Annotated in this window: 103 protein-coding genes; 51 read left to right on the top strand and 52 right to left on the bottom strand. The window is 63.2% G+C overall.

The genetic code is table 11. From position 1 onward, the window contains the following. A partial coding sequence (locus tag RA26_RS19975; RefSeq protein WP_206540445.1) for a M10 family metallopeptidase C-terminal domain-containing protein occupies positions 1–477 on the top strand: 477 nt, incomplete at its 5' end. A 465-nt stretch (positions 478–942) separates the two neighbouring features. Next, on the top strand, positions 943–1,302 hold the full coding sequence (locus RA26_RS22800; protein ID WP_152612668.1) for a hypothetical protein: 360 nt from the start codon (positions 943–945) through the stop codon (positions 1,300–1,302). Positions 1,303–1,324: 22 nt separating this feature from the next. Here the strand turns inward: RA26_RS22800 and maiA are convergent, their stop codons facing one another. The 7 genes from maiA to hmgA form a co-directional block, all read right to left on the bottom strand. Next, the gene (gene maiA, locus RA26_RS19965) at positions 1,325–1,957 is read right to left on the bottom strand and encodes a maleylacetoacetate isomerase (RefSeq protein WP_039186848.1); all 633 of its coding nucleotides are present in this window, start codon (positions 1,955–1,957) and stop codon (positions 1,325–1,327) included. A 58-nt stretch (positions 1,958–2,015) separates the two neighbouring features. Beyond that, positions 2,016–2,558, bottom strand: coding sequence for a VOC family protein (locus tag RA26_RS19960; protein WP_039186847.1), 543 nt, complete (start codon positions 2,556–2,558; stop codon positions 2,016–2,018). Continuing rightward, positions 2,555–2,770, bottom strand: coding sequence for a DUF2783 domain-containing protein (locus RA26_RS19955; RefSeq protein ID WP_039186862.1), 216 nt, complete (start codon positions 2,768–2,770; stop codon positions 2,555–2,557). The genes RA26_RS19960 and RA26_RS19955 overlap by 4 nt, the downstream gene beginning before the upstream one ends. Before the next feature lie 5 nt (positions 2,771–2,775). After that, positions 2,776–4,386 carry an FAD-dependent oxidoreductase gene (locus RA26_RS19950; protein ID WP_039186845.1) on the bottom strand — a complete coding sequence of 537 codons (1,611 nt, stop codon included), beginning with the start codon at positions 4,384–4,386 and terminating at the stop codon, positions 2,776–2,778. A gap of 139 nt (positions 4,387–4,525) precedes the next feature. Continuing rightward, positions 4,526–5,476, bottom strand: a complete 951-nt coding sequence (locus RA26_RS19945; protein WP_039186842.1) for an MBL fold metallo-hydrolase — start codon at positions 5,474–5,476, stop codon at positions 4,526–4,528. A gap of 11 nt (positions 5,477–5,487) precedes the next feature. After that, a complete protein-coding gene (gene fahA, locus RA26_RS19940) occupies positions 5,488–6,744 on the bottom strand; it encodes a fumarylacetoacetase (RefSeq protein WP_039186840.1) in 1,257 nt (418 codons plus the stop codon). 105 nt (positions 6,745–6,849) lie between these two features. After that, complete coding sequence (gene hmgA, locus RA26_RS19935) at positions 6,850–8,205, bottom strand: homogentisate 1,2-dioxygenase (RefSeq protein ID WP_039186838.1); 1,356 nt, start codon at positions 8,203–8,205, stop codon at positions 6,850–6,852. A gap of 71 nt (positions 8,206–8,276) precedes the next feature. Between hmgA and RA26_RS19930 the strand changes: the two genes are divergently transcribed. Further along, entirely contained in the window at positions 8,277–8,717 is a 441-nt protein-coding gene (locus RA26_RS19930; RefSeq protein WP_019296666.1) for a MarR family winged helix-turn-helix transcriptional regulator, read from the top strand. A 51-nt stretch (positions 8,718–8,768) separates the two neighbouring features. Continuing rightward, on the top strand, positions 8,769–10,001 hold the full coding sequence (locus tag RA26_RS19925; protein WP_039186835.1) for an adenylate/guanylate cyclase domain-containing protein: 1,233 nt from the start codon (positions 8,769–8,771) through the stop codon (positions 9,999–10,001). 18 nt (positions 10,002–10,019) lie between these two features. Here the strand turns inward: RA26_RS19925 and RA26_RS19920 are convergent, their stop codons facing one another. The 6 genes from RA26_RS19920 to trmD form a co-directional block, all read right to left on the bottom strand. Further along, the gene (locus RA26_RS19920; RefSeq protein ID WP_039186833.1) at positions 10,020–10,829 is read right to left on the bottom strand and encodes a division plane positioning ATPase MipZ; all 810 of its coding nucleotides are present in this window, start codon (positions 10,827–10,829) and stop codon (positions 10,020–10,022) included. 111 nt (positions 10,830–10,940) lie between these two features. Then, on the bottom strand, positions 10,941–13,007 hold the full coding sequence (locus tag RA26_RS19915) for a DEAD/DEAH box helicase (RefSeq protein WP_039186831.1): 2,067 nt from the start codon (positions 13,005–13,007) through the stop codon (positions 10,941–10,943). Positions 13,008–13,121: 114 nt separating this feature from the next. After that, the gene (gene rpmE, locus RA26_RS19910) at positions 13,122–13,343 is read right to left on the bottom strand and encodes a 50S ribosomal protein L31 (protein WP_019296662.1); all 222 of its coding nucleotides are present in this window, start codon (positions 13,341–13,343) and stop codon (positions 13,122–13,124) included. A gap of 11 nt (positions 13,344–13,354) precedes the next feature. Beyond that, positions 13,355–13,729, bottom strand: coding sequence for a 50S ribosomal protein L19 (rplS, locus tag RA26_RS19905; RefSeq protein WP_039186829.1), 375 nt, complete (start codon positions 13,727–13,729; stop codon positions 13,355–13,357). Between the two features lie 568 nt (positions 13,730–14,297). Beyond that, the gene (locus RA26_RS19900; protein WP_039186828.1) at positions 14,298–14,633 is read right to left on the bottom strand and encodes a YegP family protein; all 336 of its coding nucleotides are present in this window, start codon (positions 14,631–14,633) and stop codon (positions 14,298–14,300) included. 106 nt (positions 14,634–14,739) lie between these two features. Then, the gene (trmD, locus tag RA26_RS19895) at positions 14,740–15,546 is read right to left on the bottom strand and encodes a tRNA (guanosine(37)-N1)-methyltransferase TrmD (protein WP_039186826.1); all 807 of its coding nucleotides are present in this window, start codon (positions 15,544–15,546) and stop codon (positions 14,740–14,742) included. Positions 15,547–15,602: 56 nt separating this feature from the next. Here trmD and RA26_RS19890 point away from each other — a divergent pair, with 56 nt between their 5' ends. After that, positions 15,603–16,643 carry an aminoglycoside phosphotransferase family protein gene (locus RA26_RS19890; protein WP_039186824.1) on the top strand — a complete coding sequence of 347 codons (1,041 nt, stop codon included), beginning with the start codon at positions 15,603–15,605 and terminating at the stop codon, positions 16,641–16,643. 9 nt (positions 16,644–16,652) lie between these two features. Here RA26_RS19890 and rimM read toward each other — a convergent pair whose 3' ends face one another. The 9 genes from rimM to RA26_RS19845 form a co-directional block, all read right to left on the bottom strand. Further along, complete coding sequence (gene rimM, locus RA26_RS19885; RefSeq protein ID WP_039186823.1) at positions 16,653–17,156, bottom strand: ribosome maturation factor RimM; 504 nt, start codon at positions 17,154–17,156, stop codon at positions 16,653–16,655. Positions 17,157–17,308: 152 nt separating this feature from the next. Further along, complete coding sequence (gene bluB / locus RA26_RS19880; RefSeq protein ID WP_039186821.1) at positions 17,309–17,947, bottom strand: 5,6-dimethylbenzimidazole synthase; 639 nt, start codon at positions 17,945–17,947, stop codon at positions 17,309–17,311. A 4-nt stretch (positions 17,948–17,951) separates the two neighbouring features. Further along, on the bottom strand, positions 17,952–18,320 hold the full coding sequence (rpsP, locus tag RA26_RS19875; protein ID WP_039186819.1) for a 30S ribosomal protein S16: 369 nt from the start codon (positions 18,318–18,320) through the stop codon (positions 17,952–17,954). 60 nt (positions 18,321–18,380) lie between these two features. After that, positions 18,381–18,689, bottom strand: coding sequence for a chorismate mutase (locus tag RA26_RS19870; RefSeq protein ID WP_027235628.1), 309 nt, complete (start codon positions 18,687–18,689; stop codon positions 18,381–18,383). Positions 18,690–18,803: 114 nt separating this feature from the next. Then, positions 18,804–19,406, bottom strand: coding sequence for a GNAT family N-acetyltransferase (locus tag RA26_RS19865; RefSeq protein WP_039186816.1), 603 nt, complete (start codon positions 19,404–19,406; stop codon positions 18,804–18,806). A 61-nt stretch (positions 19,407–19,467) separates the two neighbouring features. Continuing rightward, positions 19,468–20,181 carry a GNAT family N-acetyltransferase gene (locus RA26_RS19860; RefSeq protein ID WP_241482698.1) on the bottom strand — a complete coding sequence of 238 codons (714 nt, stop codon included), beginning with the start codon at positions 20,179–20,181 and terminating at the stop codon, positions 19,468–19,470. Continuing rightward, entirely contained in the window at positions 20,178–20,729 is a 552-nt protein-coding gene (locus RA26_RS19855; protein ID WP_039186813.1) for a GNAT family N-acetyltransferase, read from the bottom strand. Before RA26_RS19855 ends, RA26_RS19860 begins: the two co-directional genes overlap by 4 nt. 3 nt (positions 20,730–20,732) lie before the next feature. Further along, entirely contained in the window at positions 20,733–22,253 is a 1,521-nt protein-coding gene (ffh, locus tag RA26_RS19850) for a signal recognition particle protein (RefSeq protein WP_039186810.1), read from the bottom strand. A gap of 164 nt (positions 22,254–22,417) precedes the next feature. Beyond that, positions 22,418–22,945, bottom strand: coding sequence for a hypothetical protein (locus RA26_RS19845; protein WP_039186808.1), 528 nt, complete (start codon positions 22,943–22,945; stop codon positions 22,418–22,420). Between the two features lie 274 nt (positions 22,946–23,219). Between RA26_RS19845 and RA26_RS19840 the strand changes: the two genes are divergently transcribed. Together RA26_RS19840 and RA26_RS19835 are read left to right on the top strand one after the other, a co-directional pair. Beyond that, on the top strand, positions 23,220–25,127 hold the full coding sequence (locus RA26_RS19840) for an elongation factor G (protein ID WP_039186805.1): 1,908 nt from the start codon (positions 23,220–23,222) through the stop codon (positions 25,125–25,127). A gap of 140 nt (positions 25,128–25,267) precedes the next feature. Further along, positions 25,268–25,795 carry a prolyl-tRNA synthetase associated domain-containing protein gene (locus RA26_RS19835; protein WP_039186858.1) on the top strand — a complete coding sequence of 176 codons (528 nt, stop codon included), beginning with the start codon at positions 25,268–25,270 and terminating at the stop codon, positions 25,793–25,795. Here RA26_RS19835 and RA26_RS19830 read toward each other — a convergent pair. Further along, positions 25,792–26,544 carry an aspartate/glutamate racemase family protein gene (locus RA26_RS19830; RefSeq protein WP_039186802.1) on the bottom strand — a complete coding sequence of 251 codons (753 nt, stop codon included), beginning with the start codon at positions 26,542–26,544 and terminating at the stop codon, positions 25,792–25,794. The genes RA26_RS19835 and RA26_RS19830 overlap by 4 nt on opposite strands. A gap of 123 nt (positions 26,545–26,667) precedes the next feature. Continuing rightward, on the bottom strand, positions 26,668–27,249 hold the full coding sequence (locus RA26_RS19825; RefSeq protein WP_039186800.1) for an FMN-dependent NADH-azoreductase: 582 nt from the start codon (positions 27,247–27,249) through the stop codon (positions 26,668–26,670). 119 nt (positions 27,250–27,368) lie between these two features. On the opposite strand from RA26_RS19825, the gene RA26_RS19820 reads away from it, so the two are divergent. The 3 genes from RA26_RS19820 to RA26_RS19810 all read left to right on the top strand — a co-directional run bounded on the left by RA26_RS19820 (position 27,369) and on the right by RA26_RS19810 (position 29,646). After that, positions 27,369–28,247: a LysR family transcriptional regulator gene (locus RA26_RS19820; RefSeq protein ID WP_039186856.1), complete on the top strand. Its 879-nt coding sequence runs from the start codon at positions 27,369–27,371 to the stop codon at positions 28,245–28,247. Further along, complete coding sequence (locus tag RA26_RS19815) at positions 28,244–29,140, top strand: DMT family transporter (RefSeq protein WP_275041648.1); 897 nt, start codon at positions 28,244–28,246, stop codon at positions 29,138–29,140. Before RA26_RS19820 ends, RA26_RS19815 begins: the two co-directional genes overlap by 4 nt. A 95-nt stretch (positions 29,141–29,235) precedes the next feature. Beyond that, positions 29,236–29,646: a universal stress protein gene (locus RA26_RS19810; RefSeq protein ID WP_039186797.1), complete on the top strand. Its 411-nt coding sequence runs from the start codon at positions 29,236–29,238 to the stop codon at positions 29,644–29,646. 10 nt (positions 29,647–29,656) lie between these two features. Here RA26_RS19810 and RA26_RS19805 read toward each other — a convergent pair whose 3' ends face one another. Then, positions 29,657–30,001: an ArsR/SmtB family transcription factor gene (locus tag RA26_RS19805; RefSeq protein ID WP_039186793.1), complete on the bottom strand. Its 345-nt coding sequence runs from the start codon at positions 29,999–30,001 to the stop codon at positions 29,657–29,659. Positions 30,002–30,091: 90 nt separating this feature from the next. Here RA26_RS19805 and RA26_RS19800 point away from each other — a divergent pair, with 90 nt between their 5' ends. From RA26_RS19800 to RA26_RS19775, 6 genes are all read left to right on the top strand, one after another. Continuing rightward, entirely contained in the window at positions 30,092–30,988 is an 897-nt protein-coding gene (locus RA26_RS19800; RefSeq protein WP_039186789.1) for a DMT family transporter, read from the top strand. A gap of 195 nt (positions 30,989–31,183) precedes the next feature. Then, positions 31,184–31,528 (top strand): AtpZ/AtpI family protein, encoded by a 345-nt coding sequence (locus RA26_RS19795; RefSeq protein WP_446720184.1) that lies wholly within the window; start codon positions 31,184–31,186, stop codon positions 31,526–31,528. 40 nt (positions 31,529–31,568) lie between these two features. Further along, positions 31,569–32,369, top strand: coding sequence for a F0F1 ATP synthase subunit A (locus tag RA26_RS19790; protein ID WP_039186784.1), 801 nt, complete (start codon positions 31,569–31,571; stop codon positions 32,367–32,369). 88 nt (positions 32,370–32,457) lie between these two features. Then, a complete protein-coding gene (locus RA26_RS19785) occupies positions 32,458–32,694 on the top strand; it encodes a F0F1 ATP synthase subunit C (protein ID WP_008553903.1) in 237 nt (78 codons plus the stop codon). An 83-nt stretch (positions 32,695–32,777) separates the two neighbouring features. Next, positions 32,778–33,305 carry a F0F1 ATP synthase subunit B' gene (locus tag RA26_RS19780; RefSeq protein ID WP_039186781.1) on the top strand — a complete coding sequence of 176 codons (528 nt, stop codon included), beginning with the start codon at positions 32,778–32,780 and terminating at the stop codon, positions 33,303–33,305. Between the two features lie 4 nt (positions 33,306–33,309). Next, on the top strand, positions 33,310–33,867 hold the full coding sequence (locus RA26_RS19775) for a F0F1 ATP synthase subunit B (RefSeq protein ID WP_039186779.1): 558 nt from the start codon (positions 33,310–33,312) through the stop codon (positions 33,865–33,867). 388 nt (positions 33,868–34,255) lie between these two features. On the opposite strand, the gene RA26_RS19770 is transcribed toward RA26_RS19775, so the two are convergent. Beyond that, complete coding sequence (locus RA26_RS19770; protein ID WP_039186776.1) at positions 34,256–34,654, bottom strand: Imm8 family immunity protein; 399 nt, start codon at positions 34,652–34,654, stop codon at positions 34,256–34,258. Positions 34,655–34,668: 14 nt separating this feature from the next. Continuing rightward, complete coding sequence (locus RA26_RS19765; RefSeq protein WP_039186774.1) at positions 34,669–35,439, bottom strand: FadR/GntR family transcriptional regulator; 771 nt, start codon at positions 35,437–35,439, stop codon at positions 34,669–34,671. Between the two features lie 157 nt (positions 35,440–35,596). On the opposite strand from RA26_RS19765, the gene RA26_RS19760 reads away from it, so the two are divergent. From RA26_RS19760 to RA26_RS19745, 4 genes are all read left to right on the top strand, one after another. After that, positions 35,597–36,805, top strand: coding sequence for an aminotransferase-like domain-containing protein (locus RA26_RS19760; protein WP_039186772.1), 1,209 nt, complete (start codon positions 35,597–35,599; stop codon positions 36,803–36,805). Between the two features lie 165 nt (positions 36,806–36,970). Then, a complete protein-coding gene (locus RA26_RS19755; RefSeq protein WP_039186768.1) occupies positions 36,971–40,426 on the top strand; it encodes a chromosome segregation SMC family protein in 3,456 nt (1,151 codons plus the stop codon). 65 nt (positions 40,427–40,491) lie between these two features. Next, positions 40,492–40,962 carry a YbjN domain-containing protein gene (locus RA26_RS19750; protein ID WP_039186765.1) on the top strand — a complete coding sequence of 157 codons (471 nt, stop codon included), beginning with the start codon at positions 40,492–40,494 and terminating at the stop codon, positions 40,960–40,962. 71 nt (positions 40,963–41,033) lie between these two features. Further along, entirely contained in the window at positions 41,034–41,378 is a 345-nt protein-coding gene (locus RA26_RS19745; protein ID WP_241482697.1) for a hypothetical protein, read from the top strand. Here the strand turns inward: RA26_RS19745 and RA26_RS19740 are convergent. From RA26_RS19740 to RA26_RS19725, 4 genes are all read right to left on the bottom strand, one after another. Further along, on the bottom strand, positions 41,375–42,544 hold the full coding sequence (locus RA26_RS19740) for a lytic murein transglycosylase (protein ID WP_039186760.1): 1,170 nt from the start codon (positions 42,542–42,544) through the stop codon (positions 41,375–41,377). The genes RA26_RS19745 and RA26_RS19740 overlap by 4 nt on opposite strands. Positions 42,545–42,590: 46 nt before the next feature. Next, complete coding sequence (gene cbiB, locus RA26_RS19735) at positions 42,591–43,502, bottom strand: adenosylcobinamide-phosphate synthase CbiB (protein ID WP_039186759.1); 912 nt, start codon at positions 43,500–43,502, stop codon at positions 42,591–42,593. Beyond that, positions 43,499–44,461, bottom strand: coding sequence for a threonine-phosphate decarboxylase (locus RA26_RS19730; protein WP_082015889.1), 963 nt, complete (start codon positions 44,459–44,461; stop codon positions 43,499–43,501). The genes cbiB and RA26_RS19730 overlap by 4 nt, the downstream gene beginning before the upstream one ends. 128 nt (positions 44,462–44,589) lie before the next feature. Further along, positions 44,590–45,564 (bottom strand): glutathione S-transferase family protein, encoded by a 975-nt coding sequence (locus RA26_RS19725; protein WP_039186754.1) that lies wholly within the window; start codon positions 45,562–45,564, stop codon positions 44,590–44,592. Between the two features lie 214 nt (positions 45,565–45,778). Here RA26_RS19725 and RA26_RS19720 point away from each other — a divergent pair, with 214 nt between their 5' ends. Next, a complete protein-coding gene (locus tag RA26_RS19720) occupies positions 45,779–46,147 on the top strand; it encodes a hypothetical protein (protein WP_039186751.1) in 369 nt (122 codons plus the stop codon). A 9-nt stretch (positions 46,148–46,156) separates the two neighbouring features. Here the strand turns inward: RA26_RS19720 and RA26_RS19715 are convergent, their stop codons facing one another. Together RA26_RS19715 and RA26_RS19710 are read right to left on the bottom strand one after the other, a co-directional pair. After that, positions 46,157–46,687, bottom strand: coding sequence for a L,D-transpeptidase family protein (locus tag RA26_RS19715; RefSeq protein ID WP_039186748.1), 531 nt, complete (start codon positions 46,685–46,687; stop codon positions 46,157–46,159). Positions 46,688–46,689: 2 nt separating this feature from the next. Then, complete coding sequence (locus RA26_RS19710; RefSeq protein WP_039186746.1) at positions 46,690–47,862, bottom strand: MalY/PatB family protein; 1,173 nt, start codon at positions 47,860–47,862, stop codon at positions 46,690–46,692. Positions 47,863–47,960: 98 nt separating this feature from the next. Between RA26_RS19710 and def (RA26_RS19705) the strand changes: the two genes are divergently transcribed. The 4 genes from def (RA26_RS19705) (at position 47,961) to RA26_RS19690 (ending at position 50,258) form a co-directional block, all read left to right on the top strand. Continuing rightward, positions 47,961–48,479 (top strand): peptide deformylase, encoded by a 519-nt coding sequence (def, locus tag RA26_RS19705; RefSeq protein WP_039186853.1) that lies wholly within the window; start codon positions 47,961–47,963, stop codon positions 48,477–48,479. A gap of 13 nt (positions 48,480–48,492) precedes the next feature. Continuing rightward, positions 48,493–48,990 carry a peptide deformylase gene (gene def / locus RA26_RS19700; RefSeq protein WP_039186744.1) on the top strand — a complete coding sequence of 166 codons (498 nt, stop codon included), beginning with the start codon at positions 48,493–48,495 and terminating at the stop codon, positions 48,988–48,990. 113 nt (positions 48,991–49,103) lie between these two features. Further along, on the top strand, positions 49,104–50,009 hold the full coding sequence (fmt, locus tag RA26_RS19695; RefSeq protein ID WP_039186741.1) for a methionyl-tRNA formyltransferase: 906 nt from the start codon (positions 49,104–49,106) through the stop codon (positions 50,007–50,009). A 12-nt stretch (positions 50,010–50,021) separates the two neighbouring features. Further along, positions 50,022–50,258, top strand: a complete 237-nt coding sequence (locus tag RA26_RS19690) for a hypothetical protein (RefSeq protein WP_039186739.1) — start codon at positions 50,022–50,024, stop codon at positions 50,256–50,258. Positions 50,259–50,267: 9 nt separating this feature from the next. Here RA26_RS19690 and RA26_RS19685 read toward each other — a convergent pair whose 3' ends face one another. From RA26_RS19685 to ispH, 5 genes are all read right to left on the bottom strand, one after another. Beyond that, the gene (locus RA26_RS19685; protein WP_039186737.1) at positions 50,268–50,891 is read right to left on the bottom strand and encodes a trimeric intracellular cation channel family protein; all 624 of its coding nucleotides are present in this window, start codon (positions 50,889–50,891) and stop codon (positions 50,268–50,270) included. A 16-nt stretch (positions 50,892–50,907) separates the two neighbouring features. Beyond that, positions 50,908–51,372, bottom strand: a complete 465-nt coding sequence (gene rnhA, locus RA26_RS19680; RefSeq protein WP_039186736.1) for a ribonuclease HI — start codon at positions 51,370–51,372, stop codon at positions 50,908–50,910. Beyond that, complete coding sequence (locus RA26_RS19675; protein ID WP_039186733.1) at positions 51,365–51,964, bottom strand: class I SAM-dependent DNA methyltransferase; 600 nt, start codon at positions 51,962–51,964, stop codon at positions 51,365–51,367. The genes rnhA and RA26_RS19675 overlap by 8 nt, the downstream gene beginning before the upstream one ends. 22 nt (positions 51,965–51,986) lie before the next feature. After that, the gene (locus RA26_RS19670) at positions 51,987–52,601 is read right to left on the bottom strand and encodes a LysE family translocator (protein WP_039186730.1); all 615 of its coding nucleotides are present in this window, start codon (positions 52,599–52,601) and stop codon (positions 51,987–51,989) included. Positions 52,602–52,702: 101 nt separating this feature from the next. Beyond that, positions 52,703–53,653, bottom strand: a complete 951-nt coding sequence (gene ispH / locus RA26_RS19665; RefSeq protein WP_039186728.1) for a 4-hydroxy-3-methylbut-2-enyl diphosphate reductase — start codon at positions 53,651–53,653, stop codon at positions 52,703–52,705. A gap of 142 nt (positions 53,654–53,795) precedes the next feature. Between ispH and RA26_RS19660 the strand changes: the two genes are divergently transcribed. Then, on the top strand, positions 53,796–54,254 hold the full coding sequence (locus tag RA26_RS19660; RefSeq protein ID WP_039186725.1) for a c-type cytochrome: 459 nt from the start codon (positions 53,796–53,798) through the stop codon (positions 54,252–54,254). Positions 54,255–54,319: 65 nt separating this feature from the next. Here the strand turns inward: RA26_RS19660 and RA26_RS19655 are convergent, their stop codons facing one another. Next, positions 54,320–54,889: a LabA-like NYN domain-containing protein gene (locus tag RA26_RS19655; RefSeq protein ID WP_019296609.1), complete on the bottom strand. Its 570-nt coding sequence runs from the start codon at positions 54,887–54,889 to the stop codon at positions 54,320–54,322. 137 nt (positions 54,890–55,026) lie between these two features. On the opposite strand from RA26_RS19655, the gene folK reads away from it, so the two are divergent. The 9 genes from folK (at position 55,027) to rnc (ending at position 62,174) form a co-directional block, all read left to right on the top strand. Continuing rightward, positions 55,027–55,596: a 2-amino-4-hydroxy-6-hydroxymethyldihydropteridine diphosphokinase gene (gene folK, locus RA26_RS19650; protein WP_039186724.1), complete on the top strand. Its 570-nt coding sequence runs from the start codon at positions 55,027–55,029 to the stop codon at positions 55,594–55,596. 93 nt (positions 55,597–55,689) lie between these two features. Continuing rightward, positions 55,690–56,043 carry a DNA-directed RNA polymerase subunit omega gene (gene rpoZ / locus RA26_RS19645; RefSeq protein WP_039186722.1) on the top strand — a complete coding sequence of 118 codons (354 nt, stop codon included), beginning with the start codon at positions 55,690–55,692 and terminating at the stop codon, positions 56,041–56,043. Positions 56,044–56,079: 36 nt separating this feature from the next. Then, entirely contained in the window at positions 56,080–58,215 is a 2,136-nt protein-coding gene (locus RA26_RS19640; protein WP_039186720.1) for a RelA/SpoT family protein, read from the top strand. 43 nt (positions 58,216–58,258) lie between these two features. Continuing rightward, on the top strand, positions 58,259–58,900 hold the full coding sequence (locus tag RA26_RS19635; protein ID WP_039186718.1) for a DUF2062 domain-containing protein: 642 nt from the start codon (positions 58,259–58,261) through the stop codon (positions 58,898–58,900). 105 nt (positions 58,901–59,005) lie between these two features. Further along, positions 59,006–59,752 (top strand): pyridoxine 5'-phosphate synthase, encoded by a 747-nt coding sequence (locus tag RA26_RS19630; protein WP_039186715.1) that lies wholly within the window; start codon positions 59,006–59,008, stop codon positions 59,750–59,752. A gap of 5 nt (positions 59,753–59,757) precedes the next feature. Then, the gene (locus RA26_RS19625) at positions 59,758–60,177 is read left to right on the top strand and encodes an ABZJ_00895 family protein (RefSeq protein WP_039186714.1); all 420 of its coding nucleotides are present in this window, start codon (positions 59,758–59,760) and stop codon (positions 60,175–60,177) included. Next, entirely contained in the window at positions 60,174–60,605 is a 432-nt protein-coding gene (gene acpS, locus RA26_RS19620) for a holo-ACP synthase (protein WP_039186710.1), read from the top strand. Before RA26_RS19625 ends, acpS begins: the two co-directional genes overlap by 4 nt. A gap of 58 nt (positions 60,606–60,663) precedes the next feature. Continuing rightward, positions 60,664–61,500, top strand: coding sequence for a signal peptidase I (gene lepB / locus RA26_RS19615; protein WP_039186709.1), 837 nt, complete (start codon positions 60,664–60,666; stop codon positions 61,498–61,500). Further along, positions 61,497–62,174: a ribonuclease III gene (gene rnc, locus RA26_RS19610; protein WP_039186706.1), complete on the top strand. Its 678-nt coding sequence runs from the start codon at positions 61,497–61,499 to the stop codon at positions 62,172–62,174. Before lepB ends, rnc begins: the two co-directional genes overlap by 4 nt. Before the next feature lie 16 nt (positions 62,175–62,190). Here rnc and RA26_RS19605 read toward each other — a convergent pair whose 3' ends face one another. Next, positions 62,191–63,573 (bottom strand): multicopper oxidase family protein, encoded by a 1,383-nt coding sequence (locus RA26_RS19605; RefSeq protein WP_039186704.1) that lies wholly within the window; start codon positions 63,571–63,573, stop codon positions 62,191–62,193. A 200-nt stretch (positions 63,574–63,773) separates the two neighbouring features. Between RA26_RS19605 and era the strand changes: the two genes are divergently transcribed. From era to recO, 3 genes are all read left to right on the top strand, one after another. Beyond that, a complete protein-coding gene (gene era / locus RA26_RS19600) occupies positions 63,774–64,679 on the top strand; it encodes a GTPase Era (protein ID WP_019296596.1) in 906 nt (301 codons plus the stop codon). Positions 64,680–64,767: 88 nt separating this feature from the next. After that, positions 64,768–65,097 (top strand): DUF1491 family protein, encoded by a 330-nt coding sequence (locus RA26_RS19595; RefSeq protein ID WP_039186701.1) that lies wholly within the window; start codon positions 64,768–64,770, stop codon positions 65,095–65,097. Positions 65,098–65,166: 69 nt separating this feature from the next. Further along, positions 65,167–65,892, top strand: a complete 726-nt coding sequence (gene recO / locus RA26_RS19590) for a DNA repair protein RecO (protein ID WP_039186698.1) — start codon at positions 65,167–65,169, stop codon at positions 65,890–65,892. Here recO and RA26_RS19585 read toward each other — a convergent pair. The 3 genes from RA26_RS19585 to RA26_RS19575 all read right to left on the bottom strand — a co-directional run bounded on the left by RA26_RS19585 (position 65,876) and on the right by RA26_RS19575 (position 68,971). Then, positions 65,876–66,268 (bottom strand): META domain-containing protein, encoded by a 393-nt coding sequence (locus RA26_RS19585; protein ID WP_039186695.1) that lies wholly within the window; start codon positions 66,266–66,268, stop codon positions 65,876–65,878. The genes recO and RA26_RS19585 overlap by 17 nt on opposite strands. Before the next feature lie 159 nt (positions 66,269–66,427). Then, positions 66,428–67,111 (bottom strand): SGNH/GDSL hydrolase family protein, encoded by a 684-nt coding sequence (locus tag RA26_RS19580; protein ID WP_039186693.1) that lies wholly within the window; start codon positions 67,109–67,111, stop codon positions 66,428–66,430. Positions 67,112–67,285: 174 nt separating this feature from the next. After that, positions 67,286–68,971 carry an acyl-CoA dehydrogenase family protein gene (locus tag RA26_RS19575; RefSeq protein WP_039186690.1) on the bottom strand — a complete coding sequence of 562 codons (1,686 nt, stop codon included), beginning with the start codon at positions 68,969–68,971 and terminating at the stop codon, positions 67,286–67,288. A gap of 145 nt (positions 68,972–69,116) precedes the next feature. Between RA26_RS19575 and RA26_RS19570 the strand changes: the two genes are divergently transcribed. The 3 genes from RA26_RS19570 to dgt all read left to right on the top strand — a co-directional run bounded on the left by RA26_RS19570 (position 69,117) and on the right by dgt (position 72,223). Continuing rightward, positions 69,117–69,884, top strand: coding sequence for a sulfite exporter TauE/SafE family protein (locus RA26_RS19570; protein ID WP_039186689.1), 768 nt, complete (start codon positions 69,117–69,119; stop codon positions 69,882–69,884). Positions 69,885–69,901: 17 nt separating this feature from the next. Then, on the top strand, positions 69,902–70,798 hold the full coding sequence (locus tag RA26_RS19565; protein ID WP_039186687.1) for a cation diffusion facilitator family transporter: 897 nt from the start codon (positions 69,902–69,904) through the stop codon (positions 70,796–70,798). A 63-nt stretch (positions 70,799–70,861) separates the two neighbouring features. After that, complete coding sequence (gene dgt / locus RA26_RS19560; protein WP_193747645.1) at positions 70,862–72,223, top strand: dGTP triphosphohydrolase; 1,362 nt, start codon at positions 70,862–70,864, stop codon at positions 72,221–72,223. Here dgt and RA26_RS19555 read toward each other — a convergent pair. Then, positions 72,214–72,897 carry a methyl-accepting chemotaxis protein gene (locus tag RA26_RS19555; RefSeq protein ID WP_039186685.1) on the bottom strand — a complete coding sequence of 228 codons (684 nt, stop codon included), beginning with the start codon at positions 72,895–72,897 and terminating at the stop codon, positions 72,214–72,216. The two genes, dgt and RA26_RS19555, sit on opposite strands and share 10 nt — an antisense overlap. 175 nt (positions 72,898–73,072) lie before the next feature. Further along, positions 73,073–74,671 carry a phosphoenolpyruvate carboxykinase gene (locus RA26_RS19550; RefSeq protein ID WP_039186683.1) on the bottom strand — a complete coding sequence of 533 codons (1,599 nt, stop codon included), beginning with the start codon at positions 74,669–74,671 and terminating at the stop codon, positions 73,073–73,075. 341 nt (positions 74,672–75,012) lie between these two features. Between RA26_RS19550 and RA26_RS19545 the strand changes: the two genes are divergently transcribed. The 7 genes from RA26_RS19545 to RA26_RS19515 are packed head-to-tail and all read left to right on the top strand — an operon-like array spanning position 75,013 to position 80,415. Beyond that, positions 75,013–75,717, top strand: coding sequence for a response regulator transcription factor (locus RA26_RS19545; protein ID WP_039186681.1), 705 nt, complete (start codon positions 75,013–75,015; stop codon positions 75,715–75,717). A gap of 50 nt (positions 75,718–75,767) precedes the next feature. After that, positions 75,768–77,474: a sensor histidine kinase gene (locus RA26_RS19540; protein ID WP_039186679.1), complete on the top strand. Its 1,707-nt coding sequence runs from the start codon at positions 75,768–75,770 to the stop codon at positions 77,472–77,474. A gap of 14 nt (positions 77,475–77,488) precedes the next feature. Further along, positions 77,489–77,926 (top strand): HPr kinase/phosphorylase, encoded by a 438-nt coding sequence (locus RA26_RS19535; RefSeq protein WP_039186677.1) that lies wholly within the window; start codon positions 77,489–77,491, stop codon positions 77,924–77,926. After that, entirely contained in the window at positions 77,919–78,797 is an 879-nt protein-coding gene (gene rapZ / locus RA26_RS19530; protein WP_039186675.1) for an RNase adapter RapZ, read from the top strand. Before RA26_RS19535 ends, rapZ begins: the two co-directional genes overlap by 8 nt. A gap of 9 nt (positions 78,798–78,806) precedes the next feature. Next, on the top strand, positions 78,807–79,214 hold the full coding sequence (locus tag RA26_RS19525) for a PTS sugar transporter subunit IIA (protein WP_039186673.1): 408 nt from the start codon (positions 78,807–78,809) through the stop codon (positions 79,212–79,214). Continuing rightward, positions 79,215–79,484, top strand: coding sequence for an HPr family phosphocarrier protein (locus RA26_RS19520; protein WP_019296580.1), 270 nt, complete (start codon positions 79,215–79,217; stop codon positions 79,482–79,484). Between the two features lie 34 nt (positions 79,485–79,518). Beyond that, positions 79,519–80,415, top strand: a complete 897-nt coding sequence (locus RA26_RS19515; RefSeq protein WP_039186671.1) for a lysophospholipid acyltransferase family protein — start codon at positions 79,519–79,521, stop codon at positions 80,413–80,415. A 71-nt stretch (positions 80,416–80,486) separates the two neighbouring features. On the opposite strand, the gene RA26_RS19510 is transcribed toward RA26_RS19515, so the two are convergent. Beyond that, entirely contained in the window at positions 80,487–81,362 is an 876-nt protein-coding gene (locus tag RA26_RS19510; RefSeq protein WP_039186669.1) for a 3-hydroxybutyryl-CoA dehydrogenase, read from the bottom strand. Positions 81,363–81,516: 154 nt separating this feature from the next. Between RA26_RS19510 and RA26_RS19505 the strand changes: the two genes are divergently transcribed. Beyond that, positions 81,517–82,338 carry a DUF6473 family protein gene (locus RA26_RS19505; RefSeq protein WP_039186666.1) on the top strand — a complete coding sequence of 274 codons (822 nt, stop codon included), beginning with the start codon at positions 81,517–81,519 and terminating at the stop codon, positions 82,336–82,338. A gap of 99 nt (positions 82,339–82,437) precedes the next feature. On the opposite strand, the gene RA26_RS19500 is transcribed toward RA26_RS19505, so the two are convergent. From RA26_RS19500 to RA26_RS19475, 6 genes are all read right to left on the bottom strand, one after another. Then, complete coding sequence (locus tag RA26_RS19500; RefSeq protein ID WP_019296576.1) at positions 82,438–83,367, bottom strand: electron transfer flavoprotein subunit alpha/FixB family protein; 930 nt, start codon at positions 83,365–83,367, stop codon at positions 82,438–82,440. After that, entirely contained in the window at positions 83,367–84,125 is a 759-nt protein-coding gene (locus RA26_RS19495; RefSeq protein ID WP_039186665.1) for an electron transfer flavoprotein subunit beta/FixA family protein, read from the bottom strand. Before RA26_RS19495 ends, RA26_RS19500 begins: the two co-directional genes overlap by 1 nt. A gap of 296 nt (positions 84,126–84,421) precedes the next feature. Next, positions 84,422–84,994, bottom strand: coding sequence for a cob(I)yrinic acid a,c-diamide adenosyltransferase (locus RA26_RS19490; protein WP_039186663.1), 573 nt, complete (start codon positions 84,992–84,994; stop codon positions 84,422–84,424). 6 nt (positions 84,995–85,000) lie between these two features. After that, positions 85,001–85,204 (bottom strand): twin transmembrane helix small protein, encoded by a 204-nt coding sequence (locus tag RA26_RS19485; RefSeq protein ID WP_039186659.1) that lies wholly within the window; start codon positions 85,202–85,204, stop codon positions 85,001–85,003. 65 nt (positions 85,205–85,269) lie between these two features. Then, positions 85,270–86,100: an SDR family NAD(P)-dependent oxidoreductase gene (locus tag RA26_RS19480; protein ID WP_039186657.1), complete on the bottom strand. Its 831-nt coding sequence runs from the start codon at positions 86,098–86,100 to the stop codon at positions 85,270–85,272. Positions 86,101–86,136: 36 nt separating this feature from the next. Next, entirely contained in the window at positions 86,137–86,835 is a 699-nt protein-coding gene (locus tag RA26_RS19475; RefSeq protein ID WP_039186655.1) for an SH3 domain-containing protein, read from the bottom strand. A gap of 234 nt (positions 86,836–87,069) precedes the next feature. On the opposite strand from RA26_RS19475, the gene RA26_RS19470 reads away from it, so the two are divergent. After that, positions 87,070–89,418, top strand: a complete 2,349-nt coding sequence (locus RA26_RS19470; RefSeq protein ID WP_039186653.1) for a DNA topoisomerase IV subunit A — start codon at positions 87,070–87,072, stop codon at positions 89,416–89,418. A gap of 147 nt (positions 89,419–89,565) precedes the next feature. Then, a complete protein-coding gene (locus tag RA26_RS19465; RefSeq protein ID WP_039186651.1) occupies positions 89,566–90,165 on the top strand; it encodes a hypothetical protein in 600 nt (199 codons plus the stop codon). Positions 90,166–90,311: the final 146 nt, after the last annotated feature.

Here is a 90,311-nt window from a genome sequence, read left to right as displayed (position 1 = left end):
CTGCGGGGCGGGGCGGGTCACGACCTATTGATGGGTGGTGCCGGAATAGACGCACTTTACGGTGATGAGGGTGCGGACACCCTGGATGGCGGTCTTGGATCAGATACGTTGACTGGCGGAATGGATGCAGATGTTTTCGTCTTTGCCAGCTTCGATCACAGCCGGGCTGGCGACGGGCAGCGGGATGTGGTTACGGATTTCGACGGCACGCAGGACCTGATCGACCTGAGTTCCATCACTTCCGATGGTGCCTATATCACCGTGACGCTTGATGATGGCGAGTTTGAACTGACACCATCCAATGGAAGTTCACTCCCGGATATTTACATTTACATCGATGGTCATGATGACGGTTTGCTCATCTCTGCGTTTGACAGCAGTGAAGATCAGCTTGATTTTGAAATCCTGCTGCTTGGTGTCACAGAGCTGACGTCGGATCACATTATCGGGCTTTCCGGTGGTCCCTTGGGGATGTAGGGAGCGCTGTCTCTTATCGGGCCGGCTGGATCAGAGGCCCGCGGTTCAGAAAACCTTGCTCGTAGCGGGCGGAAAATTGAGGACACAATGAAAAGCAGGAAACCCAGGGCCGCCCGCCAAATGCCCCTGTTCGCCGCACTATTGCTGGCGCCGGGGCTGGCTGAAGCCGCTGCAGTCACAGGCAGGGCAGTGTTGCAGGAAAACGCCGCGTTGTACCTGCATAAGGCGCAGGTCCGGGGCACGCCTTCGCCTTCTCAGTTCGGGGGAGACTCCGGTAGCGAAGGCAGCAGTATCGGAGAAACGGGCGGTGATGCGGCGGAGGCGGATGGTGTGAGAAGCAGCAGCACTCCTTCCTCTGTTGGCCCGGCGTCTGTCACGAACTCCGTGACCAGCGCTGTGGTCGCTCAGATAAGTATCTCGTCGGCTGCCTGTGAAGCCGTCGGTTCGGTTTACAGAACAGACTGTTTGGCCAAGGAACTGCAAGCACTGGTAAAGAAATTGCCTGCGCAAGGCGAATATGCCGCTGCACGCGAGGCGCTGGCCACCGCCTCCGCTGAACTGGCCGGCCTGTCACGCCAGAACCGGGACAACAGCCAGCCTCGCTTGCGGATCACTGTTCAAGCAGACAGCGAGACCAAGCGCCGTCCGGTTTCGGCTGTTAAACCGGAGACCGTTGCTGAAACCAACGCCAAGGCGCTGGCCATTCTGGAAGACACCACAACCGTTCTGCTGCGTTCGGCAGAGGGCAACAACGATGTGGCGCTGCACTATCAGCGGATTGCCCAGGCGCTGAATTCCAGCAAGGTTCTGCTGCGCTCCTCGTGACGCGGCAGGCCGCCGCGCCCGGTCAGCCTGGCTGGGCCGGGCTGGCTGCGGCAAAGGCTGGATTGGTGGCGCAGGCCGCCTCCACCGCGCAGATCCGCGGAAGGTCGGAAAAATCAGCTTCCCAGCGGCGGGCGTTGTAAAGCTGCGGCATCAGGCAGATGTCGGCCAGCCCCGGAGCATCACCGGTGCAGTACGGCGTCTGGCTGAAGCCCTCCAGCAGGGTTTCGAACGCTTGCAGGCCGGGGCGGATGAAATGCTGCATCCAGGCCTTGGGCATATCCGCCTCGCCGCCGCTGAGGGCAGTGGCGTGTTTGGCGACCTGCAGGTTGCAGACCGGATGCACATCCACCGCGACGGAATGGGCCAGTGCCCGTGCCCTGGCGCGCTGGCCGGGGTCTGCGGGCAATAGGCCAAGGCTGCGGGTCTCATCCAGATAATCGAGGATCGCCAGCGACTGGGTCAGGCGCAGCCCGTCGATCTCCAGCACCGGCACGAACCCTTGCGGATTGCGGGCCAGATGTTCCGGGCTCTTGTGTTCGCCCTTGACCAGATCAACCGGGACCGAAGTGTAGTCGATCCCGGCTAGGTTCAGAGCGATGCGCAGCCGGTAGCTGGCCGATGAGCGCCAGTAATCATAAAGGATGGTGCTGCCCATCGGCGTCCTCCATTACGGTAAAGGCAGCCCGCCGGGCTGCCTTGGCGGCCTGGTCCAATCAGGCCTTGTTCAATTCCTTGGCGTGCAGCCATTCGGCATGTTTGGGTGCCTTCTTGGTCTTAGACCATTCCTCCAGCATTTCCCATTTTACCGAGTCGAGCTTTTGCAGCAGCGCCTCTTCTTCCGGGTCGGGGCATGCCAGCTCCACCCGGTGGCCGTTCGGGTCGAAGAAGTAGATCGAGTGGAAGATTGAGTGATCGGTAACACCCAGCACCTCGACGCCGTTGGCCTCCAGATGGTCCTTGAACTGGATCAGGGTTTCGCGGTCCTTCACCTTGAAGGCGATATGCTGCACCCAGACCGGCGTGTTGCGGTCTCGGTCCATCTCCGGCTTGGTCGGCAGCTCGAAGAAGGCCAGAACGTTGCCGTTGCCTGCATCCATGAAGATATGCATGTAGGGATCGGGTTCATGGGTCGAGGGAACATGGTCCTCGGCAATCGCCAGGACAAAGTCCATGTTCAGCATCTTGTTGTACCACTCCACCGTCTGCTTGGCGTCCTTGCAGCGGTATGCGACGTGGTGGATCTGTTCGATTTTCAAGCGGAGTCCTCCCCGGTTTTCAGCGCGGCAGCAGCCAGCGCCTGTTTCAGGATCGCGCGTTTCCCGATGTGATTTGCGAGCACCAGCACCAGACGCGCGTTCAGCGCATCGCTGTCGGCCTTGCTCAGGTCTTCATGCGCGGCCAGCAGATCGGCATAGAAATCGTCGGCGCGCTCGAGGTTGGCGGTCAGGATCAGTTGGTCTTCGATCATCTTGATCACTCCTTGCCGATGGCCCGGCGGATTGCGTGCCGGAACGGGTTTTCGTCAAAGCTGGGGCGGCGGGCGGCCACATGCTGGTCCGGGCGGATCAGGTAGACGCCGCTTTCGGCGCTGCCCAGGTAGCGGTCCTTCAGCGCCAGCGTCTTGTCATCCTTGATGGAGAGCGCCAGCCGGGTGACCTTGATGCCGGATTCCTCGATCTCATCGGGGGCATCGGCGTCAATGGTCAGCAGGGTGAACTTGTCGCCCAGCTCGTCCAGCAGGAACCCGTCGCCAAGCGGCACGTCGGGGCAGGAAGAGCCGGGGCGGGTGCGCTCCGGCCCGTTCAGCGCATCGGCTGAGTTCAGCGGCGAGCCGTCATAGGTGCATGGCACGGACAGGCGGCCGGAATTCACCAGCGGGCGTGCAAATTCGTACTGTTCGGACAGGTCCAGAACCGCATCGCGCAGCACCCGGCTCATCTCCGACTTGGGGGTGATGAAATCGGTGGAGCGGGAGGAGTTCAGGATGTTCTCATCCGCGCCGTGGATGCGTTCCACGTCATAACTGTCCAGCAGGCTTTCCGGCGCCTTGCCGTCCATCACCAGCTGCAGCTTCCAGCACAGGTTGTCGGTGTCCTGCAGGCCAGAGTTGGCACCGCGGGCGCCGAACGGGGAGACCTGGTGCGCGGCATCGCCCGCGAACAGAACCCGGCCATGGCGGAACTGCTCCATCCGGCGGCACTGGAAGGTGTAGATTGAGACCCACTCCAGCTCGAACTTCACATCTTCGCCCAGCATGGCCTGCAGACGCGGGATCACGTTCTCGGGGCGCTTCTCGCGCTCCTTGTCGATGTCCCAGCCCAGCTGCAGGTCGATCCGCCAGACGCCATCGGGCTGCTTGTGCAGGAGGGCCGACTGGCCCTTGTTGAAGGGCGGGTCAAACCAGAACCAGCGTTCGGTCGGGAAATCCGCCTCCATGATCACATCGGCGATCAGGAAGTTGTCCTCGAACACCCGGCCGACAAAATCCAGCCCCAGCATCTGCCGGGTGGGGGAGCCGGCGCCGTCGCAGGCGATCAGCCAGTCGGCTTCAAGGTTGTAGGGACCTTCGGGTGTGTCGACTTCCAGCGTCACATGGCTGGGATGGGTGCCGATGGCCGAGACTTTGTTGCGGCCGCGGATCTCAATCGGTGCGCCCTGTTCCTGCAGTTCGCGGACCCGGTTCACCAGGTATTCTTCAAAATAATACTGCTGCAGATTGATAAAGGCGGGGCGCTTGTGACCCTCTTCCGGCAGCAGGTTGAAGTCATAGACCTGGCGGTCGTCAAAGAACACCTTGCCGACGTTCCACTGCACGCCCTTGTCCACCATAGGCTGGCCGCAGCCGAGCCGGTCGAGGATTTCCAAGGGCCGCTTGGCAAAGCAGATCGCGCGGGAGCCGAAGCTCACCTTGTCGTTGTCATCCAGCACCACCACTTCGGTGCCGGCTTGCGCCAAGTCGATGGCGGCAGCCAGGCCGATGGGGCCTGCCCCGATCACCACTACCTTGCGGCGCACAGGTGCCGCGGCATCCTGATCCGCGTGGCGCGCGTAGGGGTACAACGGGACTTCAAAGATCTTGTTCATCAGGTCTCCTCCCAATTTCCGGGTGCCGTCAGGCACAGCTTCACCGTTTCCCGGCATGGGCACGCCGGGAGGATAGTTTAGCGTCTCACAGGTTCTTCCGGGGCGATACGATCTGGATCAAAGCGCCCCGGTTGCAAAATCAGCCCTGCAGGGCCTCCCACATTTCCAGATCGCGCTGGGCAGTCCAGATGCGGGGATGCGCAATGCCGCGCGCTTCGTCATAGGCGCGGGCGACGTTGAAGGGCAGGCAATGCTCGTAGATCGCGTAGTCGGCGAACTTCGGGTCGCATTCCGCGCGCACCGCATCCCAGGCTTCTTTCAGCGAACCGCCGCGTGCTGCGATGCGCTGAACCGGGCGGTAGGTGCTTTCGACAAAATCGCGGGTGTTTTCGATGGCGGCATTGACCATCTCTTTGCCGACCAGTGCATCGCCGCGGCCCGGCGCAATCGCGTCCACGTCATAGGCTTTGATGTTGTCGAGCGTCCGGCCCCAATCGGCAAAATGCCCGTCGCCGCAATAGCAGGCTGAGTGGTATTCGACGATGTCGCCAGTGAACATGACGTTCTGATCCGGCACATGGATCACCGCGTCGCCGGCAGTGTGGGCGCGGCCGATCTGTTTGATGTCGACCCGGCGGTTGCCGAGGAAGACAGTCATCTGATCGGTGAAGGTTGTGGTGGGGTAAGTGAGGCCCGGAATGCTTTCGTGGCCTTCAAACAGCCGCGGGAAACGCTGGAACTCGCTGTCCCAGTCCTCCTGCCCGCGCTCCAGCACCATGTTATAGGCGGCGTTGGACATGATCACCTGCTGCGCGCCGAATGCGCTGGCGCCCAGCACCCGCACAGCGTGGTAGTGGGTCAGAACCACATGGGTGATCGGCTTGTCAGTCACCGAACGCACGCATTCGATCACCTTGTTTGCCAGCCGCGGGGTGGCCTGCGCCTCGACGATCATCACGGAGTCATCGCCGATGATCACGCCGGAATTCGGGTCGCCTTCGGCGGTAAAGGCATAAAGCCCCTCGCCGATCTCATCAAAGGTGATTTTCTTTTCGGTCAGGTCCCCTTGGGACGCAAAAGCCTTTGCCATGGTGGTCTTCCTTATCTTGCGTAGGGGTCTTCAAGTGCGGGCAGGACGGTGCCGGTGCAGTCGCCGAACCCGATCGTATAGCCGTCGCCCTTGGCCGCGCCCTTCAGGGTCAGCGTGTCGCCGTCGGCGATAAAGGAACGCTCCTCGCCGGTGTCCAGCGTCAGCGGCTCCTTGCCGCCCCAGCTGAGTTCCAGCAGCGAGCCGCGGCTTTCCTTGGTGGGGCCGGAGATGGTGCCGGAGCCCAAGAGGTCGCCTGCATTCATCGGACTGCCCGACGTGGTGTGATGCGCCAGCTGCTGTGCGGCGGAGTAATACATTTCCTTGTAGTTGGTCCGCGCGATGGTTGTGGCCTCTTTGCCTTCCGGCGCCAGAGTCACTTCGAGGTCGATGTCATAGAGCATCGGGCCGCAGTCCTTCAGGTGGTCCAGCAGCTCCACTTCGCGTTCCGGTGTGTTGCAGCGGAACGGTTCCAGCGCCGGCTTGGTCACGATCCAGGGGGAGATCGTGTTGGCAGTGGCCTTGGCCTGGAACGGGCCAAGCGGCTGGTATTCCCAGGCCTGGATATCACGTGCCGACCAGTCGTTCAGCAGCACATATCCAAAGATGTTGTTATCCGCTTCCTGCACGGTGATCGGGCCGTCGGAGGGCGTGCCGACGATGGCGCCCATCTCCAGCTCAATGTCGAAGCGCGCACAGGGCGCCCAGCGGGGGGTATCGTCATTCGGGCCTTTCAGCTGGCCCCAGGGGCGACGCACATCGGTGCCGGATATCACGACCGAGGACGCGCGCCCGTTATAGCCGATCGGGATATGCAGCCAGTTCGGCGGCAGTGCGTTTTCAGGGCCGCGGAACATGGTGCCGACGTTGAAGGCGTGGTTTTTGCCCGCGTAGAAGTCGGTGTATTCGCTGACCGCAAAGGGCATGTGCAGCTCGGCATCCGCTGCGGCAATCAGCAGGGGCTCCACCTTCTCCTGCTCGGCAGCGCCCTCGGACAGGAGCGCTGTCAGACGATCGCGCAGCGCGGCCCAGACGGCCGGGCCTTCTTCCATCAGGTCGTTCCAGTAGGGAACGTCGAACAGTGGCGCATCGCCCAGCTGGACCAGCCCAGCCTCCTCGGCGGCCTGCATGTCTAGGATCATGTCGCCGATGGCCACGCCGCAGCGCGGGTCATCGCCCTCAACAGAAAACACACCATAAGGCAGGTTGTTCAGCGGGAACGGGTGGTTTGCATCATTGGCCGAGGCCACCCAAGATTTCAGCAGAGGCATAGTGTCTCCAGTTTCCGGATCCGCAGATCCTTTTCATCTTTCCGGAAGTACTCCGGGGGTGAATGGGCCGGACCGGCCCAGAGGGGGCAGCGTCCCCTCACCGTTTCATTTCAGGCCGGGCGTTCCGTCGAACTTCTTCTCGATGTCGCTCCAGCAGTCGATGTAGTCATCCTGCAGCGGCGCGTCCTTGGCTGCAAAGGCTGTCAGATGCTGCGGGAAGCGGGTCTCGAACATGAAGGACATGGTGTTGTCCAGCTTCTCGGGGCCGAGGTTGGAGTTCGACGCGCCCTCAAAGGCGTTCTTGTCCGGCCCGTGTGGCAGCATCATGTTGTGCAAGGACATGCCGCCCGGCACGAAGCCCTGCGGTTTGGCGTCATACTGGCCGTAGATGTTGCCCATCAGCTCCGACATGATGTTCTTGTGGTACCACGGCGGGCGGAAGGTGTTCTCGGCCACCATCCAGCGCTCGCGGAACAGCACAAAGTCGATATTTGCGGTGCCCGGCACGCCGGACGGCGCGGTCAGCACGGTAAAGATCGACGGGTCCGGGTGGTCGAACAGGATCGCGCCGACCGGGCAATAGGTGGTCAGGTCGTATTTGTAGGGCGCGTAGTTGCCGTGCCAGGCGACCACGTCCAGCGGCGAGTGGCCGATCTTGGTCTCGTGGAACTGGCCGCACCATTTGATGGTCACGGTCGAGGGCGCCTCGCGGTCCTCGAACGCTGCCACCGGCGCCTTGAAGTCGCGCGGGTTGGCCATGCAGTTTGCCCCGATCGGCCCGCGGCCCGGCAGCTCGAATTTCTGGCCGTAGTTTTCGCAGACAAAGCCGCGGCAAGGGCCTTCCAGCACCTCCACCCGGTAGACCAGCCCGCGGGGGATGATCGCGATCTCCTGCGGTGCCAGGTCGATGATGCCCAGCTCGGTCGCAAAGCGCAGCCGGCCCTCCTGCGGCACCACTAGCAGCTCGGAGTCGGCGGAGAAGAAGTAGCTGTCATCCATCGACTCGGTGACCAGATAGATATGGCTCGCCATGCCGACCTGGGTGTTCACGTCGCCCGCGGTGGTCATGGTGCGCATGCCGGTGAGCCAGGTGAGGCCTTCATCCGAATGCGGCACCGGGTCCCAGCGGTACTGGCCCAGAGAGATCACGTCCGGATCGACGCAGGGTGCAGACTTCCAATGCGGCAGGTCGATTTTTTCATAGCGGTGCGAATGCTTGACCGACGGGCGGATGCGGTAGCACCAGGTCCGCTCCGGCACATCCGCGGTAAAGGCGGTGCCGCTCAGCTGTTCGCCGTAAAGGCCATAGTTGCACTTTTGCGGGCTGTTCATGCCCTGCGGCAGCGCACCGGGCAGCGCCTCGGTTTCAAAGTCGTTCGCAAAGCCGGGCATATAGCCCTCGTGCGGCCCCTGAAGAGAGGGGGCCTGGATCATTTCATGTGGATCGGCTGGCCGATTCATCGCGCGTTTCTCCTCTTGCTGCTTGCGGGATATTAGTTGTTTTTGTAACTAACAAGGGAGAGGGGACGAAAATGAACGAAAAAGATGATTTCGCTTTGCAGGATTTCCTGCCCTACCTGCTGAACCGCGCCGCCGAGGAAAGCTCTCTGGGGTTCCAGAAACACTACAAGAACCGCTATGGAATGCTGCGAACTGAATGGCGGGTGCTGTTTCATCTGGGCAACTACGGCCAGATGACTGCCAAGGAGATCGGCAGCCGCGCCAAAATCCATAAGACCAAGATCAGCCGCGCGGTGGCCAAGCTGTCGGAGAAGCGGTTCGTGACCCGGACCCGCGATGAAAACGACCGGCGGGCCGAACATCTGGCGCTGACCCCGGCCGGTGAGGCGGCGTACAAGGACCTGCGCGAGCACGCGCTGGAGTTCGACACAAGGATCTGCGCCCGCTTCACCACCGGCGAGGTTGCAATTTTGCGGTATATGCTGCGCAATTTAGCAGGGATTGAACCATAGACATTGCAAGGCCTAGCCCCCAGATAAAGCAGCGGGATTGAAGGTGAAGCGATGATACAGATTGATGTCAATTCAGGGCCGCTGATTGCCTGGCTGATGGAGCAGGGCCTGCATGGGGCGCCGCAGCAGGATCTATTGCAGGGATATTGCCAGCGTCTGGTTGATGCAGGGGTGCCCTTGTGGCGGTTCCATTTGGCACAGCGGGCCTTTCATCCCAAGTTCGGCGGCATCGGCTTCAACTGGACCCGGGCCGACGGCATCAGCCACGAGCATTACGAATACCGCGAATCCCCGCGCGAGGAATGGCTTCGCAGCCCGTTCTTCCACATTCTGGAGCATAATCTGGAAGAGTTCCGCGAGCGGCTGGAAGATGGCGCGCCGGAACAGTTCCCCCTGCTGCCCGAACTACGGGAGCGCGGGGCGACCGACTACTTTGCCAAAGGCGTTCGCTTCTCGCCGCCCGATGACGAACCCAATGATCCGCGCCACCCGCGCGAAGGGATGCTGGTCTCCTGGGCCTCTGACCGGCCCGGCGGGTTTTCCGGCCGTGAGCTAGACCTGATCCGCACCACCCTGCCGCATCTCGGACTGGCGCTGAAGTCTTCCTCCAACCGGCAGATGGCCAGTGACCTGCTGCAGGTGTACTTGGGGCGCGATGCCGGGCGCCGGGTTTTGTCCGGGGAAATCCAGCGCGGCTCCTCGCAGCAGATCGACGCTGTGATCTGCCTGTTCGACCTCAAAGGGTTCACCCAGTTGGCCGAACGGCTGCCGGGGACTGAGCTGATCGAGATGCTGAACGGCTATTTCGGCCTGGCGGTGGAGACCATCCAGGCGCATGGCGGCAACATCCTCAAGTTCATGGGCGACGGCATGCTGACCATGTTCAATCTCGGCAGCATCGAGGAAGACGCCCACGCAGCGCTGGCCGCTGCCAATGAACTGTGCGGCAAGGTGCGCGCTTATAACACTGAACGGGAAGAGCAGGGCCTGCCGACTGCCGGCTTCACCCTGGCGTTGCATGCCGGGACCATTCTCTACGGCAATATCGGGGCCGAGAACCGTCTGGACTTTACCGTGATCGGTCAAGCGGTGAACCAGACCGCACGGATTGCCGGCATGCACCGCTCTGTCGGCCAGAACATCATCATGTCCGAAGATGTGAAAACCGCCGCCAGAGGCACCAATCATGATCTGGTGTCCCTGGGGCGCTACATGCTGCGTGGTGTGGCAGAGCCGATGGAGCTCTACACGATCTACCGTGGCAATTGCGGCTGCGACAGCTAAGCGGCCGCCCAGCCAGAGTCAGAGGCTGATCTCGACCCCGGGCAGGTTAACCTCTTTCATCATGTCGCGCAGCTCCTGGCGCGCGGCGATGTTGGAGATATTCAGCTGCTTCACGCCGATATCCTTTAGGTCCAGGAGCGTCAGGCCACGCGGGAACAGCTCGCGGAAAATCACCCTTTCGGAAAAACCCGGTGCAATGCGGAAGCCGATACGTTTGGACAGCATCTTGATGGCGCGCTCCATCTTTTCCTTGTTCACCATGCGCTGGGTGCCGACCCGGTTGCGGATCACGATCCAGTCGATCGGCTTCAGCCCGGCCTGCGCCCGCAGCTGGCGGGCGTTCCACACCATCTCGGAATAGACGGACGGTCCGGTGATGGTTTCACCCTTCTGATCCACATGCGCCAGCAGGTCGAAATCGACAAAGCTGTCATTGAGCGGCGTGATCAGCGTATCTGCCAGCGAATGTGCAACCTGGCTGAGGCGCGTATGTGAGCCAGGGCAATCTATCAGGATGAAATCATGGCCTGGCTCCAGTGCCGAGACCGCCGCCGAAAGGCGATGGTCATAGATGTTCTCGCCTGGCTGCAGGCTCGCCGGGTCAATCTCCGGCAGCTCGTGGATTTCTACCATAGGCAGATCCAGCCCTGCCTTGGCACAGAACTCCTTGCGGTTCTCCAAGTAGCGCCCCATGGAGCGCTGCCGCAGATCCAGATCCAGCGCCGCCACCTTGTGGCCCAGCCGGGCCAGGGTGGTTGCGACGTGCATGGAAACGGTCGATTTTCCCGCTCCACCCTTCTCGTTGCCGACGACAATGATATGCGCCATGTACAGGTCCCTTCGCTCGTGCTTTGTTGCACGTCTTTTGCTTTGAGACCCTGTATAGGCTCTGGATTCCGCCAAGAAAAGCCGCGCGGACAGTCTGGTAAACTTAGTGTATCACCTGTGTTTTGCAGGACCCGCCGGCTTGCGCTTGGGGTGGGCATCGCCGCCCTTGCCGCCTTTTGCAGTCAGCCCTGCCGCAGCGCGGGCCTTGTTCTTCTTGCTGTTGGGCTTGCCGACCGGCGGTTTGGGGCCTTTGGACTTGAACGGCTTGGCCGCCGACGCGCCGGGCCGGGTCATGCGCTTGGACGGATCCGATGCGCCTTTGGGCTTGGCGGTTACTGCAGGCTTGGGCTTGCTGGGGCGGACATCGCTGCGCGGCTCGCGGCGCTCTTCCCGGGCCGGTTTGTCCTTCCAATCCTTGCGCGGCGGACGGCTGTCCTCGGACCGCTCTGATTTGGCGCGGTTGGGCTTCTCCGCGCTGTCTTTGCCGCGGTAGGGTTTCGGGCCGTCTTCCTTGCCGCGGTGCGGCTTGGGCTTGCGGTCGCCCTTGAAGCCGCCTTTCGGCCCGCCGGGGCCGCGGCGCGGGGCAGGGGCCAGCTCCGGTGCTTCCGCCAGCTGGGTGAGCACTGCGCCCGGCTCCAGTTCGGTCTTGCCGTCCAGCGCCTTCAGGAAGCCCGCGACCGCGCCTTCGCTGATTTCGGCAAAGGTTTCATTGTCCTGCACCCGGATTGCGCCGATGGCATCGCGGTCGATATTGCCGGCCTTGCACAGCATTGGCAGCACCTTGCGCGGGTCGGCGCCGGCCTCGCGGCCGCCGGACAGAGAAAACCAGACTGAGGGGCCGAAGGCTTTGCGTTCCTTGCGCTCCTTGCGCGGCTCGGGCGTGTCTGCCGGGCGCAGGTCCTCGGGCGCTGAGTGGCGGCTGCGGAACAGGCGCAGATAGGTTGCGGCGATCTGTTCGGGCGTAAACGCGTCCAGCAGGGTCTGAACGCCAGCCTGCTCGTTTTCGGCAACCGGCTCCTGCCAGACCGGGTCGGCCAGCATGCGCTCTTCGTCGCGGGCCAGCACATCATCGGCAGAAGGGGCCTCGCAATGCTCAGCCGTCAGCTTGGCCCATTTCAGCAGGCGCAACGCCTTGGAGCGTGCCTTTGGCGGCGCGATCAGGGCGCTGACGCCCTTACGGCCCGCGCGGCCCGTCCGGCCGGACCGGTGCAGCAGGGTTTCGTGGTTCGAAGGCAGCTCCGCATGGACCACCAATTCCAGCCCCGGCAGGTCGATGCCGCGGGCCGCCACATCGGTGGCCACGCAAACCCGCGCGCGCCCGTCACGCATCGCTTGCAGCGCGTGGCTGCGTTCGGTCTGGGACAGCTCGCCGGACAGAGTCACCACCGGCAGGCCGCGGTTGGTCAGGCGGGCCGCCAGACGGTTCACGGCAGCGCGGGTGTTGGCAAAGACGATGGAGCTCGGCGCCTCATAGTAGCGCAGCACGTTGATGATGGCGTTTTCCGCGTCTGCTTGCGCCACGCTCATCAGGCGGTATTCGATATCCGCGTGCTGCTTGGTCTCACCCGCGGTCTTGATCCGCATCGCATCGCGCTGGAAGGTCTCGGCCAAGCTGGCGATTGCCGGCGGCACGGTCGCGGAGAACAACAGGGTGCGGCGGTCTTCGGGCGCTTCGCCCAGGATAAACTCCAGGTCCTCACGGAAGCCCAGGTCCAGCATCTCGTCGGCCTCGTCAAGCACCACACCGCGCACCTGGCTCAGGTCGATGGAGCCGCGCGCGATGTGATCGCGCAGGCGGCCCGGAGTGGCCGCCACGATATGGGCTCCGCGCTCCAGCGTGCGGCGCTCGTCGCGCATGTCCATGCCGCCTACGCAGGAGGCAATCCGTGCACCTGCGCCGCGGTAGAGCCAGCCCAGCTCGTGCTTAACCTGCAGCGCCAGTTCGCGGGTCGGGGCGATCACCAGTGCCAGCGGCGCCGCCGCCTCGCCAAACGCCTCATCGTCACCCAGCAGGTCCTGGGCCAAGGCCAGGCCAAAGCCAACAGTCTTGCCCGATCCGGTCTGTGCAGACACCAGCAGGTCGCGCCCTTCCACCTCGGGTTGGGTCACAGCCTCCTGCACTTGGGTCAGGGTTTCATATCCGCGTTCTTGCAGTGCGTTGGCCAGGGCTTGTTTCACGAGGGGGCTGTCTTTCCCGCAGGGCGCGCATCGGGCCCCAGCGTCAGGAGAAAAAGAAAGAAGGCTGCCCGTCCGGGGCAGCCTTCGGGAGTTCTGAAAAGTACGGCAGGCGGCTTAGAAGCCCAGGCCTTCGTATTTTTTCTTGAACTTGGACACGCGGCCGCCGGCGTCCAGCAGGCGCGACGTGCCGCCGGTCCATGCCGGGTGCACGGTCGGGTCGATGTCCAGGGCCAGCTGATCACCCTCGGCACCCCAGGTGGAGCGCATTTTGAGGATGGTGCCGTCGGTCATTTTGACGTCGATGAAGTGGTAATCGGGATGGGTGTCTTTTTTCATGATACCGCTCCTCAGGCTTTCTTGGGCTTGTAGTTCGCATCTTCTGCGATACGGGCCGACTTACCGCGGCGGGCGCGCAGGTAGTACAGCTTGGCGCGGCGGACGCGGCCGCGGCGCACCACTTCGATCGAGTCGATGTTGGTCGAGAACAGCGGGAACACACGCTCCACGCCTTCGCCGAACGAAATCTTGCGGACGGTGAACGAACCGGCAATGCCCGAGCCGTTTTTGCGGCTGATGCAAACGCCTTCGTACATCTGCACGCGCGAACGCGAGCCTTCGGTCACCTTGTAGCCGACACGGATGGTGTCACCGGCTTTGAAGTCGGGGATATCTTTCCCCAGGGCGGCGATCTGTTCCGCCTCCAGCTGTGCGATCAGGTCCATCGCAACTCTCCTAATTTGCCTGCGGTTCACTCCGCAGAGGTTTGTGCCGTCATGAGAGCTCCTGGTCTTCACCGGGTCCCGCCAAAGGCAGCCCGCCAGAGATCACGCCGTCTGTTCCTTGCTGCTGGCGGGCCGGATCCTGAAGGAAACCGAAGAAGATTTCCGGGACTGATCCAACAGCCAGCGGCCCGGGGCCGATTCCCGGCACCAGACGAGCGGCTTTTAGGCCTGCTGCGTCAATGTTTCAAGGGAATTCTGCGGCCATACTCCGGATCGCAATTGGTGACTTCGTTTTAATCGGCTGCGGGTCTGCGGTTGCCGTCCAAATACGTTGGTTCACGTTGCGGGAGGAAAACCCGGCCAAAGGGCATGCCTCGCCAGGGAGGGAAACAGCATGCCATTAAAAAGAGGAACATTTTCAATAGCGAACAACGCTATAAGGCGGAATTGATGAAGAACTGAAAGGGCCGGATGCCACACCAGGCGATTTCTGCTTGCGGGTGCAGGAAACCAGAAAGGCCAGCCTGTTCAGACAGACTGGCCCTTGCGGTGAAAGGTCTGGTGCGGATCAGGCCGTCTGATCGTCGATGGCTGCATCCGGCGCGTTCTTCTTGACGGACTCGATGCCGCCATCCCGGCCAGAGGCGCTGGCGTAGCTTTGCGAGGTGCCGATCACTTGGCCGTTTGTGGCTTTGAGGTTGAACATGTGCTTGCCGGCCGCGGTTTCCTTGCGCTCATAGCGCGCATCATCGCTTGCGTTCTTCTTTACCGACGCAATGCCGTTCTCAGCGCTGGCCTTCTGTTTGTAGCCTTCGCTGGCCAGAATGTTCTCGCCGTTGCCTGCCTTAAGGCGGAAGCGGAATTCGCCTGCGTTGTCAGTGTAGAGTTCAAATTTCCCAGCCACCCTGCTGTCTCCTGTCATTTAACTTATGCAGGAAGAGTAAAACACGGGTTCGCCATTGCGGCAACGGCTTGCATCGGGGAAAAGCCAGGCTGCTGCATCACTTGCGTTACGGTTTGCGGCGGTCCTTTGTCCGGACGTAGGCCTCCCACAGGTCCGGGCGGCGAACCTTGGTGATCTCTTCGCTCATGCCATGGCGCCACTCTGCGATCTTGCCGTGATGGCCGGACATCAGCACATCGGGGATTTCCCGGCCCTTCCATTCGGCGGGGCGGGTGTATTGCGGATGTTCCAAAAGGCCGGAGGAGAAGCTCTCCTCTTCGGTCGAGGCATGATTGCCCAGAACCCCCGGGATCAGCCGCACGGTCGCGTCGATCAGCGCCTGCGCCGCCAGTTCACCGCCGGTCATCACGAAATCCCCCAGCGAGACCTCCTGGATGCCGTAATGCTCCAGCACCCGTTCATCGACGCCCTCGAACCGCCCGCAGAGCAGAGTGATGCCGTCGCATTGGGCGAAATTGTGCATCATCTGCTGGTTCATCGGCCGTCCGCGCGGGGTCAGGTAGACCAGGGGCCAGTTGCCGCGGGTGTCCGCCATCGTGTGTTCGATCGCCTCGCCCAGCACATCAGCGCGCAGCACCATGCCCGCACCGCCGCCGGCAGGTGTGTCGTCCACGTTGCGGTGCTTGCCAACGCCAAAATCGCGCAAATCGGTGGTCTCCAGCTGCCAAAGCCCCTCCTGCAGCGCCTTGCCTGTCAGGCTTTCACCCAGCACACCAGGGAAGGCATCCGGGAACAGCGTGATGATCTTGGCCTTCCAAACACCGACCAGATCCGGCGTCGGGGTCATCAGCTCACGCGGCTTCAGGGTCGGGCGGATGGCTTTGCGGCCATGGGATTTGCTTGGTGCTGTCATAATGATGCTGTTTAGTTCAGTCAGATTTTCACGCAATACAAAGCTTGGGTGTTTTGATGAATTCAGAAAGGCCGCCAACGGTTGCCGGAGACGGGTTTGCTGCCTCGGACGAGGTGCAGGCCCGCACCCAGGCGCTTTGGCCTCAGGCGGCAGCGGCCGCCGGTCTGCCTGAAGCTGGCGCGAAGTTCCGCAGGATGCAGTCCAACCGGCGCCTGCAGCAAAGCCGCTGCGTGCTGGAGATTGCGACAGCTGCGGGGCAACGGTTTGTGCTGCGGGCCGATTTCCAATCCGACAATCCGCTAAGGCGGGTAAGGGACTTGGAGCGTCATGGGCAAGCTGCCCGGCAGCTGAAGTCTGTCCCTGGTGTGTCGGTTCCGGACGTCTTGTGGCAGGATCCGGAACATCCTTATGTGCTGATGGAATTTGTCCCCGGGGAAACAGCCTACCGGGCGCTGGCCCTGACCGACTACGGCTTTGGTGCCAGGGCTGATGTTCTGCGCCGCATTGGTGGTGCAGTGGCCGAATTGCACAGAGTATCCGACGCCGGGCAGAAGCAGTTCTGGCCGAAACCTTTTTTGAAGTCGGTTTCAGACCGTGCGCAGGCGGTGCGCGAGGGGCAGCTTCAACTGCCGAAACCCAATAGATTTTTGGGGCTGTGCGCACATCTGCACCGGGCTGCAAGGCGCGCGCGGGGATGCGAGTTCCGCAGCGCAGTGGCGCATGGCGACTTGCACCTGCGCAATATTATCCTGTCGGATCAGGAGGTCTCGTTCATTGATTTCCTGAACCATAAGGCTGTTTTCCCGCAGCGCGATCTGGCCGATATCTGGCTGGCAAACTGCCCAGAGCACTTAGCTGCAGAAGACAGTGTCCCTGGGTTCGGGCTGGTGGCCCAAGCGGATTGGGCGGCTTTTGAAGAAGGTTATGGCGCCGGGCTGACAGGGGATCCGGTTTTCCGTTTCTTCTTTGCCTGGCGATTGTTCCGGCTTTGGCTCAGCCTGGGGGCCAAACCGCCCGAGGAGCGTGTGAAGACCCAAATGGTAGCCGTCTGGTCGGTGCGGGTTCTGGATGCCCTTCTGGCGGATGAGGCAGACTGACCTGCCGTCTCAGAACAGCCCTTCAGGCGGGTCAGCGATGATGCGCCGTTGGGTCAGATCCACGGTTGGCACAGCTTCCAGGGTGAAGGGCAGAAGCACCGTGGCCTTAAGGCCGGGGCCGTGGATTTCCAGCAGGTCGGCGGCGCCGTGGTTCTGCACCGACTTCACGGTGCCCAGCAGGGTGCCGCCTGTGTCATAGACCTCCAGCCCCATCAGATCGGCATGGTAGAACTCATCATCCGGCAGTTGCGGCAGCTGATCGCGGCGGGCAAACAGGCGCAGGCCCTTGATTGCGTCGGCGTCCTCCTTGGTTTCCACACCTTCCAGCAGCGCGGCAAAGCCGTTCTTGATCGGGCGGGTGATCGACAGGGAGTAGGTCCTGGAGCCGTCCTCGTTGCTCAGCGGCGAGTAATCCTCAATCTCCTCCGGGATGGCACAGAAGCTCTTGAGCCGCACCTCGCCTCGCACCCCGAAGGATCCGGCAATTGCGCCTACGCAGATCAGATCGCTCATGGTGTCAGTCCTTTGCACAGAACCCCGCGCGCAGCCATTGGCCGCCGGATTGTTCGCAGAGTTCCACTTGGTGGTTGCGTTCAAAGAAGATGCCCGCGGTAAAGGCCACTGCAACAAAAAACACAAGCCTTATCAACCGTCCCATGACGGACTCAGCGGGTTTCGAGCGGCAAATCCGCCATCCGGCTTTCCCAGCCGGTTTCTTCCAATTCCGGCGTATCCGACAGCCGTTCCGGGTAGCCGATGCAGAAATAGCCGATCAGCTGCCAGCCCTCGGGTGCATTCAGGTCGCGGTTCAGCTGCTGAGGGTCCAGCACCGAAACCCAGCCCAGCCCCAGGCCTTCGGCGCGCAGCGCCAGCCAGAACAGGGTGATGGCAGTAACCACCGAATAGCGGCGCATTTCCGGCATGGTTGCGGCGCCAAGGCCGTGGCCCTGGAGGGTCTCGTCGTCGCAGTAAACCGCCAGCTGCACCGGAGCTTCGCGCATGCCGGAAAGTTTCAGCTCTGCATAACGCTCGGCCTTCTCACCGGAATATCCGGTCAGGGCCTGGGCATTGGCGGCTTCGAAATTCTTCAGCGCAGCGGCGCGGGCGGTGCCGCTTTCCACCCGCAGGATGCGCCAGGGTTCGCTCAGGCCCACCGAGGGGGCGAGCTGAATAGCAGAGAGGCAGCGCATCAGCACTGCCTCCTCCACCGGATCATTGCGGAACCGGCGCACGTCGCGCCGGAGCCGCATCAGCAGATCAAGCTGGCTGCGGAACTCTTCGGGAAAAGCGCCCCGCAGCTCCACGGAATTATTCCGCGTCTGCAGCTGCTTCGGCGGCTTCAGCAGCCTTTGCAGCTTTCTCTTCCGCGCGCTCCTGGGCTTTCTTGCCCGGGGTGCCTTTTTTCGGGTTGCTGCGCTCGGTCTTGGCGCGGACGCCTGCGGCTTCCAGCATGCGGGCGATACGGTCGGTCGGCTGCGCGCCCTGGTCCAGCCAGTGCTGCACGCGCTCCATGTCCATTTTCACGCGCTCTTCCGAATCTTTCGGCAGCAGCGGGTTGTAGGTGCCCAGCTTCTCGATGAAGCGGCCGTCGCGCGGCATGCGGCTGTCAGCAGCCACGATGCGGTAGAAGGGGCGTTTTTTGGAGCCGCCGCGGGCCAAACGGATTTTCATTGCCATGGGTACATCTCCTTTGATGGCGTTGTCCGGGGTATGCCCCGGTTGTCCTGTTGTTGGTTGTTATTCTTGGTGTTTCTTGTGGTGGCGGATGACTTCACCGATGATGAAGTTCAAGAATGCCTTGGCGAATTCAGGGTCCAGATCGGCCTGTTGCGCCAGGTCTTCGAGCCGTGCGATCTGCGCCGCTTCGCGGGTGGGATCGGACGGGGGAAGGTCGTGTTCGGCCTTGAGCCGGCCCACCGCCTGGGTGTGCTTGAACCGCTCGCCCAGAGTATAGACGAGGATTGCATCCAGACGGTCGATGCTTTCGCGGTGGCCCTTCAGCAGCTGGGCTGCGCGGGCAACGGGATCTTGGATATCTGTTGTCATCGGGTTCTCCGCAATGCAGCAGGCCGGGGTGTCATCAAGGGGATGCCAGGCGTGCACCGGCTGTGCACCACCTGTGCACCGCCGCAGCGCAGCATCCGCAAATTCGCGCGCAGGTCAGTCAATGGCCCAGCCCTCCGGCTTGAAGAGCGGATCGGCGTAATGGCTGATTTCCATTTCGATCCCATGCGAAATCTGGCTGTCCTTCAGGGCGTCCGGTGCGGGGTGGCGGTAGACGGCGTCGTTGCCGTCGATGGTGGCGGCGCCATGGTCCTTGGCGGCGCCGAGCCGTTCCGCGAGCCGGATCGAGTCGAGATTCTTGGGGTCGATATAGCTGACCGCAGTCTCCCAGCCCAGTTCCGAATAAAAGTGGCGGCGGGCGGCATGCGCTGCCTCCAGCGCGTAGCCCTTGCCTGCGGCATCAGGCCAGATGATCCAGGCAATTTCGCGCTCCGGCCAGCCCGCAGGCTGCCAGCCGCCAGCCATGCCGTAGGTCTCGTTGCTGGCCTTGTCGTGGATCATCCACATGCCGAAGCCGCGCACCTGCCAGTGGCCGATCTCGGCGGCATAAAGCATCCAGGCCTCGTAAGGGTTCAGCGGCCCGCCCATGAAACGGGAGCGGTAGGAGCTGAAGGTAGCCTTGAAGTCGGGGTAATCCTGCGCTTCGGGGCCGCGCAGCACCAGGCGGCGGGTTTCGATCACCGGGATGTCAAACGGCATCAGCGCGCTCCTTCCAGGGGAAGGGCGCGGCAGCGCCAGGATATGATCCCGCGCAGGCGCATCAGTGCAAAAGCCCCGGGGCAGTTTGCTGCAGGCCGGAGCGGCGGGCGGCGGGCGAGTGGCGCCAGCAGCGCAGGCCGGGTGCCGGCTGCAGCGGGAAGGAAACCAGCCGTTCCGGTTTGGCGCCGGCGCGGCGGGCCAGGGCGATGGAGGCGGTGTTCTCTTCCGGCACATAGGAGACGATGGTGTCCCAGCCGGCTGCGTTGAATAGCCAGTCCAGCACGCATTGCACGGCCTCGCTGGCATACCCTTTGCCCTCGCCGGTCTCCATCAGGTGCCAGGACAGTTCCGGTTCCGGCCAGCCCTTGGGGAACCAGGGGCCGACCAGACCCACGGTGTCGCCGGTGCTGCGTTCCACCACGGCAAACAGGCCGTAGCCGTGCAGGTGCCAGTGGCCGATGATGGTGGCAATCGACCACCACAGCGAATCGGCATCATCCGCAACATTGATGAAACGCGGGGAGTCCGGTGCCAGGAAAGCCGCCTGGGCGTCAAACTCCGGGTCCGCCGGAGAAATCAGCATCAGCCGTTTGGAAACCAGCCTCGGATACCGCCGTTGCGCGTCTTTCATGTCATACCCCATTGTCCGGGCAGCGGGCCGCCCGGCGTCTTTTTCACCCATCCGGTGAAGGAGTATCGGGGAGACTGCGTAATTTTCCGTTAAACGGTTGCGGGCCGCGTCGGGCTGCGCAGTGCGGGACAGATGGGAGGTCATGCGTAGGCCTCCATCCCGCCGTCGCGAGGCGCCTCTGGGGCAGGGTGGCGGTAGACCAGCTCACGCCCATGCTTGGGATTGTCGAATTCAGCTTCGAACACTGCGCCCAGCCGTTCGGCCAGCGCTACCGAGCGGGTGTTGCCCGGGAAGATGTTGGAGCAAAGTGCAGGCAGGCCCATCACCTCATAGGCGTGGGTGCGGGCGGCCAGTGCGGCCTCTGACATGATGCCGCGGCCTTCGCCTGCAGGGAAGGCAACCCAGCCCAATTCAGGTTCGGGCCAGCCTTCGGGCTGCCAGACGCCGGTGATGCCAAGCGGCTCGCCGGTCTGCTTGCAGGTGATGGTCCAGAAGCCGAAGCCGCGCATCGCCCAGTGGCCCACCGACATGGTGAACCAGCGCCAGGCCTCGTTGCGGTCCAGCGGCCCGCCAAATCCCCAGGAGCGTGCTTCGTCCGCGAAGAACGCTGCCACCGGCCCGAAATCCGCCGCCTCCGGTCCGCGCAGGACCAGGCGTTCGGTTTCAAGCTGAGGGATGGCGGGGAGCTGCATGGCTTACTTCTTCTTGCCAAATCCGCTGAGGCCTGCGGGCAGGCCCATGCCGCCGCCCAGACCGGGGAGGCCGCCGGGCAGGCCGCCTTTGCCGCCCATTGCTTTGGCCGCCGCTTCCAGCGCCTTGGGGTCCATCTGGCTGGGGTCCATGCCGCCCATATCCGGCATGCCGCCCTTGCCGAACATGCCCTTCATGGCCTGTTTCAGCATCTTGCCTTTGCCCATCTTGCCCATCTTCTTCATCACATCGGCCATCTGCCGGTGCATCTTCAGAAGCTTGTTGAGGTCGGAGACCTCCATGCCGGAGCCGGTTGCGATACGTTTTTTGCGGGAGGCCTGCAGCAGGGCGGGGTTGGCGCGTTCCTTCTTGGTCATCGACTGGATCATGGCGATCTGGCGCTTCAGGACCTTGTCGTCCATGCCCGCGTCCTGCACCTGCTTGGCCATTTTGCCCATGCCGGGCATCATCTGCATCATGCCCTCCATGCCGCCCATCTGGAGCATCTGCTCAAGCTGCATCTTCAGGTCGTTCATGTTGAACTGACCTTTCATCATGCGCTTCATCATCTTTTCGGCCTGTTCGGCCTCGATGGTTTCCTGGGCCTTTTCGACCAGCGCCACGATGTCGCCCATGCCGAGGATGCGGCCGGCGATCCGGTCGGCCTCGAAGGTTTCGAGCGCGTCCATCTTCTCGCCAAGGCCGACAAAGCGGATCGGCTTGCCGGTGACAGCGCGCATCGACAGCGCCGCACCGCCGCGGCCGTCGCCGTCCATCCGGGTGAGCACCACGCCGCTGATGCCGATCTTGGCGTCGAATTCCTCGGCCACCTCGACGGCGACCTGGCCGGTCAGGCCATCGACCACAAGCAGGGTCTCGCGCGGGGAGACCACATTGCGGACGTCCTCGACCTCCTGCATCAGGGTCTCGTCGATGTGCAGGCGGCCGGCGGTATCCAGCATGTAGACGTCATAGCCGCCAAGGGTCGCCTGCTGCTTGGCGCGTTTGGCGATGTCGACCGGTTTCTGGCCGGGCACGATGGGCAGGGTGTCGACGCCGATCTGGGTGCCGAGGACGGCCAGCTGGTCCATCGCCGCCGGGCGGTAGACGTCAAGCGAGGCCATCAGGACCTTCTTGCCCTCTTTCTCCTTCAGCCGTTTTGCCAGCTTGCCGGTGGTGGTGGTCTTACCGGAGCCCTGCAGGCCGACCATCAGGACGGGCGCGGGCGGGTTGTCGACCTTGAGCTTGCCGGGGTCTTCCTCGCCGCGCAGCACGTCGACCAGCGCGTCGTGCACGATCTTCACGACCTGCTGGCCCGGGGTCACCGATTTGGTGACGGCCTGGCCGGTGGCCTGTTCCTGCACCTTCTTGACGAAGTCGCGGGCAACCGGCAGTGAGACGTCGGCTTCCAAGAGCGCCACGCGGACTTCGCGCAGGGCGGATTTGACGTCTTCCTCGTTCAGGGCGCCTTGTTTGGTCAGCCGGTCAAAGACGCCGGATAGGCGTTCGGATAGATTTTCAAACATGCCTGCGGCCTCCTAATGCCGGTTTCAACGTGTGGCGCCCCCGTATGTAGGGGACAAGCGAACCATGCGCAAATGCCCCCACGGGCGTAACACGCTGGTGGGGGGCGATCCCTGGCACGGGCAGGGACCGGAAGACTCAGATCTCCCGGATGTTGGGGCGGGGGTTACGCGGATTGGGAGCCGGAGTCAACCTTTGCCGGGCTTTCGGCGGGGAGCCAGGCGTTTATCGCATCGCTCAGCCGCTGCGGGCCGCCGCCATTGGTGTAGGCCTCGACCACCGGGTGGCGGCCGGCGCTCATGCCGCTGTCCAGCACAAGCACCGGGCGGTAGAGCGTGCGGGTGCGGCCCTCGCGGCGGCTGGTGGTGCTTTCCACCTCGGCATGGGACAGGTCGGCGAGGCGGTGCTCCACCTGGCTGTAGCCGAACACCGACTGGCGCCGGATCACGATGCTGCCGCCGGGCCGGTCGAGGATCACCTGCACCCGGCGCACGAACAGGCAGAAGGCGGCAAAGCCCATCCCGCCGCCTGCGAGAGCAAAGAAAAGGCCGAACCAGAGGTTTTCACCGCCGGTACTGGCGGCCCCCAGGCCTGCGCCGACAAAGACGAGGATAAACAGAATGAGGGAGATGCCGATGAACCAGGGGTTGTCGGCCAGGATCAGCTGCTCAGGCGTGTTGCGGGTGATTTTCATAATTCAAGCTTACCCAAGGGAAAGGCGAGAGGGAGGGGAAATCGGCACCGGTTGCGTCAAAACCGTGCGCGGGGCGCCGCCGCTACGCCCTCTGCGCGCTTGACTCGGGGGCGGACGCTTGGCCAACATCGAAAACGGCCCCTTGCTGCCCACTCACCGGCACGGGGCGCTCAGAAGAGCACCGAGGCAGATCTTTGGCACAGGCAAGCTGCACGCCCTTGGCGGCTGCGGTCCTAGGCGGGCATTCGCATCAGCTAAGGGAGGATCTGAGAACATGCGCGTTTTCACTATTCTGGGACCGTCGCAGTCCGGCAAATCAACGCTGGCGACGGCGCTGGCCAATCTGGACGGCACCGTGGGCAAGAGGCAGGAGGTTGCAGGCGTCGCCGCTTTGCAGCCTTTTTCATTTATGGGGGAGGATTGGGCCGCGATCGACATCGCAGGCGGCGCCGACAATCTGGCGCAGGCGGGACCGGCGCTGGCCGCCAGCGATGCTGCCGTCCTCTGTGTTCCGGCTGATGCCGGCGCTGCGGTGCTGAGCGCGCCGTATCTGCGCAAGCTGGAGGAGGCGGGGGTTCCCGCCTTTATTTTTGTCAACCGCATGGACCAGGCAACGGACCGGGTGGCGGAAATCGTCGCTGCGCTTCAGGCCTATTGCAGCCACAACATCATCCTGCGGCAGGTGCCGATCCGCGAGGAGGGCCAAGTTGTGGGTGCTGTGGATCTGATTTCCGAGCGGGCCTGGCAGTATCAGGAAGGCAAGCCTTCGGCGCTGATCGAGCTGCCGGTTGCCATGTATGCGCGTGAGCAGGAGGCCCGCACCGAACTGCTGGAGGCGCTGGCGGATTTTGACGACACGCTGCTGGAGGAGCTGATCGAGGATCAGCAGGTGATGGCGGAGGAAGCCTATGAGGTGGCCACCAAGGTGCTGCAGCACAACGACCTGATCCCGGCGCTGATGGGATCGGCGGAGCATAAGAACGGCATCCTGCGGCTGATGAAGTCGCTGCGCCATGAAGCGCCGGATGTGGGCGCGGCGCTGGAGCGGCTTTCGCAGGACGGCAAAGTGGTGGCGGTTGGCTGCATGGCGGATCTGGTCAAGCATCTGGGCAAGACGGTGATGGTGCGGGCGCTGGACGGCAATGTCGGCAACGGTGCTTCGGTGGGCGGTGCCGCGGTCGGTTCGCTGACCGGGGTCGGGTCGCAGGCGAATACCAGGCTGACACCTGGCGACCTGGGGCAGGCGGTGAAGTCGGATCACCTGAACCTGGGATTTGCTTACGGGCCGGACGGCGCTGCGCCGCTGCCGGGCTGGGCGCAGCCGCGGCCCTCAACTTTCCGGCGGGTGATCACGCCGGTGAACGAGCGTGATGACGCCCGGCTGTCAGGCGCGCTGGAGCGGCTGGCGGAAATCGACCCGGCGCTGGTGCTGGGCCAGGATGAAGCCAGCGGCCATGTGCTGCTGAACCTGCAGGGGCCGCTGCATATGCGGCGGATCAAGCAGGCGCTGAAGGATGAGTTCGGCGTCGAAGTGGAGGAGGGGCCGGTGCCGCCGGCCCTGCGTGAGACCATCAAGAAAGCGGTGCAGGTGCATCACCGGCACCGCAAGCAGTCGGGCGGCGCCGGCCAATTCGCCGATGTGGTGATCGAGGTGAAGCCCTTGCCCCGCGGCAGCGGGTTTGTGTTCGAGGAAATCGTGAAGGGCGGTGCGGTGCCCAAGAACTATATCCCCTCGGTCGAGGCGGGCGCGCGCGAGGCGCTGGCGCTGGGCCTCAATGGCCATCCGGTGGTGGATATCTGCGTGACCCTGAAAGATGGCAAGCATCATTCGGTGGACAGTTCCGACTATGCGTTCCGCACCGCGGGCAAGAATGCGGTGAGGGAGGCGCTGGCAGAAGCCGGTGCGGTGCTGCTGCAGCCGATCATGCGGGTGCATATCCATGTGCCGTCGGTGTTCACCGGCGGGCTGGTGCCGGTGGTGAGCGGCATGAAAGGCCAGATCCTGGGGTTCGAGGCCGAGGACGGCGTCGCGGGCTGGGACGTGTTCGAGACGCTCTTGCCGATGTCGGCGCAGGATGATCTGTGCAGCACCCTGGCCAGCGCCACCCGCGGCACAGGGTGGTTCAGCACCGACTTTGACCACTACGAGGAGGCGCGGCGGGCGGATTTCGCTGAGGCGTGATCTTTCCGGGGGCGGGTCTGAGCACCCGCCCTGCGGTGCGATGGCGCAAAACCGGGCGCGAAGGGCGGAACAGCTCTTGCGCCCCGGTGATGTTTTTTGTGATCTGCGCTGCAAACCGGAACGGCTTGCGGAGTAAGATCATGGATGCGTCATCGGCCTATCAGGACAGCCTGCCCATCTCCTCGGATGGGCTGCTTAAGCAGCTGGATGATTGGGGCATTGCCTATCAGCTGCATACCCATGTGCCGCTGCGCACGGTGGAGGACGCCAAGGGCGTCGAGGAGCAGTTCATGGTGCCGGGCGAAAACGCGCTGCGGCTGAAGAACCTGTACCTGCGGGACAAGAAGAAGCGGAATTATCTGGTGACGCTGCAGCAGGACCGCGAGATCGACCTGAAGGCGCTGGGCGCTGAGCTGGGCATTGGAAATCTGTCCTTCGGCTCAGCCGACCGGCTGCTGGAGAACCTGGGCATCCGCCCCGGCGCGGTCAGCCCGCTGGCGATGATCACCGGCGCTGGGAAGGGCGTCACCTTCTATATGGATGCACAGGCGCAGGAAGCCGACGTGATCTATATGCACCCGCTGGTCAATGACCGCACGGTGGCGATGAAGCGCGATGACGTGATGGCGTTCTTTGAGCGCACCGGTGTTGAGGTGCGCTGGGTCTAACCGGCCTTTTCGTCCGCCAGCGCCAGATCCAGCGCTGCGGTGACATGGGCAGCGGAGGGGTTCACGAACAGAAAGCCGCCGGCCTCGAAACTGACGTCGTCGATGTGACCGGGGAAGGCCAGCGGCAGTTCGGTGCAGGCCAGTAGGATGGCGGTGCCGGGCTGCGCGTGTTTCTTGCAGAACCGCAGCAGGCGGTCCTGTGCGGTGGCCGATGCGCCGCCGTAGAAATCTTCGTCGATCATCATCTGCATTTCAGCGATCTCGTCCTGCGGCAGGATCTCATTTGCTTTGACCTCATGTGCGGCGAGCACGCTGGCATAGTTGCGGGCCTGCATGGTGACTGTTGTGCCCAGCACCAGTGCGCGGGCGGCACCGGTTGCGGCGGTGGCTTCTGCGGTGGCGTCGAAGATGCTGAGGATCGGCATCACCACGCCCTCGCGGATCGCATGCAGGCGGGCGTGCGGGGTGTTGGAGGCGATCAGGGCGAAATCGCAGCCGGCGCGTTCCAGCGTCAGCATCGCCTCGCGGAAAACGGCATCAAAAGCGGCCCAGCTGGCCTCATCCCCCGCCCGTCCGCGCAAGGACCGGGTTTGCGCCTGCACCACGGATTCGATTGTGATCGGCGGCACTGGCAGCGGTGAGCCCGCGCCGCGGTCCGCAAAGAACCTTCCGGCGCCTTCGCAGATGGCGCGGTAGTAATCGAGAGTGGAGGCCCAGCCGACGCCGCCGAGAATGCCGATCTTCTTCATGGGAATGCCTGTGCTTTGAAATACCGGTGCAGGCAGAGTTGCACAGGCTCCGCCGGGCTGCCAAACATAAAAATGCCGCCAGCCGAGGGGGCTGACGGCAGGTGCGCGGGGCGGTGCAGGGGATCAGGCCGCCAGCGCTTCGATTTGGGTCCGGGCCTTGGCCAGGGCGCCCTCGGCGTCGATGGACATGGCGTCGGCGGCCACAATCTCAACCTCGGTGATGCCGATGAAACCCAGCACATGGCGCAGGTAGGTGGTGGCAAAGTCGATGTCGGACCCGGCCTGGGTGCCGCCGGAGGCCACCGCGATAATGGCGCGTTTGCCTTTCAGCAGGCCAATGGGGCCGGTTTCCTCGTAGCGGAAGGTGACGCCGACGCGGGCCACCAGGTCAATCCAGGCCTTGAGCGTGGAGGGTACCGAGAAGTTGTAGATCGGCGCGCCGATCACGATGGTGTCGGCCTGTTTCAGCTCCTCCACCAGCGCATCGGAGAGGGCGAGCAGCTGTTTGTCTGCCTCGCTGCGCTGATCGGCCGGGGTGAAGTTGGCCCCGATCCAGGCGCCGTCCAGCAGCGGCAGCGGCGCGGCCAGGTCGCGGCGGACCACGGTGTCAGCGCCCAGGCGGCCGACGATCTGTGCGGAGAGGTCCCGGGTCACCGAGCCTTCGGTGCGGGCAGAGGAGTCGAGATGCAGAACGGTGCGGGTCATTTTGGTGTTCCTGTGCTTGTTGCTGACAGGAATTTGGGGTATTGCAAATTTGAACGCAATGGCGGAAAAATAACATGATTTGTGCGCTGGCGCGCAAAAAGGCAGGCAAGGAGACCGGCATGGAAAACTGGGATGAAGTCCGCACCGCCTATCAGGTGGCCCGCATGGGCACGGTCAGCGGCGCGGCCGAAGTGCTGGGCGTGCACCATGCCACGGTGATCCGCCATATCGACGCCATCGAGGCACGGCTTGGGGTGAAGCTGTTCCAGCGCCACGCCCGCGGCTATACGCCGACCGAAGCCGGTCAGGACCTTTTGCGGGTGGCACAGGCGACCGACGACCAGTTCAGCCAGCTGGTCGGGCGGCTGAAGGGGCAGGGCGATGATGTCTCCGGTGAGCTGGTGGTGACCTCGCTGGCGTCTTTTGCGCCGATGCTGGTGCCGGCGCTGAAGGAGTTCCAGGACATGCACCCGGGTCTGATCATCCGCTATCTGACCGGCGACCGCCTGTTCCGGCTGGAATACGGCGAGGCGCATGTGGCCGTGCGCGCAGGCAATGCGCCGGATCAGCCGGACAATGTGGTGCAGCCCTTCATCAAGCAGCAGGTGGGGCTTTATGCCTCCAGGGCTTATGTGGAGAAATACGGCGTGCTGCAGGGCATCGGGGACATGGCCAACCACCGGTTCATCGGCAATGACGATGAGAGCAGCCGGGCGCCGTTTTCGCGCTGGCTGCGGGCCAATGCCCCGGCTGAGGCGATCTCGTTCCGCTGTTCAAACGGGTTCACCATGCAAAATGCGGTGCACAGCGGTGCCGGCATCGGCTTTATGGCGGCCTGGGAGGCGCGGCAGAACCCGAACCTGGTGGAAATGATGGCGCCGCAGGAAGAATGGGAGGGCACCCTGTGGCTGGTGACCCATGTGGACCTGCACCGCACCACCAAAGTGCAGACCTTCCTGAAGTTCCTCAAGGAACAGGCCAAAGAGTGGCAGCTGTGAACGAGGCGCTGCGCGGGCATCTGGCGATGCTGCTGTTTTCGGCGCTGGTGGCGGGGTCGTTCTCGCTGGGCGTGATGGTGGCAAATGAGATCGCGCCGGCGGCACTGAATGCGGCCCGGTTCGGCATTGCAGCGGTGGTGATCGGCGTTGCGGCGATGGTCACCACCGGATTGCGGCGGGTGCATTTCCAGGCCCCTTGGCGGTTTGCAGTACTGGGCGGGCTGTTCGGCGGTTATTTCGTGCTGATGTTCTACGGGCTGCAGACCGCGGCACCGGTCAGCGCAGCGGCGGTTTTCACGCTGGTGCCGGTGATGAGCGCGGGCTTTGGCTGGCTGCTGTTGCGGCAGGTGACCACCCGCTGGATGGCGCTGGCGCTGTCGATCGGGGCCGCGGGTGCGGTCTGGGTGATTGTGCGCGGCGACATGCAGGCACAGGCGGCGTTTCAGATCGGCCAGGGGGAGATCATCTATTTCTGGGGATGCGTGCTGCACGCGATCTACACGCCGATGGTGCGCAAGCTGAACCGGGGCGAGCCTGCGGTGGTGTTCACGTTCGGCATGCTGCTGGCGGGCGGCGCGCTGCTGGCGGTGTTCGGGTGGCAGGACATTCTGGCAACCGATTGGAGGCAGCTGCCGGGCATTGTTTGGATCGGCCTGATTTACCTCGCGGTCTTTGCCAGCTCTGCGACGTTCGTGCTGCTGCAATACGCCACCCTGCGGCTGCCCTCGGCCAAGGTGATGGCCTATACCTATCTGACGCCCAGCTGGGTGATCCTGTGGGAAATCGCGTTGGGCCGCGGCGCGCCGCCGGGCATGGTTCTGATCGGGGTGGTAATGTCGGTAGTTGCCCTGGTGATGCTGCTGGAAGGCGACGCCAAGCCGGTGCGCGCCTGAGCGTGACCCCTGGTGTCGCTTGCGGCAGGTCAACGCAAGCCTCTTGTTTTCCTGTATGCTGGTCCTGAGGGACGCGTCAGGAGAAGGAGGGAAAGATGTTTAAACATATCATGGTGCCCGTTGACCTGCACATGCCCCCGGCGGTCAAGAAAGCCCTGAACGTGGCTGCGGATTTCGCTGCCAACCATGGATCGCGGGTGACGCTGGTGCATGTGACAGGTGAGCAGATTGAAGGCGCGCATACTTTGGGGCCGTCAGGTGATGAGCTGGCAGCACTGGCCGGCAAGATGGCCGAAAGCAGCGGCGCAAGGGTCGAAGGGCTGCCGGTCCACTCTGTGGATGTCGGATCAGAGATGGATTCCGTTCTGGCCCGGACCGCCAAGGAGCTGGAAGTGGACCTGATCGTGATCGCAACGCATATGCCCGGCATCCTGGACTATGTGTTCTCGTCCCACGCCAGCCATCTGGTGCTGCATTCCGAAATTTCGGTGTTTGTCGTCCGTTAGGTTTCGGCCCCTAGGTTTCGGATGGGGCATCCTCAGACAGGTGCTCCGCTTCCAGAAAGCGCTCGAAGGCATCCAGGTTCACCGGCTCGAACTGGCCGAAGCCCTGCATCCACACGCTTGCGGCCCGCATTGCGTCGGGCTGCAGCTTGCACCATTTGACTCGGCCGCGCTTCTCCTGCGCGATGAGGCCGGCGCGGGTCAGGATGGTCAGGTGCTTGGAAACAGCGGCCAGCGACATCTCGAACGGCTCTGCCACGTCTGTGACCGCCATGTCGTCCTCCAGCAGCATGGTCAGGATCGCTCGGCGGGTCGGGTCGGCGAGGGCTGCAAAGACTGTGTCGAGGGTGTCGCTCATGCCTGATACTCCTAAAGGGCAAGAAGCGGGTCGACAATCCTGCAAAAACTGCGATGGATCGGTGCAAGGCATTTCGAGAGGGCAGTTGGCATGGCGTTGCGCTATTGGGCGGTGATTTTCATTCTTGGCATCGGCTGGGGCATGTCGTTCATGTTCAACGCCATCCTGCTGCGCGAGCTGGGGCCGCTGTCGGTCTCCATGGGCCGTGTGGGCTTTGGCGCGCTGGGCTGCTGGATCTACGTGCTGGCGGCGCGGAAGAAAGTGCCGGCTGATGCGTGGCGCTGGCTGGCGCTGTTCGGGTTCGGCGTGCTGAGCTATGCCGGGCCCTTTGCCTTTTACGCGCTGGGCCAGCAGCATATCGCCAGCGGTGTGGCCGGGATCGTCAATGCGACCACGCCGGCGCTGGCGGTTGTAGTGTCGCATTTCTGGCCCGGCGGCGAGCGGGCGACGGTGCTGAAGTCGCTGGGGGTGATCTGCGGGTTCCTGGGCATTGTGCTGCTGTCGCTGCCGATCCTGGAGGGCGGCCAGTCATCGGAAGCCTGGGCGGTGCTGATCACACTGTGCGCGCCGCTGTGCTATGCTTTCTCCGTCAATATCGCGCGCAGCTTCCGGGATATGGAGCCGGTGGTGCTGGTGGCGATTGCGCTGACCGGGTCGACCGCCGCGATTGCGCCGCTGGCGCTGTGGAGCGAGGGGGTGCCGGTGATCACACGCATGGAAACCTGGGCGTCGCTGCTGGTGATCGGCTTTGTGCTGACCTCGGCGGCCTTCATCGCCTTTTACTGGGTGCTGCCCAAGGTGGGGCCGACCAACATCACCATGCCGACGCTGATTGCGCCGGTGTCGGCGCTGTTTCTGGGCACTTACATTCTGGGCGAGACGCTGCTGGCAGAGCACTTGTGGGGCATGGCGGCGATCCTGCTGGGGCTGCTGCTGATCGACGGGCGGATTGTGCGCTGGCGGCTGCCGAAACCGCCCGCCGACTAAAATCAACCTTTTGGTTGAATATGGATTCCGGGATGGTTTGGCGCTAACAGCGGCTGCGGCAGAGCGGCGCGGTGTGTGAGGGTTGGTAAAATATCGCGCATAAACAATGGGATGGACATGTTTTGAATCTTCGATCCTTGTAATTGACTCCTAAGCCCCGTGGCCTTAGCACCCTCACTAGAAATTCGCGTGAGGATGGCGCCCGTGACCGACGACGACCAAAAGCAGCGCATGGCGCAGCTGGAGGAGAAATTGGCGGCGGCGCGTAAGGCCCAGGAGCCCAAGCCGCGCGCGGATGAGCATTATTCCCTGGCCAACCAGGCCTGGCGGATGGTGATCGAATTGGTGGCCGGTCTCGCGATCGGCTTTGGCATCGGATACGGGCTGGACCATCTGTTTGGAACCCTGCCCATCTTCATGGTGCTGTTCATAATGCTGGGCCTGGCGGCTGGGGTGAAGACGATGCTTCGCACCGCGCAGGAGATCCAGAAAGAGAAACTGGCCGAAGAGGCCGACAAAAAAGCGCAAGACCGGGACTGATCCGACGGGATCGGCGACCGGCGACAGGAGAAGCGGACCGATGGGCAAAATTTTCTTTTACGCAGCTCTGGCACTGGTGCTGGCATCCGGCCTGATCTTGGCGCCGGAAGAAGCCAAGCTTGCGATCCACCCGATGGACCAGTTCCAGGTGAGCGCGCTGTTCGGCGGTGACATTTCCTGGTACACTCCGACCAACGTGACCGCATGGATGGCCGCTGCTGTAGCCGCCGTGTTCGCGCTGCTGGTTCTGGGCTCCTCGCGCCGCGCCATCGTGCCGGGCCGCGCCCAGTCGGTTGCGGAACTGGCTTATGGCTTCATCTACAAGATGGTTGAGGACGTGGCCGGCAAGGACGGCGTCAAGTTCTTCCCCTACATCATGACCCTGTTCATGTTCATCGTGATGGCCAACTTCCTGGGCCTGATCCCCGGCTCCTTCACCACCACTTCGCATATCGCAGTCACTGCAGTTCTGGCGGCGCTGGTGTTCGTGACCGTGACTGTGGTTGGCTTCGTCAAGAACGGCGTTGGCTTCCTGGGCCTGTTCTGGGTGTCGAGCGCGCCGCTGGCGCTCCGCCCGATCCTGGCCATCATCGAACTGATTTCCTACTTCGTGCGCCCCGTCAGCCACTCCATCCGTCTTGCCGGTAACGTGATGGCGGGCCACGCGGTTCTGAAAGTGTTCGCAGGCTTCGCCGCAGCACTGGGCATGTTCAGCTTCCTGCCGATCTTTGCCATCACCGCAGTTTACGCACTCGAAGTTCTGGTGGCCTTCATCCAGGCCTACGTGTTCACCATCCTGACCTGCGTGTACCTGAAGGATGCACTGCACCCGAGCCACTAAGGCCAGGATCTGAAAGCTTACCGGGCGGCGCCCTGAACGGCCCTGCCCAACCTAGAAATCACCACATTCCATCGTAAGGAGAGAAATCATGGAAGGCGATATCGCACAACTCGGTCAGTTCGTCGGCGCAGGCCTGGCAGCAATCGGTTCCGGCGCAGCCGCAATCGGTGTGGGCCACGTGGCTGGCAACTTCCTGGCAGGCGCTCTGCGCAACCCGTCGGCAGCTGCCGGCCAGACCGCAACCCTGTTCATCGGCATCGCGTTTGCAGAAGCACTGGGCATCTTCTCGTTCCTGGTCGCTCTGCTGCTGATGTTCGCCGTCTAAGACCTTAGGAACCTATTTCCTTACGGCCGGGCAGTGCAGATCCTGCGCTGCCCGGTGTAACGGCAAGTTCCTGGGAGGACGACATGGCATCAAATACGCAAGAGGCAGCACACGGCGGCGGTTCCGCAATGCCGCAGCTGGACTTCTCGACCTTCGGGAACCAGATCTTCTGGCTCGTGGTCGCCCTGGTCGTGATCTACCTCATCCTGTCGCGCGTCGCGCTGCCCCGCATCGCTGCGGTGCTGGCCGAGCGTCAGGGGACCATCACCAACGACCTCGCCGCGGCTGAAGACCTGAAAGCCAAGGCTGTCGAGGCCGAAAACGCATATAACAAAGCTCTGGCGGATGCCCGTGCCGAGGCTCAGCGCATCGCTGCTGAAACCCGCGCAGAAATCCAGGCCGGGCTGGACGAGGCAATTGCCAAAGCGGACGAACAGATCGCTGCCAAGGCTGCCGAGTCTGAAAAGGCAATCGCCGAAATCAAGGCTGGCGCGCTGGAAAGCGTGAAAGCAGTTGCAAACGATACCGCAGAAGCGCTGGTCGCTGCTCTGGGCGGTTCGGCAGACAAAGACGCAATTGCCAAGGCAGTTGCCGAGCGGACGAAAGGATAAGGACATGCGCAACATTCTCGCTCTTGCCCTGACCCTTGGCGCTGCTTCGCCTGCATTTGCTGCCGGCGGCGGCATGGACCTGTCCAACACCAACCTGGTTGTTGCTCTGGCGTTCGTCCTGTTCATCGGCATTCTGCTGTTTGCCAAGGTGCCGTCACTGCTGGCTGGCCAGCTCGACAACCGCGCCGAAGGCATCCAGAAGGAACTGGACGAAGCCCGTGCCCTGCGTGAAGAGGCCCAGACCGTTCTGGCGTCTTATGAGCGCAAGCAGCAGGAAGTTCAGGCCCAGGCTGACCAGATCGTGGCAGCTGCCCGTGACGAAGCTGGCCGTGCGGCTGAACAGGCTAAAGCGGACCTGGAAACCTCCATCGCCCGCCGTCTGGCGGCTGCTGAGGACCAGATCGCCTCGGCAGAAGCTTCGGCTGTGAAAGAAGTGCGCGACCAGGCGATTTCCATCGCCGTTGCTGCCGCGGATCAGGTGATCTCCAAGCAGATGACCGCGACCGAGGCCAACAAGCTGATCGACGCCGCCATCGCGGATGTGGACGCCAAGCTGCACTAAGCTTTGGCTGATCCTGACAAGTTAAAAGAACCCGGTCCGAGCGGCCGGGTTTTTTGTTTGGGGAGTGTAGCCTGAACTCAAGCCTGCTCTACAAAAAAACTGCAAATTATGATGTGCCCATCGCCATTTGAATGCTGCAGAAAATCGGTATCGTTGCTGCCAAGCAATCCCGTTCCTGACTCGCTAAACCAACGCATGCGAGGATCTGGATCAGACTTTGGTGGATACGGCGTCAAAGACATCGACATCTTGTAGAGACTATCTTTGCGAACGTGATCATGAACATGAACTACTGCAATCACCGGCTCTTCTTCGTGTCAGAAGTTTGGACTATTTCTGATAGTTCGCTTGGAACTGTCATCTCTAAGCCATATGGAAATGTGTTTTTTCACGTCGCAACGCCGCTTGAATAGTCTTCAAACTCCCATGCAAAAAAACGGGCAAGGTAACGTGCAACATCACCCCAATCTTTACCCTCCGCGTTTGTGACCAAGTCAAAAATTGTCGACTCAATTTCGTCTGGATTGAAATATTCCATAAACAGAAAATGCCGCCCAAAGGCTGGCTTGCAGACTTGCTCATGGCTGACGTGAGACCGTGGAGGCTTCAGGACGTTATCTTCGAACCACTTCGGAGAGCAAATTGTTAGAACAAAATTGTCTCCTCCCTCGTGGCCTTGTATTCCGATGTTCATGTCTGCAATTGCGCAAAAGTTAGCTGCGTCTTCTGGCCAGTATTTTTCGCCGCGATAGTCATCGAGGTAAAATTGCTTAATTTCTGCCTTCATGGTTCTGCCTTGCGTCACCCCTTCCCGGTCTCATGCTCCAGCCGCTGCCGGGCCACCTCTGCGTTGCGCTCAGCCCGCTGGTGGTCGGTGAGGGCTTGTTTCACATAGTCCAGATGCGCCTCCACAGCGGTGCGGGCGGCTTGCGGGTCGCGGGCCTGCAGGGCGGCGTTGATGGCGCGGTGCTGCTCCAGAAGCGCCTCATAGGTGGTGTGCTGCTGGAACATGATGCGGCGGTTGTAGAACACGCCTTCGCGCAACAGATCGAACATCGAGCGCATCATGTGCAGCATGATCACGTTGTGGCTGGCATCCATGATGGCGGAGTGGAACTGGGCGTCGAGCCTGGCCGCTTCCTCAGAGACGGCGGGATTGCCGGCCGCCTCCATTTTGTCAAAGATCGCCTGGATCACCTGCAGGTCGTAGTCCGACCCGAACCGGGCGGCGCGTTCGGCAGCGAGCCCTTCCATGTCGCGGCGGAATGAGAGGTAGTCAAACACTGCCTCGTCATGGGTGGCGAACAGCTGGATCAGGGCAGGGGAGAAGGCGGAGCCCAGAACATCGGCGACAAACACACCGGAGCCGGCCTTGGAGGCCAGTAGGCCGCGCGCCTGCAACTCGCTGATAGCGTCACGCAAGGAGGGGCGGGAGACGCCGAGCCGTTCGGCCAGTTCCCGTTCGGCGGGCAGGCGCTCGCCCGGCGAGAGAATGCCGCGCAGGATCAGCTGCTCGATCTGCTTGACGACGGAGGCGGAGAGTTTTTCGGGCTGGACTTTCTGGAAGGGCATCTGGTCGCTCTGGCGGATTGGTCAATTTATATGACCACGCGGGGCGGGCAGCCGCAAGAGCGGAGCGCATCACGAAGGCTGTAACAATAGGTCAGCATTATTGACTTTAATTTGGCGCCACCTACCGTGGCCCTAGTTGTTGAGCGAGGAGAGAGCCATGCAGCTGGACCAGATATTTGCCACCCGCAACAGCCGGATGAAAGCGTCGGAAATCCGCGAGCTTCTGAAACTGCTGGACCAGCCGGATATCATCTCCTTTGCTGGCGGAATCCCTGACCCGGCGCTGTTCCCGGCGGACGAATTTGCAGAGGCGTTCAAGAACGCGCTGACGCCGGAGCGGCAGGCGCAGGCGCTGCAGTACTCCGTCAGCGAGGGCTATCTGCCGCTGCGCCAGTGGATCGTGGCGGAGATGGCGAAGATCGGCATCGTTTGTGAGGCGGAGAACGTTCTGATCACCTCCGGCTCGCAGCAGGCGCTGGATTATCTGGGCAAGCTGTTCCTGTCGCCGGGCGACACCGCGCTGGTTGGCTGGCCGACCTATCTGGGGGCGCTGGCGGCGTTCAACGCCTATGAGCCGCGCTATGACCGTCTGTCACTGAAGGGAAACCGCACTGCGGAAAGTTATGCCGAGGGTGCGGCAGAGGCGGGCAGTGCGGTGAAATTTGCTTACCTGTCGCCGGACTTCGCCAACCCCACCGGTGAAACGCTGGATCGCACCGGGCGGCTGCGGCTGCTGGACATCGCGGACACGCTGGACTGTGCCGTCATCGAAGACGCGGCCTATCAGTCGCTGCGCTATGACGGGGAACCGGTGCCGCCGGTGCTGGCGCTGGAGATTGAACAGAAGGGCTCGATCGAAGATTGCCGCACGGTCTATTGCGGGTCGTTCAGCAAGACGCTTTCGCCGGGTCTGCGGATCGGTTGGGCAGTGGCGGCCAAACCGGTGATTGCGCAGATGGTGCTGCTGAAACAGGCGGCGGATCTGCACACCTCGACCATCAACCAGATGGCTGTGCACGGCGTTGCAGAAGCCTGCTTCGACGCACATGTTGAGCAACTGCACGCGGTCTATCAGCGCCGTCGCGACGTGATGCTGGCGGCCTTGGATGAGCACATGCCCGAGGGGGCCGAGTGGACCCGGCCTGAGGGCGGCATGTTCGTCTGGATCACCCTGCCGGAGGGGATGGACGGTGCGCAGCTCCTGGCGCGCTCGCTTGAGACAGAGCGGGTGGCCTTTGTGCCCGGTCAGGCGTCTTTTGCCGATGGCAGCGGCCAGAACACGATCCGGCTGAGCTTCTCCAATTCCAACCACGCGGCCATCGAGGAGGGCATTGCCCGGCTGGGGCGGCTGTTGCGGTCCGTCTGAGGCCAGACAAGCTCCTGCTTGGCAAAACACCGCCGTTTGGTTCGGGTTATCCACAAGATATGGTGTGGTTTGAACAGAATTCGCCCCGATTTGGGGGTGCGGAGCGTTGACTCAACGGGTAGGAACCGCTGAACTTTCTCGATACGGAATCACGAAGGGGCAGCTTTGCGGTTTTCCAAGCTCAGGCTGAATGGCTTCAAAAGCTTTGTTGATCCTACCGAACTGGTCATTGCCGATGGGCTGACAGGGGTTGTGGGTCCAAATGGTTGCGGCAAATCCAATCTTCTGGAGGCATTGCGCTGGGTGATGGGGGAAACCCGTGCCAAGGCGATGCGCGGCGGCGGTATGGAGGATGTGATCTTTGCCGGCACCTCCTCGCGGCCTGCGCGCAACTTTGCCGAGGTGAGCCTCAACATTGACAATTCGGAGCGGCTGGCGCCTTCGGGCTTCAATGATGCCGACGGCTTGGAGATCGTGCGCCGCATCACCCGGGATGTGGGCAGCGCCTATAAATCCAACGGCAAGGACGTGCGGGCGCGTGACGTGCAGATGCTGTTTGCCGATGCCTCCACCGGCGCGCATTCGCCGGCGCTGGTGCGGCAGGGTCAGATTGCAGAGCTGATAAACGCCAAGCCTAAGGCGCGCCGCCGCATTCTGGAAGAGGCTGCGGGGATCTCCGGCCTCTATCAGCGCCGCCACGAGGCAGAGCTGAAGCTGAAGAATACCGAGGCCAACCTGCTGCGCGTCGATGACGTGATCGAGCAGCTGGCGGCGCAGCTGGCGCAGCTGGCCAAGCAGGCGCGGCAGGCGCAGCGCTACCGCGAGATCGGCGAGAAGCTGCGGCTGGCCGAGGGCATGCTGCTCTACCGCCGCTGGCGCGAGGCGGATGAGGCGCGGCTGGCCTCCGAGGATGAGCTGCGGGTGCGGGTTGAGCAGGCCGCCAAGGCGGAGGCGCTGGTGCGCGCGGCTGCCACGCAGCGCGGCACGTTTGAGGAAAAATTGCCGCCACTGCGCGAGGAAGAGGCCATCGCGGCCGCCATCCTGCAGCGGCTGGTGGTGCAGCGCGACTCGCTGGGCGATCAGGAGGCGCAGGCCCGCCAGACCATCGAACGGCTCAGCGGCAGGATTGTGCAGCTGGGCAACGATATCGAGCGCGAGACCGGGCTGAACAAGGACGCGGGCGAAACCATTGAACGGCTGGAGTGGGAGCAGCGCGAGCTGTCCAAGGCCGGCGATGGGCATGACGGAAAGCTGGCGGAGGCTTCGGAATTGGCACGGGATGCCGGTTCCATTCTGCAGGCGCGCGAGGATCATCTGGCGCAAGTGACCGAGGATGTCGCCCGTCTCGCGGCCCGCCACCAGTCCGCCCGGCGCGCGGTCGAAGACTGCCAGCGTGCGCTTGGCCGCTCCGAGGGTGAAGCGGAGAAAGCCCGCGCGGCCCAAGGGGAGGCGCAGGAGGCGCTGGAGCTGGCCGCAGAGAAGTTTGAGGCAGCTGTGTCGGCTGAGGAAGAGGCGCGCGAAGCCTCTGAGATGGCCGAGGAAGCACTGGAAGCGGCAGACGAGGCACGCACCGAGACCCAAGCCCGAGAGGCCGAGGCACGTTCGCAGCGCTCTGAGGCTGAGGGCGAACTGGGCGCGCTGCGCGCAGAGGTCACCGCGCTTGCCAAGCTGGTGGAGCGTGACACCGCGGAGGGCGGCCAGGTTTTGGATGAGCTGGCCGTTTCGCCGGGCTATGAAAAGGCGCTGGGTGCAGCGCTGGCCGATGATCTGCGCGCACCGCTGGCGGATGCGGACGGGCCGACCGGCTGGCTGTCTCTGCCGGGCTATGACCGCGACGCGGCGCTGCCGGAAGGTGTGCAGCCCCTGGCGCTGTTTGTCTCCGGTCCCGATGCCTTGTCGCGCCGGGTGGCGCAGATCGGACTGGTGGATGGCGATGCGGCAGCGGGCCTTCAGGCGCAGTTGCAGCCTGGCCAGCGGCTGGTGACGCTGGAAGGCGATTTGTGGCGCTGGGATGGCTACCGTGCCTGGGCGGAGGACGCGCCGAGTGCCGCAGCCCTGCGGCTGGAGCAGCTGAACAAGCTGGAAGCGCTGAAGCAGGAGATGGAGCGCGTCAGTGCCACAGCCGATGGCGCCCGCGCCGCGCATGAGACGCTTCTGCGCAAGCTGGAAGAGGTGACGCTGGCCGACCAGAACGCCCGCCAGGCCCGCCGGGTGGCGGACCAGCGGGTGGCGGATGCGGCACGTGCCCTCAGCCGCGCCGAGGCCGACCGCAACCTGGCCGAGGGCAAGCTGGAAACCCTTGGCATTGCGGTGTCGCGCCATGAGGAAGACGCGCTGAACGCCAGTCTGCAGCTGAAAGAGGCGGAAAAGGTGCTGGGGGAACTTGGCGATCTGGACCAGGCCCGTACCGCGGTTGAGGATATCAAGCAGTCGGTGGAGGCGGCGCGGATCACCATGCTGACCCATCGCTCCAGCCATGATGAACTGCGCCGCGAGGGCGAGGCCCGCACCAAGCGCGGGCAGGAAGTGACCAAGGAGCTGTCCGGCTGGCGCCACCGCCTGGAAAGCGCCGAGGCGCGGATCGAGGAACTGGCGGAGCGCCGCGAGGCCTCGCAGGAGGAACTGGAGGAAGCCAACGCGGTTCCGACGGAGATTGCCGAGAAGCGCGAAGAGCTGAATGAGGCGATTGCCGAGGCGGAGGGCCGCAAGTCGGCCGCAACCGAGGCGCTGATTGCGGCGGAGGCCGAGCTGCGCGAGGCGGTGCACAAGGAACGCGAATGCGAGCGGCTGGCCTCCGAGGCGCGCGAGGCGCGGGCACGGTCCGAGGCACGCAGCGATGCGGCCAAGGAAGCCGTCACGCAGGCGGCGGGCCGGATCATCGAGGCGCAGCAGATCACCCCGCAGGCGCTGCTGGAGAAGCTCGGCGTGTCGCCGGATGAAATGCCGGCCTCGGATGATCTGGAGCACGACGTGGACCGCTACAAGCGCCAGCGCGATGCCTTGGGGGCAGTGAACCTGCGTGCCGAGGAAGACGCCCGCGGCGTTCAGAATGAGCACGATACATTAGTGGCGGAAAAGCTGGACCTGGAGGGCGCGGTGAAGACCCTGCGCGACGGGATTTCCAGTCTCAACCGCGAGGGGCGCGAGCGGCTGCTGACGGCGTTTGAGCAGGTGAACAGCAGCTTTACCATGCTGTTCACCCATCTGTTCGGCGGCGGCGAGGCCAATCTGGTGATGGTCGAAAGCGACGACCCGCTGGATGCGGGCCTGGAGATCATGTGCCAGCCGCCCGGCAAGAAGCTGTCGACCCTGTCGCTGCTCTCCGGCGGGGAGCAGACGCTGACCGCGATGGCGCTGATCTTTGCGGTGTTCCTGTCGAACCCGGCGCCGATCTGTGTGCTGGACGAGGTCGACGCGCCGCTGGATGACGCCAACGTCACCCGTTTCTGCGACCTGCTGGATGAGATGTGCCGCCAGACCGACACCCGCTTCCTGATCATCACCCACCATGCGGTGACGATGGCGCGGATGGACCGGCTTTTTGGCGTCACCATGCAGGAAAAGGGTGTCAGCCAGCTCGTTTCGGTTGACCTCAAGAAAGCAGAGGCGATGGTGGCCTGAGTACTGGCGCAGAGGGGATCTGTGCCGGTGCCTGTTTGCAAAGACAAAGTTTTGTGGAGTGACAAATGAATATGCTGAAAGCAATTGCCGCTGCTGCGGTGCTGATGACCCCGGCTGCCGCGATGGCTAGCAATGTGGTGGCCAAGACCGGCGAGAGCGTCGCCAATTTCTTCAAGGACGAGGGTGCCAAGGTTGAAGTGACCACCGACAGCGTTGGTGATCCGAACCTCAAGGTCGAATATTACGGCAACGATTTCTCGGTCTACTATTACGGCTGCAGCGACAACACCAACTGCGAGGCGATCCAGTTCTTCTCCGGTTACCAGACCGATGGCAGCGTGCGCCTCTCCAAGATCAACGAATGGAACACCAATAACCGGTTTGCCCGTGCCTATGTTTCGGAAGAGGGTTCCGCCCGGATCGAGATGGACGTGCTGCTGGGCGACGACGGCATGACACCGGATGATTTTGCCGACGCGGTGGGGCTTTGGAACCGCGCGATGCAGGATTTCGAAGAGTTCATCGACTGGAACTGACCCCTGGTTGTCACCGCATCGTGACAACCGGCTGCAAGATCAATCGTTAGGGTGGGGGCATGAGATGGATCATGCCCCTGTTCTTTTGCCTTGTGGCAGGCAGCGCGGTGGCGGACAGCTGGCAGCTGCGTCCCGGCGACACGCCTTTCGCGCAGGCGGAGCTGGAGGCTCTGCCGGGCCAGTCGTTCCGCTTTTTCGACGGTGGTGAGTCGCAATACGGCAGCGGCGGGGCCTATGCCTATACCTATTCCGCTGAGAATGGCGGCGGCACGGCCTGGGGCACTTACAGGATTGCGGGCGATGGCAGTATCTGCGTGGATTTCACCAATGGGTTTGGTCGTTGCGATCTGTTTGTCCGCAACGGCAGCCGGATCATTCTTATTACCCGCCAGGGCGAACGATTCCCGGTGCGTTAGAGTTTCTTGAGCAGAGCAGGCGTGGGCCAAGCGTCGGCAGGCAGGCCGAGGCGCTTCTGCTCTTTCTGGACCGCAACCCGGGTGCGGGCGCCAAGGATGCCGTCGATGTCACCCACATTGTGGCCAAGGGCCTGCAGTTTCTGCTGCAGCTGCTTCATCTGAGCGCTTGTCAGACCGCCATCGGGCCTGCCAGCTTCATAGATGTCCGCGCCCTGCAGCCGGTTGGCGAAGTAAGCGGCGGTCAGCACATAGGTGAAGCTCTGGTTCCACTCGAAATAGACGTCGAAATTCGGATAGGCGAGGAAGGCGGGCCCCTTGTGGCCCTGCGGCAGCAGCAGCGAGGCGCGCATCGCGGGGTCCGGCAGCTTGCCGTCCCGCGCGGAAACACCCAACTTGCGCCACTGCGCCACGGATTTCTTCTGGGCGGTGCCGCTGAGAGACAGGTCCAATTCTTCGGGGATGGTGACTTCCTGCAGCCAGGGCTGACCGGGCTGCCAGCCCAGATGCGACAGCATCCGCGCGCCGGACATCAGTGCGTCTGGGGCTGAGGTTTTCAGGCTGACCTTGCCGTCGCCATCGGCATCAACGCCATGCTGCAGGATGTCACCCGGCAGCATCTGCACCATGCCGATCTCACCGGCCCAGGCGCCGGTGGTGCGCTTGGGGTCGAAGTTGCCCTGCTTGAACAGCTCCAGCGCGGCAAACACTTGCGGCCGGAACAGCTCCGGGCGGCGGCAGTCATGAGCCAAGGTGACCAGTGCGTCGCGGGTATTGAAATCGCCCTGATAGCCGCCATAGTCGGTCTCAAACGCCCAGAAGGCCAGCAGCACGCCGCGGTCGATGCCGTAGGTGCTCTCGATCCGCTGGAAGGTGGCGTCGTGTTTCTGCGCCATCTGGCGGCCGGCCTTCAGCCGGTTCTGCGAAATCAGGCGGCGGGAAAAGTCGATGAAGGGTTTCTGGAACACGCCCTGGCCACGGTCGGCCTTGAGCACGCGGGAGTCCTGGCGGGTGCCGGCAAAGAAAGCATTGACGGTCGCGGTGTCATAACCGGCCTGAACTGCCTCTTCCTTCATCAGTTTTACGAAGTTCTGAAAACCGCCGCCGCATTGGGCCGCCGCTGCAGCAGGCAGCAGGGCTGCTGCGAGGACAAAGGGCAATAGGCGCATGGTTCTGGCGCTCCTTGGTCTTACCGCTCCCACAGGGTCTTATGTGCTAGAAAACCGCGGCAATGGCAACCGTCAGGGCCAGCGCAAGCGCCCAGGTCTGCCAAAGGAGCGCAACGGAACGGGTGATGGTTTCGGCGCTGGCGCTTTTTGCGCCTCTGGCGTGGACCCAGGCGAAATCGCGCATCTCGCCGTCGTAGGAACGGGGGCCGGCCAGCGATGTGTCCAGCGCGCGTGCCATAGCTGCCTCCGGCCAGCCGGCATTGGGGGAGCGATGCTTGCGCGCATCCTCTGCGATGGCGCGCCAGTGGCGCAGCTGGCCGCCGGCGGCGGCGATCAGCAAACCGGTCAGTCGGGCCGGGATCAGGTTCAGCAAATCGTCCAGCCTGGCAGAGGCCCAGCCGAAGTCTTCGTACCGTTCGTTGCGGTAGCCGATCATGCTGTCGGCGGTATTGACCATCTTGTAGATGATCAGTCCCGGCAGCCCGGCAATCAGGAACCAGAATGCAGGCGCAATGATGCCGTCCGACAGGTTCTCAGCGCCGCTTTCGATGGCAGAGCGCGCGGCCTGCGGTGCGGTCATGGCTTCTGTGTCGCGGCTGACGATCATGGCAACAGCCCGGCGGCCTTCCTTCAGGCTGCGGCGCAGGCCGTTGGCAACTGCGGCAACATGTTCGGTCAGGGACCGCTGCGCGATCAGTATTGCCGCCACCAGAATTTCGACCAGTGTACCGGGCAGGGCCAGCAGTTTGCCCGCAATGAAGCCAGCCAGAACCAGGGCCGCTGCTGCCAGTACGCCTTTGGCGCGGCGGCTGGGGCCGGTGTTGAGCTTTCGGTCAAGGAAGCCCACCAGCCTGCCCATCAGTACCGCCGGGTGGGTCACGCGCGACCACAGCCATTTCGGCTCGCCAAACACGGCGTCCAGCAGCAGGGCCACGGCAAGCATTCCGGCGGTGGTCACAGCGCGGCCTCCAGCCGGCCCCAGCCGTCCGCAGGCGGCAGGCCAAGGCGCAGGAAGGTCTTGGAATAGGGGAAGATGCGACTCCAGATATGGGCGCGGGCCAGCTTTTGCTGCCAGGCAGCGGCATCATCCACATGGTAAAGCCGGAACAGGTCGGTGCCGCCGGCCAAGCTGGCACCCTTGGCGAGCACAAGTTCGTCCAGCCGGGCGGCATCCTGATGCAGCCGGGTGCGAGTGGCTTCGGCCCAGGCATTGTCCTGCAAGGCCAATGTGCCGGTGCGCAGTGCCGGGCCGGAGACCGCCCAGGGGCCCTGCCAGGTGGCCAGCTGCGCAATCAGCTTGGGGTCGCCGATGGCAAAGCCCAGCCGCATCCCGGCCAGGCCCCAGAATTTGCCAAAGCTCTTCAGCACGACAACGCCGGGGCGGGCAGCCATGCGGATCAGGCTTTCACCCGGGCAGACGTCGCAAAAGCTCTCGTCGATGATCGTGAGCGGCGCAGAAAGCTCGTCCTCGCGCCACATCCGGCCATCCGGGTTGTTGGGATGCACAGCCACCTTGGCCTCCGCAGGCCCATGCACCCGGACAATCCAGCCGCGGGCCTCAAAGGCGGCGGCGTGTTCGTTGTAGGTGGGCTTGGTGATCTGCACCCAGCGCGGTTCGGCCAAGGCGGGCAAGGCGGCAATCAGCGCAGAAGCGCCGGGGGCGGCAAGAACAGCGGCCTCCTCCGGGATATTCCAGAAGCTGCGGGCGGCCAGTTCCAGACCGGCCAGCGCATCCGCATCCGGCAGCGCGCCCCAGTCACCGGCGCTGAACTGCGGCAGCGGATAGGGGTGCGGGTTGATGCCAGTGGAGAGGTCGATCCAGCCATCGCGGCTGCCGCCGAATTCGGCAATGGCGGCGCTCAGGTTTCCGCCGTGGTCGCGGGGCTGGGTTGCGGGGTCGTGAGAGAGGTCATGCATCGCGGTCGCCACCGGTGAGAGTTCACACCGGCCAGGGCCGGCTGCCATCTGAGGCACTGCGCGTATTAACCTATGCTGTGCGGGGCGTGAACTCCCTATTTGCGGTGGTGCAGACGCAATCGCGTGAGTCAGCCGCGCCCGTGCGGCTCCTGCCAGTTGATCTCTGGGTTGGTGGGGATGATCCGGTGCGGATTGATGGTGTCATGGCTGTAATAGTAGTGGCGCACGATGTGCTTCATTCCAACCGTCTCCGCCACATCCGGCCACTGGTACAGCTCGCGGGTGTAGGCCCAGAGGTTCGGGTAATCCATCAGCCGTTTGCGGTTGCACTTGAAGTGGGTGTGATACACTGGATCAAAGCGCAGAAGGGTCGTGAACAGCCGCCAGTCAGCCTCGGTGATGCGCTCACCCAGCAGGTAGCGGTGCTGCGACAGCAGATCTTCCAGCCAGTCCAGGCTTTCGAACAGCGGCGCGACGGCCTCGTCATAGGCTTGCTGCGTGGTGGCAAAGCCGCATTTGTAAACACCGTTGTTGATGGTGCTGTAGACGCGGGTGTTTACCGCCTCAATCGGCTCGCGCAGCTCTTCCGGCCAATAGTCGTCACTGTTGCCTGTGATCGCGTCAAAGGCCGAATTGAACATGCGGATGATCTCGGCGCTTTCGTTGGAGACGATGGTGTTCTGCTCCTTGTCCCACAGCACCGGCACCGTCACCCGGCCGGTGTATTCCGCATCGGCGCGGGTGTAGATCTGATGCATATGCGAGTTGCCGAACAGGCCGTCGCCGGTGGCGCCATGTTCGTCGGTTTCAAAGGTCCAGCCTTCGCCCAGCATGTCGGGGTGCACGACAGAGACAGAGATATGCTCTGCCAGCCCCTTCAGCTGGCGGAAGATCAGCGTGCGGTGCGCCCAGGGGCAGGCAAGCGAGACGTAAAGATGATAGCGCCCGCCTTCCGCCGGGAAGCCGCCCTTGCCTGACGGGCCCGCGCTGCCGTCGGCGGTGATCCAGTTGCGGAACTGCGATTCGCTGCGCTTAAAGGCGCCACCGGTAGAGTCGGTGTCATACCACTGGTCGTGCCATTTCCCGTCGATCAAAAGGCCCATCGCGTCTGCTCCTGCTGCTGTGCAAGGCAAACATATGCGGGCAAGGCGCCTGCGCCTATGCAGGCCAGCGCGCAGGCCTTCTGCACTCCTGCACAGCAGCAACAAAATTGCGCGGCCGTCAAATTTTCGAAAATGTTCACTTGATTTTATATATTTGTGACGCACCGTTGAAAGAAGGACCCGTGTAAACCGAAGCATTTGGAAGGCCGCTGACATGAACACCTACGTACCCAAAGCCGTGCAGGAAGCGCTGGACACCGCCCGCCTGCAGGGGATGCGGCGCAAGAGCCGTTTGCGGGTGATGGTGGATAATGAGCTCTATCCGGTGCTGCGGCTGTGGAAGACCGGTTTCTCGGTCGAGGCGGAAACCGCGCCGATGCTGCGCGGGCTGGTTGATATCTACGACGGCGCCCGTCATGTGTCGCAATGCCTGATTGTTGCAGGCGAAGAAGAGGGCGGCGAGATGCGCTATGAATTCAAGCGCTCCACCCCGGCTGCGGACAAGGCGCCGGTGGATTTCTACAAGTCGCCGGACGCGCCTGCAGGGCTCATTCCCTTTGACCAGTCGCAGGGCAAGATCTGAGTCGCGAAGTCAGGGGCGGATTTCCACTTCCGTCCCGATCCCGGCCAGGCGCCAGAGCGTTTCCATCTGTTCATTGCTGACAGCGATGCATCCGGCGGTCCAATCGCCCGGCAGGGTGACCAGATTGCCCACCGCATTCGGCTGCCCGTGGATGAAGATATCGCCGCCCGGGCTGACCCCGGCTGCCTGCGCGCGGGCGCGGTCCTCAGACTGCGGATAATCTATTCCCAATGACAGGTGATAGGCGCTGTTCGGGTTGCGCCGGTCGATGCGGAAGACACCCTCGGGCGTCTTGCCGTCACCTTCCTGCTGTTTGTCGCCCTCGGGGGTAAAGCCAAGCGCGATAGAGAACTCCAGCACCGTCTCGCCATCCCGGCTGGCGGTCAGGCGGCGGGCGGATTTTTCGATCAAAATACGGTCGATCCGGTCCACCGCCGCGGATTGCGGCGGCGGCGCGGGACGCGGGGCAAAGGCTTGCCAGGCCATCCAGGCGGCGCCGGTCAGAACAACCAGCGCCAGCAGGCGCAGCAAGCGCTTCATGCTTATTGCAGGTCCGAGAAGGCTGCGGTCAGACGGCGGCAGGCTTCCTCCACACGCGACCGTTGGGTTGCCAGGTTGAATCGCTCCATGAGTTCGCCGCCGGTGCCGAAGCCGTCACCGGGCGATGTGGCGATTTTGGCGTCTTCGCGCAGGCGCTTGATGAATTCTTCGCGGCTCATGCCGGTGCCGGAGAAATCGACCCAGGCCAGGTAGGTGGAGGCCAGCGGCAGAGACTTCAGGCCGGGCAGCGCGTTGACGGTTTCGTCAAACAGTTTCCGGTTGCCTTCCAGATGCGCGATCTGTGCATCGACCCACTCAGCCCCTTCGGGCGAATAGGCGGCCATGATCATCACGACCCCCAAACCGCTGGGATCATAGTCCAGCGTGGCCTGGCGGTGCCGCATGGCTGCGCGCAGGTCCGGATCGGGGATAATCATGTTGCCGGTGCGCTGGCCCGCGATGTTGAAAGTCTTGGAGGGTGCCGTCAGGGTCACAGTCCAGGCGCGCGCCTCGGGCGCGGCCACGTCCATCGGCACAAAGGTGCTGCCGGGGTAGACCAGATCGTGGTGGATCTCGTCGGAGACCAGGATCAGCCCGTTACGCTTGGCGAATTCGGCCACCGCACGCAGTTCCTCCGGCGTCCAGACCCGGCCCGAAGGGTTCTGGGGAGAGCACCACAGCAGCAGCTTCTCCGTCCCGTTCAGGCGCGATTGTGCGTCGTCGAGATCCAGATTGTAGGTGTCGCCGTCCCGTGCCAGCGGGCATTCGGTCACCTTGCGGCCTGATTTGTTCACCTTATGCGCAAACTCATGGTAGACAGGCGAGAAGATCACCACACCGTCGCCGGGCTGGCTCCAGACGTCGAGGCAAAGCGCGATGGCGTTGCCCAGGCCTTGCGATGTCAGAATCCAATCGGTCTCAATCTCCCAGCTGTGCCGGTTCTTCATCCACCACTGCACCGCCTTCAGGTACTCGGGGTGCTGCCAGGAATAGCCGAACACGCCATGCTCAGCGGCCTTTTTGACGGCCTCGATCACGCAAGGCGCAGTCTCATAGTCGGAGTCCGCCGTCCACATCGCCAGGCCATCCTCGGGGGACACGCCGAACAGCTGCTCCATCTTGTCCCATTTTGAGCTGTGGGTGCCGCGGCGGTCTGTGGGTTTGTCAAAATTCATCTGTGAACTCCCGTATCGTTGGATGCGAAGCTAACCACTGCGGCAGCATGCGCAAGGGGGGCGTTGCGATGGGGCCTGCAATCGCATACATGAAGCGCATGAAAAGACCGATCCTGATCCATCCCGATCCCCGCCTGAAGAAGGTTTGCGTGTCCGTGCCGGACCTGAGCGATGACTTGCGCATTCTGGCGGATGACATGCTGGAAACCATGTACGCAGCCCCGGGCATCGGCCTGGCGGCGCCGCAAATCGGCATCCTGCAGCGGCTGATCGTGCTCGACTGCGTCAAGGAAGAGGACGGCGACCCGCGCCCGCTGGTGATGTTCAACCCTGAAATCATCTCTTCTTCGGACGAAACCAGCGTCTATGAGGAAGGCTGCCTATCGATTCCGGAACAATATGCCGAGGTGACCCGCCCCAAGGTGGTGGAGGTGGAATGGATGGACCGCGACGGCAAGGCGCAGCGCGAAACCTTCGACGGGCTGTGGGCAACCTGCGTGCAGCATGAGATCGACCACCTGAACGGCAAGTTGTTCATTGATTACCTGAAGCCGCTGAAGCGCCAGATGATCACCCGCAAGATGCAGAAGCTGAAGCGCGAACGCGCCCGCGCCTGAGGAAACACCAGATATGACCGTCCGCACCTGCCTGCCCTGGCCCGACAAGCGCCTGCGCACCAAGGCTGAAGAGGTGACAGAGATCACCGACGAGATCCGCGAAATCTGGAACGACATGGTCGACACGATGGAGGCAATGCCGGGGGTGGGCCTGGCCGCCAATCAGATCGGCGTGATGCTGCGGCTGGCGGTGGTGGACGGCTCCACCGAACGCGGCCGCGCGGTGAAGCTGGCTAACCCGGAGATCCTGCATGCCTCGGTTGAGCTGCGCGAGCATGATGAGGCCAGCCCGAACCTGCCCGGCGTCTCTGCCAAGATCAGACGCCCGCGTGCGGTGACCGTTCGCTTCATCAACGAGCAGGGTACGGTGGACCGCAAGGATTTCGTCGGTATCGAGGCGACCTCGGTGCAGCACCAGATCGACCACCTGAACGGCAAGATGTACTTCGACCGTCTCAGCAAGGTGAAACGCGACATGCTGATCCGTAAGGCAAAGAAACTGAACGGCTGAGGCCGGAGATTGAACTCCCGGGCCGCTTGCGGCCCGGTTTGCGCCCGGCGGCAGGCCGCTAGGCAACCGGAGAAAAGAGTGGTGGGCAGATTGCCCATTCTGCGGAGGCATTGATGCGCATCATCTTCATGGGAACGCCTGATTTTTCGGTGCCGGTGCTGGAAGCACTGGTAGAAGCCGGGCATGAGATTGCCGCCGTCTATTGCCAGCCGCCCCGGCCTGCTGGCCGCGGCAAGAAGGACAGGCCAACACCCGTCCACGCCCGTGCCGCGGCCCTGGGGCTGGAAGTGCGCCACCCGGTCTCGCTGAAGGGCGCGGAGGAGCATGAGGCTTTTGCCGCTTTGAATGCGGATGTGGCGGTTGTCGTGGCCTACGGGCTGATCCTGCCGCAGGCCATTCTGGATTCGCCTGAACACGGCTGTCTCAACATCCACGCAAGCCTGCTGCCGCGCTGGCGCGGCGCTGCGCCGATCCATCGGGCAATCATGGCAGGCGACGGCGAAACCGGTGTCTGCATCATGCAAATGGAGGCAGGGCTGGACACAGGCCCGGTGCTGTTGCGCGAGGCCACTGCCATCGGCACGGAAGAAACCACCGCCCAGCTGCATGACCGGCTGTCAGAAATGGGTGCAGCGCTGATCACCGAAGCCTTGAGCCGCCTGCCGGAGCTGACACCCGAAGTGCAGCCCGAAGAGGGCGTCACCTATGCCGAGAAGATCGACAAGGCGGAGGCGCAGGTCGACTGGTCGCGCCCGGCAGCGGAAGTGGACCGCAAGATCCGCGGCTTGTCGCCGTTTCCCGGTGCCTGGTGCGAGATCGAAGGCCAGCGCATCAAGCTGCTGGCTTCACGGCTGGCAGAGGGGCAGGGGGCGCCCGGCGAGGTGCTGGATGACAGCCTGACCGTGGCGTGCGGTGAGGGCGCGGTTCAACTGTTACGCTTGCAACGTGCGGGCAAAAGCGCGCAGGATCCCGATGTATTCCTGCGCGGCTTCCCGGTTCCGAAGGGCAGCCGCCTGTAACCGGAGGGTCTGATGCCCATCATTGCCCTGATCATCATCGGTGCCGCGGCTGGTTTTCTGGCAACCCGGCTAATGAAACTGGAAACCGATATCATCACCACGGTCTGCATCGGCATGGCCGGGGCGCTGGTGGGCGGCCTGGTGCTGCGCGCGCTGCTGGCGGTGATGGGCTTCATGGCCGGTTTCGTGGGTGCGGTGCTCGGCGCCCTGGTGCTGATCTGGTTCTGGCAGAAGTACGTCCAGCGTTAGCAATCCCGCCTAGCTGCGCGGCGGGCGGCTCTTGTAGACCGGCAGGTGCCAGCCGAACAGGATGGAGCCTGCCCGCAGCACCCAGCACACCCCGGCGCAGGCCAGCAGCGCGAACTTCAGTTCAAACCCCAGCCAGATGGCGGCAACGGCAGTGATGGCGCCCGCCATGGCGCAGGTGATGTAGAGCTCACCCTGTTTCAGCACCAGCGGCACCTCGTTGCAGACCACGTCCCGCATCAGACCGCCCATGGTGCCGGTTGCCATGCCCATCAGCACGACGATCACCGGCGGGCTGTCCAGCGAAATAGCGGCGCCGGTCCCGGCGGACACGGCAACCGCCAGGGCAAAGCTGTCGAGCCACACGATCCAGCGCAGGCGGCTTTCCAAGAGATGCGCGCTGAAAAACACCGCCACTGCGGCAAGGGCCGCCAGCAGGATGTAATTGGGGTTGCCGATCCAGAACACCGGGTTGCGGTCCAAAAGCAGGTCGCGCAGGGTGCCGCCGCCAAGCGCGGTCAGGCAGGCAACAAAGGCAAAACCGACAATGTCCAGCTGCGCCCGGCTGGCCACCAGCGCGCCAGAGAGGGCAAAGACCAGCACCGAGGCATAGTCCAAAAGCGCCAGAAAGGTCATACGGCAACCCTGCGCATCAGGCGCTTTTCTTTTTCTTAAAGGGCGCCATGCCCGCGCGCGCCAGCTCATCCGCGCGCTCGTTCTCGGGGTGGCCTGCGTGGCCCTTGACCCATTCCCAAGTCACCTTGTGGCGGGCTTGCGCTTCGTCCAGCCGCTGCCACAGCTCAACGTTCTTTACAGGCTTCTTGTTCGACGTCTTCCAGCCGTTCTTCTTCCAGCCGAAAATCCAGCCGGTGACGCCGTTCTTCACATAGGCCGAGTCGGTCACCACAGTGATCGTGGACGGCCGAGCCAGGCTTTCCAGCGCGTTGATTGCGGCCAGAAGTTCCATCCGGTTGTTGGTAGTCTCGGCTTCGCCGCCGCTCAGTTCTTTTTCTTTGACGATGGTGTCACCATCCATGGCGCGCAGCAGAACGCCCCAGCCGCCGGGGCCGGGGTTTCCAGAGCAGGCGCCGTCGGTATAAGCAAATAATTCAGGCATGCGCCGTCAGTACTACGAACTCCTGGACAGTGCCAGCCAGTCCTTTGCCTGTCCCGCGGCGGGCGCCGGTGACGGTGAAGCCGGCGGTTTCGAGCTTTTCGCGCAGCGTTTCCTCACTGTAGTAGGCATAGAACCTGCCCAGCTCATCACGGCCTTCGCTGTCGCCCAGTTTCATCGCCAGGCACAGCGTGCCGCCGGGGCTCAGCGCCCGATACACGGCAGACAAGTGGACTGACAGCTCCGCCGACGGCACATGCAGCAGGCTGAAGTAAGCCCAGATGCCGTCAAACACCGCCTCCGCATCCAGGGCGTGAAAACCCGCGGTAACGACTTCAATCCCATAGGCCTTGCGGGCCTCCTCAGCCATTTCCGGCGAAGCATCAAGCGCGGCTACCCGAAAGCCTGCATCGCGGAACCGCGCGGCCCAATGGCCGGGGCCGCAGCCAAGGTCCAGCACCGTGCCGCCGTCCGGCAGGCGTGCGGAGAAGGTCTGGAAGTCAGCCTCCTCCCCTGGATCCGTTCTGCCGGTGAACAGTTCGGCGTATTCCGCGGCGCGGTCGTCATAGACGCTGATGGTTCTGTCATCACTCATCTGGGTATCTCCCCTTATAGGGTCAGGCGCGTTCCATAGCCAGCCGGGCAGCAAGCCCCGCAAAGACGGCCGCAAAGCCGCGGCTCATCCACTTCAGGACCCGTTCGCTGTTCAAGAGATAGGTGCGGGCCTGGGCGGCGAACAGCCCGTACAGCACGAATACCGCAAAGGTCATTGCCATGAACACCAGCCCCAGAACCGACATCTCCAGCGTCGCACTGGCGGGATTGCCGCTCAGGAACGGCGGCAGCAGCGCCAGGAAGAATACCGACAGCTTGGGGTTCAGGATGTTGATCAGCGCGCCGCGCCAGGCGATTTTCCACCCCGGCTGGCTGGTGCGGTTCGAGGACACGGCCAGCACACCGCCGCTGCGCAGCGCCTGCCACGCGAGGTAGAGGAGATAGGCCACACCCGCCGCCTTGACGATTTGAAACAGCAGGGCAGAGCTGTGCAGTACCGCCGCCAGCCCCAGCGTCGCCGCGGCCAGATGCGGAACGATGCCGAAGGTGCAGCCAACCGCGGCCCAGATCGAGGCGCGCCAGCCTTGGCCAAGACCGAGGGCTAGCGTGTAGATGACACCCGTGCCGGGGGCGAGGACGACGAAAAAGGCGGTAATCAGAAAGTGCAGCGTGATCATCAAAATGGCTCCAGAAATATTGCCCGGGACCTTAGGCGTACCACGGTTCGCCCGAAGCGGGTGTAATTTCTGTCACTTGGTTTGCACTTTGGTCTGTGCGCTCACGCAGGCTGCCGCAGCACGCGGGGTACCTTGAATTCTACTGTTTCCACCGCGGTTTCCACGACTTCCACAGTCACCTCGTAGCGCTCACGGAATGCGTCAATCACCTCGTTGACCAGCAGTTCGGGGGCAGAGGCGCCGGCGGTGATGGCGATAGAGCGGATGCCCTCCAGCGCGCGCCAGTCGATGTTCTCGGCACGCTGTACCAGCTGGGCGTAATCGCAACCGTTCTTGGCACCGACTTCGACCAGACGACGGGAGTTGGAGGAGTTTGGCGCGCCGACCACCAAGAGCGCGTCTGCTTTGGGCGCCACCGACTTCACCGCCTCCTGGCGGTTGGTGGTTGCATAGCAGATGTCTTCCTTGTGCGGTCCGATGATGTTGGGAAACCGTTCTTCCAGCGCTGCAACGATACCCTTGGTGTCATCCACCGACAGGGTGGTCTGGGTGACATAGGCCAGCCGATCCGGGTCACGCACCTCAACCGTTGCCACGTCTGCGGCGGTCTCAACCAGCAGCACCTCGCCCTCGGGCAGCTGGCCCATGGTGCCGATGGTTTCCGGGTGGCCCTTGTGGCCGATCATGATCATCTGCAGCCCGGCTTCGGCGTGGCGCTGGGCTTCGATGTGCACCTTGGAAACCAGCGGGCAAGTGGCGTCCACATAGATCATCTCGCGTGCCTCAGCCGCGGCAGGCACCGATTTCGGCACCCCGTGGGCAGAGAAGATTACCGGCCGGTCGTTGGGGCATTCGTCCAGCTCCTCGACGAACACTGCTCCTTTCTCGCGCAGGCTGTCGACAACGAATTTGTTGTGCACGATCTCGTGGCGCACATAGACCGGCGCGCCCCATTTGGTGATCGCCATTTCGACAATTTTGATGGCGCGGTCCACGCCAGCGCAAAAGCCGCGCGGCGCGGCGAGGTAGAGGGTCAGGGCTGGCTTGGTCATGGGCGTCTCCTTGCGCGCCAGAGGTAAGCGCTTCGGGCGGCAAGGTCCAGTGCCGCGGAAGCCTCACACAGATGTGACTGGTCCTTCCAGCGCCGGAAGGCGGCAAAGGAAAAGGCCGGTTGGCATCAGAAGCGAGGATAGAATGAAACGGGTGATTGCCGCCTTTGCCGCAGGGCTGGCGGTCGCGGGATATCTTTGGCTGACGGGCGCGGATACCCGGACAGCCGGTATCCTGCCCTATCAGGATCCGCAGGCAGTTGCCGCCGGGCAGCGGATCTATCAGGATCATTGCGCCAGCTGCCACGGCGCAGACCTGCGGGGCGAGCCGGACTGGCAGACGCGGGACAGCGAGGGCCACATGCCTGCGCCGCCGCAAGACGCAAGCGGCCATACCTGGCACCATCCCGACGCGAAACTGCTGGAAATCACCCGTCATGGCATGGAGCGGCTTGTCGGGAACGGCTACCGCAGCCGGATGCAGGGCTACGCCGGGGTGTTGAGCGAACAGGAAATGCTGGAGGCTCTGGCCTTCATCAAAAGCCGCTGGCCTGCGGATATCATCGCCCGCCACAACCAGATCAACAGTCAGGAAGCCGAGTAGCCGGGGCCGGAACAGGCGCCACCCCATCTGACGCTTGTTCCGGTTTGTCTTCCGGCGGTCCTGGTTCAGCCGTGTGCGGCTGTCGCGGAACGCGGTTCGCTCTGCTCGCGCGGCGGCCGGCCGATCACGTCGCGCAGTTCTTCCAGCTCGATGAAGTTGTCTGCCTGGCGGCGCAGGTCATCAGAGATCATCGGCGGCTGGCTGCGGATGGTCGAGACCACCGAGACGCGCACGCCCTGGCGCTGCAGGCTGGCAATCAGCGGGCGGAAGTCCCCATCACCCGAGAACAGCACGATATGGTCGACACGCGGCGCCAGCTCCATGGCATCGACAGTCAATTCGATGTCCATGTTGCCTTTGACTTTACGGCGGCCCATGCTGTCGGTGTATTCCTTGGCCGGTTTGGTGACCATGGTGAAACCGTTGTAGTGCAGCCAGTCGACAAGCGGCCGGATCGGCGAATACTCGTCATTTTCCAGCAGGGCGGTGTAATAAAAGGCCCGCAGAAGCTTGCCGCGGCGCATGAATTCCTGCCGCAGGAGCTTGTAGTCGATATCAAACCCGAGCGCCTTGGCAGCGGCGTACAGGTTCGAACCGTCTATGAACAGCGCGAGCCGTTCGTCCTTGTAAAACATCAAAATTTTCCTTCCGGTATAACCGTCTCGGCCGGGGGTTCCGTGAGTGTGATTTTGAAATCGGCGAAACGGGTAGACTTAATGTAAGTTATTTGTCATTTGCCGCAAGTATACTGTCCGTTTGAATAGGCTCAAAGATGGCCGAAATCCATAAAACGGCGCTGATTGCGTTGGGCGGCAACCTGCCCGCTGACGCTGATGCGCCTCAGATCACCCTGGCAAAGGCTGTCCGCGCGCTGCAGTCGCAGGAGGTTTCCCTGCGCAGCGTCTCCCGGTTCTTTCAGACACCCTGTTTCCCAGCAGGTGCCGGGCCGGACTATGTGAATGCGGCGGTGGCGGTGGACACCACGCTGTCCGCCGGCGGGCTACTGGAGCGGCTACATCAGGTGGAGGAGCAGTTTGCACGGGTGCGGGAGCAGCGCTGGGGCATGCGGACGCTGGATCTGGATCTGGTGGACTTTGACGGTGCGGTGCTGCCGGACGCGGCGGGATATGCCCGCTGGCAGGGACTGCCCTTGGAGAGCCAGATGCAGGAGGCGCCGGGTCAGCTGATCCTGCCGCATCCGCGCATTCAGGACCGCGCCTTTGTGCTGGTGCCGCTGGCCGACATCGCGCCCCGCTGGCGCCACCCGGTCCTGCAGAAAACAGTGTCTGAAATGCTGGCGGAGCTGCCGGATCAGGAAGTGGCTGAGGTAACCCCGCTCTGAGCTGCGCAATGCGGTGTTTTCCGCCCTTGTCAAGAGAAAGATATGGGCGTAGATGTCTGCCTTCTGGACCAGGAATGATATGGAGAGTCGCTGATGGCCCGCGTGACGGTTGAAGATTGCGTCGATAAAGTGCCCAACCGCTTTGAGCTGGTGATGCTGGCTGCGCACCGTGCCCGCGAAATCTCGGCCGGTGCCCCGATCACCGTTGAGCGCGACAACGACAAGAACCCGGTTGTGTCCCTGCGCGAAATCGCCGACGAGACCCAGAGCGCCGATGAACTGCGCGAGCGCCTGATTGAGAGCAATCAGACCCAGATCGAGGTTGACGAGCCGGAAGAAGATTCCATGGCTCTGCTGATGGGCGCGGACAACGACAAGCCGGCTGACGACGACATGTCGGAAGAGAAACTGCTGCGTGCGCTGATGGAGGCCCAGGGCCAGGGCTGAGGCGCGCGTCTGACTATTTGAGGCTGCGGACCGGACATGATTTCCCCTGACGACCTGATTGCTCTGGTCCGCAACTACAATCCCAAGACAAATGCGGACAGGATCGCGGACGCCTTTGCGTTTGGCGAGCAGATGCATGAAGGGCAGTTCCGCCACTCGGGCGAACCCTATTTCACGCATCCGGTGGCGGTGGCCGCCATCCTGACCGAACAGCGCCTGGATGATGCGACCATCATAACCGCGCTGTTGCACGACACCATCGAAGACACCAAAGCCAACTACGAAGAAGTCTCCCGCCGTTTCGGCGAAGAGGTGGCGATGCTGGTCGATGGCGTCACCAAACTGACCAACCTGCAGCTCTCCAGCCGTGAGACCAAACAGGCGGAGAACTTCCGCAAGCTGTTCATGGCGATGTCCAAGGATCTGCGGGTGATCTTGGTCAAGCTCGCCGACCGTTTGCACAACATGCGCACCATCAAGGCGATGCGCCCGGAAAAGCAGGCTCAGAAGGCGCGCGAAACCATGGACATCTATGCGCCTCTTGCAGGGCGGATGGGGATGCAGTGGATGCGCGAGGAGCTGGAGGATCTGGCCTTCCGCGTGCTCAATCCGGAAGGCCGCCAGTCGATCATCCGCCGCTTTGTAACCCTGCAGCGGGAAACCGGCGACGTGATCCACCGGATCACCGGCGACATGCGGCTGGAGCTGGAAAAGGCGGGCATCGAAGCGGAGGTTTTCGGCCGCGCCAAGAAACCCTATTCGATCTGGCGCAAGATGCAGGCCAAGGACCAGGGCTTCTCGCGGCTTTCGGACATCTATGGCTTCCGGGTGATTACCCTGTCGGAAGAGGACGCCTACCGCGCGCTGGGCGCCATCCACCAGCGCTGGCGGGCGGTGCCGGGCCGGTTCAAGGATTATATCAGCCAGCCGAAGTCCAACGGCTACCGTTCCATCCACACCACTGTTTCGGGCCGTGACGGCAAGCGGGTTGAGGTGCAGATCCGTACCCGCCAGATGCATGACGTGGCTGAGACAGGCGTGGCGGCGCATTGGTCCTACCGGGACGGGGTCCGCACCGAAAACCCCTTTGCCGTTGATCCGGCCAAGTGGATCGCCTCACTGACCGAACAGTTCGACGCAGAGGATGACCACGACGAATTCCTCGAAGCCGTGAAGCTCGAGATGTATTCGGACCAGGTGTTCTGCTTCACGCCCAAGGGCGACGTGATCAAGCTGCCCAAGGGCGCCACGCCGATCGACTTTGCTTACGCCATCCACACTCGTATCGGCGGCTCCTGCGTCGGTGCCAAGGTGGACGGTATCCGGGTGCCCTTGTGGACACGTCTGCGCAACGGCCAGTCGGTTGACGTGATCACCGCCGAGGGGCAGACGCCGCAGGTCAGCTGGCTGGAGATTGCCACAACTGGCAAGGCCCGAACCGCCATCCGCCGGTCCTTGCGCGAAGCAGACCGGGCGCGGTTCGTCAAGCTGGGCCATGAGCTGGCGCGCTCAGCGTTTGAGCACGTCGGCAAGAAGGCAACCGACAAGGCATTGGAAACTGCGGCCCGCGCTTTGCGCGCCAGCGGCGTGGATGAATTGCTGTCGCGGCTGGGCGCGGCAGAGATCACGGCCCATGACGTGGTGCAGTCGGTCTATCCGGAGCTGACCTCCACCGGCGACGGCGACGAGATTTCCCCGCGCCGCGCTGTGATCGGCCTGGAACCGGGCCAGAGCTTCGAGCGCGCGGCCTGCTGCCAGCCGCTGCCGGGCGAGCGCATCATCGGCATCACCTACCGCGGCCGCGGGGTGGTCGTGCATGCCGCCGATTGCGACAAGCTGGGCGAGTTCGAGGACCAGCCGGAGCGCTGGATGGACGTCCAGTGGCACAGCGGCACCCACCCGGCCGCCTATGGCACCACGCTGGAGCTGACCATCGGCAACGACGCCGGCGTGCTGGGACGCATTTGCACATTGATTGGCGAGAAAAAGGCCAATATCTCGGACCTGGAATTTGTAGACAGGAAACCAGACTTTTACCGGCTCATGATCAATGTGGAGCTGCGGGATGTGGAACAGCTGCACTCGCTGATGCTGACGCTTGAGGCGGAAAGCGATGTTGCCGCGGTGGCGCGGTTCCGGGAAAAGCCGGAAGAGCGCCATTTTCCGGGGTAAGCCGCTGAAACTCTGAGCCGGGAACTGGGAAGGACGCACAGCTTTGGTATTCAGGCGCCGGGACAGACGTCCGCCCCTCCGGGCGCTGGCGGATTTCCTCTGGCCGCGCGGCGGCTGGGGCAGGGCGTTCCTGTATGTAAAGCACCGGGTCCGGCGCCTTCCCGATTCGCCGGAACGTATCGCCCGCGGCATTTGGGCGGGCGTTTTCACGACCTTCACACCCTTCTACGGGCTGCATTTCTTTGTTGCCGCATTCATTGCCCGGCTGATGAACGGCAATATCCTGGCATCGCTCAGCGCCACCTTCTTCGGCAACCCGCTGACCTATGTGCCGATCGGGGTCGCCTCGCTGCAGACCGGGCACTGGCTGTTGGGGACCGAGTTCGATCAAGAGGTCGACAAATCCCTGGTCGGCAAGTTCATGGCCGCCGGCGGAGATCTGAAGGACAATCTGATCGCGCTGTTCATGGACCGTCCTGCCGACTGGCAGGGTCTGCACCTGTTCTATGACGAGGTGTTTTATCCCTACATGATCGGCGGCGTCATTCCCGGCGTTATCTCTGCCACGGTCTGCTACTTGCTCAGCCTGCCGGTGATCCGGGTTTACCAGCAGCGCCGCAGGGCCAAGATCAAGGCCAAGTTCGAGGCGATCAAGAAACGCGCCGAGGTCGACACCGGCACCTGAGCGGGGCCGCGGGATTGTACCATTATTGCTTGCAGGGTTGCTCTTGCCCGCTGTCCGTCTAGTCTCGGGCCAAGGCTTTGACTTCAGACGGATGAGTGACCTCTCATGACAGATCATCAGCTGCGCTTGGGCGTGAACATCGACCATGTGGCCACCGTGCGGAACGCCCGCGGTGGGGCCTATCCGGATCCGGTCCGCGCCGCAAAGCTGGCCGAAGAGGCGGGCGCCGACGGGATCACAGCGCACCTGCGCGAGGACCGCCGCCATATAACCGATTCTGACATTGATGCGCTGATGGAGGCGCTGACAGTCCCGCTGAATTTCGAGATGGCGGCGACGGATGAAATGCAGAAGATCGCCCTGCGCCACAAGCCGCACGCGGTCTGCATCGTCCCGGAAAAGCGCGAGGAGCGCACCACCGAGGGCGGGCTGGAAGTGGCGCGCGAGGAAAACCGCCTTGCACATTTCATCGGCCCGTTGCGGGATGCCGGCTGCCGTGTGTCGATCTTCATCGCCGCTGACCGGAAACAGATCGATGCCGCCCACCGCATTGGCGCTGAAGTGATCGAACTGCACACCGGCGCCTATTGCGACTATCACGCCGAGGGCCGGTTCGAGGACCGCGACCGTGAACTGGAGGCACTGCGGGACATGTCCGCCTATGCCCACTCGCTGGGGCTGGAGGTGCACGCGGGCCATGGTCTTACCTATGACAGCGTGCAGCCGGTTGCTGCTTTCCCGGAGGTGCGCGAGCTGAATATCGGCCACTTCCTGATCGGCGAGGCAATCTTCCGCGGTTTGACCCCGGCGGTGCAGGAAATGCGCCGCCTGATGGACGCGGCACGGGGGTAGCAGCGATGCAAGTCAATCTGATCCGTTATGGTCTTTGGTGGATGGGGGCCTCTGTTGCGATGCTTCTGGCTGGTCTTTTGCTGGCGCAGTTCGGTATCGGCATGCCGGCCGGGCTGGCGACGGTGCTGCCGCCGATGGTGGCTTCTGTTGTTGAAGGCATGCGCATTGCCCAGGCTACCCGCGCACCGCTGCCCGGCAGGGACGCTTGGATTTGTGCGGCGGCAATGACCGGGGTGGTGGCAGTGCTGACCATCATCCAGCTGCCACTTTACTGGAACAGCCCGATGGTAACAGAGGCACGGCAGACAATTCCGTTTGCCTTCCTCGCGGGGATCTTCCTGCTGTTGCTGGCCGTGATCCTGATGGTCAACCGGCTGTTCCTGGGTCATGGCATCAAACTGGGTCTGAAGCGGCTGGAAGAATGATCCTAGGCATCGGAACCGATCTCGCCAATATCGAGCGCATCCAGCGCACGCTGGACCGTTTCGGCGACCGCTTCCGCAACCGCGTGTTCACCAAGGTAGAGCAGCGCAAAGCCGAGCGCCGCCGCGATGTGGCAGGCACCTATGCCAAGCGCTGGGCCGCCAAGGAAGCCTGTTCCAAGGCGCTCGGGACCGGCCTGCGCATGGGCATCGCCTGGAAGGACATGGCAGTCAGCAACCTGCGCACCGGCCAGCCGGTGATGCATGTGACCGGATGGGCCGCCGAACGGCTGCATCAGATGACCCCACCCGGTCATGAGGCGGTGATTCACGTGACATTGACCGATGACCACCCCTGGGCGCAGGCCTTTGTGCTGATCGAAGCACGCCCGATCCCCGCGAACCCTGCGGAATCGCCCGCCGGAACTTGACTTGCCCCCCTCAGGCCCGCATGTAGCCCCGGACCCTGTTTCCAATCCGGAGAGCCTGATGACGGCCAAAGCAAAGACCGGCAGTTCGATCATCGAGACGATCAAGACCATTGTCTACGCACTGCTGATCGCCGGTGTCTTCCGCACCCTGTTCTTCCAGCCCTTCTGGATTCCATCGGGATCGATGAAGGAAACCCTGCTGATCGGGGATTTCCTGTTCGTGAACAAGATGGCCTACGGCTATTCCTACGCGTCCTGCCCCAGCATCCGCATGCCCGCGATCGGGGTGAACATTGATGCCAAGAACATCTGCGGCTTTCTCGACGGCGACAACACTCGCCTGATCGGCGGCGAGCCGGAGCGCGGCGACGTGGTGGTGTTCCGCCATCCGGTCAACGGCAACGATTTCATCAAGCGTCTGATCGGCCTGCCGGGCGACAAGATCCAGATGAAGAACGGTGTGCTGTTCATCAACGGCGAAGCAGTGAAGCTGCAGGATGCCGGTGACTTTGAGGAAGTGATGGAGCGTCAGGGCCCGCAAGGCTCGATGCCGCGCTGCGAGAACGCGCCAGTGGGCCAGGGCGCCATCTGCAAAAAGTCTCGCCAGATCGAAACCCTGCCCGGCGGCAATGAGCATACAGTGCTCAACATCACCAACCAGGGCGTTGACCACACCAGTGTCTACCAGGTGCCCGAAGGCCATTACTTCTTCATGGGCGACAACCGTGACAACTCCTCAGACAGCCGGCTGCCGCAGTCCGCAGGCGGGGTTGGATTCGTGCCGTTTGAAAACCTGATCGGCCGCGCCGACCGGATCATGTTCTCCTCCGCCGGGCGCTCGATGCTCTATTTCTGGACCTGGCGCAGCGACCGTTTCTTCAAGGGGATCCAGTGAAACTGTCCAAGGAACTGCGCGCGTTCGAGGAGCGGATCGGGCACAAGTTTGCCCGCCCCGACCTGCTGCAGCGTGCCGTGACCCATGCGTCTGTGTCTTCCGCTACCCGGCAGGACAACCAGCGGCTGGAGTTTCTGGGCGACCGGGTGCTGGGGCTGGTTATGGCTACCGCTCTTCTGGAGCATGACAAGACTGCAACCGAGGGTCAGTTGGCGCCGCGCTTCAACGCGCTGGTGCGCAAGGAGGCCTGCGCTGACGTTGCCAAGGAAATCGACCTCGGCGCGGTGCTGAAACTGGGCCGCTCCGAGATGATGTCCGGCGGCCGCCGCAAGCAGGCGCTGCTGGGCGACGCGATGGAGGCGGTGATCGCCGCGGTTTACAAGGACGCGGGCTTTGACGCCGCGGCGGAGGTGATCCTGCGCCTCTGGGGCAGCCGTATCCATCAGGTTGAAACCGACGCGCGCGACGCCAAGACCTCGCTGCAGGAATGGGCGCAGGCCCGCGGCCAGAAGGTTCCCATCTATGTGGAGGTTTCGCGCAGCGGCCCCGACCACGCGCCGGTCTTCACCATAGCTGCGCGTCTTCAGGACGGCACCGAGGCGCAGGCCACCGCAGGCTCCAAGCGGCAGGCTGAGCAGGCCGCCGCCAAGGCATTGCTGGAAAAGCTGGGCTAGGTTTCAGGCCACCTATTCAGACCACCCGGATGTAGCCGGCCAGTCCGGTTTTCTGGTGCTCGATCACATGGCAATGGAACGCCCAGTCGCCGGGATTGTCGGCGACCAGGGCGATCTCGACCACCTCATCCTTCAACAGCAGCAGCGTGTCCGTCACCAGCGGCGGCAGTTTGCGCAGGTTGGAGCGGATCGGCACAAACGCCAGCCCGTGCAGATGGATCGGATGCAGGTTCGGCGATTCATTCCGAAGGCGCAGTACATAGCTCTTGCCCCTTTCCAGCACGGCCAGCGGACCTGTGCCCTTGGCCGCATCCCCTGCCCAGGGCGTGCGGTTGATCGACCAGAAGCTGTAGCCCATGGAGCCGCAGTAGCCGTCATTGGGCGGCCCGCCCTCCGGTGTCCAGCCAAAGACGAAATCATGCACTTCTGCATTAGCCAGATCCGGCCGGGCAACGGGGTTGGCAGGCAGCGGCTTCAGCTCCCGCAGATCCCGCGCCAAACCCGCCCCAACGGACCGCAGCTGTGCCATGGTGCGGGTTGGCTGGCCCGGAAGCTCTGCCAGCAGGTCCGCCGTCTGTTCCTCGCCCGCAGGCATCTGCACCGCGAAATCCACCCGCTGGCCGGGGCCAACCAGCAGCGGCTCCTTAGCTGAGGGCAGTGGCAGCTCAATCTCCGCCGGATGCCCGTCCCACGCGATGATCCGCGCCTGATCCGTGCTCAGATGCAGCTTGTAAATCCGTGTGGTGTCGGAATTCACCACCCTGAGACGCACCAGCCCACCGGCCGGATGGTCATAGACAGGCGCCTGCAGCCAGTTCGCAGTCAGCACGTTGCCGTGGGTGCCGCCCCGCGCCGCGCCGCGCGCGGTGTAATAGGGCAGGAACGCGCCCGCATCATCCAGCCGGAAGTCCCGCAGGTTGACTACCTGATCGCCGTCAAAACCGGGGTCCTCCGCCTCCCGGATCACCATCACCCCGGTCAGCCCATGCGCCATCTGCGCCATGGTCATGCAATGCGGATGATACCAATACGTGCCGGCATCCGGCGGGGTGAACGTGTAGTCAAAGCTTTCGCCGCCTGCGATCGGCATCTGGGTGAGGTACGGCACCCCGTCCATCGCATTGGCAATCCGCAGCCCATGCCAGTGCATCGCGGTATAATCTTCGGTGCCATTCTCTACCCGCAAGTTCATGGGCTCGCCCTGAGTGCCAAACAGAACCGGCGGCGGCGCATCCGGCGACAGGCTCACCAGCCCCCGGGTCGGAGTGTTACGAAAGGCAAAGCTGGCAGGCTGAATGGTCAGCCGCTGCGCCGCGGCGGCACTTGCTAAGCTCCAGCCGCCTGCGCCAAGCGCCCCGGCAGATGCAGCAGTTCCCAGCAGAAAATCACGGCGGTTCATCAGGCAGGCCTCTTGTTGTGCTCTCAGAGAAAGGCCTGGCTGCAAGATTGGCTCGGCACTGCGGTTCTTTCACGGGAATTGCCACAGGTCTTTGACATAGGGCAAGATTATGTGACACCGCCAAAACCGGCGGAAAACGCCTCTGGCCCCTGTGGGTAAATTCCTGTAGAGGCACTGATCTGCTAACAGGACCAGTTGAAATGACCACACGCGCGGGATTCGTTGCCCTGATCGGAGAGCCCAACGCGGGCAAATCCACCCTTCTGAACCGCATGGTCGGGGCCAAGGTCTCGATCGTGACCCACAAGGTGCAGACCACCCGTGCCCGCATCCGCGGCGTGGCGATGGAGGGCGATGCGCAGCTGGTGTTTGTCGACACGCCCGGCCTGTTCAAACCCCGCCGCCGCCTGGACCGTGCCATGGTCGCCGCGGCCTGGGGCGGCGCTGCGGACGCCGACGTCGTCGTGCTGATGGTGGAGGCCCACCGCGGCATCACCGAAGGGGTCGAAACCATCCTCGAAGGCCTCGCCGAGATCGGTGAGGGCCGCACCGTGGCGCTGGCGATCAACAAGATCGACAAGGTGCCGGCCGAAAAACTGCTGGGCCTCACCCAGGACCTGAACAGCCGCTACACCTTCGCCGAAACCTTCATGATATCGGCAGAGCGCGGCCACGGCGTCGACGACCTGCGCCAGTGGCTGGCAGGCAAGCTCCCGGAAAGCCCCTGGCTTTACCCTGAGGACCAGATCGCCGACCTGCCGATGCGGATGATCGCGGCGGAAATGACCCGCGAAAAGCTGACCCTGCGTCTGCACCAGGAACTGCCCTACCAGCTGACGGTTGAGACCGAGAAGTGGGAAGAGCGCAAGGACGGTTCTGCCCGCGTTGACCAAATGATCTACGTGGTCCGCGACGGCCACAAGGGCATCGTTCTGGGCAAGCGCGGCGAGACCATCAAATCTGTCTCCCAGGCCGCCCGCGCCGAGCTGGAGGAATTCCTGGGCCGCAAGGTGCATCTGTTCTTGCAGGTGAAGGTGCGCCCCAACTGGCTGGAAGAGGCCGAGCGCTATTCCGAAATGGGCCTCGACTTCAAAGACGGCAATTGACGCCACCCGTGCTTTTCACCTTTGAGAAAATACTCCCGCCGGAGGCACCCCGTATCTCCCCGCACGCTAAGACCGGCGGAGTCACGGCATGACACGCCTCACCGCCCGCTTCTGGGTCGATGCCTATCTGGCCCGTCTGCGGTTTCAGGACATCCCGGCCTTCATCACGTCGCACGGCGACGACACTGCCGGGGCGGTGCTGGTCAAGCTCAACACGCTCGACGGCCAGGCCCGCGCCTTTCACCGTACCTATGACCTGATGAGCGGCAACCGCAAATGGGATGAGCTGGCCGCTGGCGCCGAAATGGACGTAGATGCTTCAATAAGCCGGCAGCGTAGCTTCGACCCCGATCTCTGGGTGATCGAGGTCGAGGACCGGCAGGGCCGCCACCTGCTGGACGAACCCGGCCTGGAATGACCCTGCCGCTTGCAGCCCGTCCGGCAATGCGCTCTGGTAGGGCGGACCGCAGGACAGGGAGGCCCGCATTTGGAATGGCGTGATCACGGCATATTGCTTTCGGTGCGACCCCACGGCGAAAGCTCGGCCATCATCGACGTCTTCACCGAACAGCACGGCCGCCACGCGGGCGTGGTGCGCGGAGGTGCCAGCCGCCGGATGGCTCCGATCCTTCAGCCCGGTGCGCAGCTGGACGTGACCTGGCGGGCGCGGCTGGAGGATCACTTGGGCAGCTATCACGCCGAACCCTTGCGCAGCCGCGCAGCCGCGGCGCTATCCGGCCGGCTGGCGCTGGCTGGGCTGAACACAGTCACCGCGCTGTTGTCCTTCTGCCTGCCGGAGCGCGAACCGCACGCCGGTCTTTACACCCGCAGTGAACAGCTGCTGGACTTTTTGGGCAACGAAGATCTCTGGCCATTTGCTTACCTGCGCTGGGAGATGGCGCTGCTGGAGGATATGGGCTTTGGACTGGATCTGTCGGCCTGCACTGTGACCGGCAGCCGTTTCGGACTGGCCTATGTCTCACCGAAAACGGGCCGAGCTGTTTCACGTGAAGGCGCGGGCGAGTGGGCGGACCGTCTGCTGCCGCTGCCGCCGGTGATGCTGGGCCTAGGTGATGCAGGGGATGCTGAAATCGTTCAGGCCCTGCGCACGACCGGGCATTTCCTGGAGGCGCACCTGGCCCCGTCGCTGGGCAATCACCCGCCGCCAGAGGCGCGGGCCCGGCTGCTGGATCTGCTCAGCCGCCGGCTTTGAACAGCATTTCGCGCCCGGCCTCATTGCTGAGGATCAGAACATCGCCTGAAACCTCTGCCAGCGTCATCTTCTGCAGCGCTTTCAGGAATGCGTCCTCTGCTTCCAGCTCCGGGCAGGCCATGCGCGTCACCGCCAGCGGGCCGGTTTCGAACCAGGGGTAGGGCGCGGTCTGGCTGCCCAGAAACCTGTTGCAAGGCGCCTGACCAGCGATCTTGCCTGGTTCCGGAAAGGTCAGGATAGCCTTGGCGGCAAAGGCGCTGCCGTCAATGCTTTGCAACTGCCATTCCGTGCCCGCGGCGCCATAGGCCGACAGGGTTTCATCGCCTGTGCAGGCGCTTGGCAGCAGCAGGGAAGTGATTAGAACAACACGCAGCATGAAGTCCTCCGGCAGTCGTTTCTCAAGTCACTTTGGATGGCAGCGGGGGACAGCGCAAGACTGTAGCCGGAAGCGGGGCTCCCGCCCGCCGCAGCGGCTTTGAAAATGCTTTACGCCCATCGGATCCGGCACTGCACCGGGGCGCGGAAGCCGCCGTCTTCAGTTCTCTCGGATGATCTCTGCGACCTTGCGGCCGATTTCGCCGCTGGCTTTGATCGACGGGTGGATCATGTCGGCTGCGTGGTAAGAGCGGTCGCCGTAGGGAACCATGTCCTTGTTCGACAAAAAGAAGATACCTTCGTCCTGCTCCGCCAGACGGCCGATGCGGGCTTCCAGTTCGTTGCCTTCGTCCCGGCAATGCTCGATCAATGACCCCACCCCGGGGCTGCGGAGATAGCCGACGTAGATTACCTTGGCCCCGGTTGCGCGCAGCTTTGTCAGCATTGAGGGGATCGCCCCATCAAGCCCGTCAGCCGAGATCAGCTTGTCCATTTTGCGGTCGCAGGCAAAGCAGCCGCAGCCCAGCCACAAGTCGTTGCCGCCGCCGTTCACGATCACCCAGTCCCACTCGCCGGGTGTGTACTGTTTGCCGATGTTCATCCCGGCAGCACCGGATATTGGCAGCTTGTAAAGTATCCGCGCAGCAGAGACCGAACGGTCCACCACCGGTTCCTGAAGTTCCCGCGACACCGTGTCTGAAATGGATTTGCCTGCCAGGCTGTGCCAGGCGAGAAGGGAATCCCCCATTGCCAGAATGCGGGACGGCTGGTCGGATTGCACCGTATCGCCGCAGGCGGACAGCAGGAACAGCAAGGGCAGAAGGAGGCAGCGAAGGAGAGACATGCGCCATTGTTAACTACGATTCGTTAAGGATCGAATAACCAGTTTCGGAAACAGATTTTTTCTGCGCAGCGGTTGCAGGCAGGACGCAGGAAACGCGGTTCCGGTCGGAAAAAAGCCCGGCGCGAACGCCGGGCAAGAAGGGGATTGCTCCCCTGCGGTGGTCTCTGGCGGCAGTCAGCCCAGCAGGCGGCGGGCGATCACCTGCGCCTGGATTTCGGCAGCGCCTTCAAAGATGTTCAGGATGCGGGCATCGCACAGCACGCGGGAGATCTTATATTCCATCGCAAAACCGTTGCCACCGTGGATCTGCAAACCGTTGTCGGCCGCTGCCCAGGCGACCCGCGCGCCCAGGAGCTTGGCCATCCCTGCTTCCAGGTCGCAGCGGTGGCCGTGGTCCTTTTCACAGGCTGAGAAGTAGGTCAGCTGCCGGGCGATCATGATCTCCACCGCCATCATCGCCAGCTTGCCGGAGACCCGCGGGAAATTGATCAGCGACTTGCCGAACTGCTTGCGCTCCTGCGCATACTGCATGGCAATATCCAGCGCCGACTGCGCCACGCCGATGGCACGGGCCGCGGTCTGAATGCGGGCCGATTCAAAGGTCTCCATCAGTTGCTTGAAGCCCTTGTTTTCCTCGCCGCCTAGCAGGTTTTCCTGCTTCACGTGGAATTTGTCGAAGCCCAGCTCGTATTCCTTCATGCCGCGGTAGCCCAGCACCTCGATCTCGCCGCCGGTCATACCAGGGGTGGGGAAGGGGGCCTCGTCGGTGCCCGGGGTCTTTTCCGCCAGGAACATCGACAACCCGCGGTGGTCGGTGGTGTTCGGATCGGTGCGCGCCAGCAGCGTCATCACATGGGTGCGGGCGGCGTGGGTGATCCAGGTCTTGTTGCCGGTGATCTTGTAATCGCCGTTCTCGTCCTTGACCGCGCGGGTCCGCAAAGAGCCGAGGTCGGAACCGGTGTTCGGCTCGGTGAACACGGCAGTGGGCAGGATCTCTGCGCTGGCCAGTTTCGGCAGCCAGTTGGCCTTCTGCTCTTCGGTGCCGCCGCAGAGGATCAGCTCCGCCGCAATCTCAGAGCGGGTGCCCAGCGAACCAACACCGATATAGCCGCGCGACAGTTCTTCGGAGACCACCACCATGGAGGCCTTGGACAGGCCGAACCCGCCGTATTCCTCCGGGATGGTCAGCCCGAAGACGCCCATCTCCGCCAGTTCCTCTATGACTTCCATCGGGATCAGCTCATCCTTCAGGTGCCAGTCATGGGCATTCGGCTCGACCTTCTCCACCGCATAGCGGCGGAACTGGTCGCGGATCATTTCCAGCTCTTCCTCCAGGCCGGAGGCGCCGAACATGGTGGAACCAGCCTGTTCCTCCATCAACTCCACCAGACGGGAGCGGGCGGCCTGGCTGTTGCCCTGCTCGCAGAGCGTCATCACCGCCGGCACCATAAGGGCACGCTGTGCATCCTGCGACAGGCCCAGGTCCTGCAGGCGGGTGATCTCGCCCTGGTTCATCTGGATGCCGCCATAGACCTGCCACAGGTATTCGCCAAAGCCGATCTGGTGCAGCAGCTGCTCCATCTCGCCGAACTTGCCTTCAGCCTGCAGCCTCTCGGCCCATTTCTGCATCTGGCGCAGCGAGTAGACATAAGTGGCAAGCCACGAAAGCCCGTGCGCTGCCACTTGGTTTTCCTCGATCAGCTTTCCGGACACACGGCCGTCGCTGCTCACCATGTCCTTGACGGAGGCGCGCGCGGCCTCAAGCAGCTGGTCCAGCGGTTCCAGCGCGGCGCCGGTCAGCGCCAGCAGGTCGGGAATGAGAGTCGGTTTCATATGCAAGTCCTGTCCGTCGTGGGCCATGAATCAGATCCTTCTTCGGTCGCCCGGTGGTAAATCATTTTGCAGGTGCAGCGCAACAAAAATACTCACGGGTGCGTCATTTGGATCAAATCTTGCGTGTTGATTTTGCCCGTGCAGCACGCTGCGGATGTGGTAGAGCGGAAGGATGACCGCATTGTTTTCGCTTCTTTCCCCGGCTGAGCTGGCAGCGGCCTTTGGCATCGCGCTGCTGGCGGGCACGGTCAAAGGCCTGGTGGGCTTTGCCATGCCGATGATCTTCATCTCCGGCCTCAGCATGTTCCTGGCGCCGGACCTGGCGCTGGCCGGGCTTATCCTGCCCACCCTGGTGACAAACGGAATGCAAGCCCTGCGGCAGGGGCCTGCGGCGGCCATGGCATCGATCCGCAAGTTCCACGTATTTCTGCTGATCGGCCTGATCTGCCTGCTGCTCAGCGCCCAGATGGTGCGGCTGCTTCCGCAGCAGGCGCTGCTGCTGGTGATTGGCCTGCCAGTTACCGTCTTTGCCTGCATCCAGCTGATGGGCAAGACATTCACCATCGCCAATCCCTCCCGCCGCAGCGAAGCGATGGTGGGGGGCATTGCGGGCTTGATCGGCGGTGTGTCCGGTGTCTGGGGACCGCCAACCGTGGCTTACCTGACCGCTCTGAACACTGAGAAAAGCGAACAGATCCGGGTGCAGGGGGTGATCTACGGCCTTGGCGCAGTGGCGCTGCTGGTGGCCCACATCGGCTCCGGCGTGATCCGGGTTGAGACAGCGCCCTTTTCGCTGGCGCTGATCGTGCCGGCGGTGGCGGGCATGTGGATCGGCGGTCAGTTGCATGACCGGATCGATCAGGTGCTGTTCCGCCGTGCGACGCTGGTGGTGCTGCTGATCGCCGGTTTGAACCTGCTGCGCCGCGGCGTGCTGATGTAGCGGGCGGGCAGGGCACCATGCAGCAAAGGTTCAGCGCAGAACAACTTGCAACCGGCTCCATCCTTATCGCTTTGGCAGTGATGGCGCTGAAGGTGGCCGCCTGGCGGATGACCGGCTCCATTGCGCTCTTGTCGGATGCGCTGGAATCGCTGGTGAACATCGGCGGCGCGGTGATGGCCTGGTTCGCGGTGCGCTATGCCCAGCGGCCTCCGGACGCAGGCCACCCCTACGGCCACCACAAGGCCGAATACTTTTCAGCCGTGATCGAGGGCATCCTGATCGTGATTGCGGCCCTGGTGATCCTGCATGAGGCTTTCAGCGCGCTGACCCGCGCAGGCGATCCTAGCTGGGGGGCTGCCGGCATGGTGGTCAACGGTATGGCGATGCTGGTGAACCTGGCCTGGGCGCGGGTGCTGCTGCGCGCAGGCGGGCGGTTGAAATCACCGGCGCTGTCGGCCGGCGGACGCCACCTGATGAGCGACGTCTGGACCTCTGCCGGTGTGCTGGCCGGGCTGGTGCTGGCGCTGGCCACCGGCTGGGCGGTGCTGGACCCGCTGCTGGCTCTGCTGGTCGGCGTCAACATCCTGCGCGAAGGCTGGCTGGTGATCGCCGCCTCTGTGAACGGCCTGATGGACACAGCCGCACCGGAAGAGGAGCGCCGGAAAATCGAGGCTGTCATCCAACGCATGGCGGCAGGCGCGCTGCAGGTGCATGGCCTCAAGACCCGCCGGGCAGGCCGCGCGCTGTTTATCGAGTTTCATTTGGTGGTGGACGGCGCCATGACGGTGCGGGCCTCGCATGGCATCTGCGACCTGATCGAGATTGCCCTCCGGGACGCCTTGCCGGAGGCGCAAGTGGTGATTCACGTGGAGCCGGAGCACAAGCTGGAGCCTGCGGGGATCAAACCGCACTGAAGCGTTTGCAATTCCCTGCCGCCTCCCGTTTAACCGCCTTCAGACAGGCAAAGGAGCAGGCACATGGCGATGGAGTGGAACAGGCTGCTGAACCCGGGGCGGCTGTGCCGGCCGGAGTATCCCGAGGCCCCGGGGCGCGAGGCCTATTTGCAGGACTATGACCGCATTCTGTTCTCTGAGCCGTTCCGGCGGCTGGCACAGAAAACCCAGGTGCATCCGCTCTACAGCCATGACCATGTGCATCACCGGATGATCCACAGCATGGAGGCTTGCAGCGTCGGGCGCTCGCTTGGCGCGGGCGTCGGCCAGGCTTTGCTGAAGGAAGGACGCATCAACCCGGAACAGGTCTTGCGCATTGCCGGCCATGTGCAATCCGCCTGCCTGCTCCACGACATCGGCAACCCGCCCTTTGGCCATTCCGGCGAAGACAGCATCGGCGGCTGGTTCGCCGCGCAGTTCAAGGCAGGCGCAGGGCTCGCCGCCCAGATCCCGGCAGACCGCCAGGCCGAGTTCGCGCATTTCGAGGGCAACGCCCAGGGGCTGCGCATCGCCGGGCGGCTGGAAATGGCCCGGCGCGAGGGCGGCATGCGGCTCAGCTACGCGACGCTCGGCGCTTTCCTGAAATACCCCTGCACCCGCCAGGTGCGCGATGCGGTTTGCGGCGATGGCCCGGCGCCTTATGCAGGCCTTAAGAAATTCGGCGTCTTTGCCGCTGACACCGCGCTGCTCGATGAAATCTGCAGCGCCACCGGCATGATCCGCGAAAGCGCAGGCTGGTACCGCCGCCACCCGCTCGCCTTCCTGGTCGAGGCCGCAGACGACATCTGCTACCGGATCATGGATATCGAGGACGCAGGCGCGGTGGGCGATCTAGATCGCGGTGATGTGGCTGCAGTGCTGGAAGACATCACCGGCAAACCCAACCGCGAGGAAGACGCTGCAATGCCGTTGGGCGAACGCGTTGCGCTCCTGCGGGCGCTTTCCATCGGCGCCGCTACCAGCGCCGCGGTGCAGGCATTCCTCGACAATTACGACGCCATCATGAGCGGCGAGTTCGACGGCGACCTGATCGGCGCTTCATCCAAGGCAGACGCCTTTGCCGAACTGCAGCGTCTGTCGGTGGAACGCATCTTTGCCGCGCGCCGCAAGACAGAGCTGGAGGTCGCGGGCCGCCAGGTGCTGCACCGCATCCTCGGCCACTTCCATGAGCTTTACACCGATCTTGCCGCCTGCGGCTGGGATCAGGCGGTGCTGGCCAAGGAGCACTCTCACTGGGCGCAGCTGATCCGCGCAGTGGACCTCGACCTGCGCGGGGTGGAGGACCCATATACCGCCATGCATTCGCTGGCGGATTTTGTCTCCGGCATGACCGACCGCTATGCGGTCAAGGTCCGGGACATGGTTTCCGGGAGCCTTCAGGCCTGATCCCCTTCCTCCGGGCGCATGATCTTTTCCCGGGCCGCGCTGTCGCGGCCCGCCATCTGATCGGTGATCCGGTTTGCCCAGGCGTTGTTCTCGTCTGCCAGTGCTTTGATTTCACGTGCCAAAAAGGCAAACCCGTGGCCGGCCTTACCTGCCCGCGCCGCCTCGATCCCCGCGTTGATCGCCAGGATCGAAAGCTTCTGCACCGACCGCAGGATGTTCTCTGCCAGTTTCAGGATTTCGGCATTGTCTGCTTCTGTCTTCTGCAGGGTGACTTCCAGCTCCTTGCGCAAGCTGACTTCGGCCGAGGCATCCACCACCAGCCCTTCCAGAAATACCATCTCGCCACTGTCGTCGTAGACTGCGTTGCCACGCTCGCGGACCCATGCGGCTGAGCCGTCAGGCCGCTGCAGCCGGTAGGCAACGTCCCAATTTTCTCCGGCTTCGATAGCTGCGTCCACGTCGGCAAAGACGCGGTCAATGTCATCGGCATGGGTTAGGCCGACATATGACACTTTCGAATTTCCAAGTATGTCCGATTTCGGGCATCCGCACAGCTTCTCGACCTGCCCGGCCATGAACTGCATCGTGAAATTTTCGTCATTGGCACAGCGGTACACAAAGGCGCTGCCGGAACTGAAAATGCTGTTGAAGACCGTCAATGCCTCGTTGCTCATTCTCGCCCCTCCCTGGATGTGGCGCAAATCTGGATTGAACAGCCGCAAAGCTGTGATTGCGGAAAATTTGCGGAGGAAAGGGTTAAGAAAAGGTTTCTGTGAAATTTTATTTCCCCAAATGAAAAACCCCGGCGGAAGGCCGGGGTTTTCTTTACTCAGAGGAATTTGCGAAGCATCAGCCGATGGCTGCGGCCTTCACGTCCTCATCGATGAACGGCAGGTACTGCTCAAAGTTGTCAGAGAACATCTGCACCAGCTTGGCCGCCTGCGCGTCATAGGCCGACTTGTCGTCCCAGGTGCGGCGCGGATCCAGCAGCAGTTCCGGCACGCCCGGCACGTTGACCGGCACGTCAAAGCCGAAGTTCGCGTCCTTGCGGAAATCTGCGTCTGCCAGCGAGCCGTCCAGCGCAGCAGTCAGCAGCGCGCGGGTTGCCTTGATCGGCATGCGCGAGCCGGTGCCATAGGCGCCGCCGGTCCAGCCGGTGTTCACCAGCCAGCAGGTGGCGCCGTGCTGGGCGATCTTCTCGCGCAGCAGGTTGCCGTAAACCTCCGGGCGGCGCGGCATGAACGGCGCGCCAAAGCAGGTGGAGAAGGTCGGCTCCGGCTCGGTCACGCCGCGCTCGGTGCCTGCCACCTTGGAGGTGAAACCGGACAGGAAGTGGTACATCGCCTGCGCCGGGGTCAGCCGTGCGATCGGAGGCAGTACGCCGAAGGCATCGCAGGTCAGCATGATGATGTTCTTCGGGTGGCCGCCGCGGGCGCTGGACGATGCATTGGAGATGTAATGCAGCGGGTAGGCACAGCGCATGTTGGCGGTCAGGCTGTCGTCGTTGAAATCCAGCTCCTTTGTCTCCGGGTCGAACACCATGTTTTCGATCACGGTGCCGAACTTGGAGGTGGTGGCGTAGATTTCCGGCTCTGCCTCGGCATTCAGGTTGATGGTCTTGGCATAGCAGCCGCCTTCAAAGTTGAAGGTGCCGTTGTCGGCCCAGCCGTGCTCGTCGTCGCCGATCAGGACGCGGTCCGGGTCCGCGGAGAGGGTGGTCTTGCCGGTGCCCGACAGGCCAAAGAACACGGCGGTGTCCACCGGGTTGCCCTTGGCGTGGTTGGCGGAGCAGTGCATCGGCATGATGCCTTTTTCCGGCAGCAGGTAGTTCAGCAGGGTGAACACCGATTTCTTGTTTTCGCCCGCGTATTCGGTGCCGCCGATCAGGATCATCTTCTTGTCGAAGTTCATCGCGATGATGGTCTCGGAACGGCAGTCGTGCTTCTTGGGGTCGGCCTGGAAGCTCGGGCAGTTGATGACAGTGAAATCGGCGATGAAATCATCCAGGTCTTCACGGTCGGGACGGCGCAGCATGGTGCGGATGAACAGGTTGTGCCAGGCCAGCTCGGTGACCATGCGGACGTTGATCGCATGCGCCGGGTCGGCACCGCCCACCAGGTCCTGGACGTAGTAGTCCTTGCCCTTCATGTGCTCCAGCATGTCGGCATAGAGCGCATCGAAGCCCTCGGCGCTCATCGCGGCGTTGTTGTCCCACCAGATGGTGTCGCGCACGCTGTCGGTTTTCACGACATGTTTATCCTTAGGCGAACGGCCGGTGAATTTGCCGGTGGTGACCAGGAAGGCGCCGCCATTGCCCAGCGTGCCTTCGCCGCGCTTCAGCGCAGCTTCAATCAGCGCAGGCTCCATGAAGTTGTAATAGACATTGCCCAGACCCTCGATGCCCTGATCCTCGAGGCGGAATTGCGGGTTAACCCGTCCAGATGTCATGCGTTTTTTCTCCTGTGGCGGCGCGGGCGGCACGCAGGCTGCGCGGCTGCGCCAGTGGGGCAATAGAAACGGCATCGCTGCCGGTGGCGCGGTCTTAACATGGCGTTTTGGGCGGTGAACAGGCCGGTTTCAACCAGTTAGCGCCATCAAGGCGATGTTTAGCGCAACCATTGTTCTGCACCGCGGCAAGTGCCCGTCTGTTCAGCGAACGCTAAGGTATTTTTGCCCCAATTGTGTCCAAAGATCGTCCCGATTCTTCAAATGGGATTGATTCGGCGCACCAGAACGGCGATGAACATGGTAAAAACAAAACATAACAGAGCAGATTAGGGGCAATTCCGATGTCGAAGATTGCTTTGGTTGACGATGACAGGAACATCCTGACATCCGTTTCCATGACGCTTGAGGCCGAGGGCTTTGAGGTCGAAACTTATAATGACGGCCAGGCCGCTCTGGATGCTTTCAATAAGAAGCTTCCGGATATGGCGGTGCTGGATATCAAGATGCCGCGCATGGATGGCATGGACCTGCTGCAGCGGCTGCGCCAAAAATCCCAGATGCCGGTGATCTTCCTCACCTCCAAGGATGATGAGATCGACGAGGTTCTGGGCCTGCGTATGGGCGCCGACGACTACGTCAAGAAGCCGTTTTCGCAGCGCCTGCTGGTGGAACGCATCCGGGCGCTGCTGCGCCGGCAGGAAGCAATCAGCAGCGACGCCGAGGGCACCGCTTCGCCGGAGGCAAAGGTGATGGAACGCGGCAATCTGCGGATGGATCCGCTGCGCCACGCGGTCAGCTGGAAGGGCAAGGACGTCTCGCTGACGGTGACCGAATTCCTGCTGCTGCAGGCGCTGGCCCAGCGGCCCGGCTTCGTCAAAAGCCGCGACCAACTGATGGATGTCGCCTATGATGACCAGGTTTATGTGGACGACCGCACCATCGACAGCCACATCAAACGCCTGCGCAAGAAGATGCGCAGCGCGGATTCGGATTTCGCGGCGATCGAAACCCTCTATGGTATCGGTTACCGGTACAACGAAGAATAAGCGGCCTATCCAAGCGGGGCCTTGTGCCCCCGGCCAGGGGAGTGGCGCGGATGCGCGATACCAGTGTTATGCAACGCCAGCAGGATGGCGATGTGGTCTTGGGCGAGGACTGGGTCACCCCGGACCAGTCGGTCACGCGGGAGATGCAGGTCAAGCGTGCCCGCCGCGGGTTCCTGCCGCTCAAGGGTTCGCCGCTGACCCGCAGGATCATCACCTTCAACCTGATCGCGCTGACCATCATGGTTGCGGGCATCCTGTACCTGAATTCCACGCGCCACAGCCTCGTGCAGCAGCGCGCTGGCGCCCTGGTGTCCGAGGCGATGCTGGCCGCCGACGTGTTCGAGGCAGAGATGCCTGCCGCAGGTGCCGTCAGCTTTGCCGCTGGTGACGGCATTCAGGTCGAGGACACGCTGGCTCGTCTCAGCCTGCGCGGCGGCGTTGAGGCCTTTGTCTTCGACACCACCGGCAATCTGATTTCCAGCATCAAGGGCGTAGACCGCAGCGACGCGCTGAACGTCTTGAATGACAGCGGCGAGCGCCGCACCCTGATCAGCGATGCGCTGTCCAGGCTTTGGGGGCTTGCCGGCGGGGCCGAGCAGCAGGCGGCGGTTTCCGGCCCGGCGCTGGAGGATCGTCTCGGCGGGCTGGTGGACCGGGCGATGAACGGCGGCACCGGCGTTGAAACCGTGGTGGACACCAGCGGCAGCCGGGTGATCTCCGCTGCCACGCCGATCATGCATAATGGCACCGCCGTGGGGGTGATCGCCCTGGCGTCGCCCACCGGCGAGGTGGACGCGCTTGTGCGCAGCGAGCAGGAGCGGGTGCTGCAGATGTTCATCGTGGCGCTCCTGGTCTCTGTCGGCCTCAGCCTGGTGCTGGCCTCGACCATCGCGAATCCGCTGGCTGATCTGGCAGAGGCCGCTGAACTGGGCCGCGACCGCGGCAGCCGTAAATCCAACCCGGGCCGGATCCGGATCCCGGACCTGTCCGCCCGCCCCGATGAGATCGGCCGCCTCAGCCGGGCCCTGCGCGGCATGGTCAAGGCGCTCTACTCCCGTATTGACAGCAACGAACAGTTCGCCGCGGATGTGGCGCATGAGATCAAGAACCCGCTCGCCAGCCTGCAATCCGCGGTTGGCACCCTGCGCATGGTCAAACGCGACGACCAGCGGCAAAAGCTGCTGGAGGTGATCGAACACGACGTGCGCCGCCTTGACCGGCTGGTCAGCGACATCTCCAACGCTTCGCGTCTGGATGCTGAACTGGTCAAGGAGGAAGAGGAAGAGTTCGACCTTCTGGCCATGCTCGGCAACCTCAATCAGTACCTGGGCGAGGACGCCCGCGCCAAGGGCATCGACTACATCACCGATCTGCCTGCCCAGCCGGTTCTGCTGCAGGGTCTGGAGGCGCGTCTGGCTCAGGTCTTTGTCAACCTGATCACCAACGCGATCTCCTTCTGCGAGGAAGGCGACGCCATCCGCGTCTGGGCGCGCCGGCGCGCCAACCGGGTGCTGATTGTTGTCGAAGACACCGGCCCCGGCATCCCCGATCAGGCACTTTCCAAGATCTTCAAACGCTTCTACTCGCAGCGCCCGGTGGAGCATTTCGGCAATAACTCCGGCCTTGGCCTGGCGATCTCCAAGCAGATCGTCGAGGCACATGGCGGCGTAATCTGGGCTGAAAACATCCGTCCGACCGAGGCGGACGTCACTTCTGAGCCGCTTGGCGCGCGATTTGTGGTAGGCTTGCCTGTCTGAAGCCGGTTTAGCCCATGTCTGAAACACAAAGCCTCATCCTGCATGCCTCCTGCGTTGCGCTGGAGGGACGGGGGCTTTTGATCACCGGCACCTCCGGCCAGGGCAAATCCGCGCTGGCGCTGCAGCTGATGGCTTTCGGCGCCCAGCTGGTGGCCGACGACCGGGTGCTGGTGCAGCTTCTGGACGGGGAACTTGTCGCTAGCGCGCCGGAGCCGATCCGCGGCTTGATAGAGGCCCGCTACATGGGTCTACTGCAGGCGCAGATCCGCAGCCCGGTACCGGTGACGGCGTTGGTGGACCTGGACGAGGCGGAGACTGAGCGCCTGCCGGTGCGCCACACCACCCTGCTTCTTGGGCAGGAGGTGGCGCGTGTGAAACGGGTTGATGGTGCCCATTTTGCCCCGGCGCTGATGCAATACCTCAGATGCGGGGCGCTGGACCCGGATGCCTGAACAGAACCAAAAGGCGGTCCCGGCGGTGCTGGTCACCGGCCCCTCCGGTGCGGGCCGCACCACCGCGATCAATGTGCTGGAGGATCTCGGGTTCGAGGCGATCGACAACCTGCCGCTGCGGCTGCTGCCGGGCCTGTTCGACGCCGCGGCCGCACCGCGCCCGATGGCGCTGGGGCTGGACAGCCGCAACCGGGACTTCTCGCCGCGCGCGCTCTTGGATGTGATCGACATGCTGTCCGGCCGCCGCGAGCTGGAACTGACCGTGCTCTACCTCGACGCCCACCCGGACGTGCTCCTGCGCCGCTATTCTGAAACCCGCCGCCGCCACCCGCTGGCACCGGCGGAATCCCCGGGCGAGGGGGTGCGCCGCGAATTGGACCTGATGGCGCCGATCCGCGACCGGGCTGACATCCTGCTTGAGACCTCGGACATGAACGTCCACCAGCTGAAGGCCGAGATCGAGCGCTGGTTTGCCCCGGGCGGGCGCACGCTGGCGCTGTCGGTGCAAAGCTTCTCCTACAAGCGCGGCATGCCGCACGGGATCGACATGGTGTTCGACTGCCGCTTCCTGGCCAATCCCTATTGGGATCCCGGCCTGCGGGCGCTCAATGGCCAGGATCCGGCGGTGCAGGAATATGTCCGCGCCGACCTCCGGTTCCAGCCGTTCTTCGACCGAGTGCTGGACCTCACGCGGCTGCTGCTGCCGGCCTACCGGGAAGAGGGGAAATCGCATCTCTCCATCGCCTTCGGCTGCACCGGCGGCCAGCACCGGTCGGTCACAATGGCGGAAACCCTGGCCAAGGCCCTTGCAGAGGACGGCCTGCAAGTGTCAATTAGACACCGCGAGCTGCAAGGCCAGCAAAAGAAGTGAGAGGCCGGGTTGATCGGGATAGTGATCGTAGCGCATGGCGGACTGGCAAGGGAATACCTTGCCGCGGTGGAACACGTTGTGGGTCCGCAGCCCAGCCTGATGGCCATCGCCATCGGCCCGGAGGATGACCGCGCCGCCAAGCAGGACGAGATCTGCGCGGCGGCCAACAAGGTGGACAGCGGCGGCGGCGTTGTGGTGGTAACCGACCTCTTCGGCGGCTCGCCCTCCAACCTCAGCCTCAAGGCCTGCGCACCCGCGGACCGCCGGATCCTTTACGGCGCCAACCTTCCGATGCTGATCAAACTGGCAAAATCCCGCCACCTTCCGGTTGCCGATGCGGTACGGCAGGCGATGGAGGCCGGGCGTAAATACATAAACGCCCAGAACGTAAACCCTGACGGGGAGCAGGCACATTAAATGGCTCTGAAGACGCTGAAAATCATCAATGAAAAAGGGCTGCACGCCCGCGCCTCCGCCAAACTGGTGGAGGTGGTCGAAGCGTTTGACGCCACGGCAGAGGTGCTGAAGGACGGAATGTCGGCCTCCGGCGACAGTATTATGGGCCTTTTGATGTTGGCAGCCTCGAAAGGAACGACTATTGACGTCGAGACTTCGGGGCCCGATGCTGACGCGCTTGCGCATGCGCTGGAGGCTCTGGTGGCCGACAAGTTCGGCGAGGGCTACTAGGCCCCGCGCCGGCGGCGGAACGGGAAGAAGCACATTGGCGGACACCGCACAAGACAGGAAGACCGGCATCGCGCCGGACACCGCTGAGCAGACAACGGGCGAGGTCTATGACCGCCGCACGCTGACGTATGCCAACTCCTTTGACGACCGCTGGACCTCGCTGGCGATCAAGACCATCGAATGGCTGACCGGCAAGTTGACGATCCTGCGCATGGTCAACAAGTTCGAGAAGAACAACGCAGAATACCGCGGCCAGAAGTTCTGGCGCGGCGCGCTCAACACCATGGGCATCGACCTGCAGACCCCGCAGGAGCAGATCGACAACATTCCTGCAGACGGCCCGGTGGTGATTGTCGCCAACCATCCGCACGGGATGGTGGACGGCATGATCTTTGCCGACCTGATCGGCCGCCGCCGCACCGACTACCGCATTCTGACCCGTTCGGTGCTGACCGGCCTGGATGAGGCCGCGACCTCCTTCATGATCCCGGTGCCCTTCCCGCATGACCCCGAAGCACAGCGTAAGATGGTCGATATGCGGGCCAAAACCATGGCCTACCTCAAGGAGGGCGGCGCCGTGGCCCTGTTCCCTTCGGGTGTGGTGATGTCGTCCGACAGCTGGTTTGGCCCTGCGGTCGAGCGCGAATGGAACGTCTTCACCGCCCAGCTGATCCGCCGCTCAGGAGCCCGGGTGGTGCCGATCTTTTATCCCGGCTCGAACTCGCGCTGGTACCAGATCGCCTGCCAGATCTCCCCGATCCTGCGCCAGGGCCTGCTGCTGCATGAAATCGTCCGCTCCTGCAACAAGCCGCAGGCACCGGTGGTCGGCAAGCCGCTGACCGACGAGCAGATGGCGCAGCTGCAAACCGATCCGCGCGGTTTCATGGCCTGGCTGCGCGAGCACACCCTGAGCCTCGGCAAGCAGGGCTGAGCCCGCCTGATCATACCGCTGGAAACGAAAAAGCGCCCCGCGGGGGCGCTTTCTTGTTCAGTCCAGGCTGACTACCGGGTCGGGACCGGCACCTCGCCGCGGTAGTCATAGAACCCGCGCTGGGTTTTGCGGCCCAGCCAGCCGGCCTCGACGTATTTGGTCAAGAGCGGGCAGGGGCGGTATTTGGTGTCAGCCAGCCCGTCGTGCAGCACATTCATGATCGCCAAACAGGTGTCCAGACCAATGAAATCCGCCAGCTCCAGCGGCCCCATCGGGTGGTTGGCGCCCAGTTTCATCGATTCATCGATCGACTTCACCGATCCAACGCCCTCATACAGCGTATAAACCGCCTCGTTGATCATCGGCATCAGGATGCGGTTGACGATGAAGGCCGGGAAATCCTCTGCGCTGGCGGAGGTTTTGCCAAGCCGCGCCACCACGTCCTGGCACGCCTTGAAGGTCGGCTCATCGGTGGCGATGCCGCGGATCAGCTCCACCAGCTGCATCACCGGAACCGGGTTCATGAAATGGAAGCCCATGAACCGCTCAGGCCGGTCGGTGCGGCTGGCCAGCCGGGTGATCGAGATCGAGGAGGTGTTTGAGGTCAGGATCGTATGCGGCTGCAGATGCGGCTGCAGGTCCTCGAAAATGGCCTGCTTCACGGTTTCCCGCTCGGTCGCCGCCTCGATCACCAGATCGGTTGCGCCCACGTCTGCCAGCTTCAGCGACGGCACGATGCGCGCGAGCGCCGCCTTCACATCAGCCTCGGAAACCTTGCCCTTACTGGCCTGGCGCTCCATGTTCTTGTGAATCAGGCTCAGCGCGCCGTCCAGCGCCTGCTGGCTGACGTCATTCAGCACGACATCGTACCCGGCCAGCGCCATGACATGGGCAATCCCGTTGCCCATCTGACCCGCGCCGATCACTCCAACCTTCTGAATTTCCATGCCTCAGGCTCCTGAAATAGCTGCGGCAACCATACTGGCCGGGCGCGGGCAGGCACAAGGGCAGCTTGCCCGGATTTGAGGCAAATTCTCACTTTAGGGAAATTGCAATGGTTGCCCGCCAAGGTGAGTCTCGGGTGAAAAATTGGTGGTACTTATGAGCTATGAACTCAAAAGCCCGGGGGGGCTTGCGGGGGAACCAGTCAGATATGGTCAATCCAGACTGCTGGTGCGGGGGCCGCAAAGGTCCCTGAAGGATCCGTATGTCGCTTTTCTGGGCGGAACCGAAGTCTATGGGCGATTCGTTGAATTTCCGTTTGTGGCGTCGCTGCAGGCCCGGCTGGGCATGGATTGCGTTAACCTGGGCAGCGTGAATGCGGGCCTGGACAGCTTTGCGCAGGATGACACTCTGATCGGGGTGGCCCGCAACGCCCGGCTGACCGTGGTGCAGATGCTGGGTGCGCAGAACATTTCCAATCCCTATTACCGCGTGCATCCGCGCCGCAACGACCGGTTTCTGGCAGCCCAGCCCGCGCTCAAGACCCTGTACCCCGAAATCGACTTCACCGAATTCCACTTCAACAAGCACCTGCTTTGCTCCCTGCGCGACATCTCGGTCCAGCGGTTTGAGCAGGTGCGCGAACAGCTGCAGCGCAGCTGGGTCGACCGGATGACCCGGCTGGTGGAGGAGCTGGACGGGCGCGTCCTGCTGTTGTGGCTGCGCTATGCGCTCGACGCCGAAGCCGGCTTCCCGGAGGAGCCGGTTCTGGTCGACCGTGCCATGGCTGAGGTGCTGCGCCCCAAGGTGCAGGGTATCCTGGAAATCAAGGCCGCCTCCGCCGCCGCAGCGCAGGATATCTCCGGCATGATCTTCGGCCCGATGGAGCTGCCGGCCGCGCGGCACATGATCGGCCCCAAGGAGCACATGAAAATCGCAGAAGCCCTGGCCTGCGACCTGGAACCGCTGTTGCGCATCTGAGCGGCAACCGCCCCGGCCCACAATAGGCCCGCACCCTCAGAACGGAAAAAAGGCCCGCCAAATGGCGGGCCTTCCTATTGGTCAGCTGTCCGGCTGGGCTCAGCCCAGTTTCTCGGTCAGGGCCGGGACGGCTTCGAACAGGTCGGCAACCAGGCCAAAGTCCGCAACCTGGAAGATCGGTGCTTCTTCGTCCTTGTTGATCGCCACGATGACCTTGGAGTCCTTCATGCCGGCCAGGTGCTGAATGGCGCCGGAGATGCCGACAGCGACATACAGGTCCGGTGCTACAACCTTGCCGGTCTGACCCACCTGCCAGTCGTTCGGGGCATAGCCCGAGTCGACAGCCGCGCGCGATGCGCCAACTGCGGCACCCAGCTTGTCGGCCAGGTTCTCGATCAGTTTGAAGTCTTCCTCGGAGCCAACGCCGCGGCCGCCGGAGACAACGATGCCGGCCGAGGTCAGCTCGGGACGGTCGCTTGCGGCAACCTTGTCTTCGACCCACTCGGACAGGCCCGGGTTTGCAGCAGCCGAGATGGTCTCAACCGATGCCGAGCCGCCTTCGCCAGCTGCGTCGAACGACGCGGTGCGGAAGGAGACGACTTTCTTGGCGTCGCTGGACTTCACGGTCTGGATCGCGTTGCCGGCATAGATCGGGCGCTCGAAGGTGTTGCCGTCGACAACGCCGGACACGTCCGAGATCACCATCACGTCCAGCAGCGCAGCAACGCGCGGCAGAACGTTCTTGGCGTCGGTGGTGGCCGGAGCAACGATGTGCTCATAGTCGGACGCCAGGCCTGCGATCAATGCTGCGGTCGGCTCCGCCAGACGGTGGCCCAGAGATGCGTCCTCAGCAACCAGAACCTTGGCAACGCCTGCGATCTTGGCAGCTTCTTCGCCGGCTGCGGCAGCAGAGGCGCCAGCGGCCAGAACGGTCACGTCGCCCAGCTTGGAGGCAGCGGCAACGGCTTTTGCGGTCGCGTCCAGCGCCAGTGCGCCGTCGGTCACTTCAGCAAGGAGAAGAACAGCCATTACACAGCCCCCGCTTCTTTGAGTTTCTCAACCAGCTCGTCGACGGAGCCGACGATGATGCCTGCGGCGCGTGCCGGCGGCTCTTCGGTCTTGACGATTTCCAGGCGCGGCGTAACGTCGACGCCGTAGTCGGCGGCGGTTTTCTCGTCCAGCGGCTTCTTCTTCGCCTTCATGATGTTCGGCAGCGACGCATAGCGCGGCTCGTTCAGGCGCAGGTCCACTGTGATGATGGCGGGCATCTTCACGGAAATGGTCTGCAGGCCGCCGTCAACCTCACGGGTCACCTTGGCGTTGCCGCCTTCGATGTCCAGTTCAGAGGCAAAGGTGCCCTGGGACCAGCCCAGCAGCGCCGACAGCATCTGGCCGGTTGCGTTCATGTCGTTGTCGATGGCCTGCTTGCCGCAGAGCACCACGCCCGGCTGCTCTTCCTCGACCACTTTGGCCAGGATTTTCGCAACGGCCAGCGGCTCGATGTCGGTGTGCACGTCGTCGGCAGCAACCACCAGGATGGCGCGGTCCGCACCCATCGCCAGGGCGGTGCGCAGGGTTTCCTGGGCCTGCTTGACGCCGATGGAAACCGCAACCACCTCATCAGCCTTGCCGGCTTCTTTCAGGCGGATGGCTTCTTCGACAGCGATTTCGTCGAAGGGGTTCATCGACATTTTCACGTTGGCGAGATCGACACCGCTGCCGTCCGCTTTGACGCGGACCTTCACGTTGTAGTCAATCACGCGTTTGACAGGCACGAGTACCTTCATTTTGCGTTCTCTCCTTAACAAACGGCAAGCCGCCCCAGGGCGACTCCCCCTCTATGCTCTCGCAGCGTTGATACCGGCTGGTGTGCGCCTGCAACAGGGCAAAATCGTCACGTTAGCGCACGCCGACGTCGCGTTTGCTCATTTGGAACATCATTTTTGCAAGAATGTTTCCGGTGGGAAATCCGCCTGCCGCAACGGCAGGGGGCTGTTGCCGCAGATGACGCGTTTGGCGCCGGATTCGCAAAAATCCGGCGCCAAAGGGCGAATCAGAGCGGGTTAAACCGGGGCAGGCGGCCTCAGCGGTTGGCGCCGGGCACCCACAGAACGTCGTCCTTGCCGCCATTGTTGGCGGTGCGGGCGGCAACAAAGAACCAGTCGGAAAGGCGGTTCAGGTATTTCACTGCCGCCGGGTTCACGTCCTCGGCGGTGCTGAGGTCGGTGGCCAGCCGCTCGGCGCGCCGCGCCACAGTGCGGCAGACATGCAGATGCGCCGCCAGCTTGGATCCGCCCGGCAGGATGAAACTGCGCAGCGCCTCCAGATCCTTGTTCATGACGTCGATCTCAGCCTCCAGCCGCTCGACCTGCGCCACGGCAACCCGCAGCGGCGGGTATTCGGCTTCGGCGTCCTTCTCCATCTCGGGCCGGCACAGGTCGGCACCCAGATCGAACAGGTCATTCTGAATGCGCGCTAGGGCGGCATCCATCTCGCCGTCGGCTTCCAGCCGCGCGACGCCGACAAAGGAGTTCAGCTCATCCGAGGTGCCATAGGCATTGACCCGCGCCGAATGCTTGGCCACCCGCTCGCCGTTCCCCAGCGCGGTCTCGCCCTTGTCGCCGGTGCGGGTGTAAATCTTGTTCAGAACGACCATCGCCTCTTATCCTCCCTGGTTGCGCAGGTAGACGTAAGTCAGCACCAGCACCACCGCAATGAATTGAAACAGGATGCGCAGCCGCATCATCTTGTTTGCATTGCGGCGGTTGAACTCGCCGCCCTTGCCAAAGCCGCCAATGCCGATGACCAGCGCCACAACCACAGCCGCCACGGCTGCCAGTGCCAGATAATACAGCGGATCGAACATCCTGTCCCCCAAGCGCGTTTATTCCGTTGCACCCCATCTAACCCGCGCAGATGCGGATGGCGACCCTATCCAAGCCTGACAAGGATGCGGTCAATTGCCCGGGTCGGCAGGATGCGCCGCAGAAAGCCCGCAATATGGGTGGGGGTGGTGACGTAGTAGCGCGGCCGCGGCCGCCGGGATTCGCAGGCATGGGCCAGCTTGGCGGTGACGGCAGAGGCAGGCAGTTCGAACCGGTCCGGGCCGCTGCTTTCATAAAGCCGCTTCAGCAGCCGCGATTCATAAAGCTCACGCAGCGGCGATGCCTGCCAGTCGATGAAGCGCTCGAAATGCGGGATCGATTTTTCGCGGATCTTTGACGTCACCGGCCCCGGCTCGATCAGCACCATGTGGATGCCGGTCCCCTGCAGCTCCACCCGCAGCGTATCCGTCAGCCCCTCCAGCGCGTATTTCGTCGCCACATAGGCGCCGCGCCAGGGAAAGGTCACAAACCCCAGGATCGAGGAGTTCTGCACGATCCGCCCGTGGCCTTGACTGCGCATCACCGGAATCACCTGCCGGGTCAGCTCATGCCAGCCAAAGAAATTCGCCTCAAAGATGGAGCGCAAGCCGTCCGTCGGCAGATCTTCCACCGCGCCGGGCAACCCGTGGGCGCCGTTGTTGAACAGCGCATCCAGCGTGCCGCCAGTGGCCTCCAGTACCTCGGCCAGGCCAGCGGTGATGCTTTCTGGATCAGTGTAATCGATGCGCGGGCTCTCGAATCCCTCGGCCCGCATCCGGTCACAGTCGCGCTGCTGCCGGCAGGAGGCAAACACCCGCCAGCCGCGCTCCCGCATGCCGCGGGCCGCATCCAGGCCGATCCCGGAGGAACAGCCCGTAATCAGAATCGTTTTCTTCAAGAGATTGCCCCTCTGCCCGGAGTTTTCCGGGACCAGTTATGGGCGTTTCTTGCTCACCAGGGAAGCGGCAATCCAGCCGACCTTGCCCTTGCCGGGTGCGCGCAGATGCAGCCAGCCGGTGCCGCTGTCCTCGAACACGATCACCTCATCCCCGCCCAGGAGGCGGGTAATCACCGGGTAATTGGTGCCCGGCCCCTGCCGCATGTTCACGCGGGAGGCCCTGATCTGGCGGATGTCCGGTTCCGGTGCGGGCTGCGGCTCTGCCAGCGCGGCACCCGCCGGTTCCGGCGAATCGTTCTGCGCGTCTGCCGCGGCAGAGGCCTGCTGCAGCGCGGCAAGACCGCCCTCCAGCGACGCCAGCTGAAGCGGCGCACCCTCGTCCGCCACCGCCGGGAAAACACTGGTGCTGTCGCCGATCGCCAGCCGTGCCTGGGTGATCTGCCGCAGCGCCACCCGCGACCGCAGTTGCGGATCAGCGGCAGGGCGCACAGGCCGTTCCGCCTCCTGCAGTCTGCCGGCCGGACGGAAAGTCACATTTCTGATCAGGGACTTGGCATCCTCGCTGGCGCTGCTGCTGCGGCTGCCCTGGCGAGTCTCCTCCGGCGCAGCAAATGCGGCCTTGGCAATCTCCAGCGCGTCAGAGCGCTGGTTGCGCGGCTCGAAGTCCGCACCTCCGCTGAGCTCATAAAATCCCCAGCCCAGAAAAGCGAAAGAAACTAAAACAAATCGCGACATAACCCAGTCCCCCCTAGTACCACCACACATGGCGGCTGCACGAAATAGCATTGGTTTGAAAAAGAAACGCACGGCGCAGCTGCCTGGTTCCCTTCTATCTAGGGCAAGTTAACGGCGGGGAAACAGGGGAGAGTCCGCAATCTTCTCCCCCAAAACGTTGGCGCGGCGCTGCATCCCCGCGAATTTCGCGCGCGCCCGCTTTACCAATTCCGGCGGCGGCAGTATCACCGATGCATGACCGACCTGGTAGAAGATCCCGACATGCCGTCTGCCCCTGAACAGGGTGAAATCCTGGAACCGCTGCGCCGCGCCATTGGCGAGCGCTATCTGACCTATGCGCTCAGCACCATCATGCACCGGGCGCTGCCTGACGCGCGTGACGGGCTGAAGCCGGTGCACCGGCGCATCCTTTATGCGATGAACCGCCTGCGCCTCAGCTCCACCGGGGGCTTCCTGAAGTCGGCCAAGATTTCCGGCGACACCATGGGCGACTTCCACCCCCACGGCGACGCCGCGATCTATGACGCGATGGCGCGCCTGGCGCAGGATTTCAACGTCCGCTACCCGCTGGTCGACGGCCAGGGCAACTTCGGCAACATCGACGGCGACAACCCCGCGGCCTCGCGCTACACTGAGGCGCGGATGACCTTCGTGGCCGAGGCGATGCTGGAAGGCCTCAACGAGGATTCGGTCGATTTCCGCGACAACTACGACGGCCGCCTCACTGAGCCGGCAGTGCTGCCCGCGACCTTCCCGAACATCCTGGCAAACGGCGCTGCGGGGATCGCGGTGGGCATGGCGACCAACATCCCGCCCCACAACATTGCTGAGCTGATCGACGCTTGCCTGCATCTGATCAAGACGCCGGACGCGCGCGACGACACGCTCCTGAACTATGTGCCGGGCCCTGATTTCCCCACCGGTGGCATCATCGTCGAGCCCAAGGAAAACATCGCCAAGGCTTACAGCACCGGCCGCGGCTCCTTCCGCCTGCGCTGCAAGCACGAGGTCGAGGACCTGGGCCGCGGCCAGTGGCAGATCGTCGTCACCGAGATCCCCTATCAGGTCCAGAAATCCAAGCTGATCGAGAAGATCGCCGAGTTGATCCAGACCAAGAAGGTGCCGATCCTCGCCGATGTGCGCGACGAATCGGCGGACGACATCCGTATCATCCTGGAACCCAAGTCCAAGAACGTGGACCCCGAGGTTCTGATGAACATGATGTTCCGCAATTCGGACCTGGAGATCCGCTTCAGCCTGAACATGAACGTGCTGATCGACGGCGTGACGCCCAAGGTCTGCTCGATGAAAGAGGTGCTGCGCGCCTTCCTCGACCACCGCCGCGACGTGCTGCAGCGCCGCTCGCGCCACCGGATGGAAAAGATCGACCACCGGCTGGAGGTCTTGGAAGGCTTCATCATTGCCTTCCTGAACCTTGATCGGGTGATCGACATTATCCGCTATGACGAGGATCCCAAGGCCGCCCTGATCCGCGAGGACTGGAGCAAGGACCATCCCCGCGCCTTCACCGAGGCCGAGTATGTCACCCCGGCCCCCGGCGCAGGCGAGCTGACCGAGGTGCAGGCCGAGGCGATCCTCAACATGCGCCTGCGGTCTTTGCGCAAGCTGGAAGAGATCGAACTGACCCGCGAACGCGATGCCCTGCGCGAAGAGCGCGCCGGGCTGGTCGAGCTGCTGGCCTCCGAAGAACTGCAATGGTCCCGCATCTCTGAGCAGCTGAAGGAAACCAAGAAGCAGTTCGGCAAGGATTACGCAGGCGGCGCCCGCCGCACGTTGTTTGCCGAGGCTGGTGAAGTGGAAGACGTGCCGCTGGAAGCGATGATCGACCGTGAGCCGATCACCGTGGTCTGCTCCCAGATGGGCTGGATCCGGGCGATGACCGGCCACATCGACCTGAACCGGGAACTCAAGTTCAAGGATGGCGACGGCCCGCGTTTCATCTTCCACGCGGAAACCACCGACCGCCTGCTGGTTTTCGGCTCCAACGGCCGTTTCTACACCCTGTCCGCCTCCAACCTTCCGGGCGGGCGCGGCATGGGCGAACCGGTGCGCCTGATGGTCGATCTGCCGAACGAGGCGGAGATCGTCGACCTGATGATCCACAACCCCGAAGGCCGCCTTCTGGTCGCGTCGGACGCGGGCAACGGCTTCATCTGCGCGGAAAAGGAAATCGTCGCCCAGACCCGCAGCGGCAAGCAGGTGCTGAACGTCAAGGACGACGAGCGCGCCAAGATCTGCATTCCGGTTGCGGGCGACCACGTCGCCATCGTCTCCGAGAACGGCAAGTTCCTGGTCTTCGCGGTCGAGGAAATGCCCGAACTGACCCGCGGCAAGGGCGTGCGGCTGCAGAAATACAACATGGCCCGCGGCAAGCAGGGCTCGCTGGAACTGGACGGCGGCCTCTCGGACATCACCACCTTCAACTGGGATGACGGCCTGCGCTGGGAAAGGGGCGGCGGCAAGACCCGCCACGAGGCCGACCTCACCCAGTGGCTCGGCAAGCGCGCCGGGGTGGGCAAGCGTCCGCCGCACGGCTTCCCGCGCAATTACAAGTTCAAGTAGGGCAGCAGAAACAAGTAGGGCAGCAGAAACCTGCCGCCTGCCTGTGCCCCCCGCGCCACCCGCGCGGGGGTTGCTGTTTCCGGCTCTTTACCCCGCCCGCCGCCCCCGGCTATCTGGGCGGGACCGACTTTTTCTTGGGGGATTTCCATGATCCGCATTTCTGCCGCGCTGGCTGCGCTGGCCCTGCTCACCGCCTGCGGCGAAACCCAGCTGAACGAGGCGCCGGAGGATCTGGGCGCCTTCCAGGCCCGCGTGACCCACGTCTACACGGAAAAGGCGCTGCAATGGCCGCTGTCGCGCAACGCCGAGCACAGCGAATGGACCGCGCCGATCGAAAACGCGCTGAACACCCGCCTGCGCCGCTACCAGGGTGCTCAGGAGTACGACGTCGCGGTGACGCTCGAAGGTTTCATGCTGGCGCCCCCTGGCGTGCCGGTGCTGTTCTCCCCCAAAAGCGCGGTGGTGGTGAACGTCTTTGTCTATGACGTGGCAGAAAAGAAATTCCTGGCCAAGAAGCACCAGATGGAAATCTTCGAAAGCACGACCGGCGAAAGCGCTGTTCTGGGTTCCGGCCATGCCCGCACAAAGGAAGAGCAGATCCAGGGTCTCGCCATCAATATCGCCGACAAGGTCGAGGAATGGATGGCTGAGCAGCATGAGAAAGAAGGCTGGTTTGCCCCGCGCGCCGCGGCGGAATCCGCCAGCGGCACGGACACGGCTGCGGCAGAGACGCAACCTGCTGGCTGAGGCTTGTGAAAACCGCTGCTGTCAAGCAGGAACGGGTTGATTTTTGCCGGCAAACCAAATAATCCGCCGGCGCAGAGGAAACCGGGTCGGCAAGCGACCCCTCATTTCAAAAGGGCGCCTAAGCAATGGCTAAGGAAAAGTTTGAA

The sequence above is a fragment of the Leisingera sp. ANG-M7 genome (genome assembly GCF_000813965.1).
Lineage (GTDB): Bacteria > Pseudomonadota > Alphaproteobacteria > Rhodobacterales > Rhodobacteraceae > Leisingera.
This window is presented reverse-complemented; position numbering and strand designations above follow the sequence as displayed.

Excerpts from the sequence above, each read along its gene's own strand:
- RA26_RS19930 (WP_019296666.1), top strand. The coding sequence starts at position 8,277 with ATGAACGAAAAAGATGATTTCGCTTTGCAGGATTTCCTGCCCTACCTG.
- RA26_RS19760 (WP_039186772.1), top strand. The coding sequence starts at position 35,597 with ATGCAGCTGGACCAGATATTTGCCACCCGCAACAGCCGGATGAAAGCG.
- RA26_RS19950 (WP_039186845.1), bottom strand. The coding sequence starts at position 4,386 with ATGAACAAGATCTTTGAAGTCCCGTTGTACCCCTACGCGCGCCACGCG.
- RA26_RS19500 (WP_019296576.1), bottom strand. The coding sequence starts at position 83,367 with ATGGCTGTTCTTCTCCTTGCTGAAGTGACCGACGGCGCACTGGCGCTG.
- RA26_RS19605 (WP_039186704.1), bottom strand. The coding sequence starts at position 63,573 with ATGAACCGCCGTGATTTTCTGCTGGGAACTGCTGCATCTGCCGGGGCG.
- RA26_RS19840 (WP_039186805.1), top strand. The coding sequence starts at position 23,220 with ATGCGCGTTTTCACTATTCTGGGACCGTCGCAGTCCGGCAAATCAACG.
- RA26_RS19535 (WP_039186677.1), top strand. The coding sequence starts at position 77,489 with ATGTCTGAAACACAAAGCCTCATCCTGCATGCCTCCTGCGTTGCGCTG.
- RA26_RS19660 (WP_039186725.1), top strand. The coding sequence starts at position 53,796 with ATGAAACGGGTGATTGCCGCCTTTGCCGCAGGGCTGGCGGTCGCGGGA.
- lepB (WP_039186709.1), top strand. The coding sequence starts at position 60,664 with ATGACGGCCAAAGCAAAGACCGGCAGTTCGATCATCGAGACGATCAAG.
- RA26_RS19475 (WP_039186655.1), bottom strand. The coding sequence starts at position 86,835 with ATGTCGCGATTTGTTTTAGTTTCTTTCGCTTTTCTGGGCTGGGGATTT.
- RA26_RS19785 (WP_008553903.1), top strand. The coding sequence starts at position 32,458 with ATGGAAGGCGATATCGCACAACTCGGTCAGTTCGTCGGCGCAGGCCTG.
- RA26_RS19750 (WP_039186765.1), top strand. The coding sequence starts at position 40,492 with ATGAATATGCTGAAAGCAATTGCCGCTGCTGCGGTGCTGATGACCCCG.
- RA26_RS19920 (WP_039186833.1), bottom strand. The coding sequence starts at position 10,829 with ATGGCGCATATCATTGTCGTCGGCAACGAGAAGGGTGGAGCGGGAAAA.
- hmgA (WP_039186838.1), bottom strand. The coding sequence starts at position 8,205 with ATGAATCGGCCAGCCGATCCACATGAAATGATCCAGGCCCCCTCTCTT.
- RA26_RS19470 (WP_039186653.1), top strand. The coding sequence starts at position 87,070 with ATGACCGACCTGGTAGAAGATCCCGACATGCCGTCTGCCCCTGAACAG.
- rplS (WP_039186829.1), bottom strand. The coding sequence starts at position 13,729 with ATGGACCTGATCGCACAGCTGGAGGCGGAACAGATCGCCGCCCTGGGG.
- rapZ (WP_039186675.1), top strand. The coding sequence starts at position 77,919 with ATGCCTGAACAGAACCAAAAGGCGGTCCCGGCGGTGCTGGTCACCGGC.
- RA26_RS19655 (WP_019296609.1), bottom strand. The coding sequence starts at position 54,889 with ATGTTTTACAAGGACGAACGGCTCGCGCTGTTCATAGACGGTTCGAAC.
- RA26_RS19545 (WP_039186681.1), top strand. The coding sequence starts at position 75,013 with ATGTCGAAGATTGCTTTGGTTGACGATGACAGGAACATCCTGACATCC.
- RA26_RS19495 (WP_039186665.1), bottom strand. The coding sequence starts at position 84,125 with ATGAAGGTACTCGTGCCTGTCAAACGCGTGATTGACTACAACGTGAAG.
- RA26_RS19830 (WP_039186802.1), bottom strand. The coding sequence starts at position 26,544 with ATGAAGAAGATCGGCATTCTCGGCGGCGTCGGCTGGGCCTCCACTCTC.
- RA26_RS19795 (WP_446720184.1), top strand. The coding sequence starts at position 31,184 with ATGGCGCCCGTGACCGACGACGACCAAAAGCAGCGCATGGCGCAGCTG.
- RA26_RS19945 (WP_039186842.1), bottom strand. The coding sequence starts at position 5,476 with ATGGCAAAGGCTTTTGCGTCCCAAGGGGACCTGACCGAAAAGAAAATC.
- maiA (WP_039186848.1), bottom strand. The coding sequence starts at position 1,957 with ATGGGCAGCACCATCCTTTATGATTACTGGCGCTCATCGGCCAGCTAC.
- RA26_RS19860 (WP_241482698.1), bottom strand. The coding sequence starts at position 20,181 with ATGACCTCCCATCTGTCCCGCACTGCGCAGCCCGACGCGGCCCGCAAC.
- RA26_RS19640 (WP_039186720.1), top strand. The coding sequence starts at position 56,080 with ATGATTTCCCCTGACGACCTGATTGCTCTGGTCCGCAACTACAATCCC.
- RA26_RS19800 (WP_039186789.1), top strand. The coding sequence starts at position 30,092 with ATGGCGTTGCGCTATTGGGCGGTGATTTTCATTCTTGGCATCGGCTGG.
- RA26_RS19510 (WP_039186669.1), bottom strand. The coding sequence starts at position 81,362 with ATGGAAATTCAGAAGGTTGGAGTGATCGGCGCGGGTCAGATGGGCAAC.
- def (WP_039186853.1), top strand. The coding sequence starts at position 47,961 with ATGAAAAGACCGATCCTGATCCATCCCGATCCCCGCCTGAAGAAGGTT.
- RA26_RS19505 (WP_039186666.1), top strand. The coding sequence starts at position 81,517 with ATGAGCTATGAACTCAAAAGCCCGGGGGGGCTTGCGGGGGAACCAGTC.
- ffh (WP_039186810.1), bottom strand. The coding sequence starts at position 22,253 with ATGTTTGAAAATCTATCCGAACGCCTATCCGGCGTCTTTGACCGGCTG.
- RA26_RS19485 (WP_039186659.1), bottom strand. The coding sequence starts at position 85,204 with ATGTTCGATCCGCTGTATTATCTGGCACTGGCAGCCGTGGCGGCTGTG.
- RA26_RS19585 (WP_039186695.1), bottom strand. The coding sequence starts at position 66,268 with ATGCTGCGTGTTGTTCTAATCACTTCCCTGCTGCTGCCAAGCGCCTGC.
- dgt (WP_193747645.1), top strand. The coding sequence starts at position 70,862 with ATGGCGATGGAGTGGAACAGGCTGCTGAACCCGGGGCGGCTGTGCCGG.
- RA26_RS19625 (WP_039186714.1), top strand. The coding sequence starts at position 59,758 with ATGCAAGTCAATCTGATCCGTTATGGTCTTTGGTGGATGGGGGCCTCT.
- RA26_RS19730 (WP_082015889.1), bottom strand. The coding sequence starts at position 44,461 with ATGCATGACCTCTCTCACGACCCCGCAACCCAGCCCCGCGACCACGGC.
- rnhA (WP_039186736.1), bottom strand. The coding sequence starts at position 51,372 with ATGCCTGAATTATTTGCTTATACCGACGGCGCCTGCTCTGGAAACCCC.
- RA26_RS19870 (WP_027235628.1), bottom strand. The coding sequence starts at position 18,689 with ATGACAACAGATATCCAAGATCCCGTTGCCCGCGCAGCCCAGCTGCTG.
- ispH (WP_039186728.1), bottom strand. The coding sequence starts at position 53,653 with ATGACCAAGCCAGCCCTGACCCTCTACCTCGCCGCGCCGCGCGGCTTT.
- RA26_RS19890 (WP_039186824.1), top strand. The coding sequence starts at position 15,603 with ATGAATTCAGAAAGGCCGCCAACGGTTGCCGGAGACGGGTTTGCTGCC.
- fahA (WP_039186840.1), bottom strand. The coding sequence starts at position 6,744 with ATGCCTCTGCTGAAATCTTGGGTGGCCTCGGCCAATGATGCAAACCAC.
- RA26_RS19570 (WP_039186689.1), top strand. The coding sequence starts at position 69,117 with ATGACCGCATTGTTTTCGCTTCTTTCCCCGGCTGAGCTGGCAGCGGCC.
- RA26_RS19685 (WP_039186737.1), bottom strand. The coding sequence starts at position 50,891 with ATGACCTTTCTGGCGCTTTTGGACTATGCCTCGGTGCTGGTCTTTGCC.
- RA26_RS19720 (WP_039186751.1), top strand. The coding sequence starts at position 45,779 with ATGAACACCTACGTACCCAAAGCCGTGCAGGAAGCGCTGGACACCGCC.
- RA26_RS19555 (WP_039186685.1), bottom strand. The coding sequence starts at position 72,897 with ATGAGCAACGAGGCATTGACGGTCTTCAACAGCATTTTCAGTTCCGGC.
- RA26_RS19710 (WP_039186746.1), bottom strand. The coding sequence starts at position 47,862 with ATGAATTTTGACAAACCCACAGACCGCCGCGGCACCCACAGCTCAAAA.
- RA26_RS19745 (WP_241482697.1), top strand. The coding sequence starts at position 41,034 with ATGCCCCTGTTCTTTTGCCTTGTGGCAGGCAGCGCGGTGGCGGACAGC.
- RA26_RS19790 (WP_039186784.1), top strand. The coding sequence starts at position 31,569 with ATGGGCAAAATTTTCTTTTACGCAGCTCTGGCACTGGTGCTGGCATCC.
- fmt (WP_039186741.1), top strand. The coding sequence starts at position 49,104 with ATGCGCATCATCTTCATGGGAACGCCTGATTTTTCGGTGCCGGTGCTG.
- RA26_RS19575 (WP_039186690.1), bottom strand. The coding sequence starts at position 68,971 with ATGGCCCACGACGGACAGGACTTGCATATGAAACCGACTCTCATTCCC.
- RA26_RS19740 (WP_039186760.1), bottom strand. The coding sequence starts at position 42,544 with ATGCGCCTATTGCCCTTTGTCCTCGCAGCAGCCCTGCTGCCTGCTGCA.
- RA26_RS19595 (WP_039186701.1), top strand. The coding sequence starts at position 64,768 with ATGACACGCCTCACCGCCCGCTTCTGGGTCGATGCCTATCTGGCCCGT.
- RA26_RS19835 (WP_039186858.1), top strand. The coding sequence starts at position 25,268 with ATGGATGCGTCATCGGCCTATCAGGACAGCCTGCCCATCTCCTCGGAT.
- RA26_RS19810 (WP_039186797.1), top strand. The coding sequence starts at position 29,236 with ATGTTTAAACATATCATGGTGCCCGTTGACCTGCACATGCCCCCGGCG.
- RA26_RS19675 (WP_039186733.1), bottom strand. The coding sequence starts at position 51,964 with ATGAGTGATGACAGAACCATCAGCGTCTATGACGACCGCGCCGCGGAA.
- def (WP_039186744.1), top strand. The coding sequence starts at position 48,493 with ATGACCGTCCGCACCTGCCTGCCCTGGCCCGACAAGCGCCTGCGCACC.
- rpoZ (WP_039186722.1), top strand. The coding sequence starts at position 55,690 with ATGGCCCGCGTGACGGTTGAAGATTGCGTCGATAAAGTGCCCAACCGC.
- RA26_RS19765 (WP_039186774.1), bottom strand. The coding sequence starts at position 35,439 with ATGCCCTTCCAGAAAGTCCAGCCCGAAAAACTCTCCGCCTCCGTCGTC.
- RA26_RS19955 (WP_039186862.1), bottom strand. The coding sequence starts at position 2,770 with ATGATCGAAGACCAACTGATCCTGACCGCCAACCTCGAGCGCGCCGAC.
- RA26_RS19845 (WP_039186808.1), bottom strand. The coding sequence starts at position 22,945 with ATGAAAATCACCCGCAACACGCCTGAGCAGCTGATCCTGGCCGACAAC.
- RA26_RS19490 (WP_039186663.1), bottom strand. The coding sequence starts at position 84,994 with ATGGTCGTTCTGAACAAGATTTACACCCGCACCGGCGACAAGGGCGAG.
- trmD (WP_039186826.1), bottom strand. The coding sequence starts at position 15,546 with ATGACAGCACCAAGCAAATCCCATGGCCGCAAAGCCATCCGCCCGACC.
- RA26_RS19580 (WP_039186693.1), bottom strand. The coding sequence starts at position 67,111 with ATGTCTCTCCTTCGCTGCCTCCTTCTGCCCTTGCTGTTCCTGCTGTCC.
- rpmE (WP_019296662.1), bottom strand. The coding sequence starts at position 13,343 with ATGAAAAAAGACACCCATCCCGATTACCACTTCATCGACGTCAAAATG.
- RA26_RS19820 (WP_039186856.1), top strand. The coding sequence starts at position 27,369 with ATGGAAAACTGGGATGAAGTCCGCACCGCCTATCAGGTGGCCCGCATG.
- RA26_RS19855 (WP_039186813.1), bottom strand. The coding sequence starts at position 20,729 with ATGCAGCTCCCCGCCATCCCTCAGCTTGAAACCGAACGCCTGGTCCTG.
- RA26_RS19715 (WP_039186748.1), bottom strand. The coding sequence starts at position 46,687 with ATGAAGCGCTTGCTGCGCCTGCTGGCGCTGGTTGTTCTGACCGGCGCC.
- RA26_RS19565 (WP_039186687.1), top strand. The coding sequence starts at position 69,902 with ATGCAGCAAAGGTTCAGCGCAGAACAACTTGCAACCGGCTCCATCCTT.
- RA26_RS19630 (WP_039186715.1), top strand. The coding sequence starts at position 59,006 with ATGACAGATCATCAGCTGCGCTTGGGCGTGAACATCGACCATGTGGCC.
- RA26_RS19780 (WP_039186781.1), top strand. The coding sequence starts at position 32,778 with ATGGCATCAAATACGCAAGAGGCAGCACACGGCGGCGGTTCCGCAATG.
- RA26_RS19775 (WP_039186779.1), top strand. The coding sequence starts at position 33,310 with ATGCGCAACATTCTCGCTCTTGCCCTGACCCTTGGCGCTGCTTCGCCT.
- RA26_RS19670 (WP_039186730.1), bottom strand. The coding sequence starts at position 52,601 with ATGATCACGCTGCACTTTCTGATTACCGCCTTTTTCGTCGTCCTCGCC.
- rpsP (WP_039186819.1), bottom strand. The coding sequence starts at position 18,320 with ATGGCAATGAAAATCCGTTTGGCCCGCGGCGGCTCCAAAAAACGCCCC.
- acpS (WP_039186710.1), top strand. The coding sequence starts at position 60,174 with ATGATCCTAGGCATCGGAACCGATCTCGCCAATATCGAGCGCATCCAG.
- RA26_RS19825 (WP_039186800.1), bottom strand. The coding sequence starts at position 27,249 with ATGACCCGCACCGTTCTGCATCTCGACTCCTCTGCCCGCACCGAAGGC.
- RA26_RS19520 (WP_019296580.1), top strand. The coding sequence starts at position 79,215 with ATGGCTCTGAAGACGCTGAAAATCATCAATGAAAAAGGGCTGCACGCC.
- era (WP_019296596.1), top strand. The coding sequence starts at position 63,774 with ATGACCACACGCGCGGGATTCGTTGCCCTGATCGGAGAGCCCAACGCG.
- RA26_RS19550 (WP_039186683.1), bottom strand. The coding sequence starts at position 74,671 with ATGACATCTGGACGGGTTAACCCGCAATTCCGCCTCGAGGATCAGGGC.
- RA26_RS19805 (WP_039186793.1), bottom strand. The coding sequence starts at position 30,001 with ATGAGCGACACCCTCGACACAGTCTTTGCAGCCCTCGCCGACCCGACC.
- RA26_RS19465 (WP_039186651.1), top strand. The coding sequence starts at position 89,566 with ATGATCCGCATTTCTGCCGCGCTGGCTGCGCTGGCCCTGCTCACCGCC.
- RA26_RS19925 (WP_039186835.1), top strand. The coding sequence starts at position 8,769 with ATGATACAGATTGATGTCAATTCAGGGCCGCTGATTGCCTGGCTGATG.
- folK (WP_039186724.1), top strand. The coding sequence starts at position 55,027 with ATGGCCGAAATCCATAAAACGGCGCTGATTGCGTTGGGCGGCAACCTG.
- RA26_RS19725 (WP_039186754.1), bottom strand. The coding sequence starts at position 45,564 with ATGGGCCTTTTGATCGACGGGAAATGGCACGACCAGTGGTATGACACC.
- rimM (WP_039186823.1), bottom strand. The coding sequence starts at position 17,156 with ATGAGCGATCTGATCTGCGTAGGCGCAATTGCCGGATCCTTCGGGGTG.
- RA26_RS19540 (WP_039186679.1), top strand. The coding sequence starts at position 75,768 with ATGCGCGATACCAGTGTTATGCAACGCCAGCAGGATGGCGATGTGGTC.
- RA26_RS19865 (WP_039186816.1), bottom strand. The coding sequence starts at position 19,406 with ATGCCGTTTGACATCCCGGTGATCGAAACCCGCCGCCTGGTGCTGCGC.
- RA26_RS19690 (WP_039186739.1), top strand. The coding sequence starts at position 50,022 with ATGCCCATCATTGCCCTGATCATCATCGGTGCCGCGGCTGGTTTTCTG.
- RA26_RS19770 (WP_039186776.1), bottom strand. The coding sequence starts at position 34,654 with ATGAAGGCAGAAATTAAGCAATTTTACCTCGATGACTATCGCGGCGAA.